The organism is Streptomyces sp. GQ60, assembly GCF_059758875.1.
The window spans coordinates 56442-169111 of record NZ_JCAXEG010000008.1; the positions used below are offsets into that span (position 1 = coordinate 56442).

Genomic DNA, 112670 nt, shown 5'->3' on the forward strand with positions numbered 1-112670 from the left:
GGTGAGGAGCGGGGAGCGGCTAGCTCCAGCTCGCGTGCAGCGGCTTGCCCTCGGCGTAGCCCGCCGCGGACTGGATGCCGACCACGGCCTTCTCCTCGAACTCCGCGAGGGAAGCCGCACCGGCGTAGGTGCAGGAGGAGCGGACGCCCGCGATGATCGAGTCGATCAGGTCCTCGACGCCGGGACGGGCCGGGTCCAGGAACATCCGCGAGGTGGAGATGCCCTCTTCGAAGAGACCCTTGCGGGCCCGGTCGTACGAGGACTCCTCCGAGGTGCGGTTCTGGACCGCGCGGGCGGAGGCCATGCCGAAGGACTCCTTGTACAGGCGGCCGTCGGCCGACTGCTGCAGGTCGCCCGGGGACTCGTACGTACCGGCGAACCAGGAGCCGATCATGACGTTCGACGCACCGGCGGCCAGCGCCATCGCCACGTCGCGCGGGTGACGGACGCCGCCGTCGGCCCAGACGTGCTTGCCGTGCTTCTTCGCCTCGGCCGCGCACTCCAGCACCGCGGAGAACTGCGGGCGGCCCACACCGGTCATCATGCGGGTGGTGCACATCGCGCCCGGGCCCACACCGACCTTGATGATGTCGGCGCCGGCGTCGATCAGGTCCTTGACGCCCTCGGCGGCGACGATGTTGCCGGCCACGATCGGGACCTGCGGGTCGAGGGCGCGGACGGCCTTGATCGCGCTGATCATCGATTCCTGGTGGCCGTGCGCGGTGTCGATGACGAGCGTGTCCACGCCCGCGTCGAGCAGCTGCTTGGCCTTGGCCACGAAGTCGCCGTTGATGCCGACGGCGGCCGCGATGCGCAGCTTGCCGTTGGCGTCGGTGGCCGGGGTGTACAGGGTCGCGCGCAGCGCGGCCTTGCGGGTGAGGATGCCGACGAGCTTGCCGTCCCCGTCGACGGCGGGGGCCAGCTTGCGGTGGCCGGCGTCGAGCTTGGTGAAGGCCTCGCGGGGGTCGATGTCGGCGTCGATGAGCAGGAGCTCCTTCGACATGACCTCGGAGAGCTGGGTGAAGCGGTCCACGCCGGTCAGGTCGTGGTCGGTGACGACGCCCACCGGGCGGCCGTCCGCGTCGACGACCACGCCGGCGCCGTGGGCGCGCTTGGGCAGCAGGGACAGCGCGTCGGCGACGGTCTGGGTGGGGGCCAGCGTGATCGGGGTGTCGAGCACGAGGTGGCGGGTCTTCACCCAGGAGATCACGTCGGTGACGACGTCGATCGGGATGTCCTGCGGGATGACGACGATGCCGCCGCGGCGGGCGACCGTCTCGGCCATCCGGCGGCCGGCGATGGCGGTCATGTTGGCCACGACCAGCGGAATGGTGGTGCCGGTGCCGTCAGGCGCGGAGAGGTCGACGCCCTGCCGGGAACCGACCGCGGAGCGGCTCGGCACCATGAACACATCGTCGTACGTAAGGTCGTACGGCGGCTTCAGGTCATTGAGAAAACGCACGTGCTGAACATCCCAGTCGTTCGGAGGTGACCCCGACAGGGCAGTCGAGGAACGCACGTACTTCATTCTCACACGACCTGGAGTTCACACCGCCCCGGCCGATCGTCCAGGACATTTGGGGCCGGATGGTCGCTTCCTACGGGACCTTGGTCCTCCGGCCGGTGCCCCGCCGGGCGCCCGGCGGGGCACCGGCCGGAGGACCGGCGGGTCCGCCCGCGCCCGGCATCAGCGGATGTACTCGCGGCGCGGGCTCTGCCCGGGGATGACCGGTCTCGGCGGCAGCACGGGCGGTCCGGCGGTGTGGGCCGCGGCGACCGTACGGGTGGGGGCGGCACGGGCCGGGCCGGGGTACGGCTCGGGCCGTGACGAGTGGGGGCCCCGGCCGCGCGCGCCCAGCAGCATCGCGGCGTGGGCGACACTGGCGAGGGTGGCGTGGTGGTGCCAGCCCCGGAAGGAGCGGCCCTCGAAATCGCGGATTCCGGCGGATTCGCAGACCTCGGTGAAGTCGAGCGCGACCCGGTCGGTGAGTTTGGCGAGGAGGAACAGCTGCGCGAGCGGCCGGTCCCCGATGTTGGTGATCCAGAACTCCGAGGGCAGCAGGGCGGTCTCGGTCCAGGCCCCGACGAGCAGCAGCGGGGTGGGCGGGGCCGGGGCGGGCCGGTCCTCGCCGGGGGTGGCGAGGATGGCGGCCGAGGTGAGCAGGGTGACCGCTCCCTCGGCGCGCCCGTGCCGGGTCCATTCGACGACGCGCCGCTGGGAGCGCAGGGAGTCGATGAGCTCGCGGGCCGGCGCCGTGTGCGGGCCGGGCTTGTGGCGGCCCGCCCCGCCGAAGGAGACGGGCAGGGTGCCGTCCACCTTGAATACGAAGGGGATGTCCTGCATCGCGAACGACTCGATGCACTGGGGAAGTTCACCGTTGGAGACCTCCATCACCACGGGCCTGCGCTGGAGTTGCCAGGTGGCGGCCATCCGCTGGACCGCGTGTACCGCGTCCTGGGCGGGGGTGAGCGAGCGGGCCGTGTCGGGGATGCCGGCCCGCCGTCGTCGCAGGAGTTCCGCCGTCCAGGGCCCGGGGAGGGTGAGGGTCCATTCGACGGGGAAGCCGGCGTCGCTGGAGGTGAGCCAGATTCCGCTGGCCTGCTGACAGTTGGCGGTGCGGCCCAGCTGGGGGACGAACTGCCGGCCCACGCCGACCGATCGGTCGCCGGCCTTCTCTATGACCATGGGCTGCACCACCCAGGCCAGCGGGCGCTGCGCGGTGCGTTCCAGGTGCTGGGCGAGGGAGCGGCGGACGGGGGTCCAGTCCCAGGGGGATTTGCTGATGAACTGCTGGAGGCTCTGCTCGACGGAACTGGCCCCTGTTCCGGCGATGTTACGAATTGTTTTCTTTCCGTTGGTCCCCACCAGGCCGTTCAGGTATACGCGGGCCCAGTTTCGCTGGTCCCGCCGAGGTAAGGACTCGAAGAAGAGCGAGATCAGAACGTCGATCAATTCGGAGATTTCCTTCGCGGATTCCTCCGGCAGGACTACGCGAGACATCTGGGCCTCCCCCGCGACCAGCTAGATCCAATACCCTACTTGACCGCGGAGAACGGCCGTAGGTCCCGACGGCTACTTCCTGAGGTCGCTGACAGATTCGAGCCGCTCTTCTTCTACCACGAGGGGGATCGGGATCTGGTTCGCCGCATAGTAGAGCGCGATCAGGAAGTGGGCGACGAGAGTGAGCGGAGCGGAGAAGAACGCCAGGGCGACCGTGCAGGGGTAGGCGATGGCACCCAGCCCGAAGCGGATCCTGGTGGCCCGGGCGCCGTCCCTGTCCACCTGATCGTGGAAGAGGTGCCCGACCCGGGTGACGTACCACCAGAAGGCCATGAAGGCCAAGGCGTAGGCCACGGTGACGAGGCTGTAGAGGACGGCCGCCGCGTTGGCCGACCCCCCTTCTTCCGTGAGGTGTTCGGCGAGCACGTTGGTGGTGTAGGGGATCACCGAGACGACCATCAGCACCAGGAGGTTCAGGAACAGTAGCGGGCGGTCGACCCGCTTGATGTGACTGAAGATGGTGTGGTGGTTCACCCACATCACGCCGATGATGAGGAAACTCACCACATAGGCGGCGTAGTGCGGCCACTGCTCGCGCACTCCGTGCCAGAAATCGGAGCCGGTTTCTTCCGGAACTTTCAATTCCAGGACAAGGATGGTGATGATGATCGCGAATACGCCGTCACTGAATGCCTCGACCCGGCCGGTTTCCGTTTCCATGACCTCCCCTTCACGCTTCTTGCATATATCTACGGCTGTCGCACATGCGGGGAGGGCGTACATCCCCGCCCTCCCCGCACACGCTACCCAGATTTCGGCAATCAGCCGCCAAATCCCGCTGTTTGCCGCCAGATTCGGCCATCACGCACCACGAGCGTTCCGAACGCGTGCTCCGGTTCGCCGTTCAGGTTCATGATCGCCCGGTAGAAGATCGTGTCGTCGGTCTCGACGTACTCCTGCAGCTCCACGAGGGTGGGCTTCACCGTCAGGTACCCGGTGAACGTCTCGCGCACGGCGTCGATGCCGACGGAGACGCCCTCGAAGCGCAACAGCACCGCGTCGTCGGTGTAGTTCTTCATGACCGCGTCGATGTCGAGGGCGGCGAGCGCCTCCATCTGCCGGACGAACACCGGGTGCAGCGTGGAGATGTCGTACTTGGGCATGTCGACTCCCTTTCAACTCTTCGATGGGGATGGATCGGTCGGATCGGTGGGTGCGGCCGGCACGGCGCAGGACGGGTCGGTCCCGGACAGCGGCAGCCGGACGGTCATCCGGGTCTCCCCGGGGCGCGAGCGGGCCGTGATCGACCCGTGGTGGCGCTGGGTCACGATGCGGTAGCTGAGGTGCAGACCGAGGCCCGTGCCCTTCCCCACGTCCTTGGTCGTGTAGAAGGGTTCGAAGATCCTCGGCAGGGACTCCGCGGGAATGCCCGAGCCCGTGTCGGCGACCTCCACCACCATGCAGACGCCTTCGACCCGGGCCCGCAGGGTGAGGGTTCCGGCGCCTTCCATGGCGGCCGCCGCATTGTCGACCAGGTTGGTCCACACCTGGTTCAACTCACTCGGATAGCCCGTCAGTTCGGGCAGGCCCGGTTCGTACGCGCGCACGATCACGATCCCGGCGAGCTTCGCACGCAGCACGACCAGCGTGTTCTCCAGTCCGTCGGTCACCGCGAACCGCTGCTCGGGGGCCCGGTCGAGATTGGCGTAATCCCGGGTGGCCGAGACCAGTTGCGAGATCCGCGGACCGGCCGCCCGCAGCTCCGCGGCGAGCGAGCGGATCTCCAGGAGGGCCGCCAGGTGGTCCAGGGCCGCGGGCAGGGCCGGCTCGCCGACCCCCTCCAGCCGCTCCAGCAGCCCGCCCAGGTCCAGTCCGAGGTCGGAGACCCCCGAGCCGAGCAGCCCGGCCCGCTCCGCGCCGGCCTCCTCGGCCCAGTCGGCGATCTCCTCCTCCATGTCCGCCTGTGCCAGCGGATCGGTGACCACCGGCGGCGCCGCCTTGTCCAGCTCGGCGGCGAGCTGCTCGAACACGGAGCGCTCGGCCTCCGTGGCGGCCGCGCCCCAGGCCTGGGCGGTGCGCGTGAGCTGGTCCAGCGCGGGCGCCAGCTCCTGCGCGGCGCGGGCCACCGCCGCGGCGGGATTGTTCAGCTCGTGCGCCAGGCCGGCAGCCAGTGTGCCCAGCGCTTCGACGGTGGCCCGTTTGCGGGCCTGGACCTCGGAGGACTTGATGCGCCAGGCCAGCACGGGGATCAGTACGGCGGCCACCCCGTGGCAGCGGGTCAGCATCTCGAAGAAGACCGGCTTCGCGTACGCCACCACGGTGGTGGCCGGCCCGCTCGCCGCGGCCGTGGCCACGTACGCCCCGTCCGTCAGCAGCGGCAGCTCGCCGGTGAACCGGTGCGCGGCCGAGGGCTTGCCGTCGTGGTCCTCGGCGGCGGCGCCCTCCTCCTCGGTGGAGTGCCGGGTCAGGACCTCCTCGCGGCCGTCGACGACCTTGGTCACCACGAGGCCCCCGGAGAGCAGGACGTGGAAGCCGGTGGCCTCCTCCCCGTCACGGAAGAGGACCTCCCCGTCCGCGAGCGCCCGGGGTTCGGAGACCGAGACCAGCCAGTCCAGCTGTTCCTCCGTGAGGCCCTCGAAGATCTCCAGCGCGTGCAGCGCGGTACGCAGCGCGGCGGAGCCCGGGGCGACGCTCATGCGGTGCTCCCTTCCGTCCTGGTGCGGGCAGCCAGCCGCAGGGTGGCCAGCAGGGCGAGCGCGCACACGGCGGCGACGGTGGCCATGAAGCCGACAGAGGTGCGCTGCAGCCCGTGGATGTTGGTGAGCAGTCCGGCCAGCACCGCCGGCACGCTCATCGCGAGGTACGCGAACACGTAGACGGCGGCGGTCAGTTCGCCCCGGTGCGCGGGCTCGGCCAGGGCGCTCAGCGCGCGGAAGGAGCCGAGGAAGGCGGCGCCCCAGCCGGCCCCGAGGACGGCGGTGGCCACGAGGAACACGGGGGCCGAGCCGAGCCCGAGCGCGAGGAGCACCAGGGCCAGCCCGCCGAGCAGGCCGGACAGGCCGAGGACGGCGGTGCGCAGGGCCTCGGTGCGGCCCAGCAGGAGCTGGGCGGCGGTGGCGGCTCCCGCCAGGAGGGCCACGGTGGCTCCGCCGACGAGGTAGTTGGTGCTCCGGAGCAGGGAGAGGACCAGGTGCGGCCCGAGCGAGAGGTAGAAGCCGCCGACCGACCAGACGGCCACGATGGTCAGGATCAGGACGGCGAAGCGGCCGCGCACGGCGGCGGGGATGTGGATCCGGTGCGGGGCGATCTTCAGCCGTCCGCCGCTCCGGCCCGCCCGCCCCGGGGCGCTCTCCGCCATACGGGCCACGCCGATCAGGCAGACGGCGAAGGCCCCCACGAGCAGCAGGTAGGTCAGGACGGTCGGAGCGGGCGCGTACTGCACGAGCAGCCCCGCCCCGATGCCGCCGAGGCCGATGCCCACGGTCGGGCCGGCGCTGTTGACCTGGGCTCCCAGCGCGGGCCGGGAGCGGGGGGCGAGTTCCAGCAGGGCGGCGCCCACGGCCCCGGTGGCCAGGCCCACCGCCAGGCCCTGCACGGCGCGGGCGGCGAGCAGCAGGCCGAGCCCCCGGGCCGAGGCGAACAGCCCCATGGAGACGATCGCGAGGACCAGCCCCGCGGCGAGTACGGGCCGCCGGCCGAGGGTGTCGGAGAGCGAGCCGAACAGCAGGAGTCCGGCGAGCACGGTGACGGCGTACAGGGCGAAGACCACCGTGATCATGCCCGAGGACAGGCCCCACTCCTGCTGGTAGAGCACGTAGAGGGCGGAGGGTACGGACGAGGAGAGCATCAGCAGGACGAGAACCGCGCCCACCACCCGGAAGCCGGAGCCCCCCGGTGCGCCTGCGGAGCCGGCGGCTGGACGCAAGGTGACCCCCGTGGTGGTCGTGGACGGTGCCGTCCGTTTCGTCGTGGGCAACGGTTCCACTGCTTCAACTCCCCCGTCGTGGACGGTCAGGCGGGTGCCTGCACGGCTCTCGTGAGCGCGCGGGCGGTGAGTACGCCCGCGAGGTGGCCGAGGTACTCGGCCGAGGTGCCGCGCCCCGGGACGAACAGCTCCCGGGGTTCGGCGCGGAAGGCCGCGAGCACCCTCTCCGTCGTGTACGGGCCCCCGCCGAGCCGTTCTTCGACCCGGCGCAGCCGCATCGCGCGGGCGGTGGCCCCGGTGACCGCGATGCGCGGCCCGTCGGGGGTGATCCGTACGGCGGCGGCGCAGACCGGGTAGCGGGTGGCCCGGTCGGCGGTCTTCTCGAAGGCGGCGGCGCGTCCGGCGGCCGGCACGAGCAGGGCGGTGACGACGGTGCCCGCCGGGACGCCGGAGGCGGCCAGTTCCTCGGCGGTGATCGTCGACACCCCGCCCGGTCCGGCCAGTTCGGCCGTGGCTCCGGCGGCCATCGCCGCGACGGGCAGGTCGGTGGCCCGGCCGGTGGCGGCGAGGTTGCCGCCGGCCGTGCCGAGGTTGCGGACCTGGGGGTCGCCGTTGGCGCGGGCCGCTGCGGCGATCTCCGGAGCCCCGGCCAGCACCAGGGGGTCCGCGGCCAGTTCGGCCAGGGTGGTCATCGCCCCGATCCGGAGCCCCCCGGAGGTCCGCTCGACGCCGCGGAGCTCTTCCAGCCGGCGGATGTCGACGAGCAGCGAGGCCCGGTCCTCCCCCGTGCGCAGACCGGGCAGCAGGCTCTGCCCGCCGGCCAGCACCCGGGCGCCGGGGCGGCCGGCCAGCAGGGTCAGGGCCTCGTCGAGGCCGACGGGGCGTACGTAGTCGAACTCGGTGAGGATCACTGGGCTTCCCCTCTCAGGCGGCGCCAGACCTTCTCGGGGGTGACCGGCATGTCGATGTGCTGGACGCCCAGGTCGGACAGGGCGTCGACGACGGCGTTGACGACGGCCGCGGCGGGCGGCACGGTGGCGATCTCGCCGGCCCCCTTGGCTCCCAGCGGGTTGTGCGGGGAGGGGGTGACCGTCTTGTCGAGGGTGAAGAACGGCGCGTCGATGGCGCGCGGCAGCGCGTAGTGGTTCAGGTCCCGGCTGACGAGCCGCCCGTCGCGGTCGTACTCGGCGTGCTCCATGAGGGCCTGGCCGAGCCCGTGCAGGATGCTTCCCTCGATCTGGCCGAGGACGATCTTCGGGTTGCCGATGTGGCCCGCGTCGTCGACGGCGGTGTAGGCCACCACCTCTGTCTCACCGGTCAGTTCGTCGATCTCGACGACCGCGACGTGCGTTCCGAAGGGGTAGTTGAAGTCCGGCGGGTCGAAGTGGGTGGTCTCGTCGAGGGCGGGCTCGATCTCGGGGGGCAGCCCCCAGCCGTACCACATGGCCATCGCCAGCTCGGCGAAGGTCTTGGTGTTCTCCTCGTTGCCCTCTTCGAAGACCCTGCCGTCCGCGTAGACGACCTTGTCCTCGGTCACGCCGAGGAAGACGGCTCCGGCCTTGACCAGCTTGCTCTTGATCTTCCGGGCGGTGAGGGCGATCGCCGGCGCGGCCATGCTGTAGGAGCGCGAGCCGTACGTGCCCTGCCCGTACGGAGCCTTGAGCGTGTCTCCCTCGTACACCTGGACCTGCGCCGGGTCGATGCCGAGCTCGTCGGCGGCGACCTGCGCGAAGACGGTGCCGTGGCTCTGGCCGGTGGAGGCGGAGCCGACGGTGACGGTGACCTCGCCGGTGGGGTGGACGCGGATGTTCGCGCTCTCCCACGTCCCGCCGAGCATGCCTTCCTTGGACATCCGGGTGGAGGGGCCGACCCCGCAGATCGCCACGTACGCGGCGATGCCGACGCCGAGCCGCTTGCCGCGGGCGCGGGCCTCGGTCTTGCGGGCGGGCATGTCGGCGTAGCCCGAGAGTTCGATGGCCCGGTCGAAGTTGAGCTGGTAGTCGCCCGAGTCGTAGGTCCAGCCGAGGCCGTTGTCGTACGGGAACTTCTCCTTCGGCACCAGGTTCCTGCGGCGCACCGCGGCCGGGTCCATGCCGATCTCGGAGGCGTACCGGTCCACGAGCCGCTCCATCAGGAACGTGGCCTCGGCGCGCCCGCTGCCGCGCTGGGCGCCGAGCGGGACGGTGTTGGTGAAGGCCGCGTAGACCTCGCAGAAGGCCGCGTCGATGTCGTACATGCCGCTGATGGAGCGGCCCATCAGGGCGGTGGCGACGCCGGGGCCGATGGTGGAGGGGTAGGCACCGAGGTTGGCGTAGCTCGTGCAGCGCACGGCTGTGATCCGGCCGTCGCGGGTGCCGGCCAGGGTGACGTGCTGGCGGTGGTCGCGCCCCTGGACGGTGGAGTTCATGAGCCCGGTGCGGGTGTCGACCCATTTCACGGGCCGGCCGAGCGCCTTGGACAGCAGCAGGACCAGCGGCATGTCGGGGTACAGGTACCCCTTGGTGCCGAAGCTGCCGCCGACGGTCGGGGCGACGACGCGGAGCTTGTTGAAGGGGATGCCGAGGACCAGGGCGGACAGCAGGAAGCGGTGGTTGTGCGGGCCCTGGGTGGAGGCGTACAGCGTGTACTCGCCGGTGGCCGCGTTGTAGTCGCCCACCGCGCCGCGCGGCTCGATGGGGCTGTTGATGGTGCGCTGGTTGACCAGGTCCAGCTCGACGGTGACCTCGGCCGCGGCGATGGCCGCGTCGGTGCGGTCCTTGTCTCCGCAGGTCCAGTACGCGTTCAGGTTGCCGGGGACGGACTCGTGGAGCCGGGGGGCGCCTTCGGCGAGGGCCTCGTCGGCGCGGGTCACCACCGGCAGCGGCTCGTACTCGACGGAGATGGCGGCGAGGGCGGCGGCGGCCTGGCGCGGGGTCTCGGCGACGACCGCGGCGACGGGGTCGCCGACGTGACGCACGGTGTCGCCGGACAGCACCGGACGGGAGCCGGGAAGTCCGTAGGGGTGGGGCGGGAAGTGGCTCTCGACGCCGCCGGGTATCCAGATGCAGGGCAGGGGCATGACGTCGGTGAAGTCGGCCGCGGTGGCCACCTTCAGCACGCCCGGCAGCTGCTCGGCGGCCTTGGTGTCGATGGAGAGGATCTTCGCGTGGGCCACGGGACTGCCGAGGATCGCCATGTGCGCGGTGCCCGGCAGGTCGATGTCGCCCACGTACGTGGCCTCGCCGCGCAGCAGCTGCGGATCCTCGCGGCTGTCCAGCGGCTGCCCGAGGACACCGCCGCCCCGGGGCGAGGTCTCCCCCGTCGCTGTGGTCATCTGCCTCACCCCTCCTGTCCGGACGCGGCGGCGGTCGCGGACGCGGACGCCGTGGCTGACACCGTGGCGGACGCCGGCTGCGCGGCCTCGTCCGCGCGGGCCGCGGAGCAGGCGCGCTGCACTCCTCGGACGACGCTGTGGTAACCCGTGCAGCGGCACAGGTTGCCGGTGAGCCACTCGCGGATCTCGGGTTCGGTGGGCGCCTCGCGGTCGGCGGTGTTGCCGACCAGTTCCCCGAGGGCCATGACCATCCCGGGGGTGCAGAAGCCGCACTGGGTGCCGTGTTCCTGGCGCAAGGCCTCCTGGAGGCCGGTGAGTTCACCGCCGGGGGTGGTGACCCCCTCGATGGTGGTCACCGCGGAGCCGGCGGCCGCCGCGGTGAGGATCAGGCAGCTCTTGACGGAGCGGCCGTCGAGCTGGACGACGCAGGTTCCGCACTGGCCGGTGTCACAGCCGACTTTGGTGCCGGTCAGTCCGAGACCGTCGCGGAGCCGTTCCACGAGCAGTTCGTTCGGCTGCGCCGCGAACTGCTCGGGTCTTCCGTTGACGTTGAGTGAGAGGTCCATTCCAGCGCCTGCGCTTCCGTGAGCGGCCGGTTGAAGAGGGGCCCGCCGGGCTGCTGGAGAATTCCTCCGGAGCGCAGCGGGCCGGTGTCCACGGGAGCGAATCCGAGATCCGTGATGATTCCCGCGACTATTTCTTTGGCTTTCCCGTCGTCGCCCGCCGTGAAATGGGCCAGACGCGGCCCCGAAGCGGTTCCGGCGACGGCGAGCGTCTCGAAATGCATGGTGTTCAGCGATTTCACGATCCGGGTCCCCGGATACCATTCGGCGACGAGTTCGCTGGAGCCCCGGCCGCCGAGGTCCCGGGGGGCGCCCGGGCCGCTGAACGCGTTGGTGGCGTCCACCAGCACGGTGTCCCGTACGGCTTCCCGCGGCAGCAGCCCCGGGACGCTGTCGAACGGCACCATCAGGACGAGGGCTTCGGACCGGGCCGCGGCCTCGGCGGGGTGCGCCGCCGAGGCCGCGGGGCCCAGTTCGGCCAGCAGGGCCGCGAGGCTCCGCGGCCCCCGGGCGTTGGCGAGCACGACCTGGTGGTCCGCCGCCACGAGGATCCTGGCCAGGGTCGATCCGATCCGGCCCGTGCCGATGACGCCGATGCGCATGGGGGCTCCTCAGGTGGTCTCGGTGCGGGCGGGGGAGGTCAGTCCATTCCGATCCAGACCGACTTGGTCTGGGTGTAGCTCTCCAGGGACTCGGGGCCGCACTCGCGCCCGTAGCCGGAGGCCTTGTAGCCGCCGTAGGGCACGGCGGGGTCGTACTGGTTGTAGCAATTGACCCAGACGGTCCCGGCCTTGATCTGCGAGGCGACCCGGTGGGCGCGTCGCAGGTCCTTGGTGTGGACGCCGGCGGCGAGGCCGTACGCGCTGTCGTTGGCGATGCGTACGGCGTCCTCCTCGGTGTCGAAGGGGATGATCGACAGGACGGGTCCGAAGATCTCCTCCTGGGCGATCCGCATGCCGTTGTCGACGCCGGTGAAGATGGTCGGCAGGAAGTACAGGCCTTCGGTGGAGGCCCCCTCGGGAGTCCAGCCGGTGCCGCCGGTGCGCAGGACGGCGCCTTCCTTCTCGCCGACCTCGATGTACGAGCTGACCTTGTCGAACTGGCCGCGGTGGGCGAGCGGTCCGAAGAGGGTGGCCGGGTCGCGCGGATCGCCGGGGAGCAGGGCGGCCGCTCGGGCCACGAGCCGTTCGACCATCTCGTCGTGGATCGGGCGGTGGAGCAGCAGCCGGGAGCCGGCGGTGCAGATCTCGCCCTTGTTGTAGTAGATGCCGAAGAAGGCGAGTTCCTCGGCGGCGTCGAGGTCGGCGTCGGCGAAGACGATGTTGGCGGACTTGCCGCCGAGTTCCATCGTCACCTTCTTCAGGGTGCCGGCCGCCCTGCGGATGATCGACTGGCCGACCGAGGTGGAGCCGGTGAAGGCGATCTTGTCGATGCCGGGGTGAGCGGTGAGGGTCTCGCCCAGTTCCACGCCCGGACCGGTGATGACGTTCAGCACTCCGTCCGGAATCTCCGCCTCCTGGAACAGCTCGGCGATCTTCAGGGCGGTGAGCGGGGTGGCGGGCGAGGGCTTGTGGACCACCGTGTTCCCGGCCGCGAGGGCCGGGGCGATCTTCGTCATCGACAGGAGCAGCGGGAAGTTGAACGGGGTGATCGCGCAGACCACGCCGAGCGGTTCGCGCAGGGTGTACGCGAGCTGCCCGCCTGCCGGGGCCCTGGAGGAGCCGTCCACCCGGGTCACGGCGCCGGCGTAGTAGTGCATGAGCTGGGCGGCCATGGGGGCGTCGACCGTGGAGGAGAAGGCGAAGGGTTTGCCCATGTCCACGGTCTCCAGCATGGCGATCTCTTCCAGGTCGCGCTCGATGAGCTCCCCGACCCGGTTCAGCCGCAGCGCGCGTTCCTGGGCGGACAGTCTGCTCCAGGGACCTTCCTCGTAGGCCGTGCGGGCGGCGGCCACGGCCGCGTCCGCGTCGGCGGCGGCGGCCTGGGCCACCGGCACGATCTCCTGTCCGTCCACGGGGCTGATGTCCGGTTCGGTACGGCCGTCCCGGGCCGGGACCCAGGTGCCGCCGATGAACAGTTTCCCGGGGTTGGCCAAGGGCTGGTCGCTGAGCGCGCGCTTGGTCATGGCTGTGGCTGCCTTCCGGTTTCGGGTGCGAGGGGCAGAGCGCTTCTGCTAGCCCTGGGCGAGCTGACGTAAGAACGTCTCCGCGAGGGCCTTGGAGGAGTAGGGGTTCTGGCCGGTGGTGAGCTTGCGGTCCACCACCACGTGCGAGTCCCAGATCGCGTCGGCCTTCTCGTAACGGGCGCCGAGCCGGGTGAGTTCGGCCTCCAGGATCAGCGGGAGGCGGCCTGCCATGTTGGTGACGAGCTCCTCGCTGTGCGAGAAGGCGGTCATCCGGTAACCCGCGAAGGGCCACTGGCCCTCGGCGTCGCGCAGGGCCAGCAGGGCGGTGTGTCCGTGGCAGACGGTGGCCAGCGGCTTGTCCTGGGCGATGGCCCAGCGCAGGATCTGCGCGAGCTCGTCGGACTTGGGCAGGTCCCCGATGGCCCCGTGGCCGCCGCTGATGTAGATGCCGTCGTAGTCGGCGATGTCCTTCTCGCCCAGGGTCTCCAGGGCGAGCGGGTTCCTCAGCTGCGGGGTGTCCGCTATGACGCGGCTGTACTCCTGGGCGCTGGCCGTGTCCGTGTCCGCGGAGCCCCGGGGGCGCACCCACTGGAGGAACTGGGGGTCGATGCTGGTCTGGTCGACCGTCGGGGCCTCGCCCGCGATCGTCGCCACGTCCACGGTGTGGCCCGCGTTCTTGAAGAGGGTGTAGGGAACGGCGAATTCCTCGGCCCAGAAACCCGAGGGGTGTTGTTCCCCGTCCAGCAGATGGAGCGTGGCCTTGGCCGTCATGACGACGAGAATCTTCATGACTCTCTTCTCCTTGTTCATGATGCGCCGGATGCGCTGCCGATTCAACACGCCCTCCGCAAGGGGCGTAAGGGGGAGACGTCAGGCACGCGATACTTCGTCACGTGCGTCCAACGCCGAGATGATGGTGCGGAATTCACCGACCAGGGGATGGTCGGGATGTGCTTCGGAGAATATGCGCTCCCCATAGAGCGCGGCCATTTCGGGAACATAGGGCAGTATTCCGGCCAGGGGGGTGCGGTAGACCTCCTCGGCCCGCCGCCGGGCGGCCTCCCGGTCGATGCCCTCGGGCGCCATGCTCATCACCAGGGTCCGCCGGCAGGCGAGCCTGCCGGTCAGGGCGATGGTCTCCTCGACGCCGAGGAGGTCGATCCGGTCGGCCCGGGCCATGATCAGGAGTACGTCGGCGCTCGCCATCGCGGTGACCGACTCGTTGTTGAGCCCGGCGTGGGTGTCGAGCAGCAGGACGTCCAGGGCGTGGTGCGCGGCCAGCCGGTCGAAGCCCTCGGGCAGCAGCCCCACGTCGTAGCCGGTGGTCATGAGTTCCCGCAGGGCCGCCGTCCCGGTCCGCGCCGGCACGACGTACAGGATCCCGCGGCCGTGACCCGTGGCGACCTCCTGGGCGGCGGCCTCGATCTCGCACCGGCCGAGCAGGTAGTCGGCGAGCGAGGGGCCGGGGCCGAGCCGGAAGAGCAGGTCCACGGTGGGCGACTGGATGTCCGTGTCGATCACGCCCACCCGGCGTCCCTCGCCCGCGAGGAGCAGGGCCAGGTTCGCCAGCACCGAGGACTTTCCGGTACCGCCGCGGTACGAGTGCACCACGATGGTCCGGGTCATCAGGCCACGACCTGGCGCTCGGCGCCGCCCGCGTGCGGCCCCCGCGCCGCGCGTGGCCGGTGCAGGGCCAGCATGGTGACGTCGTCGTGCTGTTCGGCTGTTCCGGTGTGCTCGCGTACGGCCGTGTCCATCCGCTCGACCACCTCCCTGCCGCTGACGGGGGGCCCCGACAGCAGCTCCAGCATCCGCTCGTCGCCGAGGAAGCTGCCCCTGGGGCAGCGCGCCTCCGGCACTCCGTCGGTGAACACGAAGAGCGTGTCGCCCGGGTTCAACTGGGCGTAGCCGAGCGTGTACACGCAGTCCGGGAGCACTCCGACGGCGGGGCCGGTGACCTCCAGCGTGCGCGGCTCGCCGCCGTCGGCGGCCAGCAGCAGCGGCGGGTTGTGGCCGCCGTTGATGTAGACGAGGGATCCGGTGAGCGGGTCGAGAACGCCGAAGAAGAGGGTGGCGAAGTAGCCCTGCCGCAGGTGGTTGCGGGTCAGGTAGCCGTTGGTGGCGGTGACCGCGTTGAGCAGCGGTGTGGCACCGACCACGGGGATGCGCCGGCTGTTGCCGGTGCGGCCGGCGGCCACCAGGTGCTGGAGGCCGCTGTTCTCGGCGGTGTGGCGCAGCAGGGAGCGGATGAGCGCCATGAAGAGCGCGGCTCCGACCCCCTTGTCGCAGACGTCGGCGACGACGAAGGCCAGGCGCCGGCCGCGGGAGAGCTCGAAGACGTCGTAGAAGTCCCCGGCGACCTGCCGGGCGGGCCGGAAGCACACGTCGATCTCCCAGCCCTCGGGGACCGGCAGTGATTCCGGCAGGAACCCGGCCTGGATCTCGCGACCGATCTCCAATTCCTTCTCGTAGCCCATCAGTTCGGCACGGGCGTCGGCTTCGCGCAGGGTGCGGCCGAGTCCGGCGCGCTCCGAGCAGCTGTGCAGCCGGGCCCCGACGAGCGCGGGCAGGAAGGGGGGTACGAGGTAGTCGTGGCCGATCCGGACGTGTTCCTCCAGGGCGGCGAACTCCGTCACGGTCCAGACGACCACGATGGGGGCGCCGGCCCAGCGGCGCAGCCGGCGCACGGCGGTCCGTACGGACTCCCCGTCGGCCTGGGCCGGGGCGAGCAGTACGTCCGCTTCGGGCAGCTCCTCCAGTGGGCCGGCCAGCAGGTCGGCCAGCGTGCGCGGGACGAGTTCCGCACCCATATCCCCCAGTGCCGCGATGAGTTCGAGGGGCGGGGGCGGATACTCGTCGAGGATGATCACGGTCGTGGAGGGCATGGGTCCGTCCCCTCAGCCATCACAGTCAGCGTGCTGATGTTGCGGCCGTCCCTGCGTACGTAGTCGAACTCGTCCACGCTGGTCAGTGCGAGGTGGATGCCGAGTCCGCCGGTCCGGCGCCGCTCGGGAGCGGTTTCCGGGTCGGGCGGCAGTCGCCCCTGGACGGGGTCGAAGGCCGGGGCGCGGTCCTCGATGGAGATCCGTACCCGGCCCGGCCCGGAGCGGCCCCGGACGGTGATCCGTCCGTCGCCGCCCCGGTACCCGTGCATCACGATGTTGGTGGCCAGCTCGTCCACGGCCAGCCGGATCCGGTACGAGGCGCCCCTGTCCAGGCCCGCCCCCCCGGCCAGCCGCAGGACGAGGGCGGCGATGTCGCCCAACGCCCCCAGGGTGGCGGGTACGTCCAGCTCGGCGGACGTCCTCGCCGTCTTGACCGCCTCGTCCATCGGACTCAGTCGTCGGAGAGCACGATGCTGCGGTCGAGACCGGCCGTCCGGATGGTCCGGGAGACGGGCTCGCTGGCGCCGACCACCTTGATGGTGACGTGCTCCCCCACCTTCTGCTGGGCGAAGACCAGGGAGCGCAGGCCGGCGCTGGCCATGTAGCCGACCCCGGCCATGCGGATCTCGACGGTGCTGGTGCCGTGGCCGGCGGCCTTCTCGATGGTCTGGTGGAAGTCCGGCGCCGTCTTGGCGTCGAGTTCGCCCTCCAGCTCGATCACGGTGGTGTCGCCCTCGATGCTCAGGGACACGGAAAGCGGCATGTCAGGTCTCCTTCGGTGCGTGGGCTAGAGCTCGGCGTCGGGGGTGCGGCCGACCAGGATCACGACGGAGCGCGGACCGATCAGGTACTTGCCGGCGTTCTCCAGTTCGAGTTCGGCGCCGGGGGTGCGGATGTCGTGCGGGGCCTCGGCCCCGGTGTCCGCGAACAGGTGCCAGCTGCGGCCGCCCGGGAGGGCGGGCAGTTCCAGGTCGTGCGCCTCCCAGTGCGCGTTCATGGCCGCGTACACCACGTCGTCGTCACCGGTGCCGCAGCGGGCCACCGCGATCAGCCGGCTCTCCGCCGACCAGTCGGGCTGCCAGGCCCGCTCCCCGTGCCAGCTGATGTCCGGCAGCCCGAGGCTGTCCCGGAGCTGTCCGGTGGGGTGGGAGGTGGAGCGCAGTTCGCGGTGGTGCTTGCGGAAGGCGATCATCTCCCTGGTGAATCGCAGCAGTTCGGAGTTCTCGTCGACCTGGCTCCAGTCGAACCAGGACAGTTCGTTGTCCTGGCAGTACGTGTTGTTGTTGCCCTGCTGGGTGCGCGCCACCTCGTCGCCGGACAGCAGCATGGGGATGCCCTGACTGGTGAAGAGGATGGCCAGGGCGTTCTTCATCTGGCGCAGCCGCAGCGCGTTGACTTCGGGATCGTCGGTGGGCCCCTCGGCTCCGCAGTTCCAGCTCGCGTTGTCGTTCCCGCCGTCGTTGTTGCCCTCGCCGTTGGCCTCGTTGTGCTTGTCGTTGTACGAGACCAGGTCGGCCAGGCTGAAACCGTCGTGCGCGGTCAGGAAGTTGACCGACGCCGAGGTCCCGCGGCTGGAGTAGAGGTCGGGCGAGCCGGCCAGCCGGGTGGCGAGCTCCCCCGTGACCCCGGGGTCGCCCTTGAGGAAGCTGCGCACGGTGTCGCGGTACTTGCCGTTCCACTCCGCCCAGCGGCCGTACGCCGGGAAGTTGCCGACCTCGTAGAGGCCGCCGGCGTCCCAGGCCTCGGCGATGAGCTTGGTGTGCCGCAGCACCGGGTCGTAGGCGAGCAGTTCCAGCAGCGGCGGGTTGGGCAGCGGTGTGCCGTCCGGGGAGCGGCCGAGGATGGCCGCGAGGTCGAAGCGGAAGCCGTCGATGTGGTAGTCGGCGACCCAGTGGCGCAGGCAGTCGAGGACGAAGTTGCGCACGACGGGGTGGTTGCAGTTGACGGTGTTGCCGGTGCCGCTGAAGTTGAAGTAGTACCCCTCGGGCGTGAGCATGTAGTACGTGGCGTTGTCGAGCCCCTTGAAGGAGATGGTGGGGCCGTGCTCGTTGCCCTCGGCCGTGTGGTTGAAGACGACGTCGAGGATGACCTCGATGCCGGCCGCGTGCAGCTCCTTGATCAGTGTGCGGAACTCGTCGCCCTGCATGCCGTAGCGACCGGTGGCCGCGTAGCCGGCCTTGGGGGCGAAGAAGGAGACGGTGTTGTAGCCCCAGTAGTCGAAGAGCTGCTCGCCCGTCTCCGGGTTGGTGCGCGGGTTGTCGCTCTCGTCGAACTCGAACACCGGCAGCAGCTCGATGCAGTTGATCCCGAGTTCCTTCAGGTACGGGATCTTCTCCCGCAGCCCCGCGAAGGTGCCGGGGGCGGTGACCTGTGAGGAGGGGTGCCGGGTGAAGCCGCGCACGTGGGTCTCGTACACGACGAGGTCCTCGGCGGGGATGCCCAGCGGCGTGTCGTCGCCCCAGTCGAAGTCCTGGAGGCAGACGCGGGAGCGGTACTGGTAGCCGCGGCTGCGGTCCGGCTCCACGCCCCACACGTCGCGGCCGGCGATCAGCCGGGCGTACGGGTCGGAGAGCACCTGGCGGGCGTCGAAGCGGTGGCCGGTGACGGGGTCGTAGGGTCCGTCGGCCCGGTACCCGTACTCGATGTTCTCGTGGTCGAGGCCGAAGACCGTCATGGCGAAGACGCTGCCGGTGCGGAATTCCTGGGGGAACTCCAGTTCGGCCATCGGCTCGGGCTCTCCGCGCTTGTAGATGACCAGGGTCATGGAGGTGGCCTGGTCGGAGAAGACGGAGAAGCTGACCCCGCCGGGGACCACGTTGGCCCCGAAGGGGAACGGTTTGCCGGCGCGGACGCGGTACCCGCCCACCTCGTGGGTCGGGTACGCGTCGACGCGCAGCACCTGCTCGGAGGCCGGCTCGCTCATCGCGCGGCCTTGGCCTTGGCGGCCGCCGCGGCGGCCTCTCCGGTCGAGAAGAAGTCGAGGAAGCCGGTGGCCGACATGACGAACCGGACTTCCTCGCTCACCCCGTAGAGGGTGACGGCGACCCCGGCGTGCTGGGCCTCGCGGTAGACGACGAGCAGGGTGCGCAGCCCGGCGCTGGAGACGTAGGTGACGGCCGTCAGGTCGATGCGCAGCGGCCGGCCCTCGCGGACCAGCGGCAGCAGCGTCTGCAGCAGCGATCCGGAGGTCTCGCTGTTGATCTCGCCGGTGGCGACGAGCACGATGCCCGTCTTGTTGCGGCGTTCCTTCACGTTCAGGGTCATTGCCTTCCCCTCTGAGTGGGGCGCCCCCGTTGAGCGCTACTGGGCGGTCGGGCGCAGCCGGACCTTGACCTTGACCCGGCCCTGGACGTCGGGCAGCCGGACGGTCAGTGCGTCGGCGTCGAAGTCCGTGTACGGCTTCTCGTCGATCTCGACGGACGCGATCCGCACCGAGCCGGCGGGGAGCAGGTCGGGCGAGACGCGCAGCACGCGGTCGGGCAGGTTGGTCGGGTCGGGCTGGAAGTGGAAGTCCATCTCCCGGCCGTTGATGAGCAGGTTGTTGTAGACGGCGGACAGGTAGCAGAGCTCCGCCGAGTGGTACATGGACATCGAGTGGCTGCCCTTGAGCCGCTCGGTCCCGAGCAGGTACGGGGTCCCGCTCGCGAGGACGTTGAAGTAGACGGCTCCCTCGTCGTGGTCGAGGAAGAAGGTGTTGTAGAAGGCCTCCGCCTGCCGGGCCTCGCGCAGGAAGCCGTCACCGCCGACGGTGCCGTTCAGGATGAGGTAGGCGAGGATCGCCTGCTCCTGCTGCCACCAGGCCTTGCGGTCGTGCCAGGCGAAACGATACGTCTCCTCGTCCCCCGTCTTGGCGCGCTCGACCACGTCGTACCAGCCGCCGCGCTGCACGTCGCTGCCGACGGCCGGCATGATCTCGCCGATCTTGCGGGCGAGCTCCTCGTAGGCCGGCTTGGCCTTCAGCGAGTTCATCCGCATCAGGTTCCAGGCGATCTTGAGGTTGTGGCCGACGACCGCGCGGTTCTGCTGCCAGCTGTGCGCGGTGTCGTGGGACCAGTCGCGGAAGAAGCGCTCCTGGACGAAGGGGCTGTTCTTGTAGTCCGGGAACTTGTCCGCGATCGTGTCGAAGGTGTACTCCAGGAAGTCCGCGTAGCGCTGCTCCCCGGTCGCCAGGTACAGGTTGATCAGGTACGCGGGCGCGTGGTCGCCCACCGAGTTCCAGTTCTTGCGCTCCGCGTTCTCCCCGAGGGACTCGTGGTCGGCGCTGAAGAGGATCGGGTCGATGTGCGAGTAGTAGCCGCCCTGCTCCGGGTCCTTGAAGAACTTGTCGAACAGCCGGATGGTGGCGTCCGCGTCGTTCTTGATCCGGATGTCGCCGGTGACCCGGTAGGTCTGGATCGGGCCGGCCAGCGCGTAGATCTGCTCGTACATCGGGATCGCGTCGTAGTCGTCGGAGAACTCCGAGGTGAACAGCTTGCGTTCGCTGTCCCCGTCCACGCTGATGCCGTGGTACCAGAAGACCACGTCCTCCTCGCTGTCCACGACGCGCATGTGCTTGCGCAGGTACTCGGTGCCGCGCTCGGCGACCTCCAGGTACTCGTCCTTGCCGGTCAGCAGGTAGGCCGAGGCCATGCCGTAGACCAGGCGGGAGATCGTGTCGGTCTCCTGGACGTGGCTGGCGGTCTTGTCACCGCCGAGCCTGATCTCGGTGCGGTACTCGGTGAAGTCCACCGGCCCGTCGCCGAACTGCGCCCGCTTGTAGAAGTCGGCCAGCGATTCGATCTGCTTGATCCACCAGCTCGGCTCCTCGAAGCGGTAGTCCTCGGCCCCGCGGCCCAGGAACACCAGGCGCTTGGCCTCGAAGCGCCCGCCCTGCTCGGGGTAGTGGACCCCGTAGACGTAGAGGAACCGTCCCGGCGAGAGCATCTCGTCGATGTGCCCGGAGGCGTCGATGTACGGCTCGTCCAGGTTGCGGACCAGCTCGGCGCTGGGGTCCGCGGCCAGGGAGACGTCGAACTCCCGGCCGTCCGAGGTCTTCAGCCGCAGCAGCCGGGACTCGGAGTCGAAGCGGCCGACGTAGCCGGCGATCGTGTCGGAGAAGGAGAAGCTCACGGCGTCCGCCATGTCATGCACCGTCCTTGTCGTGGTGGGAGCCCATCGGCGCACGGTCGTCGTCGTGGCCGTGCTCGTCCTCGAAGCCCTGGCTGACCTCGACGATCACCCCGTCGGGATCGCGGAGCCACACGGTCCGCCAGCCGCAGATGAAGTCGTCGAAGTCCAGTGGCCCCAGGGTCACTTCGGCCGCGTCGCCGAGCGTGGCCAGGAAGCCGTCCACGCTGTCGGTCTGGAAGGCCAGGTGGCGCATCCGGCCCGGCGCCGCCGGCCCGTCGTGGTACTCGCGGGCGGCCTGCTCGGTGCCCGCCGCGAAGAGCTCCAGGTACACGTCCCCCTGCCGGAGGAAGATGATCCGGGCGTCCCCGAGGTCGACCACCCGGGCCCGGGTGAAGCCGAAGTACCGGGTGTAGAAGTCCTCGGTGGTCTTCTGGTCGGCGCAGTTCAGGCCCACGTGCGACCAGACCATCGGGGCCATCAGCCGGCGCCCCGCGCGTCCCGGGCATCCTGCGCGCCCTGCGCGCGCCGCGCGCCCCGGTCGGCGGCGATCAGCTCGATGATCCGGCGGGCGAACAGGTGGTGATGGGCCCCGGTTCGGCCGGTGACCAGGTCGCCGTCGACCACCACGTCCTCGTCCACGTACTCGCCGCCCATGTTCCGGACGTCGCCGATGAGGTTGTTGTGGCAGACGACCTTGCGGCCGCGGATCTTGTCCGGGATGGAGGCGGCCAGCCACATGCCGTGGCAGATGACCGCCTTGAGGACCGTCGGCTCCTCGAAGGCCCGGCGCAGCAGCTCCGTCGCCGGAGCCAGTACGTCCACGTCCTCGGTGTAGCGCAGCCGGTCGGCCACCATGCCCGAGGGCACGATGATCGCCGCGTACCGGCGCAGTTCCTCGCCGCTCAGCCCTTCCAGGGACTTCTCAGCGGTGAAGGGAGCCCGGTACTCGTGCCCGGAGAAGGTGATGGAGTCGTTGCCCCACAGCCGGGTCAGGAAGTCGACCTCGGCGCCCTCCTCCGCGAACCGGTGCTGGTAGTAGAAGATCTCCGGCTCGTAGAAGTCGCTCTCGACCAGGACCGCGATCCGGGTTCCGGTCAGCGCACCCTCGCGCAGGACCACATCAGGCACGGGACACCCCCTTCAGGAAGTCCGCCGCGCGCTCGGCGATCATCGCGATGGCGGTGTGGCAGTTGCCCGACGGGACGGCGGGCATCACGCTCGCGTCGACGACGCGCAGGTTCCGTACGCCGTGCACCCGCAGTTCGGGGTCGACGACGGAGAGGTCGTCGACGCCCATGCGGCAGGAGCCGGCCTGGTGGTGGTAGCTCTCCGACTTCTGCTTCACGAAGGTGCGCAGGTCCTCGTCGGACACGTAGCCGGGTCCGGGCTGGAGCTCCTGCTTGTACCAGGGCGAGAAGGCGGAGGTCGCGAACAGCTCCCGGGCGGTCTTGACGCCCTGGACCATCCGCTCCAGGTCCCAGCGGTCGCCCAGGTAGTTCGGGTGGATCAGCGGGTGGGCCAGCGGGTCCGCGCTCGCCAGCTTGATCCAGCCGCGCGAGACGGGACGGACGACACCCGGCAGGATGGACACCGTGTTCGGGTGGTCCCGGCCGACGATCACGTCGAACGGCACGTGCACGAAGGCGATCTGCAGGTCCGGCGCCGGCAGCCCCGGCCGGGACGAGAGGAACAGCGCGCTCTCCGACAAGTTCTGTGCGGGCGGCGGCAGTTCCTGGGTGACCTCGGCCATCAGCCCGGTCAGCACGTGGTTGTGGAAGTTCTCGCCGACCCCGGGCAGCGCCGCGACGGTCCCGATGCCGTGCTCGCGCAGCTGCTCGGGGTGCCCGATCCCGGAGAGCAGCAGCAGCTTCGGCGATTCGATCGCCCCGGCGGCCACGATCACCTCCCGGCGGGCCCGCACGGTGTGCAGTCCGGGCTCGGACGCCGCACTGTGGCCGTCCCGGACGGTCCGCCCCGGGATCTCGGCGGGGGCCCGGAGCTGGACGTACTCCACACCCGTGCAGGTGTCCCCGTCGAAGAGCAGCCGGGTGCTCTGCGCACTGGTGCGCAGGGTCAGGTTCGAGCGGTCGAGGGCCGGCTCCAGGTAGGCGGCGAGGACGCCCTGGCGGCGGCCGTCGGCCGCGTCGATGTGGTGCCAGCCGGTGCCGAAGAGGCCGCGCCGCGGCCCGTCGGTGTTGAAGTCGGCGATCTCCTCGTGGCCGAGCTCGACGGCGGCGTCGATGAAGGCTCGGGAGACCGGGTTGGGGCCGTGCCGCCCGGCGTGGGTGATCCGCTGCGGCCCCCGGGTGCCGGTGGTCGGCGCGGTGGCGTCCTCCTGGCCCTCCAGCAGCGAGAAGTAGGGCAGTACGTCCTCGTGCGCCCAGCCGGCCGCGCCCTGGTAGGCCCAGTTGTCGAAGTCCGAGGCGTGGCCCCGGATGTGCATCATGATGTAGAGGTTGCTGCTGCCGCCGGGGGCCTTGCCGCGCGGTTCGTACGTGCGGCGGCCGTCCAGGCCGGGCTGCGGGACGCTGGTGTAACCCCAGTCGACGGGCCCGCCGAGCAGCTTGTACCAGGAGGACGGATCGTCCACCTCGGGAGGGATGCGGCCCGCTCCCGCTTCCAGGACCAGGACGGTGACGCCCGGGTCCTCGGAGAGGCGGTTCGCGAGGACGCTCCCGGCGGTGCCGGATCCCACGACGATGTAGTCGTACTCATCCACGGCCATCGCGCGCCCCCTCAGCCCTGGCCGAGCACCTGGAAGGGAACCGTGTCGTGGTGGTTCGCCATGTAGGCGATCTTTCCGTCCACGATGCGGAAGAAGTTCATGACCTCGGCCTCGATCTCCTCTCCGGAGGGGGTGACCGCGGTCAGGTGGGAGACGGCCGCGGCCTTCTCCCCGTCGACGAGGAAGTGCACGGGCTCGTTGCGGAAGACCCGGTACATGGTCCCCATGCCCTTCATCATCGACCGCAGCAGCTCCAGGCCCTCGATGTGGCCGGCGAGCTGCTCGTCCATGACCTGGTCCTCGGCGAACAGGTCGCACCAGCCGTCCCAGTCACCGGCGTTGGCGTACTCGTAGTACTTCTGCAAGATCTGCCGCGCGTCCATGGCGCTCAACCCCCTACTGGTCCCTGCGGGTTCCGTCGGGCGCGAAGGGCGCCCAGAACTGGCTGAAGGCGGTGGCCGTGTCGCCGAACAGGCCGTCGTGGCCCTCGACGATCCGGCCGTCGCGCCAGCGCATGAAGTGGAAGACCGGGTAGTCCATCCGCTCGTACGGGGAGCCGCTCGATTCGTCGGCGCCGCCGCGCACGGCGACGTTGCGGCAGACGTCCGCACTGCAGTCCTCGCCCACGAGGACCGCCTCGATGTCCATGCGGAAGGTGCCGCCCGTGAGCTTGTGGGTCCGGCCCATCAGCTCCAGGAAGGCGTCCAGGCTCTCGTACCAGCCGGCGAGCGGGTGGTTGCCGGGGACCTGCCAGCGCAGGTCCTCCGCGTAGTACTCCAGGATCCTGGCCCGGTCGCCGGAGCCGAGGGCGCGGTACGCCGCTTCGACCCGCTCCCGTGTCACTTCGGTCATCGTCGCTTCTCCTTCGGGGCGGTCAGAGGGAGGCGGAACCGGGCATGGGCGCCAGTTCGTTGACGGTGTACTGCCGGATCCGCGGCCCGTCGGGGCCGGCGACCACGGTCCAGGTCTGGTCGGCGTCGAAGCCCAGCCACACGCTGCGGGCGGCCGGCGGATCCCAGATCTTGGCCTGCCAGTTGACGAGGACCCGGACGATCGCCCGGTCGCCCTCGATGACGGGCTCCACCTTCGTGACGGTGTGCACCTCGTCGAAGAAGCGGTTCGTGACCGCCTCGTACCAGCGGCCGAAGCCCTGGTGGCCGAGGAAGGTGTCCTCCGGGACCTTGAACTCCAGGTCCTCGGTGATCAGGGCCAGCACCTGGTCCGGCTGGACGTGCTGGTCCAGGGCCACGTACCACTTCTCGGCGAAGGCGCGGATCGCGTCCTCGGTCAGCCGCTCGGCGGGCATGCGGTCTCCTCCTGTCTAGCGTGGGGTGTGGGTTCCGGGGTGTTGGGGCGGGCGGGCGTGTCGGATTCGGGAAGTTGGGTCCGGGAGACGTCAGATCTGAACGTCCACGAGGAACGGCCCGGGATGGGCGAGCATCCGGCCCACGGCGGCGACCGCCTCGTCGGGCTTCTCCACCCGCATCCCGCCCGCCCCGAGCGACCGGGCCAGAGCGGCGAAGTCGATCTCGGGGTGCGAGAGGTCGAAGGACCCCGGGAAGCCGTGCTCCGGGATCTCCCGCTCCCGCCAGTACTGGGCGATGTTGTCGTCCAGCAGCCGGTACTTGCGGTTGTTGCAGACCACGAACTTGGCCTCGATGCCGTGCCGGGCCGCGGTCCACAGCGCCTGGTACGTGTACATCGAGCCGCCGTCGCCGGCGAAGCCGACGACGAGCCGCTCCGGCCGGGCCAGCTTGACGCCGACCGCGCCCGGGAAGCCCACGCCCAGCGATCCGCCCCGGGTGAGGTGGTAGTCGCCCGGCCGCTCCGGCGGCAGGTACCGGGTGACCAGCGGGGAAGTGGTCAGCGCCTCGTCGAAGACGATCAGGTCCCCGCCCGTGCGCTCCGCCAGGGTCCGCAGGAAGACCGCCATCGGCGATCCGGCTGCCTCTTCGGAGGCCATGGCCTCCCGCTCGGCCTGGCCCGCCCTCGCCCGCTCCCTGGTCCGCCCGTCCAGCCGCCCGGCCGCCGCCGCCCGCTGCGCGGGGGTGAGTACGCGTTCCAGTACGCCGGCCAGCGCGCGCAGCGCCTGCCGGGGATCGGCGGCGAGCCCGAGGTCCACCGGGTGGTTCTTGGCGATCTCGTAGGCGTTCAGGTCGATGTGCACGACCCGCGCGCCGGCCCGGAAGGGGCTCTCCAGCTCCGGGAACACCTCGGGGAAGACGTAGGTGCCGACGATCAGCACCCCGTCCGCGTCCCCGATCAGCTCCCTGCTGTGCGGGCCGAACATGTGGCCCGTCTGACCGCGGCGCAGCGGGTGCGAGGCCGCGATGTTCACCTCGGAGGAGTCGACCTCGTACACGTCGGCGCCGAGCAGTTCGGCGACGGCGACGAGTTCGCGCTGCGCCCCGGAGAGGGCGACCCCGTCCCCGACCAGGACGACCGGCCGCTCGGCGGAGGCGAGCAGCTCGGCCGCCCGCCCCACCGAGGCGGCGGAGGGCGCCACGTCCGTGAGGGGCACCGTGGCCGGCAGCACGAGCTCGGAGTTGAGCTCGTCCAGCACGTCCATCGGCAGTGCCACGAACACCGGGCCGCGCGGCGGGGTCAGGGCGATCTTCACCGCCCGGCGGATCGTGCGCAGCACGGAGTGCCGGTCGGTGACCCGGGTCGCGTACTTGGTCACGGGCTTCGCCATGGCCACGAGGTCGGACGCCATCTGCGCGTCCATGGCGTCGTAGCGCACCCCGGCGTCGCCGGCGACCACGACGAGCGGGGTGTGGCCGCGCAGCGACTGGTAGAGCATGCCGATGCCGTTGCCCAGCCCCACCCCGGAGTGGAGCTGGAGCAGGGCCGCCCCGCCGGTGGCGCGGGCGTAGCCGTCGGCGATGCCCGCGGCCACCGTCTCCTGGAGGGCGAGGACGTAGTGGAAGTCCTGCGCCGCGTCGACCGCGTCGAGGAATCCCTGTTCCACCGTCCCGGGATTTCCGAACATGACGTTCAGGCCGTCGGCCTTGAACTGGTCGATCAGCCTTTCCCGTCCGGGAGTGGCTCCAGAACTCATCGAACTCCCCCTCCTTTGCGTACCGTCGTACCGGAGTTACCGGAATTACCAGCCGTACCGGGTGAGACCGTTCTCCAGCACTTCCACGATCTTCTGCCCCGTGAGATACGAGTCGGGGGTCGAACGACCGGTCACGAACGGGAAGTCGACGATCACCGAAAGGGGGTGGCCGAAATTCCCGTGGTACGCACCGCGCGGCCCGGTCGCATCGCGCAGGATGTACTCCAGCGGATACGGCGGCGGCCCCATGTTGAAATCGGTACCGAGGAATCCGGTGCCGTCCTTGTAGTCGTACTCCTTGCAGTGGCCGGTCACGTGCTTGCCCCAGATGATGCTGCGGCGGTCGCCCCAGTCCCGGGCGAAGGCCAGGCAGGCGACTCCGTAGCACTCGGCCGCGACGACCTTCCCCGCGTTCTTGAAGGCGAGGATCAGGGCGTGCACGCGCTCGTTGTTGGCGAGGTCGACGATCGGACCGCTGCCGCCCACGATGAGCACCGCGTCGAAACCGGCGATGTCGGACTGGAGCTTGTCCAGATCACGGTGGTACTGCTCCAGTTTGGGCAGATAGGCCGAGTCGCTCGTGTAGGGACGCTCGGGGGCCCACGCTTCGATGTCGAGGGGGGAGTCGAGCCGGCTCGACTGCTCGAACTCCCGGCCCAGCCGGGCGTTCTCCTCGGTGGTGACCGAGCGTCCCAGCGGAGGATCGATGTAGTTCGCGTCGAGGCTCGGCGGGAGAGCGTGGGCACGCTTCCCGGTCGGCGTGGCGAATACGACTTCGTAGCCCTGCTCGTCGAACTGGGATACGGGGCCGATCAGTTCTTCGGCCCAGTAACCGTGTTCGGAGACAATGACCAGAATCTTTCTGCTCACGGATTCCTCCAGGCGCCGCCTGTTGTCGTTGGCGTCCCCCACACTGGCCGCGTCCGGGGTTCCCGTCAAAGCGCCGGTGTGCGACTTCGTGAGGTAGTGGCCCAGGTCATGGGGGCACCTCAGGAAGTCGTCCGGCGATGTCATGAAGTACCTTCCGTACTACCTGACTTCGGCCGAATCCCTGAACCGTCGACGGGGCCCCGTCTTATGGTCTGGACGCGCCGGAATCACGGGCGCGCTGCAATCACGGGCGCGAAGCGCGAGAGTGCTGGAGCGCGAGGAGAGGGACGGGGACGATGACGATGGACCTGTTGTGCACCCACATCGATCAGATACGTCCGGTGAAACCCGGCACCGAGGGCTGCGAGGAGTGCCTCGTCTCCGGTGACGTCTGGGTGCACCTGCGGATGTGCCTGAGCTGCGGGCACGTCGGCTGCTGCGATTCCTCGAAGAACCGTCACGCCACCAGGCACCACGGGGCCACCGCGCACCCCATCGCGGCCTCCCACGAGCCCGGCGAGGACTGGGCCTGGTGCTACGCCGACAAGCTGATGCTGGACCCGGCGTGAGCGCGGCCCGGGAGAGCGCCGCGGCCACGGGCTCCGCGCCCACGGGGAGCGCGGCCACGAACGGCCCGCCCACGAGCACCGCCTCCGCGACCGCCGAAGCCGCGGCGCGCGCGGAGAACCGCAAGCCCGTCATCCTGGCCGTGGACGACGACCCGCAGGTGCTGCGCGCCGTCCGCCGCGACCTGCGCAGCGCGTACGGCGACCGCTACCGGGTGCTCGGCGCCTCCTCGGCGGCCGATGCCCTCAAGATCCTGGACTCCCTCGACGAGCGCGGCCACGACCCGGCGCTCTTCCTCGTCGACCAGCGGATGCCGGACGTCACCGGGGTCGAGTTCCTGCTGGAGGCCGTCAGCCGCTTCCCCGACGCCCGCCGCGTGCTGCTCACCGCGTACGCCGAGACGGACGCGGCGATCACCGCCATCAACCGGGTCCGCCTGGACTACTACCTGCTCAAGCCCTGGGACCCCCCGCACGAGCGGCTCTTCCCGGTCCTGGACGACCTGCTCTCCGACTGGCTGGCCGCCTACCGCCCGGCGTACGACGGGATCATCGTCGCGGGCCACCTCGTCTCCCCCGGCACCCACGCCGTCCGGGACTTCTTCACCCGCAACGGCCAGCCCTTCCGCTTCCTCAACGTCGAGCGGGACCCCGAGGCACTGACCGTGATCGCAGCCGCCCCGCCGGAGGCCGCACTGCCGCTGGTCCGCTTCCCGGACGGCTCGGTGCTCTCCGCGCCGACGGACACCCAGCTCGCCCAGAGCCTGGGGCTGGCCACCACCGCCTCGCGCCCGCACTACGAGTGCGTCATCGTCGGTGCGGGCCCGGCGGGCCTCGCGGCCGGCGTCTACTCGGCCTCCGAGGGCCTGTCCACGCTCATGCTGGACTCCCGCGCCCCGGGTGGCCAGGCCGGCACCTCCAGCCTGATCGAGAACTACCTCGGCTTCCCCTCGGGCCTCTCCGGCGGCGACCTGACCCGCCGCGCCACCATCCAGGCCTCCCGCTTCGGGGCCGAGATCCTGCACCCGGTGGAGGTGACCTCGCTGACCCGCGACGACCCGGCGAAGATCCTGACCCTGGCGGACGGTACGGAGATCAGCGCCGAGACGGTTCTCCTGGCGACCGGGGTCTCGTACAACCGCCTGGACGCCCCAGGAGCCGACCGCTTCGAGGGCGCCGGGCTCTACTACGGCGCGGCCACCACGGAGAGCTCGGCGTGCATCTCGCAGCACGTCTTCATCGTGGGCGGGGCCAACTCCGCGGGCCAGGCCGCCGTGCACTTCGCCAAGTACGCCGCCCGGGTCACGATCCTGGTCCGCGCGGCCTCGCTCGACGACAGCATGTCCCGCTACCTGATCGACGAGATCGAGCGGACCCCCAACATCGAGGTCCGGGTCCGCACGACGGTCGTCCGCCTGCACGGCGAGGACCACCTCGAACGCCTGACCCTCCACAACTCCGAGACCGGCGAGGACAAGGAGGTCCCGGCCCGCTTCATGTTCACCTTCATCGGCGCCCGCCCGCACACGGGGTGGCTGACCGGGGTGGTCGAGCGGGACGAGTACGGCTTCGTCCTCACGGGCTCGGACCTGATCTCCAACGGCGGCGAACTCCCGGAGGAATGGAGCCTGGAGCGGGCCCCGTACCCGCTGGAGACCAGCGTCCCCGGGGTCTTCGCGGCAGGGGACGTACGGGCCCACTCGGTCAAACGCGTCGCCTCGGGGGTGGGCGAGGGAGCCATGGCCGTCTCCCTGATCCACCGCTACCGCTCGATGGGCTGAGAGCGAACAGCGTGCCGGCCCACTTGCGATCAAGCGAGCACCGGACGCACCGTTGATTACATGATTACAGCCGAGCAGAACGAACAGCTCCGCACCTGGTTCGCCGAGCACCTGCCGGTGGACGTCTACGAGTCGCTCCTCTCGGTCACGGTCGACCGGGAAGAGATCACCGTCGTCGGCGCGATCCCCGCGACCGAATCGGTCGCGGCCTTCCGCGAGCGCACCCGCGAACAGCGCATGGAAGTCGCCCGGGAGGCGGAGGAGCTCTACCGCCGCAAGGTGTCCTGGGCCGCCCAGTCGGGCGAGGAGCGGACCCTCTTCACCCACCTGGCCGTCCCCGTCATGACCCGCCTGCGCCAGCCCGAGCGCCAGGTCCTCGACACCCTGGTCGCGGGCGGCGTCGCCCGCAGCCGCGCCGACGCCCTGGCCTGGTGCGTCCGCCTGGTAGGCCGCAACACCGACACCTGGCTGACGGACCTGCGCGAGTCCCTGGACCGGGTCCAGGAGGTCCGCGCCGAGGGTCCGGACCTCGCCGACTCCCAGAAGTCCGGGTCATAACGGCGAAAGATCCCCCGGCGCCGACAAGATCGCGCAAGCCTGGCACGGACCACCGGCGATCAACGCCCGACCCCAGGGAGAGGCCCGCACCATGACCACCACCGTCGAGTACATCCGCTACCGGATCGCATTGGACGATCAGCCGGCTTTCGAAGACGCGTACGCAAGGGCCTCCGAGTCCCTGTCCGCCTCGCCGGAGTGCATCGACTACGAACTCGCCCGCTGCGAGGAGGAGCCCGAGCGCTACATCCTCCGCATCCGCTGGACCTCGATCGACGCCCACCTGAACGGGTTCCGCAAGGGCGAGCACTTCCCCGCGTTCTTCAGCGCGATCCGCCCGTACGTCACGGCCATCGAGGAAATGCAGCACTACCTCGTCACCCGGGTGGCCGGCCCCGGAAAGGCGTCCACCGCGTGAGCACCACACCCGACACCACGCCCACGATCTACGAGTGGATGGGCGGAGCGGAGGCGATGGACCGCCTCACGGACGCCTTCTACGCCCACGCCCTGCAGGACGAGGTCCTGGCCCCGGTCTTCGCGGGCATGGACTCGGAGCACCCCCACCACGTCGCGGTCTGGCTGGCGGAGGTCTTCGGCGGCCCGAAGCAGTACACCGCGGCCCACGGCGGCCACCAGCACATGGCCACCAAGCACCTGGGCCGCGGCATCACCGAACAGCAGCGCCGCCGTTGGGTGGACCTCCTGACGGACACGGCCGACGAAGTGGGTCTGCCCGCGGACCCGGAATTCCGCGCGGTCTTCGCGTACTACATCGAGTGGGGCACCCGCATGGCCCTGATCTACTCGGGCCCCACCCCACCCCCGGTGGACGCGGCCGACATCCCGGTCTGGTCCTGGGGCCAAACCCCACCCTGGATCCCAAAACCGTGACCCCACGCCCCCGGCGGAGCCACAAGGCCCCGCCGGGGCAAGCCCACCCCCACCGGCACCATCCCGGCCCCACCGGGCAAATCCAGCCCGCCGACACCATCCCAGCCCAGCCGGGCAATCCAGCCCGCCGGCACCATCCCAGCCCAGCCAGGGCAATTCCAGCCCCGCCGGCGTTTGAGGCGCGGGGCCCGGGGCGGAGCCCCGATCTTTCAGCCCGGCAGGCCATCCCAGCCCAGCCGACGACACCATCCCGGTCCCGCCGACTCCAACTCAGCCCCGCCGGGCAATTCCAGCCCCGCCGGCGTTTGAGGCGCGGGGCCCGGGGCGGAGCCCCGATCTTTCAGCCCGGCGGACCATCCCAGCCCAGCCGACGACACCTCCCGGTCCCGCCGGCACCAACTCAGCCCCGCCGGCGTTTGAGGCGCGGGGCCCGGGGCGGAGCCCCGTCCACCGGCCCGGGGCCGGACTCGGCGAGCAGCACCGTCAACCCCGACCCGTCACCCTCGCCCTCGCCCTCGACCCCGCCCTCAGACGCGGCCCGCCAGAAATCGACGGCCTCCTCCAGCACCTCCCGGAACGTCTCCCAGTCCGCAGGCCGAGCCTCCGCATACCCACGCCAAGAGGTCACGGCAAGCAGCCGCCCCGCCGCATCCGGCAACCACGACAGATCCCGCAGCGCATCGGCCAGCGCGTCCCAGTTCCCACCGAAGTACCCGGGGACCGACAGCGCACCCCCACACCGCCGCATCAGCTCCGCTTTGCTCCGTACGCCGTCCAGATCCAGCCGTACGGTCACCCAGCCGGCGGCCTCGGCCGCTTCGAGCGCGGGCGCCAGGGGCCGCGGGTCCAGGGTCATCGGAGAACCGCCTTGAAGGTCTCGTAGTGGTCGTCCGTGTAGAAGAACTCCCCGCCCCGACCGGTCACGATCCGACGGGCCCCACGGTCCCGCTCACCGGGCGTCTTCACGGTGAACTCGTGGTAGTAACCACGCTTCTTCTGCGGCAGGACCTTCTCGAAATTGCCGAAGACGGTCCCGTCCTGCCGGTACTGGTACGGCCCGCCCTTGTCGATCAGCGCGAGCACGTCCCGGGCCTGCTGCGGCAACGCCGCGGCCCGTACCGTCGCCATCCCCTTCGCCCATCCGGGCGTCGGCGTGGCGGAAATCGCCGCCCCGCTCGGGGCAGCGTCAACGCCGGAGCCGGCGCTCGCGCTCGTACTGGTGGCCGCGGCAGGCGCGGGTTTCTTCCCGCTGCAACCCACCGCACCGACCAGCGCCGCGCAGAGGAACACGGCCCCCAGCACACGCAGCAACGATCGGGGCACGTTCCGAAAGATCATGCACCGATCGTGCCAAATATCCGATTCGCCCGCGAATCGCGCGATGGCTTCAGAGGGCGGCCATCTTGGTGTACGGGCTCAGAATGCGCTTGCGGACCTCAGGCCCGAATTCAACGAGGACAGCGATCCCCTCCTCAACGGCGACGACACGGCCGAGGCCGTGCTCATCGTGAGTAACCCGGTCGCCGACGCTGAAGTGCCGGAGCGGCGCTTCCACGGGGGCCTTGAACGGGCTGGACGGCAGGTGGCGGCGAGGTACTGCGGACTTTGTCATTGCACCCAGTATGCGCCCAGCAGGCCGTCCAACGGTCCGCCGTTCGGATCTCAATTACGGCACCATCCGCATCGGCGAACATCACGTGCCCGCGTTTGACCGGCATTCGTCCGGACAATCGGACCAATCCGAACAATCACTCGTCGGGGTCGGCCCGCTCCAGCGCCGGCCTCAGACCGGGCTCCGATTCGGTCAGCAGGTAGTCCGCGACGGCCGTGTCGGTGACCAGACTCGTCACGAGCCCCGAGCGCAGCACCGCCCCGATCGCGGACGCCTTGCGCAGCCCGCCGGCGATGGCGACGACCTCGGGGATCCGGCGCAGCCGGTCGGCCTCCACGGTGATGCACCGCTCTCCGAGGTCCCGCCCGACCCGGCGCCCCTCGGCGTCGAACAGGTGGGCGGACATCTCGGCGGCGACGCCCAGAGAGGCGTAGTGCGCCCGCTCCTCGTCGCTCAGCATGTCGTGGACCGTCGAGATGCCCGGCTCCCAGGACCCGATGGAGACGGCGGCCACCGTCACCTTGTCGAAGTACTCGAAGGCCCGCGCGATGCCCGTCTGGCTCCGCAGGGCGGCCGCGGTGGCCGGATCCGGCAGCAGCATCGGCGCGTAGATCGGGTGGGCGTCGCCGCCCGAAACCTGCGCGGCCCGCCGCACGGCCTCCACGGACCCGCGCTCGGCCGTACCGGCGTCGTAGACGCCCGTCAGCTGGACGACGGTGCACGGAGGCAGCCGGTGCAGGGAGGCGGCCATGTGGATGGTGGAACGCCCCCACGCGAGGCCGAGCACGTCCCCCTCGTTGACGAGTTCGCCCAGCAGATCGGCGGCTACGGCACCCAGGTTCTCCGGGTCCGGCGCGTCCTCGGTGGCATCGGCGGGAGACTCCACGACCACGGCGTGCCGCAGCCCGTACCGGGCGCGCAGCGCGTCGGACCGCTCCGCGTCCAGCTCGGCCGGCACGCGGATCTCGATGCGTACGAGGTCGCGCTCCAGAGCGGTCTCCAGGACCCGGGCCACCTTGAAGCGGCTCACGCCGAACTCCTCGGCGATCTGGATCTTGGACTTCCCCTCCAGGTAGAAGCGGCGCGCCATGGCCGCCGCCTGCACCAGCTCCGCGGGTCCCATCCGCAGGGCTGACCGTCCCGCCGACATTGCAGACACCGCGTTCTCCTCACTGCTGTTCACACTCTCGTGTTCACACTCTCGACTCGCCGTTCATCCTGTCAGATCCGACGGCCGTTGATCAGCCTGGACAGCTCCCGTTCACCGAGCTGTTCACCAAGCCTTGGTTCAGTGGTCGCAAGCCCAGGGCGCAGCGGCGATTGCCGCACCCGCCTGGTCACGCAGCGTGCGTACGGCTGCCGCGGGATCGACCGCTCCGTAGACCGCGCTGCCCGCCACGAACACGTCCGCGCCGGCCTCGGCGCACCGCTCGATGGTCGTAGCGGAGACGCCTCCGTCGACCTGGAGCCACAGCTCCAGACCGTGCTTGGAGATCAGCTCCCGGGTGCGGCGGATCTTGGGCAGCATGATGTCGAGAAAGGGCTGACCGCCGAAGCCGGGCTCGACGGTCATGATCAGCAGCATGTCGAGCTCGGGAAGGATGTCCTCGTACTGCTCGATGGGCGTCGCGGGCTTCAGCGCCATGGACGCCCGCGCACCCTTGGCCCGGATCTCCCGCGCGAGCCGCACGGGCGCGGCGGCCGCCTCGGCGTGGAAGGTCACGGAGCCCGCACCGGCCTCGATGTACTGGGGGGCCCAGCGGTCGGGGTCCTCGATCATGAGGTGCAGATCGAGCGGGATGTCCGTCGCCCGGCTCAACGACTCCACGATCGGCACGCCGAGGGTGAGGTTCGGGACGAAGTGATTGTCCATGACGTCGACATGCAGCCAGTCGGCCCCCTGAACGGCCTTCGCCTCCTCGGCGAGCCGGGCGAAGTCGGCGGACAAGATGCTGGGATTGATCTGAACGGCCATGCCCCAAGCGTGCCATGCCGGTAACAGCTTCCGGCCACTACCCCGGAAGTGGGGGGCAGGGGGTGCGGAAGGGGGGCTGCGGGGGTTGTGGGTTGTGCTGCGGGTTGGTCGGTGGCTGCGTGGGGTTCCGGGGGGCGTCCCGGCAGTCCAGTGTCCTTTCGGTGTGGACCGGTCCCTCAAGGGCGCTCCCTGCGGTCGCGTCGCTACGCGATGGCCTTCGGCCACCCTTGACCGACCGGCCCACACTGAAACGCCACAAGACTTCCGGGATCCCCCCGGGGAACGGCCGGGGGGAGGAGTGGGGAGGAGCGGCCCCGTCTGAGATGCCTGTGCCCGCTCCGGTCGGCGGTCATCCGCACATACGGATCCGGCAGGACAGTGACCTCAACCGGAACAGACGCGCGGGGCGATCACAGCATCCAGGACCGGGCGCCTGAACGCCCTTCCCGTGACCGCCGACCGCCACCACGAGCGAGAGGGGCATGAGAGCGACCTCAGCGTCGGTGGGCGCGACAGATCGCTACACACTCCCACTCGGCTCAGCGACTACAGACCGTCCGTGGCTGAGGGAAGCAAGAAGAAGGACTATTCAAGTTTGACTAGTGGAGATGGAAGGTCCTACGATCGTCGGATGAGCGAGAAACTGGCGGCGATGCTCCCGTGCAGGTCCATCCCCGAGACAGTCGACTTCTACAAGGCCATAGGTTTCGACGTCACGTTCTATCAAGAACATCCGTACGCCTATGCCGTCGTGCAGCACGGTGACGTCGAGTTGCAGTTCGCGGCCCTGAAAGGGTTCGAGCCGGCCGAGTCGTACGGCGCGTGCTACGTCACGACCGACGACGTCGACGCTTTGTACGCGAAGTTCCGTGGCGGACTGAAGCAAGAACTGGGCAAGATCCCGACCCGTGGCATCCCTCGGATCGGTCCGTTGCAGGACACCACCTACGGGATGCGGCAGTTCATCATGGCCGACCCGGGCGGCAACAGCATTCGCATCGGCCAACCGATCAGCGAAGACCTCCACCACGCCCCGGTTCCGAAGGAACCGGTGGCCAAGGCCCTCCACATGGCCTCACTCCTCGGCGATTCCAAAGAGGACTACGCAGCCGCTGCCAAGATCCTCGACCGCCTCCTGTCTTCCGACATCCCTCCCCCGAACCGCGTCAAAGCCCTGATCCTCCGTGCCGCCATGGCCATGCACCTGGACAACACCCTCCTAGCCGTCCACCTGCTGTCCGAGGCCGGCCAGATCCCCCTCTCGGTCCCCGACCGCACCTCCTTGGCCGACGACCTCCTCCGCGCCGAAGACCTCCGCGACAACCTCCCCACTTCCATTCCCCCCTCATGATCCGAGAACTGATCGCCCCCGGCCCCACCACCCACTTGTCGCAGTCGCGAGACGAGTGCGAGACGAGTGGGAGAGGAAGTGGTCCTGGGCGGCCTATGTCCAGCCACGGACGGTCTGTAGTCGCTGAGCCGAGTGGGAGTGTGTAGCGATCTGTCGCGCCCACCGACGCTGAGGTCGCTCTCATGCCCCTCTCGCTCGTGGTGGCGGTCGGCGGTCACGGGAAGGGTGTTCAGGCGCCCGGTCCTGGATGCTGTGATCGCCCCGCGCGTCTGTTCCGGTTGAGGTCACTGTCCTGCCGGATCCGTATGTGCGGATGACCGCCGACCGGAGGAGGGCACAGGCATCTCAGACGGGGCCGCTCCTCCCCACTCCTCCCCCCGGCCGTTCCCCGGGGGGATCCCGGAAGTCTTGTGGCGTTTCGGTGTGGGCCGGTCGGTCAAGGGTGGCCGAAGGCCATCGCGTAGCGACGCGACCGCAGGGAGCGCCCTTGAGGGACCGGTCCACACCGAAAGGACACTGGACTGCCGGGACGCCCCCCGGAACCCCACGCAGCCACCGACCAACCCGCAGCACAACCCACAACCCCCGCAGCCCCCGCAGCACCTTTCACTCCCCCGACCCGCCGTAGCGCGCCGCGACCGCCGCGGCCCGGTCCCGCAGGGCGCTGCGCAACGACTGCGGGGCCAGGGCCTCGCCATCCATGCCGAGCTGCCACAGTGCCCATTGGGCATGTCGTGAATCCTGGAAGGTCACCTCCAGGCGCAGCCAGCCGTCCGGGTCGGCGTCGGGCTCCTCCGCGCGGACCGCCAGGGCGGTGTTCAGCAGGTCTTCCCGCCGCGCCGGGTTCACCCGGACCAGGACGGCGATGTGGTCGCCGCCGGAGAGGAACTGCGCGGAGCGCTCCTGCCAGATCCGGTCCAGGTCGACCCGGTTCGGCCGCTGCGCCGCTTCCGGGAGTTCCTCGGCGGCCAGTACCCGCGACAGCCGGTAGGTGCGGTCCTCGCCCGCCCTCGTGGCCAGCAAGTAGCCCCGGTCCCGTACGGTGACCAGCCCGATCGGGTCCACCGTGCGCCACTGCGGCGCCTCGCCCGTGGCCGCGTAGTGGATCCGCAGCTTGCGTCCGCCGAGCACCGCACGCCGTACCTCGATCATCGCCGTGCCGGATACCTCTTCGGCGACCAGCCGACGCGAGAGCAGGTCGGACTCCGGGTCGACGAGAAATCGCTGGGCCGCGTCGCTCGCGGTGGCCCGGTGGCTTTCGGGCAGTGCGTCGACCACCTTGCGCATGGCCGAAGCGAGCGCCGAGCCGAGGCCGAACACCTGCTCGCCCCGCCCCGATCCGGCGGCCAGCAAGGCGAGCGCCTCTTCGTGGTTCAGGCCGGTGAGCTCGGTCCGGAATCCGGGAGACAACGCGAACCCACCGTGCCGGCCACGCTCGGCGTAGACCGGGACCCCGGCAGCCGACAGCGCCTCGATGTCGCGCAGCACCGTACGGGTGGATACCTCCAGCTCGCGGGCCAGCGTGTCCGCAGTCAGCCGACCGCGCTGACGCAGCAGCAGCACCAGCGAGACCAACCGGTCAGCGCGCATGTAAAAACTTTATCGGAATACACGACAGAGGGTGTCGTGATTCATTGCGAGGCTCATCCACAAGACACCGCACGGCGCACGATCACCACCCCACCACCCACCGACCCGACGGAGAGTCGACATGGCAATGCAACGCACCGCGATCAACCCGGTGACCTGGTCCGTCGAGAGGGGCTTCAACCAGGGCGAGGTCGTCACCGGACACACCCGGACCCTCTACGTCTCGGGGCAGACGTCGATGAGCCGCGAAGGCAAGCCCGAGCACGACGGGGACATGGCCGCGCAGCTGGCGCTCAGCGTCGACAACGTGGAGGCCGTGCTCACCGAGGCCGGCATGTCCCTCGCGAACCTCGTCCGCCTCAACGTCTACACGACCGACGTCGATCTCCTCTTCCAGCACTACGGCGAGCTGGCCGCGAGGCTGGGCGCCGCCGGGGTGGCGCCGACCACCACGATGCTCGGGGTGACACGGCTGGCGATCCCCGGCCAGCTGGTCGAGCTGGAAGGAACCGCCGTCGCATAACGCGGCCGCGCCGACACCAAGACGGGCGGACGGACGGGCGGACGGGAGCGGACACCCCGTCCCCGTCCGCGCCGCCCTCCCCTACCCAGTCCTCCGGATCAGCGCCAGATACATCGCGTCCGTCCCGTGCAAGTGCGGCCACAGCTGTACGTCCGGGCCGTCGCCCAGCGCCGGGACACCCTGCATGTACGGGCGCGCGTCGATCAGTTCCGCCGCGATCGGGACTGCACCCGCGCCACGCCCCTTCAGTACGTCCTCCACGACCACCCGCGTCTCCGCCAGGTGCGGCGAGCACGTCGCGTAGCCCACCACGCCACCCACCCGCACGGCGGACAGCGCCTCGCGCAGCAGCCCGCGCTGGAGCGGAGCAAAGCTCTCCAGGTCCTCCGGACGCCTGCGCCAGCGTGCTTCCGGGCGGCGGCGCAGCGCGCCCAGGCCGGAGCAGGGCACGTCCATCAGGACGCGGTCGAACGATCCCGGCAGCCACGGCGGACGCGTCCCGTCCGCCGTGATGACCTGATACGGACCGGGGTTGCCCGCGAGCGACCGCTCGACCAGGCGGGCCCGGTGGGGCTGCTTCTCGGAGGCCAGCAGGAACGCCCCGCGCTGGGCGGCGAGCGCCGCGAGCAGCGCCGCCTTGCCGCCCGGCCCGGCGCAGCCGTCCAGCCAGCGCTCGTCACGGCCTTCGACCGGGGCGGCCGCCAGGGCCATCGCCACCAGCTGGCTTCCTTCGTCCTGGACACCGGCGCGGCCGTCGCGCACCGCCTCCAGCGCGCCCGGTTCGCCGCCCTCGGCCATCCTGACCGCGTACGGGGACCAGCGCCCGGGCAGCGCCGAGTCCTCGCCCACCGCCTCCAGCAGCTCCTCCACCGTGGACCGCCCGGGCCGCGCCACCAGCGTGACCTCGGGCCGCTCGTTGTCGGCCTCCAGCAGGTCCTCGATCCCGGCGCGGCCGCCGCCCAGCGAGTCCCACAGGGCGCTGACGACCCACCGCGGGTGCGAGTGGAAGACCGCGAGGTGCTCCTCCGCGTCGTCCTCGTACGGCGGAGCGACCTTCTCCAGCCACCCGTCCAGGTCGTGCGCGGAGATCTTCCGCAGCACCGCGTTGACGAACTTCGCCCGCCCGTCCCCGAGCACCACCCGGGCCAGCTCCACGCTCGCGGACACCGCCGCGTGGGTGGGGATCCGGGTCCCGAGCAGCTGGTGCGCGCCGAGCGAGAGCACGTCGAGCACCGGCGGGTCGACCTCGCGCAGCGGCCGGTCGATGCAGGCCTTGATGACCGCGTCGTACGTGCCCTGGCGGCGCAGGGTCCCGTACACGAGCTCGGTGGCCAGCGCCGCGTCCCGGGCCTGGAAGGTCTCGTCCTTGCGGGCCTTCTTCAGCAGCGGCGGCAGCACGAGGTTCGCGTACGCGTCCCGCTCGTCCACGGCCCGCAGCACCTCGAAGGCCAGCATCCGGACGGGGTCCTTCTTGGGCCTGCGGTGCGGCTTGGCCGACTTGGCCGGCTCGGCCGACTTAGCCGCCTTGCCCGACTTTGCCGACTCGGCCGACTTGGCCGGCTTGGCCGGCTTGGCCGGCTTGCTACGAGGCTGCTCGCTCACGTGAAAGGTGCTCCGGGGGTTACGGGAAGTGCTGCAAGAAAAAAGGAACGCGAAGAACTACGAAAAAAATCAGCCTACGTCGGCCCCGCCGCCCAGCCGCTCACCCGGAGCGATCCGCACCCCGCGCGCCCAGTCGGCGGCCTTCATCGGCTTCTTGCCCTGCGGCTGCACCCAGAGCAGCTCCACGGCGTGCGAGCCGGTGCCGACGTGGACGTTGTTCTTGGCCGCGCTCAGGTCGCCCGGCTTCAGGTCGGTCCGGTCCGCGACCAGCCCGACCGAGACCAGCTTGAGCCGCTCCCCCCGGAAGACCGTCCACGCGCCCGGTGCCGGGGTGCAGCCGCGCACCAGCCGGTCCACGCGCATCGCAGGCGCGTTCCAGTCGACCCGGGCGTCCTCGACGGTGATCTTCGGCGCGAGCGAGATCCCGTCGGCGGGCTGCTCGACCGCGCGCAGGGTGCCGTCCTCGATGCCGTCCATGGTGGCGACCAGCAGTCCGGAGCCGGCGAAGGCAAGGCGGGTCAGCAGGTCGCCGCTGGTGTCGGTGGGCCGGATCTCCTCGGTGAGGATCCCGAAGACCGGGCCCGTGTCCAGCCCCTCCTCGATCCGGAAGGTGGAGGCACCGGTGACCTGGTCCCCCGCCATGATCGACTGCTGAACGGGCGCGGCGCCGCGCCACGCGGGCAGCAGCGAGAAGTGCAGGTTGACCCAGCCGTGCTTCGGGATGTCCAGGGCGCTCTTGGGGATCAGCGCGCCGTACGCGACCACCGGGCAGCAGTCGGGGTCGATCTCGCGCAGCCGGGCCTGGAAATCGGGGTCGCGCGGCCGGGCGGGCTTGAGCACCTCGATGCCGGCTTCCTCCGCGCGCTCGGCGACGGGGCTGGCGACGAGGCGACGGCCTCGGCCGGCCGGCGCGTCGGGCCGGGTGACGACGGCGGCGACCTCGTGGCGCCCGGAGGCGATCAGAGCGTCCAGGGCGGGCACGGCGACCTCGGGGGTGCCTGCGAAGACGAGCTTCACTGGGGTCTACCTCGCTATCTCGGCTGTCAGCAGCACATCAGTCTATGGTCTGTCCGCCCACGGTCCCACCTGCGTCGCGCCGCCCGCCCGAGGGGGCGTACGCACACACGCGCGCCCCTCGCATATGCCGACACGCCCCCATAGCGTGACCTGCCCACCGGGTAGCGCGTTGGTCAAGAGAGATTGACCGAAACGGGCCGCGAAACAGAACGGTGTCTGCGGCCCGATCCGCTCTTCAGCACCGGTTCGAGAGGCTTCTTCATGGCCGACCACGCCACCCACGACGCCCAAGCACGGGCCAGCCTGCACCTCCTGGTGCGGGACATCGAGCGGGTTCGCCGGCAGGTGGATGCTCTGCGTACGCTCACCGCTCAGCTCGGCAACGTCTACCGCCCGCGCCGTTCAGGCCCCTCCACGGGCTTCGTCGTCTACGGCCGGGCACCCGCGCCCACCGTCCGCCTCGCGCAGGAGCTGCGGGACAGCGTCGAGACGCTGGTCACCGCCGCGGTGGACTTCGACCGCTCGCTCGGCTTCTCGTGGGACGCGGTCGGCTCGGCGCTCGGCGTCACCAAGCAGGCCGTCCACCGGCGCTACGGTGCCCGGCGGGCGCAGAGCGCCGAGCCCGGCGCCGAGCGGGAGCCGCTGGCCGAGGGCACGACGACCCGGACCCTGGGACCGCTGCCCACGATCCCGGCGGCGCGCTCGGTGCCGCCGCAGCCGGTGCGCGAGGAGGCGGGCGCATCCCGCCCCGGCGCCTTCCCCGGCCCCCGCAACGGCTGACCCTTTCCCGTCGGGACGCCGACCCCCGACGAGCCCGCCCCCGGCGACCCGGCCCCAGGCCACCCCGCCGGGGGCTCCGTCGTTCCCGGCACCCGCCAAGGAACGGAAGACATGGGGTCCCCTACCCGCCCTCCGCCCGTTCCCCGGGCTCTGCCCGGACCCGGGACCGGGCAGAGCCCGGAGCCCTTTTCCAGCCCGTCCGGCGTTTGAGGACCGGGTCCGGGCGGAGCCCGGGGAACGGTGGAAGGGCGGGTAGGGGACAGCCCCGCAGGGCCCGCCTGTCCGGTCGGGCCGGGCCTGTCCGAGCCGGGAGTGCCTAGCCGATGTCCAGCGGATCGATCCGGATCCGGACCGCCTCCGCCGCCGGAACCCCCCGCGCCAGCCGAGCCACCTGCGCGGCCTTCAGCGCAGCCGCCAGCGCGGCCCCGCTCCCCGGCGGGACCCTGACCAGCGCCCGCTCCCCCGGAGACGGCTCCCCCCGCAGCGCGGGCAGCGGGACCGGCCCCAGCACCTCCGCGTCCGGGGGCAACCCGGCCCCCGCCAGGAAGGCTTCGACGACCTCCGCGCCGGCCCCGGAGACCGCCGCCATCCGGGACACCGGCGGGAACCCGAGCTGCGCCCGCTCCGCGAGCTCCCGCACCGCGTGCCCGACGGGATCCCACCGCACCAGCGCCTGCACCGGCCGCAGCGTCGGCTCGGCGACGACCACCACCTGCCCGTCTCCCCGTACCAGCGAGGCCGCCGCGATCCAGCGCCGCAGCGCGTCCTCGCTCGCCCGCAGGTCGGGCCGGCTCAGCATGGCCCAGCCGTCCAGCAGCAGCGCCGCCGCGTACCCGGCGCCCGCCGCGACCGGCTCGGCACCGGGCGTGGACACCACCAGCGCGGGCCGGTCCGGCACCTCGTCCAGGATGTGGTCGCGCCCGGAGGTCCGTACCGGGACGGCCGGGAAGGCCCGGCCCAGCTCCTCGGCGGTCCGCCGCGCGCCCACCACCTGGGCCCGCAGCCGGAACGATCCGCACTCCTCGCAGTGCCAGGCCGGCTCGGCCCGCCCGCACCACCCGCAGTGCAGGTCCCGCGCGTCGGGCGCCTCCAGCGGCCCCGCGCAGGCCGTGCACCGCGCCGGCGTCCGGCACCGCTCGCACGCCAGCCGGGGCACGTAGCCGCGCCGGGGCACCTGGACGAGTACGGGCCCGGTCTTCAGCCCCTCCCGTACGGTCTCCCACGCGAGGCTCGGCAGCCGGGCGGCCCGCGCGGCCCCGTCCCGGGCCAGCAGCTCGTCGCCGACGGTCCGGATCCGCGGCGCGTACGTCCGTACCGTCTCGCGGTCGGCGACCAGCGGCCGGGCCCAGCCGGACTCGACGAGCTGCGCGGCCTCCACCGTGCAGCTCGTGCTGCCCACCAGGAAGCCGCAGCCGTCGGTGACCGCGCGCAGTTCCAGTACCTCCCGCACGTGCGGGAACGGGGCGTGGACGTCGCTGTGGCTGGAGTCGCCGTCGTCCCAGACGGCGACGAGCCCGAGGTCCCGTACGGGAGCGAACATCGCGGCCCGGGTGCCGACCACGGCCCGCACCGAGCCCCGGCTGACGGCCAGCCACTGGCGGTAGCGCTTCTCCGGCCCGGACTCGGCGGTCAGCAGCGCGTGCCGCCCCTCGCCGAGCAGGGCGGTCAGCGCCGCGTCGACACGGCCCGCGGTGCGCCCGTCGGGGACCACCGCGAGGGCGCCGCGTCCGGAGGCGAGGGTGGCGGCCATGGCGCGGGCCAGCTCGTCGGCCCAGCCGGGGCCGGGCAGGGCCGTCCACACGGCACGCGGGGTACCACCGCCCGCCAGGGCCCGCAGGAAGCCGGGGCCCGCTCCGTAGCGCTCCCAGCCGGCGGGCTCGGGCGCGGCGGGCGGGGGGAGCGGTTCGGGGGACGGCTTGGCCTCTGCGCGGGCGCTGCGGGCGGGCAGCGCGAGCTGGAGCACGTCCGCGAGGCTGCCGGCGTACCGGTCGGCGACGGCGCGGGCGAGGGCGAGCATCCGGGGACCGAGGACGACCTCGGGCGAGACGACCTGGGCGAGGGCAGCGAGGGCCCCGTTGTAGTCGGACTCGGCGCGGCGCTCGATGACGAAGCCGTCGATGAGCCCCCCGCCCTCGCGGCGGCCGCCGTGGACCCGGTGGGAGCCCGCGCCGAATCGGACCCGGACACGGACACCGGGCTGGGCGGACTCGGCGAGCTCGGCGGGGACCGCGTAGTCGAAGAGCCGGTCGAGGTGGAGCACGCCCTTGTTCACGAGGACCCGGGCCACGGGCAGCTCCTCGGCCACGGAGGCCCCGCGCCACGTTCGCGGTTTGGCTTTGGGCGCCTTGGCCTTCGCCTCCGCGACCATCTCCCGCATCAGCGCGAGCTGCTCCGGCGGACCTCCCGGTCCGCTCTGCTCCCCCGCGTCATTGGTGCTGCTCACACCCGCATTCTTACCAAACCCCACCGACAACGGCGGACGGGGCGCCGCACGCGGACGGCCCCGGACCACAGGGGTCCGGGGCCGTCCGTCCATCGGGTGCTGCGGGGTCCTACAGGCCGGCGGCGGTGCGCAGGGCATCCACGCGGTCGGTGCGCTCCCAGGTGAAGTCCGGCAGCTCCCGGCCGAAGTGGCCGTACGCGGCGGTCTGGGCGTAGATCGGGCGCAGCAGGTCGAGGTCGCGGATGATCGCGGCCGGGCGCAGGTCGAAGACCTGGCCGATGGCGTTCTCGATCTTTTCCACGTCGACCTTGTGCGTGCCGAAGGTCTCCACGAACAGACCGACGGGCTCGGCCTTGCCGATGGCGTACGCGACCTGGACCTCGCAGCGCGAGGCGAGGCCGGCGGCGACCACGTTCTTGGCGACCCAGCGCATCGCGTAGGCGGCGCTGCGGTCGACCTTGGACGGGTCCTTGCCGGAGAAGGCGCCGCCGCCGTGGCGGGCCATGCCGCCGTAGGTGTCGATGATGATCTTGCGGCCGGTCAGGCCGGCGTCGCCCATCGGGCCGCCGATCTCGAAGCGGCCGGTCGGGTTGACCAGCAGGCGGTAGCCCTCGGTGTCCAGCTTGATGCCGTCCTCGACGAGCTGGGCCAGCACGTGCTCGACCACGAACTCACGGATGTCCGGAGCGAGCAGCGAGTCCAGGTCGATGTCCGCCGCGTGCTGCGAAGACACGACGACCGTGTCGAGACGGACGGCCTTGTCACCGTCGTACTCGATGGTGACCTGGGTCTTGCCGTCGGGACGCAGGTAGGGGATGGTCCCGTTCTTGCGGACCTCGGACAGCCGCTTGGACAGCCGGTGCGCGATGTGGATCGGGAGCGGCATCAGCTCGGGCGTCTCGTCGCAGGCGTAGCCGAACATCAGGCCCTGGTCGCCGGCACCCTGCTTGTCGAGCTCGTCCTCGTCGCCCTCGACGCGCTTCTCGTAGGCGGTGTCGACACCCTGCGCGATGTCCGGGGACTGCGCGCCGATGGACACCGACACGCCGCACGAGGCGCCGTCGAAGCCCTTCTTCGAGGAGTCGTAGCCGATCTCGAGGATCTTGTCGCGGACGAGCTGCGCGATCGGCGCGTACGCCTTCGTCGTCACCTCTCCCGCGATGTGGACGAGACCGGTGGTGATGAGGGTCTCCACGGCGACGCGCGAGGTCGGGTCCTCGGTGAGGAGCGCGTCGAGAATGGTGTCGCTGATCTGGTCAGCGATCTTGTCGGGGTGACCCTCGGTCACAGACTCCGAGGTGAACAGGCGACGGGACACAACGCTCCCTGGGGTTGCAGCGGCTGCTGGCTGAAATTTTGGTGGAACCACATCGGAGGCTGCGCCCGATCACGTCCCGGCTGCAGTTTATCGGTCGCCACCGTTCGCTGGACCACCCGTCTCGCCCTATGGGAGCCGTGTGACCTGCGACACTCCATTCTTACCCAAGCAGCAGCCCGCTGAAAGAGCCTCCGCTCAGGCGCGTCGCGCCCCGAGGCGCGGTACCACCTGATCCCACACCACGTCTGCGAGCGACTCCTTCGGACCGTAGGGGACGGCCAACTCGCTTCCGTCGGAGGACAGGATGACCGCCTCGTTCTCCTCGGAACCGAAGGTCTTCGCCTCACCCACCTCGTTGACGACGAGAAGGTCACACCCCTTGCGGAGGAGCTTTGTACGCCCGTTCGCGAGCACGTCGTCGGTCTCGGCGGCGAAGCCCACCACGACCTGGCCCTCCCGAGCCCGGTCGGCGGAAATCTCCGCAAGAATGTCTGGATTTCGTACGAGGACGACCGGTGCGGGCTCCTGCCCGTCCTTCTTCTTGATCTTCCCACCCGCGTACTCGGCCGGCCGGAAGTCGGCCACGGCCGCGGCCATCACCACCGCGTCGGCGTCCGCGGCGGCCTTGAGTACGGCCTCGCGGAGCTGCAGCGCCGTCCCCACCCGTACGAGGTCCACCCCGGCCGGGTCGGCGAGAGCGGTGTTGGCGGAGACCAGGGTGACCCGGGCGCCGCGGGCGACCGCGGTACGGGCGAGGGCGTAGCCCTGCTTGCCCGAGGAGCGGTTGCCGAGGAAGCGGACGGGGTCCAGCGGTTCGCGCGTCCCGCCCGCGCTGATCACCACGTGCCGGCCGGCGAGGTCGGGCTCGGCCACCCCGCCGGCGCGGCCGCGCCTTCTCAATACGTTCGCGCACACCTCGAAGATCTCCTCGGGGTCGGGCAGCCGCCCCTTGCCGGTGTCCTTGCCGGTGAGCCGGCCGACGGCGGGCTCGATGACCACGGCACCGCGCCGGCGCAGCGTGGCCACGTTCTCCCGGGTGGCCGGGTGCTCCCACATCTCGGTGTGCATCGCGGGTGCGAACACCACGGGGCAGCGCGCGGTGAGGAGGGTGTTGGTGAGCAGGTCGTCCGCCAGCCCGTGGGCGGCCTTGGCGAGCATGTCGGCGGTGGCGGGGGCGACGACGACGAGGTCGGCGGACTGCCCGATGCGTACGTGCGGCACCTCGTGGACGCTCTCCCAGACCTCGGCGGAGGCCGGGTTGCCGGAGAGGGCGGCCCAGGTGGCTTCCCCGACGAAGTTCAGCGACGCGGCCGTCGGCACCACGCGTACGTCGTGCCCGGACTCGGTCAGCCGGCGCAGCAGCTCGCACGCCTTGTAAGCGGCGATCCCGCCGCTGACTCCGAGCACGACCTTCGGCTTACCCACCACACACGCCCCTTCGGCTGATGACCACCATCACACCTCTATGACACCTATGACACACCACAGGCCCGGCAGATGTTCTGCCGGGCCTGTGGTGAAAGGAAAACTCGTGCCTTACTGAGCCGGGGCCTCGATGGCCTCGGAGGTCAGCAGACCCGCGTTGATCTCGCGCAGCGCGATCGAAAGCGGCTTCTCGTGGACGTGGGTGTCCACCAGCGGGCCGACGTACTCGAGCAGGCCCTCACCGAGCTGCGAGTAGTACGCGTTGATCTGACGCGCGCGCTTGGCCGCGTAGATCACGAGGCTGTACTTCGAGTCCGTGGCCTCGAGCAGCTCGTCGATCGGCGGGTTGATGATGCCCTCGGGCGCAGTAATGGAAGAGGACACGCTCTACCTTCCGAAGATGGGGTAAGACCTAGATGTGTCGGATTCGGACCGTGCGGACCGGTTGAACACCGGTCAACGATCAGACGACATTCATCAACGTTAGCAGCTCGCGCGCCACGTCCTCGACCGAGGTGTTGACCAGGGTGGTGTCGAACTCGGATTCGGCAGCCAGTTCGATCTTGGCGGCGCCGAGCCTGCGCTCGACGACCTCCGCCGATTCGGTGCCCCGGCCGGTGAGCCGGCGGACCAGCTCGTCCCAGCTCGGAGGAGCCAGGAAGACCAGCTGTGCCTCGGACATGGACTCGCGTACGAGCCGTGCGCCCTGGAGGTCGATCTCCAGCAGGACCGGCTCGCCGTTCTCCAGGCGTTCCAGCACTGCGCCGCGGGGTGTGCCGTAGCGGTTGCCCGCGAACTCGGCCCACTCCAGCAGCTCGCCGTTGGCGATCAGCTTGTCGAACTCGTCGTCGTTGACGAAGAAGTAGTGGACTCCGTGTCGCTCACCGGGCCGCGGCTTGCGGGTGGTGGCCGACACCGAGAGCCAGACCTCGGGGTGAACCTTGCGCATATGCGCGACGACCGTGCTCTTGCCGACCCCCGAAGGGCCGGAGAGCACGGTCAGCCGCGGACGAACCTCTGCTGCCATAGAGCGATTATCCAGCTTCTCGGGACTGCCTGAGAACGCTGGGAGAACTTCGGACGACGCCTTAGGCGGCGTTGCCGCCGAACTCGCGCTCCAGAGAGGCGATCTGGTTGGAACCGAGACCTCGGACACGCCGGGACTCGGAGATGCCGAGGCGCTCCATGAGCTGCTTGGCGCGCACCTTGCCGACGCCAGGCAGGGACTCCAGGAGAGCGGAAACCTTCATCTTGCCGATGACGTCGTTCTCCTGACCCAGCTTGATGACGTCATGCAGGGAGGCGCCGGAGTGCTTGAGTCGATTCTTCACCTCGGCCCGCTCCCGGCGAGCCGCGGCGGCCTTTTCGAGCGCTGCTGCGCGCTGTTCAGGGGTAAGGGGCGGAAGAGCCACGCCTACGTCACCTCGGATGTCGAACTGTCGGATACGGACCAGTGAGATGCCGGAAGGCATCACACCAGGCGAGTTCCCGAACAGCGGTGGTGCTCGATCGCTGCTCGTTCACTCTGCTCGGAGACTAGCGGCCATGACCGCTCCAGTCAGCGAGAACGGACGAAAAGTCCTGGTCAGCCTCCACTGAACCGTACATCACGGACAAACCACCCCGGTTTTGTCCGGTGAAAGACGTTCGAATTTCGTCAGAGAGTGCGATGAGACCGTCCGACGGCGTCCTCGAACGCCCCGATCCCGCGTGCGGCGAGTGCCGCGCGCAGGTCGTCACGGATCCTCAGGGGCGCGGACGGATCGTTGAACAGCGCGGTCCCCACCGCCACGCCCGAAGCGCCGGCGAGGACGAATTCGAGCGCGTCCCGGCCGGAGGCGATCCCGCCCATCCCGAGGACGGGGACCCGCCGGACGGGCGCCGGCCGCCGGCATCGCCCCGTGGACCTGGTGGACGCAGCGGACGGCGACGGGCCGGATCGCCGGGCCGGAGAGGCCGCCGGTGACCCCGGCGAGGGCCGGGCGCATGGTGTCGGTGTCGATGGCCATCCCGAGGACGGTGTTGATCATCGAGAGCCCGTCGGCGCCATCCTCCGTGCACGCGGCGGCCACGTCGGTGATCCGTGTCACATCGGGGGTCGGCTTGGCGTAGACGGGCAGCGCGGGGTCGGCCGCGGCCTTGACCGCCTTGACCATCTCGAAGGAGGCCTCGGCGTCGCAGCCGAAGACGAGACCGCGGTTCGCGACGTTGGGGCAGGAGATGTTGGCCTCGATGCCGACCACTCCGGGCCGCCCGGTCAGCCGGGCGGCCGCCTCGGCGAACTCCTCCGTACGCTCGCCCGCGACCGATACCAGGACCCGTGCCCCGCGCTCGGCCAGCCAGGGCAGATCGTGCTCGACGAAGCGGTCGATGCGGAGCCCTGGAGCCCGATGGAGTTCAGCATCCCGCTCGGGGTCTCGGCCATCGCAGCCGGAGGCGGTGGAGACGGGGTTCGGGAGGGTGACGCGGGCACCGAGGGGTGCGGACATGCCCACGTCTTCGGGCCTGAGGGCACTCACAGGGCTCGGAGGACTCAGAGGACGCGGAGGGCTCGGAGGATTCACCGGTCGCTCGCCTTCGGGGTCATGGCGGCCGCGCCTTCGAGGTCCTCGGGCAGGGTTCCGGCGTCGTCCCAGCGGACGGTGGTGCCGTCGAAAACGGGTCCGGATGTGCAGGAGCGAAGGAATCGGATGACGCCGTCGGGGCCGGTGACGGGCAGGACGCAGCTCATGCAGATCCCGATGCCGCAGGCCATGGCCTCTTCGACGGCGGTGTGGGCGGCGGCTCCGGCGGCGGTCTCCGTGACGGCCTTGAGCATGCCCATCGGACCGCAGGAGTGGACCTCGGTGGCCCCGATGGGGCACGCGGGGCGCTCCGTCCGGGCGTAGGGGCCGTAACCCCCCACCCCATGATCGCCCGGGGCCGTCCCGCACCAGACCGGTCCGAAGCCCCGACCTGCCGGGCCGTACGCCCTGCCCCCAGCCGCGCCCACACCCTCCCGCTGCGCGGGGCGGAGTCCCCTACCCGCCCTTCCACCGTTCCCCGGGCCAGCCCAGACCCGGTCCTCAAACGCCGGACGGGCTGGGAAGGGGTACCGGGCTGCGCCCGGACCCCCTGGGGCTCCGCCCCAGACCCCGGTCCTCAAACGACGGACGGCTGAAAAGCCAGACCCCGGCCCTCGCGCGCCGGACCGCTGAAAAGCCGGACCCCCGCCCGCCAGACCCCGCGCCTCGAACGCCGGCGAGGCCGGATTTGGCCGACGCCGGCTCGCACGCGCAGCGCACTCCCAGCCCCTCCGGCGTTTGAGGAGCGGGGGTCCGGGGGCGGGGCCCCCGGAAACGGCGCCGCACGCGACAAGGGGTCCGGGGCGGCCCGGGGAACGGGCGACGGCCGGGTAGGGGACCCGGGCCCGCGCGGCGGACCCGTCGGCTACGCCTCGACCGCGGTGCGGATCTCGTCCGCGAAGGTCTGGGCCGCAGCCCGGAGCGCGGCCGCGTCGGGGCCGTGCTTCAGGACGCCCCGCGACACGTTCGGCACGACGTTGCGGACGGCCGAGCCGAACACCGACGGAAGGTCCGCCGCCGTCGCGCCCTGCGCCCCGATGCCGGGGGCCAGCAGCGGCCCGTTGATGTCCAGGTCGAAGGAGGACAGGTCCCCGAGGGTCGCCCCGACCACGGCTCCGAAGGAGCCCATCGGGGAGGCACCCGCGTTCTCCGCCGCCAGGTGGGCCAGCATCGTCGCGCCGATCGTCCGGCCGTCCTCCCGTACCGCCCGCTGGACCTCCGCACCCTCCGGGTTGGAGGTCAGGGCGAGGACGAACAGACCGGCCCCCGACGCCCGCGCCAGCTCCACCGCGGGAGCGAGCGAGCCGTAGCCCAGGTACGGGGAGACCGTCAGCGCGTCGGAGAAGAGCGGCGAGGACGGTGAGAGGAAGGTCTCCGCGTACGCGGCCATCGTCGAGCCGATGTCACCGCGCTTCGCGTCCATGACGACCAGCGTGCCCGCCGCGCGGGCGTCGGCCACCGTCTGCTCCAGTACGGCGATACCGCGCGAGCCGAACCGCTCGAAGAACGCCACCTGCGGCTTGAAGACCGCGACCGAGTCGGCGAGCGCCTCGACCACCGTGCGGGAGAACTTCTCCAGGCCCGCGATGTCGTCGTTCAGGCCCCAGGAGGCCAGCAGCGCCGCGTGCGGGTCGATGCCGACGCACAGCGGGCCACGGGTGTCCATAGCCTCGCGCAGCCGCGTACCGAACGGGATCACAGGAGTCGCAGGGGTCACAGCGCGGCCTTTCGGGTTTCCGCGCCCACCGCTTCGGCGAGCGTCGCGTACGGGCTGGCGGCCAGGCGCGCGGCCAGGCCCTTGTGGATGGCGCGGGCGTAGCAGGGGCCCTCGTAGATGAAGGCGCTGTAGCCCTGGACCAGGCTGGCGCCGGCCAGGATCCGCTGCCAGGCGTCCTCGGCGTTCTCGATGCCGCCGACGCCGACCAGGACCAGCCGGTCGCCGACGCGGGCGTACAGCCGGCGCAGGACCTCCAGCGAGCGCTCCTTGACCGGGGCGCCGGACAGGCCGCCGGTCTCCTTGATCAGCGACGGGTCGGACTTCAGGCCCAGGCCCTCGCGGGCGATCGTCGTGTTCGTCGCGATGACGCCGTCGAGGCCCAGCTCCAGGGCCAGGTCGGCGACCGCGTCCACGTCCTCGTCCGCGAGGTCCGGCGCGATCTTGACGAGCAGCGGGACCCGCCGGTCGGTGACGGCGCGGTCCGCCGCCTCGCGCACGGCGCTCAGCAGGGGCCGCAGGGACTCCGTGGCCTGGAGGTTGCGCAGGCCCGGGGTGTTCGGGGAGGAGACGTTGACGACGAGGTAGTCCGCGTGCCGGGCGAGGCGCTCGGTGGAGGCGACGTAGTCCGCGACGGCCTCCTCCTCGGGAACGACCTTCGTCTTGCCGATGTTGACGCCGACGACCGTCCGGCCGCGCCGTGTGCCGAGGGCCGCCTCACGGGCCGCCAGGCGGTCCGCCACGGCCGCCGAGCCCTCGTTGTTGAAGCCCATGCGGTTGATCAGCGCGCGGTCCGGGACCAGCCGGAACAGCCGCTTCTTCGGGTTGCCGGGCTGGGCCTCGGCGGTGACGGTGCCGATCTCGATGTGGTCGAAGCCGAGCATCGACATCCCGTCGATGGCGACGGCGTTCTTGTCGAAGCCGGCCGCGAGCCCGAAGGGGCCGTGCATCCGCAGTCCGAGGGCCTCGGTGCGCAGGGAGGCGTACCGGGGGGCCAGGTAGGCGGCGACGAAGGTGCGCAGCACCGGAATGCGGGCGGCGAGGCGGATCCAGCGGAAGGCCATGTAGTGGGCCTGCTCCGGGTCCATCCGCTTGAAGACCAGGTTGAAGAAGAGTTTGTACATCGTGCAGGGGTTCCCTTGTGCGCTCATGAAGCTCATGAAGAGGGGGACGACCGTCGCGCTTCGCGCTGGACGGTGTCCCCCTCCCCTCTACGGGCCGTGCGGGCTTCTCGATCCTGGCGGGACCTAGTCGCGGGCCGCCGTCAGCCGCTCCGCGTGCTCCTGGAGCGAGCAGACGCCGACGTCGCCGCGGTTGAGCGCGTCGATGCCCTGGACGGCCGCGGCGAGCGCCTGGACCGTCGTGAGGCACGGGACGCCGCGCGCCACGGCGGCCGTACGGATCTCGTAGCCGTCGAGGCGGCCACCGGTGCCGTACGGGGTGTTGACGATCAGGTCGACCTGGCCGTCGTGGATGAGCTGGACGATGGTCTTCTCGCCGTCCGGGCCCTCGCCCTCGCTGAGCTTGCGCACGACGGTGGCGTTGATGCCGTTGCGGCGCAGGACCTCGGCGGTTCCGGAGGTGGCCATCAGCTCGAAGCCGTGGGCGACGAGCTCGCGCGCCGGGAAGATCATCGTGCGCTTGTCGCGGTTGGCGACGGAGATGAAGGCGCGGCCCTTGGTCGGCAGCGGGCCGTAGGCGCCGGCCTGCGACTTGGCGTACGCCGTGCCGAAGACGGAGTCGATGCCCATGACCTCGCCGGTGGAGCGCATCTCCGGGCCGAGGACGGTGTCGACGCCGCGGCCGTGGATGTCGCGGAAGCGCGACCACGGCATGACGGCCTCCTTGACGGAGATCGGCGCGTCGAGCGGCAGGGTGCCGCCGTCGCCGGTCTTCGGGAGCATGCCCTCTTCGCGGAGCTCGGCGATGGTGGTGCCGAGCGAGATGCGGGCGGCGGCCTTCGCGAGCGGGACGGCGGTCGCCTTCGAGGTGAAGGGGACGGTCCGGGAGGCGCGCGGGTTGGCCTCCAGGACGTAGAGGATGTCACCCGCCATCGCGAACTGGATGTTGATCAGGCCGCGGACGCCGACGCCCTTGGCGATTGCCTCGGTGGAGGCGCGCAGGCGCTTGATGTCGTAGCCGCCGAGGGTGATCGGGGGCAGGGCGCAGGCCGAGTCGCCCGAGTGGATGCCGGCTTCCTCGATGTGCTCCATGACGCCGCCGAGGTAGAGCTCGGTGCCGTCGTAGAGGGCGTCGACGTCGATCTCGATGGCGTCGTCGAGGAACCGGTCGACCAGCACGGGGCGGGTCGGGGAGATCTCGGTGGACTCGGCGATGTACGAGGACAGCCGGTCCTCGTCGTAGACGATCTCCATGCCGCGGCCGCCGAGCACGTACGAGGGGCGTACGAGGACGGGGTAGCCGATCTCGTCGGCGATGGCCTTGGCGCCGGCGAAGGTGGTGGCGGTGCCGTGCTTGGGGGCGGGCAGGCCGGCTTCGGCGAGGACCTGGCCGAAGGCGCCGCGGTCCTCGGCAGCGTGGATGGCCTCCGGCGGGGTGCCGACGACGGGGACGCCGTTGTCCTTGAGGGCCTGGGCGAGGCCCAGGGGGGTCTGGCCGCCGAGCTGGACGATGACACCGGCGATGGGACCCGCGAGGGACTCCGCGTGGACGATCTCCAGCACGTCTTCGAGCGTGAGCGGCTCGAAGTACAGGCGGTCGGAGGTGTCGTAGTCGGTGGAGACGGTCTCCGGGTTGCAGTTGACCATCACGGTCTCGTAGCCGGCGTCGCTGAGGGCGAAGGAGGCGTGGACGCAGGAGTAGTCGAACTCGATGCCCTGGCCGATGCGGTTCGGGCCGGAGCCCAGGATGATGACCGCGGGCTTCTCGCGCGGGGCGACCTCGGACTCCTCGTCGTAGGACGAGTAGAAGTACGGGGTCTTCGCGGCGAACTCGGCGGCGCAGGTGTCGACCGTCTTGTAGACCGGGCGGACGCCGAGCGCGTGGCGGACCTCGCGGACGACGTCCTCGCGCAGGCCGCGGATCTCGGCGATCTGGAAGTCGGAGAAGCCGTGGCGCTTGGCTTCCGCGAGCAGCTCGGGGTGGAGCTTGTCGGCGGCGGCCAGCTCGTCCGCGATCTCCTTGATGAGGAAGAGCTGGTCGACGAACCAGGGGTCGATCTTCGTGTACTCGAAGACCTCTTCCTGGGTGGCGCCGGCGCGGATGGCCTGCATGACGGTGTTGATGCGGCCGTCGGTCGGGCGGACCGCGGTGGCGAGAAGCTCTTCCTTGTCGCCGGTGGGGCCGACGAAGGTGAACTGCGAGCCCTTCTTCTCCAGCGAGCGCAGGGCCTTCTGCAGGGCCTCGGTGAAGTTGCGGCCGATGGCCATGGCCTCGCCCACCGACTTCATGGTGGTGGTGAGGGTGGCGTCGGCGAGCGGGAACTTCTCGAAGGCGAAGCGCGGGGCCTTGACGACGACGTAGTCGAGGGACGGCTCGAAGGAGGCCGGCGTCTTCTCGGTGATGTCGTTGGGGACCTCGTCGAGCGTGTAGCCGATGGCCAGCTTGGCGGCGATCTTGGCGATCGGGAAGCCGGTGGCCTTCGACGCGAGCGCCGAGGAGCGCGAGACGCGCGGGTTCATCTCGATGACGATGACGCGGCCGTCGACCGGGTCGATCGCGAACTGGATGTTGCAGCCGCCGGTGTCGACGCCGACCTCGCGGATGATCGCGATGCCGATGTCGCGCAGCCGCTGGTACTCGCGGTCGGTGAGCGTCATGGCGGGGGCGACGGTGATCGAGTCACCGGTGTGGACGCCCATCGGGTCGAAGTTCTCGATGGAGCAGACGACGACGACGTTGTCCTTGGTGTCGCGCATCAGCTCCAGCTCGTACTCCTTCCAGCCGAGGATGGACTCCTCCAGGAGCACCTCGGTGGTCGGGGAGAGCATCAGGCCCTGGCCGGCGATGCGGCGCAGCTCGTCCTCGTCGTGGGCGAAGCCGGAGCCGGCGCCGCCCATGGTGAAGGAGGGGCGCACGACGACGGGGTAGCCGCCCAGCGTGTCGACGCCCTGGATGATGTCGTCCATCGTGTGGCAGATGACCGAGCGGGCGGACTCGCCGTAGCCGATCTTGGCGCGGACGGCTTCGACGACGCCCTTGAAGAGGTCGCGGTCCTCGCCCTTGTTGATCGCCTCGACGTTGGCGCCGATGAGCTCGACGCCGTACTTCTCCAGCACACCCTGCTCGTGCATGGAGATGGCGGTGTTCAGCGCGGTCTGGCCGCCGAGGGTCGGGAGCAGCGCGTCGGGGCGCTCCTTCGCGATGATCTTCTCGACGAACTCGGGGGTGATCGGCTCGACGTACGTGGCGTCGGCGATCTCCGGGTCGGTCATGATCGTGGCGGGGTTGGAGTTCACCAGGATCACCCGCAGGCCCTCGGCCTTGAGGATGCGGCAGGCCTGGGTCCCGGAGTAGTCGAACTCGGCGGCCTGGCCGATGACGATCGGGCCGGAGCCGATGACCAGGACGGACTGGATATCGGTGCGCTTAGGCACGATCGGCCTCCATCTGGGCGGTGTTCATCAAAGACGTGAAGCGGTCGAAGAGGTACGCGGCGTCGTGCGGGCCGGCGGCCGCTTCGGGGTGGTACTGGACGGAGAAGGCCGGCTGGTCGAGCAGCTGGAGGCCTTCCACGACGTTGTCGTTCAGGCAGACGTGGGAGACCTCGGCGCGGCCGTAGGGGGTCTCGGAGACCTTGTCGAGGGGCGCGTCCACGGCGAAGCCGTGGTTGTGCGCGGTGATCTCGACCTTGCCGGTGGTGCGGTCCTGCACCGGCTGGTTGATGCCGCGGTGGCCGTACTTCAGCTTGTAGGTGCCGAAGCCGAGCGCGCGGCCCAGGATCTGGTTGCCGAAGCAGATGCCGAAGAGCGGGGTCTTGCGGGCGAGGACGCCCTGCATGACGGAGACCGCGTGGTCGGCGGTGGCGGGGTCGCCCGGGCCGTTGGAGAAGAACACGCCGTCGGGGTCGACCGCGTACACGTCCTCGACGGTGGCGGTGGCGGGGAGCACGTGCACCTCGATGCCGCGCTCGGCCATCCGGTGCGGGGTCATGCCCTTGATGCCGAGGTCCACGGCGGCCACGGTGAACTTCTTCTCACCGATCGCGGGAACGACGTACGCCTCCTTGGTGGCGACCTCGGCGGAGAGGTCGGCGCCCTTCATCTGCGGGGCTTCCTTGACGCGGGCCAGCAGGGCGGCGTCGCGGACGCCGTCCCAGGCCTCGCCCGAGAAGATGCCGACGCGCATGGCGCCGCGCTCGCGCAGGTGGCGGGTCAGGGCGCGGGTGTCGATGCCGGAGATCCCGACGACGCCCTGCTTGACGAGCTCCTCGTCCAGCGAGCGCACCGAGCGCCAGTTGGAGGGGACGCGGGCGGGGTCGCGTACGACGTAGCCGGCGACCCAGATGCGGGAGGACTCGGGGTCCTCGTCGTTGACGCCGGTGTTACCCACGTGCGGGGCGGTCATCACGACGACCTGTCGGTGGTACGACGGGTCGGTGAGGGTCTCCTGGTAGCCGGTCATGCCGGTGGAGAACACGGCCTCGCCGAAGGTCTCCCCCACAGCGCCGTAGGCGCGGCCGCGGAAGATCCGACCGTCCTCCAGGACGAGTACGGCGGGAGCTTTGGCTGCTCCCCTGGTGGAGGTCGTCATCGTTCGGCGCCTTCCGTCGTGGTGATTGAGTGGTTCATGAGGTTGATCGCTTCGACCCAGGCGGCGTGTTCGGCCGCGCGGTCGGAGCGGAATCCGGAGTCGATCAGCCTGTCGCCGTGCGCCCATGTGACGACGAGGAGACCGCCCTCGGTGAGTACCTTGCCCGCGATTCCCTTGTCGAGGCGGGCGCCGCGCAGCTGCGCGGCCGGTACGAAGAAGTCGGTGGCACCCGGACGGACCACGTCGAGGCCCGCGTCGGTGAGCGCGAGCTCGACCCGGCTGCGGACGCCCAGTCCGTGGGCGACGATCCGGTCGAGCCACTGCCCGGCGGTCGTGGACCCGTGGTACCGGCCGGTCAGGGCCAGCCGGTGCTCGGGGAGGCCGCCGGGGGCGGCGGGCAGCTCCGGCAGATCGCTCTGCAAGGTGCCGCGCCATTTCCAGCCCTGCCGCATCAGCCAGTACACGAAGGCGATGAAGACGAGCAGACCGATCACCCACGCGATGCGGGCGCCCCAGTCCGTCACCTCCGCCGACTTCCGTGTCGCCTCGGCGGCCAGTTGGATTACTGCAGGTGTCACGCCAGCGTCCCGTCCACGACCGTTGCCCGGCCCCGCAGGAAGGTGTGAGTGACGCGCCCCGGCAGCTCACGGCCCTCGTAAGGCGTGTTGCGGCTGCGGGAGGCGAAGTGTGCGGGGTCCACGACACCACGGTACGAGGTATCGACCAAGGTCAGGTTCGCGGGTTCACCTGCCGAGACGGGGCGTCCGTGGTTCGGGAGGCTGCCGATGCGCGCCGGAGCGAAGGACATGCGTTCGGCGACGCCCGCCCAGTCGAGCAGTCCGGTCTCCACCATCGTCTGCTGGACGACCGAGAGCGCGGTCTCCAGGCCCACCATGCCCATGGCGGCGGCGGCCCACTCGCAGTCCTTGTCCTCGTGCGGGTGCGGGGCGTGGTCGGTGGCGACGATGTCGATCGTGCCGTCGGCGAGCGCCTCGCGCAGGGCCAGCACGTCGGCCTCGGTGCGAAGCGGCGGGTTGACCTTGTAGACCGGGTTGTACGAGCGCACGAGCTCGTCGGTGAGGAGCAGGTGGTGCGGGGTGACCTCGGCGGTGACGTCGATGCCGCGGGACTTGGCCCAGCGGATGATCTCGACGGAGCCGGCGGTGGAGAGGTGGCAGATGTGGACGCGGGAGCCGACGTGCTCGGCGAGCAGGACGTCGCGGGCGATGACCGATTCCTCGGCGACGGCCGGCCAGCCGCCGAGGCCGAGCTCGGCGGAGACGATGCCCTCGTTCATCTGGGCGCCCTCGGTGAGGCGGGGCTCCTGGGCGTGCTGGGCGACGACGCCGCCGAAGGCCTTCACGTACTCCAGGGCGCGGCGCATGATCACGGCGTCGTCCACGCACTTGCCGTCGTCGGAGAAGACGGTGACGCGGGCGGCGGACTCGTGCATGGCACCCAGCTCGGAGAGCTGCTTGCCCTCCAGGCCGACGGTGACGGCGCCGATGGGCTGCACGTCGCAGTAGCCGGACTCCTTGCCCAGGCGCCACACCTGCTCGACGACGCCGGCGGTGTCGGCGACAGGGAAGGTGTTGGCCATCGCGAAGACGGCGGTGTAGCCGCCGGAGGCGGCCGCGCGGGTTCCGGTGAGGACGGTCTCGGAGTCCTCGCGGCCGGGCTCGCGCAGGTGGGTGTGGAGGTCGACGAGGCCGGGGAGGAGGACCTGGCCCGCGGCCTCGATGACGGTCGCGTCGCCGGCGTCGAGGTCCGTGCCCACGGCGGCGATGGTCTCGCCGTCGATCAGGACGTCCTGGACGTCGCCACCGAGTACCTTCGCGCCACGGATAAGGATCTTGCTCATCTTTACTTGCTCTCCTCGGTGCGGGGCGTGCTGGTGGTGGTGACGGCCGGCTCGGAGCCTCCGAGCAGCAGGTACAGGACGGCCATGCGGATCGAGACGCCGTTGGTGACCTGCTCGATGACCGTGCAGCGGTCGGAGTCGGCGACCTCGGCGGTGATCTCCATGCCGCGGACCATGGGGCCGGGGTGCATCACGATGGCGTGCTCGGGCATGCGGGCCATCCTGGCGCCGTCCAGGCCGTAGCGGCGGGAGTACTCGCGCTCGGTGGGGAAGAAGGCGGCGTTCATCCGCTCGCGCTGCACCCGCAGCATCATCACGGCGTCGGACTTCGGCAGCACCTCGTCCAGGCTGTACGAGATCTCGCACGGCCAGGCCTCGACGCCGACCGGCACCAGGGTGGGCGGGGCCACCAGGGTGACCTGGGCGCCGAGGGTGTGCAGCAGGTGGACGTTGGAGCGGGCGACCCGGCTGTGCAGGACGTCGCCGACGATGGTGATCCGGCGTCCGTTCAGGTCCTTGCCGAGCCCGGCGTCCCTGCCGACCAGGCGGCGGCGCATGGTGAAGGCGTCGAGCAGGGCCTGGGTGGGGTGCTCGTGGGTGCCGTCGCCGGCGTTGATCACCGGGGCGTCGATCCAGCCGGAGGTGGCGAGCCGGTAGGGGGCGCCGGAGGCGTGGTGGCGGATGACGACCGCGTCGACGCCCATGGCCTCCAGGGTCTGGGCGGTGTCCTTGAGGGACTCGCCCTTGGAGACGCTGGAGCCCTTGGCCGCGAAGTTGATGACATCGGCGGAGAGGCGCTTCTCGGCGGCCTCGAAGGAGATCCGGGTCCGGGTCGAGTCCTCGAAGAAGAGGTTGCAGATCGTGCGGCCGCGCAGGGTAGGCAGCTTCTTGATCGGCCGGTCCGCGACTCGGGCCATCTCCTCGGCGGTATCGAGGATCAGGACGGCGTCGTCGCGCGTGAGATCGGCGGCCGAGATGAGGTGGCGCTTCATCCGGGTGCTCCGTAAGTCGGTGAGGTCAAAGCCGTGGTGAGGTCAAAGCCGTGGTGAGGTCAAAGCCGTGGTGAGTTCAAAGCCGTGGTGCGGCAAAGCCGTGGTGGGGCGAAGCCGGAGGGCAGACAGGCTGGGGGTACGGGCAGGGCAGGCTCCGGCACGGACCCCGAGGGGCCCGGCCGTCCGCGGGCGGCTACTGCCCGGCTGCCCGGTCGGTCCGCTGGCCGAGCAGTACGGCGTCTCGGCCGTCCTCCTCCTGGACCTGGACCTGGACGTTCTCGCGCAGCGACGTGGGGAGGTTCTTGCCGACGTAGTCGGCGCGGATCGGCAGTTCGCGGTGGCCGCGGTCGACGAGGACCGCGAGCTGCACCGCGCGGGGGCGGCCGAGGTCGCCGAGGGCGTCGAGGGCGGCGCGGATGGTGCGGCCGGAGAAGAGAACGTCGTCGACGAGGACGACCAGGCGGCCGTCGATGTCGTCGCCGGGAATCTCGGTGCGGCCGATCGCCCGGGCCGGCTTCATCCGCAGGTCGTCGCGGTACATGGTGATGTCGAGGGAGCCGACCGGGATCTTCGCACCGGTGATCTCTTCGAGCTTGGCGGCCAGCCGGCGGGCGAGGAACACGCCGCGGGTGGGAATGCCGAGGAGCACCACGTCGTCGGCGCCCTTGGCGCGTTCGACGATTTCGTGGGCGATGCGGGTCAGAACCCGGGCGATGTCCTGCGCTTCGAGAACCGGGCGCATGACGTCGGCAGCCGAATCCTGCTGATCGTGCTGAGTGTCCATGAAAAGGACCTCCTTCTCCGCCTCACGGGACGGACCTTAAAGGACGTCGGATGTACGCGTTCCACGGTACCAGGGAGATTCCCGCGACCTGGCATCGGGGCAGACCAGGCCCCCTCTTAAGTGGGCGTTGGAGACCATTCGGCTTGACGCATCCAAGTAACGCTGCGTAACCTCACAGTGAGTTACCAGCCGCGCGGCGGAGCCGCACGTGGTCATGTCGTCACAGCGTCCGGGAGCGTTATGTCCAGCGAATACGCCAAACAGCTCGGGGCCAAGCTCCGCGCCATCCGCACCCAGCAGGGCCTTTCCCTCCACGGTGTCGAGGAGAAGTCCCAGGGCCGGTGGAAGGCCGTGGTGGTCGGTTCTTACGAGCGCGGAGACCGTGCCGTGACCGTCCAGCGTCTCGCCGAGCTGGCGGACTTCTACGGGGTTCCCGTGCAGGAACTGCTGCCGGGTACGACCCCCGGCGGAGCGGCCGAGCCGCCGCCGAAGCTGCGCCTGGACCTGGAGCGCCTGGCCCACGTGCCCGCCGAGAAGGCCGGCCCGCTGCAGCGTTACGCGGCGACCATCCAGAGCCAGCGCGGCGACTACAACGGCAAGGTGCTGTCGATCCGCCAGGACGACCTGCGCACGCTCGCCGTCATCTACGACCAGTCGCCCTCGGTCCTGACCGAGCAGCTCATCAGCTGGGGCGTGCTGGACGCGGACGCGCGCCGTGCGGTGGCGCACGAGGACATCTAGTCCCCCAAGCCTCAGCAGAAACGTTTACCGGTGGGTGCCGGGAGCCGAAACGCTCCCGGCACCCACCGGTTTTTTCATGCCTCCGGGCATCCCGGGCATACGACGGAGGGCCCGCAGCGCGGTTGCGCTGCGGGCCCTCCGTTCTCGCCGTACCGGCGCCTGTCAGCTCTCGCTGCGGCGCAGCTTCGGCTTGAGGTCCTTGAAGCGGCCGAGCAGCCCGTTCACGAACGAGGGCGACTCGTCCGTGGAGAACTCCTTGGCCAGCTGTACGGCCTCGTCGATGGCCACGGCGTCCGGGGTTCCGTCGACCCAGATCAGCTCGTAGGCACCGAGACGCACGATGTTCCGGTCGACGACCGGCATGCGGTCGAGGTCCCAGTCCACGGCGTAGGTGGCGATCAGATCGTCGATGCGGTCCACCTTGTCGGCGTACCCCTCGACGAGTTCCATGGTGAACTCGTTCACCGCGGGCTGGCGGTCGGTGTCCGACCGCGAGTGGCGGACCCAGTCCGCGAGGACCTCGCGCACGGAGACCCCGCGCTGGTCGGCCTCGAACAGGATCTGGAAAGCGCGCTTGCGCGCGTTGCTCCGGGCAGCCACGGTTAGCTGTTCACCCGGCCGAGGTAGTCGCTGGTGCGGGTGTCGACCTTGATCTTCTCGCCGGTGTTGATGAAGAGCGGGACCTGGATCTCGTGGCCCGTCTCCAGCGTCGCCGGCTTGGTGCCACCGGTCGAGCGGTCGCCCTGGACGCCCGGGTCGGTGTGCTCGATGGTCAGTTCGACGGCGGCCGGGAGCTCGACGTAGAGCACCTCGCCCTCGTGGCGGGCCACGGAGGCGGTGAAGCCCTCGATCAGGAAGTTGGCGGCGTCGCCGACGGCCTTCTTGTCGACCATCAGCTGGTCGAAGTCCTCCATGTCCATGAAGACGAAGTACTCGCCGTCCATGTAGGAGAACTGCATGTCGCGGCGGTCGATGGTGGCCGTCTCGACCTTGGTGCCGGCGTTGAACGTCTTGTCGACGACCTTGCCGGACATGACGCTCTTCAGCTTGGTGCGCACGAAGGCCGGGCCCTTGCCGGGCTTGACGTGCTGGAACTCGACGACGGACCAGAGCTGGCCCCCGTCGAGCTTCAGCACCATGCCGTTCTTGAGGTCGTTCGTGGAAGCCACGGTGTGGGAATCTCCTGCACTGGAAGACCACGGGTGCGCGCCCAGCCCGGCGACGCGGGCTAGAGCGCGAGCAGCTCCTTGGTCGTAATGGTGAGTAGCTCGGGACCGCCGTCCGCCTCGGGGCGTACGACGAGCGTGTCATCGATCCGGACACCACCCCGGCCAGGGAGGTGAACCCCCGGTTCGACGGTGACCGGCACGCAAGCGTCCAGTTTACCCATGGCCGTAGGTGCAAGCTGCGGGTCCTCGTCGATTTCGAGACCGACGCCGTGTCCGGTCCATCCCGCGAGGGCCTCTCCGTGACCTGCGGAGTCGAGGACGGAGCGGGCCGCGTGATCCACGTCGCGGTACGCGGCCCCGGGCACCAGGGCCTCCCGGCCCGCCCGCTGGGCGGCGAAGACGAGTTCGTACAGCTCGATCTGCCAGTCGGCGGGGGTCGTGCCGATCACGAAGGTGCGGCCGATCTCGCAGCGGTAGCCCCGGTAGTTCGCGCCGAGGCAGACGGAGAGGAAATCACCCTCCTCGACCCGCCGGTCCGAGGGCCGGTGCCGGGAGCGGCCGGAGTGCGGGCCGGTGCCGACGGAGGTCGGGAAGGCCGGGCCGTCGGCCCCGTGGTCCACGAGCCGGCGTTCCAGTTCCAGGGCCAGGTGCCGTTCGGTGCGGCCCACCAGGATCGATTCCAGCAGCTCACCGAGGGCCTGGTCGGCGATCTCGGCTGCGATCCGCAGGCAGGCGATCTCCTCCTCGTCCTTGACGAGGCGCTGCTGTTCCACGGCGGTCCCCAGATCGGCCAGGCGCAGCCCCGGTGCCACCGAGCTCAGGGCGCGGTGCCGGCCGACGGTGAGGTGGTGTTCCTCGACGGCGAGGGATTCGGCGCGGGCCGCGGAGGCCGCGTCGGCCGCCGCGACGGCGGGATCCGCGCCGGGGCCGGCCAGCACGGAGAGCCGTAGGTTCTCGTCGAGCCGTCCCTCGTCCGCCTCCCCGGTGGGCGGCCCTGCGCAGAACAGCATGTCCTCGCCGCCCGGACCGACCAGCAGGACGGCGCCCAGCGGCGACGCCCCGGAGAGGTAGCGGACGTTCGCCGGACGCGTGATGAGTGCGGCGGCGTTTCCGGCGGCCGCACAGCGGTCGCGAAGCAGGCCCCGGCGGGCCGCGTACACGTCTGACATGTTTCCGAGCCTACGAGCGCGGCGCGCATCCGGCCCGGCGAGCGCAGCCGTACGGGGCCCGGCCGGGGACCCCGGGCGCCGCGGGCGGGGTTTTCAGTAGGCCGGCTGCGAGATGACGCGGGCCAGGGTCTCGTCCAGGGCGCGGGCGGTCCCCTCGACGTCCAGGTGGGAGTTGTCGATGATCGGCAGCCCGGATCCGTACCAGCCGGCCATCCGGCCGTGGATGCGCGCGACCTCCTCGTCGGAGAGCCGCCGGTTCCCGGAGCGGGCGGCGTTGCGCTCCAGGACGATCTCCAGGCCGGGCAGCAGGACCACCGGCAGCAGAGCGGGCCCCACATGGCGCTTCCAGCCGCCGAGGCCCACCACCGGCCGGTCCGGGAACACGGCGTCGTCGAGGATGCAGGAGATCCCGTTGGCCAGGAAGTTCCGGGCGGCGAAGCCGCAGGTGCGGCGGGCGAGGCGGTACTGCGCCTCGGAGTGGTCGTTCCAGCCGGACTGTGGATCCGCGAAGCCGGAGCAGACCCATTCCCGTACGTCGTCCAGGCTTATGTGCGCGGTGGGGACGGGCCGGGTGCCGGCCCAGTGGCGGGCCACCGTTGTCTTGCCGGCACCCGCGGGGCCGATCAGCAGGACCGCGAGGGTGGCGCCGCCGGTGCCGGGAGCGGCGGGCGGCAGCGGGACGTGCCCGGTGAACCCGTCCGGCGCACCCGGCGCGGCCAGGGGCACGGAGGGCCCGGACGGCATGGCGGACACGGGCCAGCCCGCCACGGGCGGTACCGGCGGTTGCGGGGGCGACGCCGGGTGCTGACTCCCCGGCGGCTCCCAGCCCCCGCCTCCCATGCCCTGCTGCATCCGCTGCCACTCCGTCTCGTTCCACCACGACTGATGCGAGAACGTTATATGACCGCGGGGGCCCGGCGGGTCACACGGTCGCGCGGTGGCACTGCGCAAACTGGTTCAGACCGGTGCAGGCCGTTCTTAACCGGTCGGACCGATCGGGCCGGTTCGCACCGCCCCGGCCGGATCAGGCCGCGACCTCGCCGAAGGCCGCCACGAGGACGGCCGGGTCGGGACCCTCCAGGACGGTCGGCTTCGCCAGCCCGTCCAGGACGATGAAGCGCAGCAGGTCGCCCCGGGACTTCTTGTCGAGCTTCATGGTCTCCAGCAGCTTGGGCCACTGGTCGCCGCGGTAGGTCAGCGGCAGCCCCACCGAGGCGAGGACGGCCTTGTGCCGGTCGGCCGTCGCGTCGTCCAGCCGGCCCGCGAGCCGGCCCAGTTCGGCGGCGAAGACCATGCCGATCGAGACGGCCGCACCGTGGCGCCACTTGTAGCGCTCGTTCTTCTCGATGGCGTGCGCGAGGGTGTGCCCGTAGTTGAGGATCTCCCGCAGGCCCGACTCCTTGAGGTCGCTGGAGACCACGTCGGCCTTGACCTGGATGGAGCGGCAGATCAGCTCGGCCGTGTGCGGGCCGGCCGGGGTGCGCGCCGCCTCGGGGTCCGCCTCGATCAGGTCGAGGATCACCGGGTCGGAGATGAATCCGGCCTTGATGATCTCGGCGAGACCGCTGACGTAGTCGTTGACCGGCAGCGACTCCAGCGCGGCCAGGTCGCAGAGCACGCCGGCCGGCGGGTGGAAGGCGCCGACGAGGTTCTTGCCCTCGGCGGTGTTGATGCCGGTCTTGCCGCCGACGGCCGCGTCCACCATCGCCAGGATGGTGGTCGGGACCGCGATCCAGCGCACCCCGCGCAGCCAGGAGGCCGCGACGAAGCCCGCGAGGTCGGTGGTGGATCCCCCGCCGACGCCGACGATGACGTCGCTGCGGGTGAAGCCGGACTGGCCCAGCGCCTTCCAGCAGTACGCCATCACCTCGGCCGTCTTGGCCTCTTCGGCGTTCGGCACCTGAATGGCGACGGCCTCGTACCCCTGCGCGGCGAGGTCGTCCCGCAGGGCCTCACCGGTCGAGGCGAGGGCCTCGGGGTGGATGACGGCGACCCGCTGGGCCTTCGTACCGATCAGTGAGCCGAGCTCGCCGAGCAGCTGCCGGCCGACCAGCACCTCGTACGCGTCGTGTCCGGCGCTCGCGCCGACCTGGATCCGCGTCACCTGGTCTGTCATGCGTTCTTCAACTCCAGAGCGTCGAGGACCGCCTGGGCGACCTCTTCGGGGGTGCGGGCGTCGGTGGCCACCACCACGCGCGCGACTTCGGTGTACAGGGGGCGCCGGGCGTCCATCAGCTCGCGCCACTGACGGCGCGGGTTGACGGCGAGCAGCGGGCGCGCGGCGCCGAGGCCCACGCGCTTGACGGCTTCCTCGACGTCCATCGAGAGGTAGGCGACGGGCAGCCCGGACAGCAGTTCGCGCGTCTTCTCGTCGAGGACGGCGCCGCCGCCGAGGGCGAGGACCCCCTCGTGTCCGGCGACGGCGGCGGCGACCGCCTCCCGCTCCAGCTCACGGAAGAACGGTTCACCCTCGTCCACGAAGATGTCGGAGATCTCCCGGCCCTGCGCCGCGACGATGTCGGCGTCGGTGTCCCGGTAGGCGACTCCGAGCCGCTGGGCGATCAGCTCGCCCACGGTCGACTTGCCGGACCCCATCGGGCCGACGAGGACCACCACGGGGCCGGTCGCGCTGGCGCCCGTCACCGGATCTGCAGGTTGTCGAGGTAGGACCGGACGTTGCGGCGGGTCTCGGGGACGGAGTCGCCGCCGAACTTCTCCACCACGGCGTCGGCCAGCACCAGGGCGACCATGGCCTCGGCGACGATGCCCGCCGCGGGCACGGCACAGACGTCGGAGCGCTGGTGGTGTGCGACGGCGGCTTCGCCGGTGACGACGTCCACGGTCGCCAGGGCCTTCGGCACGGTCGCGATCGGCTTCATCGCGGCGCGTACGCGCAGCAGTTCGCCAGTGGTCAGACCGCCCTCGGTACCGCCGGAGCGGCCGGAGGTGCGCCGGATGCCCTCGGGGGTGTTGACGATCTCGTCGTGGGCCTGCGAGCCGGGCACGCGGGCGAGGTCGAAGCCGTCGCCGACCTCGACGCCCTTGATGGCCTGGATGCCCATGAGCGCGGCCGCGAGGCGGGCGTCGAGGCGGCGGTCCCAGTGCACGTGCGAGCCGAGGCCGACGGGCACCCCGTAGGCGAGGACCTCGACGACGCCGCCGAGGGTGTCGCCGTCCTTGTGGGCCTGGTCGATCTCCGCGACCATCGCCTTCGACGCGTCGGCGTCGAGGCAGCGCACCGGGTCGGCGTCGAGCTTCTCGACGTCGGCGGGGGTCGGGTAGACGCCGTACGGGGCCTTGGCGGCCGCCAGCTCCACGACGTGGGAGACGATCTCGATGCCCGCGACCTCCTTGATGAAGGACCGTGCGATCGCACCCAGAGCCACCCGGGCAGCGGTCTCACGGGCGCTGGCACGCTCCAGGATCGGACGCGCCTCCGAGAAGCCGTACTTCTGCATGCCCGCGAGGTCGGCGTGGCCCGGACGGGGCCGCGTGAGCGCCGCGTTGCGACCGGTCTCCTTGAGCAGCGAGGGATCGACCGGATCGGCCGACATGACCGTCTCCCACTTCGGCCACTCGGTGTTCCCGATCATCACCGCGACCGGGGAACCCTGCGACAGACCGTGGCGGACACCACCGAGGAAGGTGATCTCGTCCTGCTCGAACTTCATCCGGGCACCGCGGCCGTAGCCGAGCCGGCGCCGGGCCAGGTGCTCGGCCACCAGCTCCGTGGTGACCGGAACGCCGGCGGGAAGCCCCTCCAGCGTCGCTACCAGAGCCGGGCCGTGCGATTCCCCGGCCGTCAGCCAACGCAACCTGCTCAACGATGCTCCTTGTGCTCGCGCCTGATTCAGCGACGGCGCGACCGGGTGCGCGGCCCAGACCCGCCTTCACCCGATCCTCCCATGTCCGGGCCGGTACACCGCCCTCCGGTCCAGCTATCGGACGGCGGCGCACCTCTGCCCGCGGCGACATGTGGATCTAGGAAGCGTTTCCGGTCCCGCTCAGTGACGGGCGCGCAGCGCCGCCTCGCCCGCCGCGCGCATGGCCGCGAGCGGGGCGGTGGGACAGCCGGTCATCAGCTCGACCTGGAGGACCGCCTGGTGGACCAGGAGGTCGAGGCCGCCGAGGAGCTTGCCGCCGCGGTGCGTCCAGGCCGCGGCCAAGGGCGTGGGCCAGGGGTCGTACAGCACGTCGAAGAGGGTGCCCGGAGCCGAGGGCACGGAGGCCGCCAGCTCGTCCGTGGCGCCGGCCGGGGTGGTGGCGACGACCAGGGGCGCGGCCAGCGCCTCGGCCGCCCGCGACCAGTCGGCCGTGCGCACGTCCACGCCGAGCCGCTCGCCCCACGCGCGCATCTCCGCGGCCCGGGCCCCGGAGCGTACGTACGCGGTCACCGCGCCCGTGCAGATCCGGGCGAGCGCGGCGAGCGCCGACGAGGCGGTGGCGCCCGCGCCGAGGACGGCGGCGGACTCCACCTTCTCGACGCCCTGCTCGCTCAGTGCCGCGAGCAGGCCGGGGATGTCGGTGTTGTCCCCGGTCTTGCGGCCGTCTTCGGTGAAGACGACGGTGTTGACCGTCTCCACGGAGGCGGCCGTGTCGCTGATCTCGTCGAGCAGCGGGATGATCGCCCGCTTGAGCGGCATGGTCAGCGACAGCCCGGCCCACTCGGGGCCGAGCTGTGCGATGAATCCGGGCAGCGCGGCCTCGTCGACCTCGAAGCGGTCGTACGACCGGTCTCCGAGGCCGAGCTCCTGGTACGCGGCGCGGTGCAGCACCGGTGAGAGGGAGTGTTCGATGGGCGAACCCAGCACCGCGGCCCGTATCCGTGACATGTCCTGCTACCCGCCGTTCTTCTGCTTCTGCCGTTCCTGGAACTCGTTGGCGAGCTTGGTGTGCTCTTCGTAGGTCTTGGTGAAGGTCGTCTTGTCGCCGTCGACCGACACGAAGAACATCCAGCCGCCGTGGTCCGGGTCGAGCGTAGCGGTCAGCGCCTCGAGGCCGGGGTTCCCGATCGGGCCCGGGGGCAGTCCCGCCACGTTGTGCGTGTTGTACGGGTTGACGAACGCCTGGGCTTCCTTGAGGTTGAAGTTGATGTCGCTCGTGCCCTTGACGTAGTTGTACGTCGAGTCGAACTGGAGCTTCCGGTTGGTGATGTCGTTGGTCTTCTTGAGGCGGTTGTAGACCACCTCCGCCATCTTCCGGAAGTCGTCGTGGTTCTTGCCCTCGGCGTTGACGAGGCTGGCGACCGTGATCACCTGGAGCGGGTTGTCCAGGCCCAGGTCCTTGGCCTTGGCCTCGACCCCGTGCTCCGTGTACTTGTCCGTCGCGTTCTTGACCATCTGCTTGAGCAGGGACTCGGGGGTGCTGTCCTTGGTCAGGTCGTAGCGCATCGGGTACAGGAAGCCCTCGAGGGGGTCCATGATCTTCGGGTCGTTGTTCGCCCAGGCCGGCAGGCCGAGGGTCTTGGCCTGCTTGAAGGCGATGTCCTTGGTGGTGCCGGCCGGCTTCTCGAGCTTCTTGTCGATCGCGTCGTAGACCGTGGTGTTGCGCATGCCCTCGGTGACGGTGAGCACGTGGAGCTTGGAGGGGTCGGTCATGACCTCGACCGCCGCGGCCGCCGACATCTTCTTCTTGAGCGGATAGATGCCGGGCTGGATGGACTTGCCGCCCTCGACGCTGCTCGCGGCGTCCACGAACGCCTGGGCGCTCGCGACCACGCCGGCTTGCTTGAGGATGCGGCCCATCTGGCCCAGGCCCGCGCCCTTGGGGATCTCCACCTCGACGGTCACGTCGATGCCGGCGCCGGTGTAGTCCTCGGCCGCGGAGAACTTGTCCTTCAGATAGCTGTAGCCGTAGTAGCCGCCACCGCCGACCACGCCGATGATGACCACGGCCGCGATGAGGCAGGCCATGCCGCTGCGCTTTTTCGGCTTGCCGCCGGAGCGGCCGGACCGGCGCCCGCCGCGCCCGCCGCCGTCACCGTCGCCGTCGTCGCCGTCGTCACCGCCTCCGCCGCCTCCGCCGCCCGCGAGGAAGGAGTCGGCCGCGGCGTCCTCTTCTTCCTTCCACGGTTCCTCGGTCGGCAGGTGCCTCCTGCCCGGCGGCCGCGGCGGCGGAAAGGCCTCGGGGGTGCCGTAGAGGTCGGGGGCCTCGCCGGGGTAGCCGCTCGCCTGCTGCTGCGCGTACGGATCCGCGCCCGCGTACGGGTCGGCGGCCTGCGGCACCGCGGCGTACTGGCCCTGGCCGGTGTCCCAGACCTGGCCCTGGCCGCCGTACGTGTCCTGGTACTGCTGGTGCTGCGGGTGCTGCTGCGGCTGCTGGGGATACGGCACCTGCTGTTGCTGCTGCTGGTACGGCATCTGCTGGGCCTGGGGGTACTGGCCCTGCTGCTGCGCGTAGTAGGCCTGCTGGGGCTGAGGCTCCTGCTGGTACTGCTGCGGGCCTCCGACGTAGGGCATCTGACCCTGCTGGGCCTCGTGCCCGGTCCACCCCTGGTCCCCGTACTGCGGGTCCTCGGGGTGCCACGGTTCGGGGCCAGGGCCCCGGCCATACTCAGTCATCGATCCCCTAGCGCGCCGCAGGGCGTTGGCCGCGACTCCGTCTGCCGCGACACACGGTTCCGCCTCTTCTGATGGGCGACGGCTGTTCGAATGCCGTCACATCGCGCGGAACGTTACCGTATCGCGATCAGACAACCACTTCGACGCACTCACCGGGCGGATTACCTGATACCCGTTCGGTCTCAAGAGCGTTCTGCAGGATCACCACGGCGGCCGCCTGGTCGATGACGGACCGGCTCTTCTTGGCGTTCTTCCCCGAGGCCCGCAGGCCCTGGGCGGCGGTGACCGTGGTCATCCGCTCGTCCACCAGACGGACCGTCACGGGCTTGATGCCCTTGGCGAGTTCCGTGGCGAAGGCCCGGCACTTGGCCGCGGCCGGCCCTTCCCGCCCGCTGAGCGAGCGGGGCAGACCGACCACCACCTCGATGGGCTCGTACTCCGCGACGAGCTGCCGCAGCCGCCGGTGGGCGAAGGGGATGTCCCGGCCCGGAACTGTTTCCACCGGTGTGGCCAACACCCCATCGGGGTCGCACGAGGCGACCCCGATCCGGGCGTCACCGACATCGATGGCCAGACGGCGGCCGCGGCGCAGTGTCATCGGACTTCTTTCGTGGATACCCCCTGCTTTAGCTGGGGGAGGAAACGAACCCTTGGGCCGGAGGCGCGGAGCGCCGGAGGTCTCCTCGCTCTGCCGATGGCGGTCAGATGGCAACGGTGGGGCCTTCGGGTCGGGCGGTGTAGGCGTAGCCGTCGGCCCGTTGGAGGAGCCGGAAGTGTTTGTGTCCGATGCCCTGGATGAGGCCGTGTGGGGTTTTGATGTTGAAGCGGCCGGTGGCGCGGACGGCGACCCGGCCGACGTGGGTACCGGCCTTCTTGCCGGTACGTACGACTGCGCTAGCCACATCGCCGGTCTGGTAGCCGAAGAACTGTTTCTGCCTGGGCAGCCGTAGGCGGGGGAAGCCGTACTTGTCGGTGCGTGTGCGGGCGTAAGTGCCGCGCCCGGTCGCGGTGACCGCGAGGACGCGGGCCGGGGTACGGGTGATGGTGTCGAGTTCGCCGACGCACAGGGCGTCGAGGGTGTGGGTCTTCGGGGTACCGGTCCGCATCCGGTTCCACTTCGTGCGGCCACCGGACGCCGTGCGCACGTTGGGGAACGCGGTATCAAGGGCGTGCCAGAGTACCCAGCGGGTGGCATTGACGGCTGCCGCGTCGCGGAGTGGGGCTTTTGCCTGGGCAAGGATGCGGGCCAGCTGGCGCGGCGATTGGCTGAGGAAGTCTTCGACGGGCTGATTGGACTTCTTCTCGTTGCACGGGATGCAGGCGGTGCACAGGTTTGAAATGCGGTTGCTGCCGCCGCGTGAGCGGGGATGGATGTGGTCGATGTTGAGGGGCACTCCGGTGATGCCGCAGTAGGCGCAGGACCTCCTCCACTTGGCGAGGAGGTATTCGCGGACTTCTGTGCCGTGCAGGGTGCCGTGCTGGTATTCGGCCCCTTCCAGCGGTCCGCCGTTGGACATGGCGTGGGTGTCGAACGCGACCCGCTCCATATGCACCGCTCGGATGGGTGCCCAGCGCGCGAGCCGGTCGGTCCACGACATGGTCGTGTCCACGCGGTGACGCAGCGACGGGGCGAGCCAGCCCTGTGGACGGGCCCGGTTGGAGAAGCGGGGCGCGCGGTAGCGCAGGTTGCGGCTGCGCCTGCCACGCCGGTAGGCGGCACGAGCGGTCAGCTTGTCCCGGATCACGCTGCCCCGGTGGGCGAGTTCGACCGCGTACAGGCCACGGCGCTCACCATCCTTCGCGGTGAAGACCGCGATACCGGTGCGCTTCGAGCCGGGGTCGATGCCGAGTTCCACACCGTCCACCTGCGATGCGCAGACTGTACGGTCTTTGAGCCGGATTACGAATGGAGTGTGCCGGGCAACGACGGCCCGGCCCTGGCGGAGGAGCTTGCGGGCTCTGGGGGGGCTGGTGGGTTGGAGCGGTGTGCCGTGCTTGTCCAGGACGAACACGACAGGGTGGCCCTCACGGGCCTTCTCCCCAACCTGGTGGTTGGGGGTGACGTGCCCGACGCCAGGTGAAGCGTCGGGCATCTCCCCTCGCACATGTACCGCGCCGGGTGCCTTACGGCGTTCGAGTCCCGTTTCGTCCCCGATCCGGGGGGTGTCTGCTGACTCGAATTCGAGAGCAAGCTGCTGAGGAAGCACAGCTTGGTCGGTCTTCCGTCCTACGCGGTACGTAGCCAACTTCGTTCACCTCCACACGTGTGTCGTTGGCTGGTGCTGGTAACGGCGGCCCTCAGTCAGTGCGGCTGAAAGCCCCCTCCTTCAGGAGGGGGATCCCGTTACCGTCAGGCCGTCTCTACGACGAGGCGCTCGACCGCGGCGATGGCCTCGGGGATGGCGGCCGGGTTCTGGCCACCGCCCTGGGCCACGTCCGGCTTGCCGCCACCGCCGCCGCCGAGGGTCTTGGCGGCCGTACGGACCAGGTCGCCGGCCTTGAGACCGCGCTCGCGGGCGGCCTCGTTGGTGGCGATGACGGTCAGCGGGCGGTCGTTCGCCGTGGTGAACAGGGCCACGACGGCCGGACGGTCGCCCGCGCCCGTAATGTGCTGCAGCCGACCGCGGACGTCGAGGACCAGCTTGCGCAGGTCGTCGGCGCCGGTGCCGTCCGGCACCGTGCCCACGACGAGGGCGACGCCGCGGATGTCCTGGGCGTTGGCGGCGAGACCGGCGGCGGCCTGGAGGACCTTCTCCGCGCGGAACTTCTCGATCTCCTTCTCGGCGTCCTTCAGCTTGCCGAGCATGGAGGCGATCTTCTCCGGCAGCTCCTCCGGACGGCCCTTGACCAGCTCCTGGAGCTGGGCGACGACCGTGTGCTCCTTGGCGAGGAAGTTGTACGCGTCCACGCCGACGAGGGCCTCGACGCGGCGCACGCCGGAGCCGATGGAGGACTCGCCGAGCAGCTTCACCAGGCCGAGCTGGCTGGTGTTCGACACGTGGGTGCCGCCGCACAGCTCCTTGGAGAAGTCGCCGATGGTCACGACGCGCACGCGCTCGCCGTACTTCTCGCCGAACTCGGCGATGGCCCCCTGCTTCTTCGCCTCGTCGATGCTCAGGATCTCGGCGGTGACGTCGAGCTCGCGGGAGAGCACGTCGTTGATCTTCTGCTCGACGTCGGTGAGGACCGAGCCGGGCACCGCGTTCGGCGAGCCGAAGTCGAAGCGGAAGCGGCCCGGGGAGTTCTCGGAACCGGCCTGGGCGGCCGTCGGGCCGAGCGCGTCGCGCAGGGCCTGGTGCGTCAGGTGCGTGGCCGAGTGGGCGCGGGCGATGGCCCGGCGGCGCTGGATGTCGATGGCGGCGTACGCGGAGGCGCCCACCGTCACCTCGCCGACCTGGACGGATCCCTTGTGCACGGAGACGCCGGGGACCGGCTGCTGCACGTCGCGGACGACGATGACGGCGCCGGAGTCGAGCTTGATGCGGCCCTGGTCGGCGAGCTGGCCGCCGCCCTCGGCGTAGAAGGGGGTGCGGTCCAGGACGACCTCGACCTCGTCGCCCTCGGAGGCGGCGGGCGCGGAGACGCCGTTGACCAGGAGGCCGACGATGGTGGACTCGCCCTGGTTGGTGGCGTAGCCGGTGAACTCGGTGGCGCCGGAGCCGTCGGCGATCTCCCGGTAGGCGGACATGTCCGCGTGGCCGGTCTTCTTGGCCTTGGCGTCGGCCTTGGCCTTGTCGCGCTGCTCCTGCATCAGGCGGCGGAAGCCGTCCTGGTCCACGGCGAGGCCCTGTTCGGCGGCCATCTCCAGGGTCAGGTCGATCGGGAAGCCCCAGGTGTCGTGGAGCAGGAACGCCTTGTCGCCGGCCAGGACCGTACCGCCGGTGGCCTTGGTCTCGGTGATGGCGGTGTCGAGGATGTTCGTGCCGCCGCGCAGGGCCTTCACGAAGGCGGCCTCTTCGGCGAGCGCGACGGTCTCGATGCGCTTGCGGTCGGTGACGAGCTCCGGGTACTGCTGTCCCATGGTCTCGATGACCACGTTGACGAGCTCCTGGATGACCGGACCGGTGGCGCCCATGAGGCGCATGTTGCGGATGGCGCGGCGCATGATGCGGCGCAGCACGTAGCCGCGGCCCTCGTTGCCGGGGGTCACGCCGTCGCCGATGAGCATGGCGGAGGTGCGGATGTGGTCGGCGACCACGCGCAGCGAGACGTCCGTGCCCTGGGCGGCGCCGTACTGCACGCCGGTCAGCTCGGTGGCCTTGTCCATGACCACGCGCAGGGTGTCGGTCTCGTACATGTTCTGCACGCCCTGCAGGATCATCGCGAGGCGTTCGAGGCCGAGACCGGTGTCGATGTTCTTCGACGGCAGGTCGCCGAGGATCGGGAAGTCTTCCTTCCCGTCACCGGCGCCGCGCTCGTACTGCATGAAGACCAGGTTCCAGATCTCCACGTAGCGCTCGTCGTTGACGGCGGGGCCGCCCTCGACGCCGAACTCGGGGCCGCGGTCGTAGTTGATCTCCGAGCAGGGACCGCAGGGGCCCGGGACGCCCATGGACCAGAAGTTGTCCTTCTTGCCCAGGCGCTGGATGCGCTCGGCCGGGACGCCGATCTTGTCGCGCCAGATGGCTTCGGCCTCGTCGTCGTCGAGGTAGACCGTGATCCAGAGCTTCTCGGCCTCCAGGCCGTAGCCACCGTCCGCCACGGAGCTGGTGAGCAGCTCCCAGGCGTACTTGATGGCGCCTTCCTTGAAGTAGTCGCCGAAGGAGAAGTTGCCGCACATCTGGAAGAACGTGCCGTGGCGGGTGGTCTTGCCGACCTCTTCGATGTCCGGCGTCCGGACGCACTTCTGCACGCTGGTGAGCGTGGACGCGGGCGGCTTGACCTCGCCGAGGAAGTACGGCTTGAACGGCACCATGCCCGCGGGCACGAGCAGCAGAGTCGGGTCGTCCGCGATGAGCGACGCCGAAGGGACAACGGTGTGACCGCGCTCCTCGAAGAAGCTCAGCCAGCGGCGGCGGATTTCAGCCGACTCCATCAGTGGTCCTCATTCCGGTTGTACGTAACTTTCGAAAAAGGGTTCTTGGGCTGGTCGTGCTCGATGGCCCGCAGCCGCCGGGGCCCGGGAAGGGCGGTGACGTTGCCGGCCAGGTCGGGATCCTGGTGGAGTCCCAGTGCGTCGTTCAGCTCGTCCTCGCGCTGCGACATCCCCGACTTGACGTCGAGGGCGAAGTCCTTGAGGCGGTGGCCCGCCTCGATCGCCTTGTCGGCGGCCTGGGCGGCGAGGCTCTCCGGCGTCAGCTTCTTGAGCTGCCGGTTGACCTTGGTGGTGGCCCACACGCCGGCGGCTGCGCCGGCGGTGAACCAGAAGGCTCGGCGGAACATCGGAGATCTCAGCCCTTCTGCTTCCGGCGCCGGGCGGCCGGCACCGTACGGCCGACGATCACGGTCCGTCGGGAGGTCTTGGCCGGCGCGTCCTGCGGGGCCGCGGCGCCCTTGCCCAGCGCCTTGCGGACGCCGTAGCCGAAGGCCGCGACCTTGACCAGCGGCCCGCCGAAGGTGGACGCGACGGTGGAGGACAGCGCGGAGGCGTTGGAGGTGACTTCCTGTACGTCGCTCGCGATGGCGTCGACCCGGTCGAGCTGGGTGCGGGCGGAGCGGACGGTGGTGGAGGCGTCCGCGAGCAGCGGGACGGCCTGCTCGGTCACGTCGGCCACCAGCTTGGTGGTCGCCTTGAGCACCTGCGCCAGCCTCACCAGCACCACGGCGAGGAAGGAGACCAGGATGGCCCAGAAGACGGCCACGAGGATCCCGGCCACCTCTCCACCGGACACGTTCACACCGCTCTCTACAGATTGATCACCAAGCGAAAAAGTCGTCCTCCGACCCTATCGCGCCGGAGATCCGCCGCAGTACCGGAAATCCGGGGCGCCGCGCCCGCGGGGAGCCCGGAACCGACCCGCCTTGTACGCAGCGCATGCGGGCCAGTACGCTCCGTGTCCCATGCGACAAAGACCCATTCCACGAAGGACGCCGGGCAATCTTCCCTCGGACCTGAGCGGCTTTGTCGGGCGGGGCGGGGAACTCTCCGAGCTGGGGCGGCTGCTGGACGCCTCGCGGCTGGTCACGGTGACCGGCGCGGGCGGCGTGGGCAAGACCCGTCTGGTACTGGCGGCGGCCAGGGCGGCCGCCGACGCGGCGGCCGGTCCCGCCCGCCCCACCGACGTGGGCGGGTCCGCCGATCCGGCGCAGGAACGCTACTGCGACGGCGTGTGGCTGGCCGAGCTGGCCTGCGTACGAGATCCGGCACTGCTGGAGCTGACGCTCGCCGAGGCGCTCGGGCTGACCGACCACACCACCCGGCCGCCGCGGACCGTGCTCGCCGAACACCTGGCCGAGCGGCGGCTGCTGCTGGTCCTGGACGGCTTCGAGCAGCTGGTCGACGAGACCGCCGACCTGGTACGGGACCTCCTGCGCCGCTCCCCCGGCCTGCGCGTGCTCGCCGCCGGCCGGCGCCCGCTGACCCTCGACGGGGAGCTGTGCTGGCCGCTGGCTCCGCTGGATCCCGAGGAGGCCCTGGCCCTGCTGATCGAGCGGACCTCGGCGGCCGATCCGTCGTTCGTCCTGACGGAGGCCAACCGGGCGGTGCTCGCCGAGCTGTGCGCCCGCCTCGACGGCCTGCCGCTGGCGCTGGAGCTGGCGGCGGGCCGGCTGCGCACGCTGTCGCCGGCGCAGGTGCTGTCCCGGCTGGAGGACCGCTTCGCCCTGCTGACGGGCGGCTCGCGCGGCGCGCTGCCCCGGCACCGGGCGCTGCGCACGGCGATCGGCTGGAGCCACGAGCTGTGCACGGCCGGGGAGCGGCTGCTGTGGGCGCGGCTCTCGGTGTTCGCCGGGCAGTTCGACCTGGACGCCGCCGAGTACGTGTGCGCGGGGCCGGACCTGCCGGTGGATTCGGTGCTGGACCTGGTCGGGGAGCTGCTGGGACAGTCCCTGCTGGTCCGGGAGGAGACGCCGGCCGGGGTCCGCTACCGGATGCTGGAGAGCGTACGGATCTACGGGGCGGGCTGGCTGGAGTCGCTGGGCGACGCCCGGCGGCTGCGGCGCCGGCACCGGGACTGGTACATGGGCCTGGCGACCTGGTGCGAGCTGGACTGGTTCAGCCCGCGCCAGGAGGAGGTCGCCGCGCTGGTGGAGGCGGAGCTGCCGAACCTGCGGCTCGCGCTGGAGTGCTGCCTGGACGAGCCCGAGGAGATCCACCTCGGGCAGTACCTGGCGGGCACCCTCTGGTTCTACTGGGCGGGCTGCGGCCGGCTCACCGAGGGCCGGCACTGGCTGGACCGGACCCTGGAGGGCGACCTCGGGCTCGCCGGGGCGGAGTACGCGAGCTCCCGGCTGAAGGCGCTGTGGGTGCTCGGGTACGTCGCGGCCCTGCAGGGCGACTCGGTGGCCTCGATGAGCGCCCTGTACGAGTGCCGGGACGGGGCCGCGCGGAGCGAGAACCCGGTGGCGGCGGCGTACGCCGTGCACCGGATGGGCTGTCTGGCGCTGGTCTCCGACGACATGGCCCGGGCCGGGGAAATGCTGAGCTCGGCGCTGGAGCGCTACCGGGAGGCCGGGGAGCTCAACAGCAACGTCCTGATGTGCCAGGTGGAGCTGGCGATGGCGCTGGCATTCCAGGGGGATCTGGCGGGCGCGCTGACCCTGTGCCGGGAGGTCCGGGACATCTGCGAGGAGCGCGGGGAGCGCTGGACCAAGGCGTACGCCCTGTACGTCCTGGCCTACGCGGCGCTGGACGCCGGGGGCACGGCCGAGGCGCGGCGGCTGCTGGCCGAGTGCGTGGCCATCAACCACACGTTCCGCGACCTGGTGGGGCTGGTGCTGGCGGTGGAGCTGCTGGCGCTGGTCACGGTGGCCGAGGGGCATCCTGCGGAGGCGGCCGTCCTGCAGGGCGCGGCGGAGCCGCTGTGGGACGGGGTGGGGCTGCGGCTGTTCGGCTCGGGGTACTTCAACGCCCCGCGGCTGATGTGCCAGGAGCGGGCGGGCGAGCTGCTGGGCACCGAGCGGTACGCGTCCTGCGCCCGGCACGGCCGGACCCTGCCCCTGGACGTCCTGGTGGAGCGGGCCCTGCGGGGACCGGAGCCGGCGCCCGTACCGGCGGGGCCGCTGCCGAGGCCGCACGGCGGGGCCGACCGGCCGATGGCGCGCCCCGGGGCGACGGGGGTGAAAAGCAGGAAGCCCGCCGGCTCCCCCGAAGGGGAACCGGCGGGCTGAACCAGCCTGTGAGGGCTACGTCCGCTGGTACTGGATCAGCGGGCGTAGTACTCGACGACGAGCTGCTCGTCGCAGATGACCGGGATTTCCTTGCGGTTCGGGTCGCGGTCCAGGCGGAAGGCCAGGGCCTTCAGGTTGACCTGCAGGTAACGGGGGGTCTCGCCCTCGCCTGCGTAGCCACCCTCACGGGCAACCTGGAACGGAACCTTCTCGCGGCTGCGCTCGCGCACCGTGATGACGTCGTCCGGACGGACGCGGAACGACGGCTTGTCGACCTTGTCGCCGTTGACCTCGATGTGGCCGTGGACGACCATCTGGCGAGCCTGGTAGATGGTGCGGGCGATGCCCGAACGCAGGACCAGGGCGTCGAGGCGACGCTCGAGCTCGACGACCAGCGCCTCGCCCGTCTTGCCTTCGGCCTTCTTGGCGCGGTCGTACGCGCGGGCCATCTGACGCTCAGAGATGTCGTACTGAGCGCGCAGACGCTGCTTCTCCAGCAGACGAACCTTGTAGTCCGAGTTCTGCTTGCGGCCACGGCCGTGCTCGCCCGGCGGGTAGGGGCGGGCCTCGAAGTACTTGACGGCCTTCGGGGTCAGCGCAATGCCGAGGGCACGCGACTTCTTGACCTTGGGTCGCTTCTGGTTCACGTGGAACCTACCTCCATGTAAGTTAGGTGAGGCTTACCTTAGCGAGGAGGACGTAATGTCTCGACCACATGGGATCCCCCTGCCCAGTGCGCACCGAAGTTCAGATCCAAACGAAACAGGATCTGCTTTCGGCGACGATAAGCAAGGTCAGCCGCGTCCCAGGGAAGGCGTTCGGCAGCTCACCGGAGCCGAACGCGTACGAACCCTCGTAGAGTCCAACGCCTCAGTATCCCTCACGCTCCCCGGTGCTTTCGACCAGGGGGAGTTCGGGACGGGGATGCCGGCCGCTAGGACCGTCACCCCGGACGGGGACGTGATTCTCCTGGTATCAGGGGAATCCGCGGCTGCCAGGGCAGCCGCTCACGCCCAGGACGACGACCTCACCGCCGTGATCGAGATCACGGATGTGGCGCCGGTGTCCGTGCCCCATCGTATCCGAGGCCGCGCCTGGCTCGCCGGGTGGCTCACGCCGGTGCGCGGGGCCGCCGACCGGGCGGCCTGCGCGGCGCTGCTGGCGGAGCGGCACCCGGTCGGCGAGCTCCTCGGCCTGTCCGAGTCGCTCGACGCCCCGCGCGCCGGCCGGGCCGCGTGGATGCTGCTGCGCCTGGAGGTCGGCGAGATCTCCGTGGACGACCTGTGGGGCGCCGAGCACGTCGACCCGGAGCTGCTGGCCGGGGCCGAGCCCGACCCGATGGTGGCCCACGAGACGGAGCTCCTCCAGCACCTGGCTTCTTCGCACGGAGACCGGATGGGTGATCTGTGCGGTCTGCTGGGCACCCGGGAGGCGGCGGACCTGACGGCGGTCCCCCTCGCGCTGGACCGGCTGGGCCTGCGGGTGCGCTTCACCCGCGGCGCCACCGCCTTCGACGCGCGCTTCGACTTCCCGGAGCCGGTGACCGACGTCCGCGGCCTGCGCCGGGCGATGAGCACCCTGTTCGCAGGCTAGGCCGGGCCCGGACGTGCCGGGGTTCTAGGGACAGGTCGCGAGCATCTCCCGCAGCGCCTGCTTCTCCGGCGGGGTCACGGACAGCCCGTACTTCGCCTTGATCCCCGTGTACCGCCGCGCGTACTCGCACCAGAAGCCCTTCTGGGGCGGCTTCCACTTGTCCGCGGTCTTGCTGCTCTTCTCGTAGTTCGTCTGCTTGTCGACGGCGAGCAGCACGTCCAGGTCGTTGGCGTACTCCACGCGGCGCTGCGGGGTCCAGGCGTACGCGCCCCCGCGCCAGGCGGCGCCGAGGGCGACGACGTGGTCGGTCTGGATCTGCGAGGCGCGGCGGTAGGTGTAGGGGAGTTCCTTCCCCGTGTACGGGTCCTTCAGCACGCCGGACAGGACGACGCAGGGGTTCCTGTCGCCCTCGCGCAGTTCCCGCAGGTCCCTGCGCAGGACGTCGTCGCGGGTGTCGCAGCCGTTGCGGCCGCCGATGGCGTCCGTCTCGTCGGACCAGTACTTCCCGAAGTTCTCGCGCTTGTACGTCTGCCAGTTCTTGCCCCACTCGACCTCGAGCCCGCCCAGCTGGGTCCGGGCGGCGGCCGCGGCGGGCGGGAACCCGGCGCTCGCGAGGGGGACCTGGGCGACGAGAGCGGCGGCGCCGGCCTGCGCCCTCTCGCCGTCTCCGTGATGACACCCACTGAGCAGCAGCGAGGCCGCGACGGCGATGAGCGGAGTGGAGCGTCCCATGCGACGGAGACTAGGCCCGTCCTCCCCGCCCCGCGGGGCCGACACGACGCCGCTGCGCGGGGCCTTCCCCTACCCGCCCTTCCGCCGTTCCCTGGGCTTCGCGGGTCAGGACCCGGTGCCGCCGCCGCGCAGCCGCTCGCGGACCTTTTCCACCACGTCCGCGTAGCGGGCTTCGGCCCCGTACCGGGTCGGTTCGTAGTAGCGCTTGCCATGGACTTCGTCCGGCGCGTACTGCTGCGCGGCAATCGCTCCGGGGACGTCGTGCGGGTACACGTACCCCACCGCGTGCCCCAGCTTCGCCGCCCCCTTGTAGTGCCCGTCACGCAAGTGCGTCGGCACGGACCCCGCCAGCCCCGCCCGGACGTCGGCCAGCGCGGCGCCGATCGCCGTCGTCGCGGTGTTCGACTTGGGGGCCAGCGCCAGCGCGATCGTCACGTGCGACAGCGTGAGCGAGGCCTCCGGGAAGCCGATCATCGCCACCGCCTGGGCGGCCGCCACCGCGAGCGGCAGGGCCGTCGGGTCGGCCAGCCCGATGTCCTCGCTCGCCGAGATCATCAGCCGGCGCGCGATGAACCGGGGGTCCTCCCCCGCTTCGATCATGCGCGCCAGGTAGTGCAGCGCCGCGTCCACGTCCGAGCCCCGGATCGACTTGATCAGCGCGCTCGCCACGTCGTAGTGCTGGTCGCCGTCCCGGTCGTACTTCACCGCGGCCCGGTCGACGGCCTCCTCCACCGTCTGGAGGCTGATCTCGGGCTCGCCCTTGGCGATCGCCGAGCCCGCGCCCGCTTCCAGGGCCGTCAGCGCGCGCCGCGCGTCTCCGCCGGCGATCCGCAGCAGGTGCGCCTCCGCGTCCGGCGGCAGGGTGACCGCGCCGCCGAGACCCCGCTCCTCCGTCAGCGCCCGGTGCATCAGCGCGCTCAGGTCCTCGTCCGTCAGCGGTTCCAGCGTCAGCAGCAGCGAGCGCGACAGCAGCGGGGAGATGATCGAGAAGTACGGGTTCTCCGTGGTCGCGGCGATCAGCGTGACCCAGCGGTTCTCCACGGCGGGCAGCAGCGAGTCCTGCTGCGCCTTGCTGAAGCGGTGGATCTCGTCGAGGAAGAGGACGGTGTCCTTGCCGTATCCGCCGGCCGCCCGCTTGGCGCCTTCGATGACGGCCCGTACCTCCTTCACGCCGGCGGTGATCGCGGACAGCTCGACGAACCGCTTCTTCGTCGCCTGGCTCACCACGTACGCGAGCGTGGTCTTCCCGATGCCGGGCGGGCCCCAGAGGATCACCGAGGAGGCGCCGGCGGGACCGCCCGCCCCGTCCACGACGAGTCGCCGCAGCGGGGAGCCGGGCTTCAGCAGGTGCTGCTGGCCGACGACCTCGTCCAGGGTGCGCGGGCGCATCCGGACGGCGAGCGGAGAACTGGAGGGGTCCTTCGCCTGGCGTTCTTCGGCGGCGGCGGTGAAGAGATCTGGTTCCACACCGAAAGCCTATGCGAGGCCACCGACACACCCGCCCGGACGGAGCAGGTGGTCAGGAAGTCCAGAAGTCCCACCAGCGGGTCAGGATCAGCATCCCGATGATCCCGATGTGCAGGACGGGCAGCACCCAGGTGAACTCGTCGAAGAGGGCGCGCAGCCAGCCGGGGGCCGGCAGCAGCCGGTTGCGGACGTTGTGCGAGGTGACGTACCAGAACATGACGATGGTGGCGACCCAGGCCAGGCAGCACCACAGGCACAGGGAGTTGATGGTGTAGAGCGACTGGTACATCAGCCAGGTGCAGAAGCCGACGCCGAAGAGCATGCCGGCGTTCAGGGTGAGCCAGTACCAGCGCGGGAAGCGCGCCCGTGCGAGCAGGCTCATGCCCACGCAGACGACCATGCCGTAGGTGACGAGCCCCAGCATCGGGTTCGGGAAGCCGAAGACCGAGGCCTGGTCGCTCTTCATGATGTTGCCGCAGGAGACGATCGGGTTGAGGCTGCAGCCCGGGACGAAGTCCGGGTCCTCCAGCAGCTTGAACTTGTCGAGCGTGATGACCCAGGCGGCGAGCAGTCCCGCGGCTCCCGTGATCACCAGCAGCAGGGCCAGCGCCCGGCTGCCGCCGACGGCCGTCCGCGGCTCGGCGGTGTCCGTATCGGTCCCTCGTGTCGTCATCCGGCACGCTCCACATCTGCAAGGTCGACAAGCACCGGCCATTGTGCCGTACCCGCCGGACCGTCCACTGTCCACTCCCCACTGTCCACCGTTCGACGGACAGGAGGAGGTACGCACGGGGGGACCGGCGGGCGCGCTTCCGCCACACCATGAGAGACATGACAGAGAACGCGGTGGAAGTACGGGGGCTCCGCAAGCAGTACGGCGAGGTCACCGCAGTGGACGGACTGGACCTGACGATCCGGCGGGGCGAGGTCTTCGGCCTCCTGGGGCCCAACGGCGCCGGCAAGAGCACGACGGTGGAAATACTCCAGGGACACCGGGAGCGGGACGGCGGCGAGGTGCTCGTCCTCGGCGCGGACCCCGCGACCGCCGGCCGGGCCTGGCGCTCGCGCGTCGGCATCGTCTGGCAGGACGAGTCGGCGCCCGCCGAACTGACGGTGCGGGAGACGGTCGAGCACTTCGCCCGCTACTACCCGGCCCCGCGCGATCCGGCCGAGGTGATCGCCTTGGTCGGCCTGGAGGACAAGCGCGGCCACCGGCTCAAGACCCTCTCCGGCGGGCAGCGGCGCCGCCTCGACGTGGCGCTCGGGGTCATCGGCGACCCCGAGCTGCTGCTCCTGGACGAGCCGACGACCGGCTTCGACCCGGCGGCCCGGCGGCGGTTCTGGGACCTGATCCGGCTGCTGTCCGAGTCGGGCACCACCATCGTGCTCACCACCCACTACCTGGAGGAGGCCGAGGCGCTCGCCGACCGGCTCGCGGTCATCGCCCGCGGCAAGGTCGTGGCCGAGGGCGAACCGGCCGAACTGCGCGCCCGCCTCGGGACCGGCGCCACCGTCGAGTGGACCGACCGGGACGGCGGCCCGCGCAGCACCTCCACCGGGACGCCCACCCGTACGGTCGCCGAACTGGCGGCCCGCTTCGACGGCGAGGTCCCGGACCTGAGGATCACCCGCCCCACCCTGGAGGACGTGTACCTGCGCCTGACGGGCCGGCTCGACCGGAACACGACGCGGCAGGAGGAGTCCCGATGAGCACGCAGACGGGTACGGGTACGGGTACGGGCAAGGCCACGGGCTCGGGCCCGGGCGGGGCGGGGGCGCTGCCCGGCGCCTGGTCCCTCGGGGTGAGCCGCGGGGTGCTGGAGATCAGGCAGTTCGTCCGCCAGCGCGACGCGGTGATCTTCACCTTCGCCTTCCCCATCGTCTTCCTCGCGCTCTTCGCCTCGATCTTCAGCGAAGGCATGGAGGGCAGCGGGATCACCGCCTCCCAGATGTACGCGGCCGGCATGGTCGCCGCCGGCATCATGTCCACCAGCTTCCAGTCCCTCGGCATCTCCATCGCCGTCGAACGCGACGAGAAGGTGCTGCGCCGACTGCGCGGGACCCCGATGCCGCCGGCGGCGTACTTCCTCGGCAAGGTGTGGATGGTGCTGGCCACCGGCCTCGCCGAGACCGCGATCCTGCTTCTGGTCGGCTCCACCGTCTTCGACCTCGATCTGCCGACGTCCGCCTCGAAGTGGCTGACGTTCGCCTGGATCTTCATCCTGGGCCTGGCCGGCTGCGCCCTGCTCGGCATCGCGATCAGCAGCCTGCCCAAGTCCGGCAAGAGCGCCAGCTCGGTCGTGGTCCTGCCGTTCCTGATCCTGCAGTTCATCTCCGGGGTGTTCATCCCGGTCCACCAGATCCCCGACTGGCTGCTGAACATCGGGGCGCTGTTCCCGCTCAAGTGGATGTGCCAGGGGCTGCGCGGGGTGTTCCTTCCCGAGTCCGCGGCCGTTTTCGAACAGGCCGGTGCCTGGGAGTATGGGCGGGTCGCCCTGGTCCTGGGCGCCTGGGTGCTCGGGGGGCTGGTGCTGTGCCTGCTGACCTTCAAGTGGAAGAACCGGCGCGACGGCTGAGCGCCTTCGCCACAGGGGCCGGAGCGCGCGAGTCCCACGTCTGGGACCGCGCCTTCGGCCCGTGGGACCTCTACTTCGGGGTCGTGTGGATCGCGACGGCGGCCTTCGTCCTCGGCTCCGACTCCCCCGGGCCGGCGTACCGGATCACCGCCGTCGCCCTGCTCGCCCTGCTGGTCCCCTGCTACCTCGGCGCCGGACGCCCGCTGCTCCTGCTGGCACCGGGCGCCGCATCCCGGCGCTCCGCCCGCTACCTGGGCGTGGCGCTGGCCCTCTTCCTGCCGGCCGCCTCCCTGGCCGGCGAGACCCGGCTGATCACCTTCGCCCTCGCCCCGCAGTGCTTCATGCTGCTGCCCTTGCGGCGCGCGGTCGGCGCGGTGGGCCTGCTGTGCCTGCTCCCGGTGGCGGGTTGGGCGCTGGTGTGGCGGCCCGAGGGGCACACCGTCTTCGCGAGCGCGCTCGGTGCGCTCGTCACCTTCCTCTTCTCCGCCTTCTTCGGTGCCTGGATCCTCCGGATCATCGAGCAGAGCCAGGGCCGGGCCTCCCTCATCGCGGAACTCGACGCCAGCCGGGAGGAGGTGGCCCGGCTCTCCGCCGAACGCGGGGCCCACGCCGAAAGGGAACGCATGTCCCGCGAGATCCACGACACGCTCGCCCAGGGATTCACCAGTCTGCTGATGCTCGTCCAGGCCGTGCAGTCGGAACTGGACACGGATCCGGAAGGGGCCCGGCGCCATCTGGAGCTGATGGCCGACACCGCCCGTCAGAACCTGGCCGAGGCCCGCGCCCTGGTGGCGGGCGGCGCGCCCGCGGATCTCGACGGCGGTTCGCTGCCCGACGCGGTACGCCGGCTCGCGGCCCGGCACGATCCGCCGGCGGCGGTCTCGGTCACCGGGGAGGTCCGGCCGCTGGCCGCGGTCCTGGAGGTGGTGGCCCTGCGGTCCTGCCAGGAGTCCTTGTCGAACGCGGCCAAGCATGCCGGACCGCAAGCGCGTTGCGCCGTGTCACTCGCCTACGGCCGGTCCGAGCTGACCCTCACGGTCCGGGACACCGGGCGGGGCTTCGATCCGGCGGTCCCCGCACCGGGCTACGGTCTGCGGGGGCTGTTCGCCCGCGCGGCGGAGGTGGGCGGTGCGGCGGCGGTCGACAGCGCCGCGTCGGCCGGGACCACCGTCACCGTCACCCTCCCGATCCGCTGAGGAGCCGTACGAGATGATCCGCATTCTGCTGGCCGACGACCATCCGGTGGTACGGGAGGGGCTGCGCGGCATGCTCAGCGCCGAACCGGACCTCGAGGTCGTCGCGGAGGCCTCGAACGGCCCGCAGGCGGAGGCGCTGGCCGCGCGGCTGGTCCCCGACGGCGGCCTGGACCTGATCCTGATGGACCTGCGGATGCCGGGCGGCGACGGGGTCGAATCGATCGCCCGGATCACGGCGGCCCGGCTGCCGGTACGGGTGGTGGTGCTGACCACGTACGAGGAGGACCGGGACATCCTGCGCGCGGTGGAGGCCGGGGCGGCGGGCTATCTCCTGAAGGACATGGCCCGGGCGGAACTGGCGGCCGCGGTCCGGGCGGCCGTGCGCGGCGAAACGGTCCTCGCCCCGACGGTGGCGGGCCGGCTGGTGGACCGGCTCCGCACCCGCCCGTCGCTGCCGCGGCTCTCCGACCGGGAGGTGGCGGTGCTCCGCCTGGTCGCGGAGGGCGCGACCAATGCCGAGATCGGCCGCCGGCTGTTCGTGGCGGAGTCCACGGTCAAGACCCACATGCTCCGCATCTTCGGAAAGCTGGAGGTCACGGACCGCACCGCGGCGGTGACCACGGCCATGCGGCACGGCTTGTTGTGACGGCGGCCGCTCACTCCAGCCCCGCCGGCGTTTGAGGCCCGGGGGTCTGGGGGCGGAGCCCCCAGGAAACGGCGAAAGGGCGGGGCGGGGAGAGCTCCGCGCAGCGGATCCCCCCGGCCCCGCCCCACCAGGCGGCTGACGTCAGGCCAGGCGGGCCTGGACGGTGGCGACCACGTCGGCCAGGGCCACGGGCGTCTGCTCCCCGGACTGCATGTCCTTCAGCTGGACCACGCCCTCTTCGAGGTCACGGTCCCCCGCGACCACCGCGAACCGCGCGCCCGACCGGTTCGCGTCCTTCATCGCACCCTTGAGGCCCTTGCCCCCGTACGAGATGTCCGCGGCCACGCCGGCCCGCCGCAGCTCGGTCACCAGACCGAACAGCACCGGCTTCGCCGCGCCGAGCGCCACCGCGAAGACGGAGGTCGCGGCCGGGATGTCCAGTTCGACGCCCTCCGCTTCGAGCGCCAGCACCGTACGGTCGACGCCCAGCGCCCAGCCCACCGAAGGCAGCGCCGGACCGCCGATCATCTCGGAGAGGCCGTCGTAGCGGCCGCCGCCGCCCACCGCCGACTGGGAGCCCAGACCGTCGTGCACGAACTCGAAGGTGGTGCGGGTGTAGTAGTCCAGGCCGCGCACGAGCTTCTCGTCGTCCTCGAAGGCGACCCCGGCCGCCGTCACCAGCGCCCGCACCTCCTCGTGGTACGCCTTGCAGGCGTCGCAGAGGTAGTCGCGCAGCATCGGGGCGCCGACGAGCTGCTTCTGTACGTCGGCCCGCTTGTCGTCGAGCACGCGCAGCGGGTTGATCTCGGCCCGTCGCACGGTCTCCGCGTCCAGGTCGAGGCCGCGCAGGAAGTCCTGGAGGGCCTCCCGGTACACCGGGCGGCACTCCTTGTCGCCGAGCGAGTTCAGCAGGATGCGGAAGTTGCGCAGCCCGAGCGAGCGGTACGCCTGGTCGGCCAGGATGATCAGCTCGGCGTCCAGCGCCGGGTCCTCGGCTCCGATCGCCTCGGCGCCGACCTGGGAGAAGTGGCGGTAGCGGCCCGCCTGCGCCCGCTCGTAGCGGTAGTAGGAGCCGGAGTACCAGAGCTTGACGGGCAGGCCGCCGAGCTTGTGCAGGTTGCCCTGCAGGGCGGCGCGGAGCACGGAGGCGGTGCCCTCGGGGCGCAGGGCGAGCTGGTCGCCGCCCTTCGTGGTGAGGGTGTACATCTCCTTGCTGACGATGTCGGTGGACTCGCCGACGCCGCGCGAGAACAGCTCGACGTTCTCGAAGCCGGGGGTCTCCACGTACCCGTAGCCGGAGTTCTTCAGGGGCGCCGAGATCGCCTCGCGCACCGCCAGGAAGGTGGCGGAGCGGGGCGGCAGCAGGTCGTACGTGCCCTTGGGGGCCTGGAAAGTACTCACGAAACTCTCGTCACATTCCTCGTCGTGGAGACGTGAAGCCGTCTCCCAGGCCGGCGGCCACCTGCCGCAGGTACGGATTGGTGGCTCGCTCACGGCCAATGGTCGTGTGCTCGTTGTGTCCGGGCAGCACCACGGTCGAGTCGTCGAGCGGCAGGCACACGCGGGCCAGCGATTCGAGCATGTCGGCGTGGCTGCCGCCGGGGAAGTCGGTACGCCCGATGGAGCCGGCGAAGAGCAGGTCGCCCGAGAACAGCAGCGGCGGGATGTCCGCCGCCTCGGGCATCCCGAAGGTCACCGACCCCCTGGTATGGCCGGGGGCGTGCGAGACGGTGAGCTCCATGCCGGCCAGGACGAGCTGCGCGCCGTGGTTAAGCTCCTTGACGTCGGAGGGCTCCCCCACCGTGAGCTCGCCCATGAGCTGCGCTCCGAGGGAACGGCCGAGGGCCTTCTCCGGGTCGCTCATCATGAAGCGGTCCTCGGGGTGGATCCAGGCCGGTACGTCGTGTGCTCCGCAGACCGGGACCACCGAGGCCACATGATCGATGTGGCCGTGGGTGAGGACGACGGCGACGGGCTTGAGCCGATGCTTCTTCAGCGTCTCTTCGACACCCTGGGCGGCCTGGTGGCCCGGGTCGATGATGACGCACTCCTCACCGGCGGCGGGGGCGACCACGTAACAGTTGGTCCCCCAGGCCCCGGCGGGGAATCCGGCAATCAGCACGTTCGTCCTCAATCGTCGTCCGGCGGGAGGCTTGCAGATCGGAATGCTGCTGCTCAGAGGGTACCGGCGCCGCTCATTACACAGCGAACCCATATACGGTACGGCCTAACCCAGCCCGGACAGTGGTACCAGACACGCACAAGGAGACGACCCGGTGGTCACGAGCGATCAGCGGCGGCGCCAGCTCGCCAGGGAAAAGTACGAACGCCAGCAGAAGCGGCGTGCAGAAGCGCGGCAGAAGTCGCGCAAGCGGCTCGCCGTGATCGGCGCGGCGGTGGCCGTGGTCGTGGCGGCGCTGGTCGGCCTCGTGGCCGGCGGGGTGTTCGACAAGGACAAGAAGGACGTGGCGGCCGACCCGGCCGCGACCCCCTCGGCCCCGGCCTCGCCGACCCCGCAGCAGTCCCCCTCCCCGGCGATGGCGATCGACGCCAAGGCGAAGTACACCTTCGCCCTGAAGACCAGCGCGGGCGACGTCACCTTCGAGATGGACGCGGCGAAGACCCCGCAGACGGTCAACTCGTTCAAGTCGCTCGCCGACAAGAAGTTCTTCGACAACACCAAGTGCCACCGCCTGACGACGGGCAGCATCTTCGTCCTGCAGTGCGGTGACCCGCAGGGCACCGGCATGGGCGGTCCCGGCTACACCATTGCGGACGAGAACCTCGACTCGCTGGGCAAGCCCAACGAGACGGGCCAGGTGATCTACCCGGCGGGCACGGTGGCGATGGCCAACACCGGCCAGCCCGGCTCGGGCGGCAGCCAGTTCTTCCTGGTCTACAAGGACAGCCCCCTCGCCCCGTCGTACACGCCCTTCGGCAAGATCGACGCGGCGGGCCTGAAGGTGCTCGAAGAGGTGGCCAAGGCCGGTACGGCCGACGGCGGCCAGGACGGGGCCCCCAAGACCCCCGTGACCATCGAGAAGGGCACCGTCACCCAGAACTGACCGGGACCGGGCGCCCCGGGCCCGGGCTGTCTCCTCGATTTCCTCGACGGCGCTCCGGTACGGCGATATTCCGTCGTGCTGGATGCGGACAGCCGGCCCGGCGGTCGCCTATGTTGGCGTTGTGCAGGGCGGGCGCGGCCCGCCCCAGGAAACTGTGGACGATGCCCAGGGGGTGAACCCCTCGCAAGGCATCAGGTGGAGGAGGCGCTGTGAGCAGCGACCCGTGGGGCCGAGTCGACGAGACCGGCACCGTGTACGTGCGAACTGCCGATGGCGAGAAGGTCGTCGGCTCGTGGCAGGCCGGCACCCCGGAGGAGGCCCTGGCCTACTTCGAGCGCAAGTACGAGGGCCTGGTGGTCGAGATCGGCCTCCTCGAACGACGGGTGCGGACCACCGATCTGGCCGCCAAGGACGCCCAGACGGCCATCGAGCACCTGCGCACGCAGGTGGACGAGCACCACGCCGTCGGCGACCTCGACGCGCTGCGCGTCCGGCTGGACAAGCTCGTGTCGACCGTGGACTCGCGGCGCGAGGAGCGCAAGGTCCAGAAGGCCAAGCAGACGGACGAGGCCCGTACGGCCAAGGACGCGCTGGTGGCCGAGGCCGAGGAGCTGGCGCAGAGCGACCAGTGGCGCAGCGCCGGCGAGCGGCTGCGGGCCCTGGTGGACATCTGGAAGGGTCTGCCCCGCCTCGACCGCAAGTCGGACGACGAGCTGTGGCACCGCTTCTCGCACGCCCGTTCCGCCTTCTCCAAGCGCCGCAAGGCCCACTTCGCCTCGCTCGACGCCCAGCGCGAGGACGCCCGGAAGGTGAAGGAGAAGCTGGTCGCGGAGGCCGAGTCGCTGTCGAAGTCGACCGACTGGGGTCCGACGGCCGCGCGCTACCGCGAGCTGATGGAGAGCTGGAAGGCCGCGGGCCGTGCGCAGCGCGAGTCCGAGGACGACCTGTGGAACCGTTTCCGCGGCGCCCAGGACGTGTTCTTCGCGGCGCGCAGCGAGGTCTTCGCGGAGCGCGACGCCGAGCAGGTGGAGAACCTGAAGCTGAAGGAGGAGCTGGCCGACGAGGCCGAGAAGCTCCTCCCGATCACGGACCTGAAGGCGGCCCGTGCCGCGTTCCGTTCCCTGAACGAGCGCTGGGAGGCCATCGGGCACGTACCGCGGGACGCGCGTCCCAAGGTCGAGGGCCGGATGCACACCGTCGAGCGGGCGATCCAGGAGGCCGAGGAAGGCGAGTGGCGCCGTACGAACCCGGAGGCGCGGGCCCGTGCGGCCGGTCTGACGGGTCAGCTGCAGGCGGCGGTCGACAAGCTGCGCGGCCAGATCGACACGGCGCGCGCCCAGGGCAACAACTCCAGGGCCGACAAGCTGTCCCGGGAGCTGGAGGGCCGTCAGGCCCTGCTGGACCAGGCGCTGAAGGGCCTCGAGGAGTTCGGCGGCTGATTTCCCGGCCGCCCCGCACACGTGGAAGGGCCCCGGTACGCAGTGCGTACCGGGGCCCTTCCACGTGTGCCGTGCTACGGCCTGCGGGCCGAGGTCACGCGGTAGACGTCGTAGACGCCCTCGACGCCCCGTACGGCCTTCAGGACGTGGCCCAGGTGCTTCGGGTCGCCCATTTCGAAGGTGAACCGGGAGGTGGCCACCCGGTCGCGGGAGGTCTGGACGGCCGCCGACAGGATGTTCACGTGCTGGTCCGACAGGACCCGGGTGACGTCCGACAGCAGCCGGGACCGGTCCAGTGCCTCGACCTGGATGGCGACCAGGAAGACGGAGGACTGGGTGGGCGCCCATTCGACCTCCAGCATCCGCTCGGGCTGCTGGGAGAGGGAGTCCACGTTGACGCAGTCGGCACGGTGAACCGATACGCCGCTGCCGCGGGTGACGAACCCGATGATGGGGTCGCCCGGCACCGGGGTGCAGCAGCGGGCCAGCTTGACCCACACGTCCTCGACGCCCTTGACCACCACGCCGGGGTCGGCGTTGCCGCGACGGGTGCTGCGGCCGCGGGCCGGCGGGATGCTGTCCTCGATGTCCTCGTTGGCCGCGTCCTCGCCGCCGAGGGCCTGGACCAGCTTCTGGACGACGTTCTGCGCGGTGACGTGGCCTTCGCCGATCGCCGCGTAGAGCGAGGAGATGTCGGGGTAGCGCATCTCGTGCGCGAGCGTGACGAGGGAGTCCCCGGTCAGGATGCGCTGGATCGGCAGGTTCTGCTTGCGCATGGCCCGCGCGATGGCGTCCTTGCCGTGTTCGATGGCCTCGTCGCGGCGCTCCTTGGAGAACCAGGCCCGGATCTTGTTGCGGGCGCGGGGGGACTTGACGAAGCCCAGCCAGTCGCGGGACGGGCCGGCGCCCTCGGCCTTGGAGGTGAAGACCTCGACCAGGTCGCCGTTGTCGAGGGTCGATTCGAGCGGGACGAGCCGCCCGTTGACCCGCGCTCCTATGGTCCGGTGGCCGACCTCGGTGTGGACGGCGTACGCGAAGTCGACGGGCGTGGCTCCGGCCGGCAGGGCGATGACATCGCCCTTGGGCGTGAAGACGAAGACCTCGTTGCGCGAGAGGTCGAAGCGCAGCGAGTCGAGGAACTCGCTCGGGTCCTCGGTCTCCTTCTGCCAGTCCAGCAGCTGGCGCAGCCAGGCCATGTCGTTGACGGTGTCGTGGCCGGCGCTGCCCTTGGCCGCCTGCGGCACGTCGGTCCGTACCTTCGAGGTGCCGGCGACGGTCTGCTGCTTGTACTTCCAGTGCGCGGCGATGCCGTACTCGGCGCGGCGGTGCATGTCGAAGGTGCGGATCTGGAGCTCGACGGGCTTCCCGCTGGGTCCGATGACCGTCGTGTGGAGCGACTGGTACATGTTGAACTTCGGCATCGCGATGTAGTCCTTGAACCGGCCGGGGACCGGGTTCCATCGCGCGTGCACGGTGCCGAGGGCGGCGTAGCAGTCCCGGACGGTGTCGACGAGGACCCGGATGCCGACCAGGTCGTAGATCTCGGCGAAGTCGCGGCCGCGCACGATCATCTTCTGGTAGACGCTGTAGTAGTGCTTGGGGCGCCCGGTGACGGTGGCCTTGATGCGGGCGGCCCGCAGGTCGGCCTGCACCTCGTCGGTGACGACGGTGAGGTACTCGTCGCGCTTGGGCGCCCTTTCGGCCACCAGCCGCACGATCTCGTCGTACATCTTGGGGTAGAGGATCGCGAAGGCGAGGTCCTCCAGCTCCCACTTGATGGTGTTCATGCCCAGCCGGTGCGCCAGCGGGGCGTAGATCTCAAGGGTCTCGCGGGCCTTCTTCTCCTGCTTCTCCCGCTTGAGGTAGCGCATGGTGCGCATGTTGTGCAGCCGGTCGGCCAGCTTGATGACCAGGACCCGGGGGTCCTTGGCCATGGCCACGACCATTTTGCGGACGGTCTCGGCCTGCGCGGCCTCGCCGAACTTGACGCGGTCGAGCTTGGTGACTCCGTCGACGAGCAGGGTCACGGCGTCGCCGAAGTCGCGCCGCAGGTCCTCCAGCCCGTACTCGGTGTCCTCCACGGTGTCGTGGAGGAGCCCCGCCATCAGGGTGGCCGGGTCCATGCCCAGCTCGGCGAGGATCGTCGTCACCGCGAGCGGGTGGGTGATGTACGGGTCGCCGCTCTTGCGCTTCTGGCCGCGGTGCCAGCGCTCGGCGACCTGGTAGGCCTGTTCGATCTGGCGCAGCGTGGCCGTCTCGATCTTCGGGTCGTTGCTGCGGACTATGCGGAGCAGCGGTTCCAGGACCGGGTTGTACGGGTTGGAACGCTGGACGCCGAGGCGGGCCAGCCGGGCGCGCACCCGATTGGAGGACCCGGCCGACTTCGCGGACGCGGGCTTGACCGGGGGCGCGGGCGCCGGGGCCGACGGTACCGGGGCGGCCGGCGGCGTGGCGGGGCCCGCCGCGGCCGGCTCGGCCTGCGGATCGGGCTGCGCGGCGGAGATTGGCTGGACCTCGTCTGGCAAGAGCGCTCCTCAGGGGGTCCCCCCGGACGAAGTTTGGGGGAGGATCCGGTGCCCGTGTCCGGTCCGGATAACCCATCGTAGCGAGGGTTGCGCCACCCCGTTCCCCGAGTCCACCCCGACCCTCGCCGGGCCCGGCCATATCCAGCCCGTCCGTGGTTCGAGGACCGGGGTCCGGGGCGGAGCCCCGGCTGGGGGTCCCCCGGACGGAGTCTGGGGGATGGCGGAAGGGCGGTAGGGGACCTCGCCCCGCGCAGGGGCCCCCGGACACGCCGAAGCGGGCGCGCTCCGGGAGTCCCCGGTGCACGCCCGCTTCGTAGAACAGCGTGGTCAGACCACGATCAGCGCATCGAGCGGAGCATCGCCCAGCGTCGACAGCAACCGCTCGCGGCCCGGCAGGAACGACAGCTCCATCAGGACCGCGACCCCGGCGACCTCCGCCCCGGCCCGCCGGATCAGCTCCAGCGAGGCGGCAGCGGTGCCACCGGTGGCCAGCACGTCGTCGATGACCATGACCCGGTCGTCGGCGCACAGCGCCTCCGCGTGGATCTCGATCTCCGCCGACCCGTACTCCAGGTCGTAGGACTGCAGGAGCGTCGCCCCGGGGAGCTTCCCCGCCTTGCGGACCGGCACGAAGCCGATGCCCGCCTGCACGGCCACCGGAGCCGCCAGGATGAATCCCCGCGCCTCCAGCCCGACGATCTTCGTCGCTCCGTACTGCCCGGCCAGGGCCACCAGCGCGTCCGTGAGGGCGCCGAACGCCTTCGGGTCGGCCAGCAGCGGGGTGATGTCCTTGAACATCACGCCCGGCTTCGGGTAGTCCGCCACGTCCGTGATCCGGCTGAGCAGCAGGTCCCGTACGCCGGCGGGCAGCTCCGCGGTCACCGGCGGCGTCCCGACCGGCCCTGCGCCACTACCTCGGGCGTGCCTTCGGTCCCGGCGTCCTCGGGCGATTCGCCCCTGGCCTCGGCCGACGCCCGCTTCGCGAGCACCCGCTTCTTCAGGGCCTTCATCGCCGGCTCGCGCTCCTTCAGGTCCACGACCAGCGGGGTCGCGATGAAGATCGACGAGTAGGCGCCGGCCGCGAGGCCGACGAACAGCGACAGCGAGATGTCGTTCAGCATGCCGGCGTCGAGGATGCCGCCACCGATGAAGAGCAGCGCCCCGACCGGGAGCAGTGCCACGACGGTGGTGTTGATCGAGCGGACCAGCGTGCCGTTGATGCTGCGGTTGGCGATCTCGCTGTACGTCCAGCGGGTCTGCTTGGTGATGTCCTTCGAGCCCTCCTTGAGACCGTCGAAGACGACGACGGTGTCGTAGAGGGAGTAACCGAGGATGGTCAGCAGACCGATGACCGTACCCGGGGTGACCTCGAAGCCGACCAGCGCGTACACGCCGACCGTGATCGTGAGGTCGTGGATCAGCGCGATGAGCGCCGCGACCGCCATCCGCCACTCGAAGGCGATGGCCAGGTAGATCACCACGAGGACCATGAAGACGCCGAGGCCGGTCCAGGCCTTGTTGGCGATCTGCTCGCCCCAGCTGGGGCCGACCAGGTCCGCGTTGATCTGAGCCGCGTCGACCTTGAGGTCGGTCGCGAGCTTGGCCTTCACCTCGGCCGCGGCATCGGTGCCCAGTTCCGAGATCTGGATGCGCAGGCCGCCGGTGCCGAGCTTCTGGACGATCGCGGCGTGGCCGGAGGCCTCTTCCGCGTCCTCGCGGGCCTGGGCCTCCGAGACGGAGGTCTTCGGGGTGGTGAAGACGGCCCCGCCCTTGAACTCGATGCCCATGTTGAGGCCCGAGACGGCCACGGCCACGATCGCCGTGATGGTGATCAGGATGGAAACGCCGTACCAGACGAAGCGCTTGCCGACGAAGTCGTAGCCGACCTCACCTCGGTACAGCTTGGCGCCGAGATCTCCGAGCTTCGACATCTCTCACGCCTCCTTTGCGTCGACGGGAACGGAGACGGTCGCGGCGGCCGCGGCGGAGCCGGTACGACGCGAGCGTCGCAGCGGCGGCTTCGCGCCCAGTCGCTTCGGGTCGAGCCCGGACCACGGGTGACCGCTGGCGAAGAAGTTCGTACGGGCCAGCAGCGTCATGACGGGCTTGGTGAAGAGGAACACCACGACCACGTCGAGCAGGGTGGTCAGGCCCAGGGTGAAGGCGAAGCCCTGCACCTTGCCGACGGTGACGATGAACAGCACCGCGGCGGCCAGGAACGACACGAAGTCGGAGACGAGGATGGTGCGACGGGCGCGCGGCCAGGCGCGCTCGACGGCCGGACGCAGGGTGCGGCCCTCGCGGATCTCGTCCCGGATGCGTTCGAAGTACACGATGAACGAGTCGGCGGTGATGCCGATCGCGACGATCGCACCACAGACGGCCGGCAGGTTCAGGGCGAAGCCGATTCCCTTGCCGAGCAGCACCATGATCGTGTAGGTCAGGATGCCGGAGACCATGAGACTGATGATGGCGACGAACGCCAGGCCCCGGTAGTACGCCAGCAGGTAGATCACCACGAGGGCGAGGCCGATGGCACCGGCGATGAGGCCGGCCTTCAGCTGCTCGCCGCCGAGCGCGGCGGTGACGGTGGTGACGCTGTCCTCCTGGAAGGACAGCGGCAGGGCGCCGTACGAGAGCATGTTGCCCAGGTCCTGCGCGGACTGCTGGGTGAAGCCGCCGGAGATCTCGGCGTTGCCGCCGGTCAGCGCCTGGCTGACGGACGGGTCGGAGATGACCTCGCCGTCGAGCACGATGGCGAACTGGTTCTGCGGGGGCTGCTTGGCCGCGAGCTCACCGGTGATCTTGGCGAACTTGTCGGCGCCCTTGTCGGTGAACTGCATCGTGACGATCCACATGCCGCGCTGCGGGTCGATGATGCCCTTGGCGTCCTTCACGTCCTGGCCGTTGACCTGGGCCGGGCCGAGCACCCACTTGCCCCAGGCGTCGCCGCGCTTGCCGCAGGCGAGCGTCGGGTCCTCGGGCTTGACGTTCTGCTTGACGGCGGTGCGCTGCGCCTCGTCGCTGCAGTCCAGCGCGGCGAACTTCGCCTGCAGGTCCGCGGCTGCGGCCTGGTCGGCGGACGGCGCGGACGGCGACGTGGACGGGGTGGCCTTGTCGTCTGCCTTCTTCGACTCGCTCGCCGAGGGCGAGGGAGAGGGGGCGTTCGGGGCCTTGAGGGCCTCACTGACCGCACGGCCCTGGGAAGTGGCGCTGGACGACGGGGTGGGCGCACTGGCGGACGGGCTGCCGGAGCCGCTCGGGGCGGCGCTCGGGGAGCCGCTCGCGTTGGCCTCGGGGGCTACCGGGGCACCGTCCGCCGTGGCGAGCACGGGGCGGAAGTACAGCTGGGCGGTGGTGCCGACCTGGTCGCGCGCCTGCTGGTCGTTCGTCCCCTTGGGGATGTTCACGATGATGTGGTCGCGGCCCTGGGTCTGGACCTCGGCCTCCGACACACCGAGACCGTTGACGCGGCGCTCGATGATGCCGACCGCCGTGTTCATGTTGGTCTCGTTGATCGCGTCCGGCTTGCCGGGCTCGCTCTTGGCCTTGAGCGTGATGCTCGTACCGCCGGCGAGGTCGATGCCGAGGCGCGGCGTCGTCTGCTTCGTGAGGAACATCCCCGCGGTGAGCGCCACCATCGCGATCAGGATGATGGCCAGGGCACGCCCCGGCCTCCCCTGAGCCCCCGTGGGCCGCCGGCCCTTCTTCGGTGCTGCCACCTTGTCGTATCTCCCTGTCCAACCGTCCCGCGCCGGGTCAGCGCGGGGACGGCCACCGAAATGTGTGTGGGGACCCCTGCCCCCCGCAGAAGGGTCACTGGCGGGGACCGCCGGGGCTGCCGATCAGGCGCCCCGCACGGTCCCCGGTCCAGCGCTACTTCGCGCCGGCCTCGCCGTCGGTCTTGCCGTCCTTCGGCTCGTCGCCCTTGGCCTCGTCGGCCGCGGGCTCGTCGGCCTTGGGCTCGTCCTTCTTGCCCAGGTCGAGCTTGGGGGCCTCGTCCCCGGTCAGGGAGGACGCGTCGTCCGGGACGACCGGCGTGTCGATCGTCAGATCATCGGTGATGCCGTGGACGATGCGGTTGTACTCCTCGTCCTCCAGCACCGCGCCGATGGAGTTCTTCGCGTAGATCGCGTGGACGCCGGGGGCCACCTCGAGCGTGACGGTGTCCTCGCCGACCTCCTTCACCGTGGCGTACATGCCGCCGATGGTGCGGACGCCGGTACCGGCGGTCAGCTGGTCGCGCATCTGCACGGCCGCCTGCTGCTTCTTCTTCTGGCTGCGGGTCAGCAGGAACATCGCCCCGATGATCAGCACGAACGGAAGGAGGGACATGATATTCACGGGACGCAGGTCCTTCGCATCGACCGCACAAGCGCACGGCCTTTGTACGGGGGGTGGGTACGCCGACCGTAAGGGTCGGCATCGGCGGAGTCTAGGCGAGTCCGCACCGATGGAACAACGCCCAGCATGTCACCGCAGTTCCTGAGGGGGCGAACGTCCGCGCCGTCAGGTCCCGAAGAGGCCCTGTTGTCCGCTTGATCCGTTCCCGCCCTGCTGGGGCGGAACAAGTCCCAGGTGAGCCCATGCGGCCGGGGTCGCGACCCGCCCCCTGGGGGTTCTGGCCAGAAGTCCTTCCCGTACGAGGAAGGGCTCGGCGACCTCCTCCACGGTCTCCCGCTCCTCGCCGACGGCGACGGCGAGCGTCGACAGGCCCACGGGGCCCCCGCCGAAGAGCTTCAGGAGCGCCTCCAGGACGCCCCGGTCCAGCCGGTCGAGCCCGCGCTCGTCGACCTCGTAGACCTTCAGGGCGGTGCCGGCGACCGCACGGTTGATCACGCCGTCGGCCCTGACCTGGGCGTAGTCGCGGACGCGGCGCAGCAGCCGGTTGGCGATACGGGGGGTTCCGCGCGAGCGGCCGGCGATCTCGGCGGCGCCGGCGGTGTCGATCTCCACGTCGAGGAGCCGCGCGGAACGGTGGATGACGCGCTCCAGCTCCTCCGGGGCGTAGAACTCCATGTGGCCCGTGAAGCCGAAGCGGTCGCGCAGCGGGGGCGGGAGCAGACCGGCCCGGGTCGTGGCCCCGACGAGGGTGAACGGGGGCAGTTCCAGCGGAATGGCGGTGGCCCCCGGGCCCTTGCCGACGATCACGTCGACGCGGAAGTCCTCCATGGCCATGTAGAGCATTTCCTCGGCGGGCCGGGACATCCGGTGGATCTCGTCGAGGAAGAGGACCTCGCCCTCCTGGAGGGAGGAGAGGATGGCGGCGAGGTCGCCCGCGTGCTGGATGGCGGGACCGGAGGTGATCCGGATGGGCGCGTCCATCTCGGCCGCGATGATCATGGACAGGGTGGTCTTCCCCAGACCCGGGGCGCCCGACAACAGCACGTGATCGGCGGTGGCGCCGCGCTGGCGGGCCGCCTTCAGGACGAGGTCCAGCTGCTGGCGGACCTTCTCCTGCCCGACGAACTCACCGAGGTCCTTGGGCCGCAGGGCCGCCTCGACGGCGGTGTCCTCGCCGTCCGCCGCGGCTGCGACGATCCGGTCGTCGCTCTCGTCATCCCAGTTCACGGTGTCAGTCTGCCTTCTCGGGTGGTGCGGTGGTCCGTCGTGTGCGGGCGGGCCTGCGGGGCATTCTCCCCGCCCCGCCCTTTCTCCGTTTCCCGGGCTCCGCCCAGACCCGCGCCTCCATCACCTGCGGGGCTGGGATTGCCCTGCGGGCCATCGGCCCGCCAGCCCGCACGGTGCGTTGCGCGCACGTGCGAGCCGACGCCGGCCACGATCCAGCCCCGCCGGGGCCTGAGGCGATCTTTCAGCCCCGCCGGCGTTCGAGGCGCGGGGTCCGGTACGGAGCCCCGGCGACGGCGCCGCGCCGGACTCATCGCGCCCGGTTCAGGGACTGCAGGGCCGCCCGCAGGAGCTGTGGAACGGGGGCCGACCCGCCGGCGGCGATCGCCGCCTCCGCCTGCGGGGTCACGGCCGAGACGGCCTCGTCCGCGTCCCGGGGGGCGTAGCCGAGGCCGATCAGGGCGGCGGAGAGCTGCTCCGACCACGGCGCCGGGCCGGAGGCCACCGCACGCTGCGCGCCGACCATCCCGCTCGACCCCAGCGGAGCCCCCAGCTTGTCCTTCAGGTCCAGCAGCAGCTTCTGCGCGCCCTTCTTGCCGATGCCGGAGACGGCCATCAGCGCCTTCTCGTCGCCCACGGAGACGGCGACCCGCAGCGCGTCCGGGCTGTGCACCCCGAGCATCGCCTGCGCGAGCTTCGGGCCGACCCCGCTCGCGGTCTGCAGAAGCTCGAAGACCTGGCGCTCGTCGTCGTCGGCGAAGCCGTACAGCGTGAGGGAGTCCTCCCGCACGACCAGGGACGTCGCCAGCCGGGCCTGCTCGCCGGTCCGCAGGCCCGCGATGGTGTTCGGCGTGCAGTGCACGGCCATGCCCACTCCCCCGACCTCGATGACGGCCAGGGTGGGGGCGAGCGCGGCGACCGTGCCGCTGACGAAGGCGATCATGTGGTGCGGCCTTTCAGGGCGCTGGCATGCCGGTTGACGGCCTGCTGGAGGCGGTTCTGCGCGGGGGCACGCCAGATGTGGCAGATGGCGAGGGCGAGGGCGTCCGCGGCGTCGGCGGGCTTGGGCGGGGCGGACAGCCGCAGCAGCCGGGTCACCATGGCTCCGACCTGCGCCTTGTCGGCGCGACCGCTGCCGGTGACGGCCGCCTTGACCTCGCTCGGGGTGTGCAGCGCGACCGGTATGCCGCGGCGCGCCGCGCACAGCATGGCGACGGCGCTGGCTTGGGCGGTGCCCATCACGGTGCTGACGTTGTGCTGGCTGAACACCCGCTCCACGGCGACGACTTCGGGCCGGTGCTCGTCGAGCCATTCCTCGATGCCCTGCTCGATCGCGACGAGCCGGTGGCCCAACTCGGCGTCCGCGGGCGTCCGTACGACCCCCACGGCCAGCATCGTCAGGGGGCGGCCGGCCACCCCCTCGACCACACCGACACCACATCGGGTCAGGCCCGGGTCAACACCGAGTACGCGCACCCCCGCCTCCCCCCTTTGCGGCTGAACCGCCGCCGCTCTCGCGGAGGTGGTGCCTCGCCGTCGTGGCTGATCAATTGATGGTTGCGGTCGCCAGACTAACCGCTGCCTATGACAACGCAGCGGGCCGACGGGGTGTGTCCCGTCGGCCCGCTGCTTTGGCGCCGTGCGCGCCGGACGCCCAGGTCAGGCGTCGACCTTCTCCATGACCTCGTCCGAGACGTCGAAGTTCGCGAAGACGTTCTGCACGTCGTCGCTGTCCTCCAGCGCGTCGATCAGCTTGAAGATCTTGCGCGCGCCCTCTTCGTCCAGCTCGACCTGCATGGTCGGAAGGAAGTTGGAGTCGGCAGAGTCGTAGTCGATGCCCGCCTGCTGCAGCGCGGTGCGGACGCCGACCATGTCGGTGGCCTCGCTGATGATCTCGAACTGGTCGCCGAGGTCGTTGACCTCTTCCGCGCCCGCCTCGAGCACCGTCTCCAGCACGTCGTCCTCGGACAGCTCGCCCTTGGGCAGCAGGACGACGCCCTTGCGGTTGAACAGGTACGAGACCGAGCCGGGGTCGGCCATCGAACCGCCGTTGCGGGTCATGGCGACCCGCACGTCGGACGCGGCACGGTTGCGGTTGTCGGTGAGGCACTCGATGAGCACCGCGACGCCGTTCGGGCCGTAGCCTTCGTACATGATCGTCTCGTAGTCGGCGCCGCCGGCTTCGAGACCGCCGCCGCGCTTGACCGCGGAGTCGATGTTCTTGTTCGGGACGGAGCTCTTCTTCGCCTTCTGGATGGCGTCGAAGAGGGTCGGGTTGCCATCGATGTCGGCGCCGCCCATACGGGCCGCGACCTCGATGTTCTTGATCAGCTTCGCGAAGAGCTTGCCGCGCTTGGCGTCAACCACGGCCTTCTTGTGCTTCGTCGTAGCCCATTTAGAGTGGCCGGACATCTGCCTGTCTCCTTCGCGTCACCAACAATGTTCGCCTCAGATCCTACCGGGACGCCGTTACAGCCCCGCGCGCACCATGTCGACGAAGTACGCGTGGACCCTGTCGTCGCCCGTGAGCTCGGGGTGGAACGAGGTGGCGAGGACATTGCCCTGGCGCACGGCGACGGTGTGGCCGTCGTACGTGGCGAGCACCTCGGCGGCTCCGCCGACGGACTCGACCCAGGGGGCCCGGATGAAGACGCCCTCGACGGGGCCGCCCTCGATGCCGGCGAAGTCGACCTGCGCCTCGAAGGACTCGTTCTGCCGGCCGAAGGCGTTGCGGCGCACGATCATGTCGATGCCGCCCAGGGTCTCCTGGTCCTCACGGCCGTCCAGGAGCTTGTCGGCGAGCATGATCATGCCGGCGCAGGTGCCGTAGACCGGCATCCCGGCCCGTACGCGCTCGCGCAGCGGCTCCAGCATGCCGAACAGCACGGCGAGCTTCGACATGGTCGTGGACTCGCCGCCGGGGATCACCAGGGCGTCGACCTCGGCGAGCTCCTCGGGACGCCGGACCGGCCTGGCCACGGCGTCAGCCGAGGCCAGGGCGATCAGGTGCTCCCGTACGTCGCCCTGGAGCGCCAGGACACCGATCACGGGGATGGTCATGGTGATGACTACCAGCCGCGGTTGGCGTAGCGCTCGGACTCGGGGAGGGTGTCGCAGTTGATGCCGACCATGGCCTCGCCCAGGTTGCGGGAGGCGTCCGCGATGATCTTCGGGTCGTCGTAGAAGGTGGTGGCCTTCACGATGGCGGCGGCGCGCTTGGCCGGGTCGCCCGACTTGAAGATGCCGGAGCCGACGAAGACGCCCTCGGCACCGAGCTGGCGCATCAGCGCGGCGTCGGCGGGGGTGGCGACGCCACCGGCGGAGAACAGCACGACCGGGAGCTTGCCGAGCTCGGCGACCTCCTTGACCAGCTCGTACGGGGCGCGCAGGTCCTTGGCGGCGGCGAACAGCTCGTTGTTGTCGTAGCCGCGCAGGCGGGCGATCTCGTTCTTGATCTGGCGCAGGTGGCGGACGGCCTCGACGACGTTGCCGGTGCCGGCCTCGCCCTTCGAGCGGATCATGGCCGCGCCCTCGGCGATGCGGCGCAGGGCCTCGCCCAGGTTGGTGGCGCCACAGACGAAGGGAGTGGTGAACGCCCACTTGTCGGAGTGGTTGACCTCGTCGGCCGGGGTCAGGACCTCGGACTCGTCGATGTAGTCGACGCCGAGGGACTGGAGGACCTGGGCCTCGACGAAGTGGCCGATGCGGGACTTCGCCATGACCGGGATGGAGACGGCCTCGATGATCTCTTCGATCATGTTCGGGTCGGACATCCGGGCGACGCCGCCGTCCTTGCGGATGTCGGCGGGGACCCGCTCCAGGGCCATGACGGCCACGGCGCCGGCGTCTTCGGCGATCTTCGCCTGCTCGGCGTTGACCACATCCATGATCACGCCGCCCTTGAGCTGCTCGGCCATGCCGCGCTTGACGCGGGAGGTGCCGATCGCCGAGTCGGCGGACTGCGTGGTGGAGGGAAGCGTGCTCACGGATTGACCTCACTCGAAAGGAAGATTCAGGCGCTACTGGTGATGGCTGCCGGCGACCTGGTGGTACTCGACCGAGGAAACCCTCTCGACCAGTCCACGGCAAGGGCCAATGTGCAGCCGGTGGCTCCTTGCGATTTGGCCATTGGGTACAAGTTACGGCCGCTCGGCCAGATCCACCGGAGGCTCGTCGTCCATCTCGAAGGCCAGCGGGAAGGGAGCGTGGCCCGCCAGCCGGAACCAGCGGACCTTGCGGTGCCGGCGCAATGCCCGGGCCGCGCGCACGGCGTCGTTGAGGAACCGCCGTGCCATCGGCACCCTGCGCACCGCCGCCGCGAGCTCCTCGGCGGCCTCCGCCCCTCCCGGGGCCGCCTTGAGCACGTCGACCTGTTCCGCATCGGCGAAGACGGCGCGCAGGGCCTGGCTGAGCTCGCTCTCGGCGACCTCGCGGTGCTCCTCCTCCGCTTGGCGGGCGGCGTGCCCGGCCTCGTACAGGACGAGGGAGGAGGCGGGGTCCAGCACCCCGGAGGTCGCGACCTCCACCACGACGGAGGCCCGGCGAACGAGCTGCGCGTCGAGGGCGGCCCGGGCGGCGTCCATCCGGGAGTGCAGCCGGTCGAGCCGCCCGGCGGACCAACTGAGGTACACCCCGACGAGGCCGAGGCCGAGGGCAATCCAGACAAGGGTTTCGATCACGGGCGGCGACTCTACCTCTCGACGCGCCCCTCGCACGGCTCGGCCCTGGCGGGCCTCCCCGGCTTCGCCGCGCTGCGCCGGACTCCGTCCGGCGGTGGTCGGTCGGCGGGCCGCCACTGCCAGTGGGCGCGCGGCCGGTGAGCGGGCGCGGCCGGGTCTGCCCTGCGGGGCGAAGTCCCCTACCCGCCCTTCGCCCGTTCCCCGGGCTGCGCCCGAACCCCTGGGGCTCCACACCAAGCGGCCCCACGGTCAGGGCCGACGTCGGCCCGAATCCAGCCCCTCCGGCGTTTGAGGAGCGGGGGTCCGGGGGCCGGCCCCCGGGATCGGCGCCGCGCGCGGGAACGAGTCCGGGGCGCAGCCCCGGAGAACGTGCGAACCGGGCGGCACACGCGGAGGCGGGCCGGTCACGTGTCGCGGGACAGGCCCAGGCGGGTGCGGAGCGGGACGCGCTCGTCCTCGGCGACTGCCGCCGCGCCGTCGGTCACCGTTTCGTAGACGGCCAGGATGTCCGCCGCCACCGTCGACCAGTCGAAGCGGCGTACGTGGGCCGAGCCGCGGGTGCTCAGTTCCGCGCGCCGGGCGGGGTCGCGCAGGAGGGCGATCGCCGAGGTGGCCAGGGAGGCGGGGTCCTCGTTCGAGAACAGGGCTCCCGCCGCCCCCTGGTCCAGGACCTGCGCGAAGGCGTCGAGGTCGGCGGCGAGGACGGCCGCCCCGGCCGAGAGGGCCTCGACCAGGATGATGCCGAAGCTCTCGCCGCCCGTGTTCGGAGCCACGTACACGTCGACGCTGCGCAGCAGCCGGGCCTTGTCCTCGTCGGAGACCATGCCGAGGAACTCGACCCGGGAGCGGAGCTCGGGCGGCAGGGAGGCGACCGCCTCCTCCTCGTCGCCGCGGCCCGCCACCAGGAGGCGTACGTCCGGGCATTCCGCGACGATGCGGGGGAAGGCCGCCATGAGGACCGGCAGGCCCTTGCGCGGTTCGTCGATGCGGCCGATGAAGCCGAGGGTCTGGCCCGACCAGGCCGGGTTCGGGTCGGCCTTGGCGAAGAAGTCCACGTCCACGCCGTTGGGGATGACCACCGCGTCCCCGCCGAGGTGCTCGACCAGCGTGCGCCGCGCGTACTCGCTCACCGCGATGCGCGCGCTGATCTTCTCCAGCGCCGGCTGCAGGATCGGGTACGCGGCGAGCATCGCCCGGGAGCGCGGGTTGGAGGTGTGGAAGGTGGCCACGATCGGCCCCTGTGCCGCCCAGCAGGTCAGCAGGCCCAGCGACGGGGCGGTCGGCTCGTGGATGTGGACCACGTCGAAGACCCCGTCGTGCAGCCAGCGCCGCACGCGGGCCGCCGACAGGAAGCCGAAGTTGAGCCGGGCGACCGACCCGTTGTACGGCACCGGTACCGCCCGCCCCGCCGAGACCACGTACGGGGGCAGCGGGGTCTCGTCGTCCGACGGGGCCAGGACCGACACCTGGTGGCCGAGGCCGATCAGGTGTTCCGCCAGGTCCCGGATGTGGAACTGGACCCCGCCGGGGACGTCCCAGGAGTACGGGCAGACGATGCCGATCTTCACGCGGAGTGCTCCTCGGGCCTGCCGGCGGTGTCGGTGGTCGGTCGCAGGTCCTCCAGCCACAGACGCTGGAGCATGTGCCAGTCCTGCGGGTGTTCGGCGATGCCCTGCGCGAAGGCGTCGGCGACCGCCTGCGTCATGACGGCCGTCTTCTCCTGCCGGGTGCCCTGCTCGGGGATCTCCACCGGGGGGTGGATCCGGCCGTACATCTGCGGCGCGTCCCCGTAGTACAGGGTGGCCGGGAGCAGGACCGCGCCCGTCTGCAGGGCGAGCAGCGCCGGGCCGGCCGGCATGCGCGCCGCCGAGCCGAAGAAGTCCACTTCCACCCCGGAGGCCGACAGGTCCCGGTCCGCGACCAGGCAGACGAGCCCGCCGGAGCGCAGCCGCCGGGCGAGCGTGCCGAAGGCGGCGCCGCCGTTGTGCGGGACCACCTCCATGCCCAGGCTCTCGCGGTAGGCGACGAAGCGGTCGTAGAGGGTCTCCGGCTTGAGCCGCTCGGCGACCGTGGTGAAGGGAACTCCGATGTGGGTGACGGCCCAGGCGCCGGCGAGGTCCCAGTTGGCGAGGTGCGGGAGGGCCACCACCACTCCGCGCCCGGAGGCCAGTGCCTCGCGCAGGATGTGGTCGTCCTTCATCTGCACGTCGGTGCTGAATCGTTCCTTGGCCATGGTCGGCAGGCGGAAGGATTCCATCCAGTACCGCATGTAGGAGCGCATGCCCGCGTGCGACAGCTCGCGCAGCCCCTCCGGCGTGGCGTCCGGCACCACCCGGGCCAGGTTCGACTCCAGGCGCAGCACGCTCTTGCCGCGCCGCTTCCAGGCGAAGTCCGCGATCCGCCGGCCGAGGGCCGCCGCGGCCGGCTCGGGCAGCTTCTTGACCCCGGCCCAGCCGAGCCCGTAGAGCCCGTCGACCAGCTTGTCCTGTGCCTTGCCCATCAGGGCGTACCGCCTTCGGAGGGAGCGCCGGCGGCAGTGGCGGCGGCGTCGGCCTCCGCCGATTCGCGCCGTACGGTCACCACGCGCTGGATCAGGGTCACGAGCGAGCCCGCCGCGACCACCCACAGCGCGATCGGCAGCAGCAGGCCGATCCACGAGGGGGCGCCGAAGGTCTCCAGGCCGGACAGGCCGGCCGCGACCAGCGTGATCACCAGGCGCTCGGCGCGCTCGATGAGCCCGTTGACGGCCACCGGCAGCCCGATCGACTCGCCGCGGGCCTTGGTGTACGAGACCACCTGGCCGCTGGCCAGGCAGAAGATGGCGACCGCGCAGAGCGCGTTGTTGTTCCCGGAACCCGCGTACCAGAGCGCGAGCCCGCCGAAGATCGCCGCGTCCGCCACCCGGTCGAGGGTGGAGTCGAGGAACGCGCCCCACCGGCTGGAGACGCCGGCCTGGCGGGCCATGTTCCCGTCCACCAGGTCGGAGAAGACGAAGAGCGTGATGGTGATCGTGCCCCAGAAGAGCTCGCCCATGGGGAAGAAGACCAGGGCTCCGGCCACCACTCCGGCCGTGCCGATGAGGGTGACCGCGTCGGGACTCACTCCCATCCGGAGCAGAAGAGCGGCGAATGGCGTGAGAACACGCGTGAAGAATGCACGCGCGTACTTGTTCAGCATGGCCTTCCCGGAGGGTCGCTGGGCCGCACGGCCACCACGGCCACCGGCTGGCCCATCGTAGCCAGGGCCCCGGCCCATCGGCGCCGCGCACCCACCGGTTCACACGACGCGGTCCGCTCTCGGGCCGTTCGCCGCGTCCCGGCGGCCCTTCCGGCGGCCCTTCCCGGCTGCCTCCCGGCTGCCTCCCAGCGGCCCTTCCGACTGCCTTCCGGCGCCCTTCCGGCTGCCTCCCGGCGGCGCCCGCCGCGGCTCCGCCGCTCCCGCGGCCGCGGTTCCGGTACGACGTATGGACGGGGTGTGACGGCAGTGCAAAGCTCGAAGGAGGCCTTTTCCTCTGCATTCCCCCTCCAAGTCGGGAGGCACGAGCATCGTGGGAGCCGCATCACACCAATCCGGAGCCGCCGGAAGAGCACCGACGGCCGACCGCCCGGCCTCCGTACGGAACGTCGTGCTGGTCGGCCACAGCGGAGCCGGCAAGACCACCCTGGTCGAAGCCCTGGCCCTGACCGCAGGCGCCGTGAACCGGGCCGGGCGCGTCGAGGACGGCGCCACCGTCTCCGACTACGACGAGATGGAGCACCGCCGCCAGCGCTCCATCCAGCTCTCGCTGGTCCCCGTGGAGTGGGCCGGCATCAAGATCAACATTCTGGACACCCCCGGATACGCCGACTTCGTCGGAGAGCTCCGGGCCGGACTGCGCGCCGCCGACGCGGCCCTCTTCGTGGTCTCGGCCGCCGAGGACGGAGAGGGTCTCTCCGGAGCCACCCGGATGGTCTGGGACGAATGCGCCGCCGTCGGCATGCCGCGCGCCATCGTCGTGACCCACCTGGAAGCCGCCCGCGCCGACTACACGCAGATGACCGCGGTGTGCGGCGACGCCTTCGGAGCGGACGACCCCGATGCCGTGCGCCCGCTCTACCTGCCCCTGCACGGCCCCGCCGGTCCCGACGGCCGCGCGCCGGTGGCCGGACTGCTCGGACTGCTCTCCCAGCGCGTCTACGACTACACCTCCGGCGACCGCGTCGAACGCGACCCGGACCCCGGCGAGCTCGCCCTGATCACCGACGCCCGCGCCCGGCTGATCGAGGGGATCATCGCCGAGAGCGAGGACGAGACGCTCATGGACCGCTACCTCGGCGGCGAGGACATCGACCTCAAGACCCTGGTCGACGACCTGGAGCGGGCCGTCGCCCGCGGCACCTTCCACCCCGTCCTGATGGCCGCCCCCGCCGCCGACGGCGCCCGCAAGGGCCTGGGCACCGTAGAACTCCTCGAACTGATCACCGGCGGCTTCCCCACCCCGCTGGAGCGTGCGCCCGTCGGCGTCACCACCCCCGACGGCGCGGCCCGCCCCGCGGTCACCTGCGATCCCGACGGGCCGCTCGTCGCCGAGGTGGTGAAGACCTCCTCCGACCCCTACGTCGGCCGCGTCTCGCTCGTCCGCGTCTTCTCCGGCACCCTGCGACCCGACGAGACGGTCCACGTGAGCGGCCACGGGCTGACGGACCGCGGGCACGAGGACCATGACGTCGACGAGCGCATCGGCGCCCTGACCTCCCCCTTCGGCAAACAGCAGCGCACCCTCGACCGCTGCATCGCGGGCGATCTGGCCTGCGTGGCCAAACTCACCCGCGCCGAGACCGGCGACACCCTCTCGGCCAAGGACCGCCCCCTCCTGATGGAGGCCTGGTCCATGCCCGACCCGCTGCTCCCCCTCGCCATTGAGGCCCACAGCAAGGCCGACGAGGACAAGCTCTCCCAGGGCCTGGCCCGGCTGGTCGCCGAAGACCCGACGATGCGGCTCGAACAGAACCCGCACACCCGCCAGCTCGTCCTGTGGTCCCTCGGCGAAGCCCACCAGGACCTCGCCCTCGAACGGCTGCGCACCCGGTACGGGGTCCAGGTCGACCCGGTCCCGCACAAGGTCAGCCTCCGCGAGACCTTCGGCGCCAAGGCCGGCGGCCGCGGGCGGCACGTCAAACAGTCCGGCGGGCACGGCCAGTTCGCCATCTGCGAGATCGAGGTCGAGCCGCTCCCGCCGGGCAGCGGCATCGAGTTCGTCGACAAGGTCGTCGGCGGAGCGGTGCCGCGCCAGTTCATCCCGTCCGTGGAGAAGGGCGTCCGCGCGCAGGCCGCCCGGGGGCTCGCGGCCGGCTACCCGCTGGTCGACGTACGCGTCACCCTGCTCGACGGCAAGGCCCACTCGGTGGACTCCTCCGACGCCGCCTTCCAGACCGCCGGCGCCCTGGCCCTGCGCGAAGCCGCCGCCGGGGCCTCCGTCCAGCTCCTCGAACCGGTCGCCGAGCTCGCCGTGGTCGTTCCCGACGAGTACGTCGGTCCCGTCATGAGCGACCTCGCCGGCCGCCGGGGCCGCGTCGTCGGCACCGACGCGGCCGGCGCCGGCCGCACCCGGGTCCTCGCCGAGATCCCCGAGATCGAGATCGGCCGGTACGCCGTCGAGCTGCGCTCCGTGTCGCACGGCACGGGGCTGTTCAGCCGTACGTACGCGCGCCACGAGCCGATGCCGCCGCAGATAGCGGACAAGCTGCGCGAACAGTCAGAGAAGGGAAGTCAACTGACATAGCGTCACTCTGGCCGCCCATCCAACCAGGTTGCGGTGGGCGGCATTTACCTGTCCCATGACCACGGGGAAGAATCGGCCGATAGGCTCGTCCGCGCGTGAGGCGGCCAGGCCGAACGGGTAGACCAAGCGGACAGGGTGGGAACGCCGCACCGGGAACACCACCCGGAGCCGGCGGCATCGCGGGCAGGCCCGCACACGAGTACGACGCACAGCGATGGGGGCAGCGGTGGCGGACGACGGATTCGACTTCAGGCCCGGGGCACAGGTCCCGCTCCAGGGCGGCGGCGGCCAGACGGCCGCGACCAACGCCCTCGCCTCCGCCGCCTACCGGGACGGCGGGCGCGACACCAAGCTGGAAGACATACTCAAGGCCAACAACGACTACCACGAGTCCGTGGTCAAACCCGGCAAGATCTCCCTGCTCGCCCCCAATCTCGGCGAGGCCTTCTGCCGCGCGGTCGAGGCCCGCACCATCCCGCCGACCCGCAAGCCCCTGATCCAGTCCTTCGGCGCCGACCCGCAGACCGTCGTCGAGCACTGCCTGGCCGCCTCCCGCATCCGCAAGGAGCGCGACCGCAAGCTGCGCCTGATCATGCTCGTCTGCGGGGCCGTGTTCCTCCCCGGCCTCCTGCTGTGGCTCGGCCTGTTCTGGGCCCGCAAGGCCCTGGCCGCCTCCGAGGCCAAGCGGGCCTCCTGGATGGGCACGGCGCTCCTCGTCGGCGTGGGCCTCGTGGTCGCCGTGCTCATGTTCCGGCTCCCGGTGACCGGCTTCCTGGGCCTCTACGTCCGCGCCATGGTCATCGCCCCGGTCTTCGGCTGGTTCCTCGCCCGCCGGCTCTGCGAGGCCACCGCGGAAGACCTGCGCTCCCGCTGGGACGGGCTCATCGCGGGCGGCGGCGGGGTGGCCGCCAAGATCCCGGAGGCCGTCCCCGGCAACCCCGACGAGAAGGCCCGCGAGGACCTGCGCCACTCCCTGGCCAAACTCACCGCCGAGGACCGCAGCAACGCCGTCTTCTACGCGGGCCCCAAGGGCATACTCGGCATGGGAACCCGCTGGGGCAGCTGGCAGATGGCCGAGGAGCTCACTCCCAAGAACGAGGGCTCCGAGATCCACCCGTTCCGCAGCTGGGACGTCATACGCGCGATCGACACCCAGTTGCGCAAGCTGGAGCGCGGCCCCCTGCACACCGGCGGCCTCCCGCCCGCCTCGATCCAGCACTGGATCGTCAGCCCGGTCGGCGAGGGCGCCAAGGAAGTGACCCGCCCCAGCGGAGCGGACGTGGACACCTTCCTGGTCAAGCCGCACGAGATCACCCGGATCTGCAACGAGCAGCAGTTCAGCGCCGGCAACCGGCACTACCTCGGCATCCAGTACCCGCTCTGGGACGGCCAGCTCGTGATCACCATGCTGGTCACGGTCACCGTGCTCTACAAGACCCTGCGCGTGGAGGTCACCGGCCACGCCCTCGGCCCGGTGCACGGCCTGTTCACCACCAAATCGGCGGCCCCGGTGGACGAGGTCGCCAAATCCGTGCGCTTCTGGGAAACCATGGAGCTCAAGCGACCGGTGGTCGACACGAACGAGGTGGTACGGCTCGCCGTGCGCGCCCCCTTCACCTGGTACCCGCCGCTCCTGGACTTCCTGGGCGGCAAGCTCGTCCTCCCGGAGCCCTTCGGCGTCCGCCACGTCTGGGCCGGCCAGCCGTGGCGCCACCGCTTCATGGCGGACGACGCGATGCGCGCCGCGACCCCGGTCCTGCGGGCGGTGCACACCGCCGCGATGCGGGTCCTGGAGGAGAACGGGGTCGACACCGAACGCTTCACCAACCGCTCGATGATCGTCAGCGGTCTGGTCCAGGACGCCGCACCGCGCAAGGCCGACGTCTACGACGCGTGAGAGCGCGCGGACGCCCGCGCCCGGCCGGCACGCGCACGGCCGGCACGCGCCCCGACAGGCCCTAGTCGGAGGGCCAGGCGTCGGCGAGCATCTGACGGGTGTCCGCGAGGAGTTGGGGCAGCACCTTGGTGTGGCCCACGACCGGCATGAAGTTCGTGTCCCCGCCCCAGCGGGGCACGATGTGCTGGTGCAGGTGCGCGGCGATGCCGGCGCCGGCGGCATGGCCCTGGTTCATGCCGATGTTGAACCCGTGCGCACCCGAGGCCTTGCGCAGCGCGACCATGGCCCGCTTCGTGAGGTCGGCGAGTTCGAGGGTCTCGGCGGCGTCCAGGCCCGTGTAATCGGCGACGTGCCGGTACGGCACGACCATCAGGTGGCCGCCGTTGTACGGGTAGAGGTTCAGCACGGCGTAGACGTGCTTGCCCCGGGCCACGACCAGCCCGTCCTGGTCCGACATGTCCGGAATCCCGCAGAAGGGACAGCCGTCCCCGGCCTCCGGCCCGGTCGGCTTGTTCTCCCCCTGGATGTAGGCCATCCGGTGGGGCGTCCACAGACGCTGGAACGCGTCCTGCGTGCCCACACCGATCTGCTGCTCCGGCTCAATCGTCATGGGATGCAGCATATGACCTTGCCTCCGAGCGGCGTGTCGCCGGGGCGAACACCGGTGGGCGGGCGGCAATGCTGAACCCATGAGCGATGCACCCGAGACCGGTGACCAGGACTGGGAACGCCGGACCGAGCTGCCGCTGTTCTACGCCTCCCTGCTCTTCCTCGCCGGCTACACGGTCTCCGTGCTGGCCTACCGGGCCCACCCGCTGTGGCGGGACGTCGGCCTCGGCGTGGTCGCCCTGATGTGGGCCTGCTTCATCGTGGACTACGTCGCCCGGCTGTTCCTGAGCCGCATGCGGCCGCTGCGCTTCGTCCGCGTGCACTGGCTGGACACCCTGATCGTGCTGCTGCCGATGCTGCGGCCGCTGCGC

General features: G+C 70.9%; 107 protein-coding genes and 1 pseudogene (1 of these 108 only partly in view). 20 read left to right on the top strand and 88 right to left on the bottom strand.

The window, feature by feature from the left end:
• Positions 1-19 precede the first annotated feature (19 nt).
• The 27 genes from AC6CKD_RS21020 to AC6CKD_RS21150 all read right to left on the bottom strand — a co-directional run bounded on the left by AC6CKD_RS21020 (position 20) and on the right by AC6CKD_RS21150 (position 27577).
• On the bottom strand, positions 20-1528 hold the full coding sequence (locus tag AC6CKD_RS21020; RefSeq protein ID WP_498328988.1) for a GuaB1 family IMP dehydrogenase-related protein: 1509 nt from the start codon (positions 1526-1528) through the stop codon (positions 20-22).
• A gap of 159 nt (positions 1529-1687) precedes the next feature.
• Entirely contained in the window at positions 1688-3001 is a 1314-nt protein-coding gene (locus AC6CKD_RS21025) for an IS701 family transposase (RefSeq protein WP_498328989.1), read from the bottom strand.
• Between the two features lie 72 nt (positions 3002-3073).
• Positions 3074-3721: a TMEM175 family protein gene (locus AC6CKD_RS21030; protein WP_498328990.1), complete on the bottom strand. Its 648-nt coding sequence runs from the start codon at positions 3719-3721 to the stop codon at positions 3074-3076.
• 101 nt (positions 3722-3822) lie between these two features.
• On the bottom strand, positions 3823-4164 hold the full coding sequence (locus AC6CKD_RS21035; protein ID WP_498328991.1) for a nuclear transport factor 2 family protein: 342 nt from the start codon (positions 4162-4164) through the stop codon (positions 3823-3825).
• 12 nt (positions 4165-4176) lie between these two features.
• A complete protein-coding gene (locus AC6CKD_RS21040) occupies positions 4177-5697 on the bottom strand; it encodes an ATP-binding protein (protein ID WP_498328992.1) in 1521 nt (506 codons plus the stop codon).
• Positions 5694-6977, bottom strand: coding sequence for an MFS transporter (locus tag AC6CKD_RS21045; protein WP_498328993.1), 1284 nt, complete (start codon positions 6975-6977; stop codon positions 5694-5696). The genes AC6CKD_RS21040 and AC6CKD_RS21045 overlap by 4 nt, the downstream gene beginning before the upstream one ends.
• A 35-nt stretch (positions 6978-7012) precedes the next feature.
• Positions 7013-7837 (bottom strand): FAD binding domain-containing protein, encoded by an 825-nt coding sequence (locus tag AC6CKD_RS21050; protein WP_498328994.1) that lies wholly within the window; start codon positions 7835-7837, stop codon positions 7013-7015.
• The gene (locus AC6CKD_RS21055) at positions 7834-10239 is read right to left on the bottom strand and encodes a xanthine dehydrogenase family protein molybdopterin-binding subunit (protein WP_498328995.1); all 2406 of its coding nucleotides are present in this window, start codon (positions 10237-10239) and stop codon (positions 7834-7836) included. Before AC6CKD_RS21055 ends, AC6CKD_RS21050 begins: the two co-directional genes overlap by 4 nt.
• Before the next feature lie 5 nt (positions 10240-10244).
• Positions 10245-10739 (bottom strand): (2Fe-2S)-binding protein, encoded by a 495-nt coding sequence (locus AC6CKD_RS21060; protein ID WP_498328996.1) that lies wholly within the window; start codon positions 10737-10739, stop codon positions 10245-10247.
• Positions 10709-11404: an NADPH-dependent F420 reductase gene (locus tag AC6CKD_RS21065; RefSeq protein WP_498328997.1), complete on the bottom strand. Its 696-nt coding sequence runs from the start codon at positions 11402-11404 to the stop codon at positions 10709-10711. The genes AC6CKD_RS21060 and AC6CKD_RS21065 overlap by 31 nt, the downstream gene beginning before the upstream one ends.
• Before the next feature lie 38 nt (positions 11405-11442).
• Positions 11443-12927 (bottom strand): aldehyde dehydrogenase family protein, encoded by a 1485-nt coding sequence (locus tag AC6CKD_RS21070; RefSeq protein WP_498328998.1) that lies wholly within the window; start codon positions 12925-12927, stop codon positions 11443-11445.
• Between the two features lie 48 nt (positions 12928-12975).
• Positions 12976-13716: a type 1 glutamine amidotransferase domain-containing protein gene (locus AC6CKD_RS21075; protein ID WP_498328999.1), complete on the bottom strand. Its 741-nt coding sequence runs from the start codon at positions 13714-13716 to the stop codon at positions 12976-12978.
• Positions 13717-13797: 81 nt separating this feature from the next.
• The gene (locus tag AC6CKD_RS21080; protein ID WP_498329000.1) at positions 13798-14553 is read right to left on the bottom strand and encodes a MinD/ParA family ATP-binding protein; all 756 of its coding nucleotides are present in this window, start codon (positions 14551-14553) and stop codon (positions 13798-13800) included.
• On the bottom strand, positions 14553-15812 hold the full coding sequence (locus AC6CKD_RS21085) for a PP2C family protein-serine/threonine phosphatase (RefSeq protein WP_498329001.1): 1260 nt from the start codon (positions 15810-15812) through the stop codon (positions 14553-14555). The genes AC6CKD_RS21080 and AC6CKD_RS21085 overlap by 1 nt, the downstream gene beginning before the upstream one ends.
• Positions 15794-16258 carry an ATP-binding protein gene (locus AC6CKD_RS21090; protein WP_498329002.1) on the bottom strand — a complete coding sequence of 155 codons (465 nt, stop codon included), beginning with the start codon at positions 16256-16258 and terminating at the stop codon, positions 15794-15796. Before AC6CKD_RS21090 ends, AC6CKD_RS21085 begins: the two co-directional genes overlap by 19 nt.
• Positions 16259-16263: 5 nt before the next feature.
• Positions 16264-16575, bottom strand: a complete 312-nt coding sequence (locus AC6CKD_RS21095; RefSeq protein ID WP_498329003.1) for an STAS domain-containing protein — start codon at positions 16573-16575, stop codon at positions 16264-16266.
• A gap of 24 nt (positions 16576-16599) precedes the next feature.
• Positions 16600-18735: a glycogen debranching protein GlgX gene (gene glgX / locus AC6CKD_RS21100; protein WP_498329004.1), complete on the bottom strand. Its 2136-nt coding sequence runs from the start codon at positions 18733-18735 to the stop codon at positions 16600-16602.
• Positions 18732-19076, bottom strand: coding sequence for an STAS domain-containing protein (locus tag AC6CKD_RS21105; protein WP_478687325.1), 345 nt, complete (start codon positions 19074-19076; stop codon positions 18732-18734). Before AC6CKD_RS21105 ends, glgX begins: the two co-directional genes overlap by 4 nt.
• A gap of 36 nt (positions 19077-19112) precedes the next feature.
• Positions 19113-20933, bottom strand: a complete 1821-nt coding sequence (locus AC6CKD_RS21110; RefSeq protein ID WP_498329005.1) for an AGE family epimerase/isomerase — start codon at positions 20931-20933, stop codon at positions 19113-19115.
• 1 nt (position 20934) lies between these two features.
• Positions 20935-21399 (bottom strand): VOC family protein, encoded by a 465-nt coding sequence (locus AC6CKD_RS21115; protein ID WP_498329006.1) that lies wholly within the window; start codon positions 21397-21399, stop codon positions 20935-20937.
• On the bottom strand, positions 21399-22049 hold the full coding sequence (locus AC6CKD_RS21120; RefSeq protein ID WP_498329007.1) for a DJ-1/PfpI family protein: 651 nt from the start codon (positions 22047-22049) through the stop codon (positions 21399-21401). Before AC6CKD_RS21120 ends, AC6CKD_RS21115 begins: the two co-directional genes overlap by 1 nt.
• Positions 22042-23646 (bottom strand): GMC family oxidoreductase, encoded by a 1605-nt coding sequence (locus AC6CKD_RS21125; RefSeq protein ID WP_498329008.1) that lies wholly within the window; start codon positions 23644-23646, stop codon positions 22042-22044. Before AC6CKD_RS21125 ends, AC6CKD_RS21120 begins: the two co-directional genes overlap by 8 nt.
• Positions 23647-23657: 11 nt before the next feature.
• Positions 23658-24029 (bottom strand): nuclear transport factor 2 family protein, encoded by a 372-nt coding sequence (locus AC6CKD_RS21130; RefSeq protein WP_498329328.1) that lies wholly within the window; start codon positions 24027-24029, stop codon positions 23658-23660.
• Positions 24030-24042: 13 nt separating this feature from the next.
• Positions 24043-24498: a nuclear transport factor 2 family protein gene (locus AC6CKD_RS21135; protein ID WP_498329009.1), complete on the bottom strand. Its 456-nt coding sequence runs from the start codon at positions 24496-24498 to the stop codon at positions 24043-24045.
• A 22-nt stretch (positions 24499-24520) separates the two neighbouring features.
• Entirely contained in the window at positions 24521-24952 is a 432-nt protein-coding gene (locus AC6CKD_RS21140) for a nuclear transport factor 2 family protein (protein WP_498329010.1), read from the bottom strand.
• Between the two features lie 90 nt (positions 24953-25042).
• Positions 25043-26707 (bottom strand): thiamine pyrophosphate-binding protein, encoded by a 1665-nt coding sequence (locus AC6CKD_RS21145; protein ID WP_498329011.1) that lies wholly within the window; start codon positions 26705-26707, stop codon positions 25043-25045.
• A gap of 45 nt (positions 26708-26752) precedes the next feature.
• On the bottom strand, positions 26753-27577 hold the full coding sequence (locus AC6CKD_RS21150; RefSeq protein ID WP_478687388.1) for a type 1 glutamine amidotransferase domain-containing protein: 825 nt from the start codon (positions 27575-27577) through the stop codon (positions 26753-26755).
• 296 nt (positions 27578-27873) lie between these two features.
• Here AC6CKD_RS21150 and AC6CKD_RS21155 point away from each other — a divergent pair, with 296 nt between their 5' ends.
• The 5 genes from AC6CKD_RS21155 to AC6CKD_RS21175 all read left to right on the top strand — a co-directional run bounded on the left by AC6CKD_RS21155 (position 27874) and on the right by AC6CKD_RS21175 (position 31376).
• The gene (locus AC6CKD_RS21155) at positions 27874-28146 is read left to right on the top strand and encodes a UBP-type zinc finger domain-containing protein (RefSeq protein WP_498329012.1); all 273 of its coding nucleotides are present in this window, start codon (positions 27874-27876) and stop codon (positions 28144-28146) included.
• A 140-nt stretch (positions 28147-28286) separates the two neighbouring features.
• Positions 28287-29924: an NAD(P)/FAD-dependent oxidoreductase gene (locus tag AC6CKD_RS21160; RefSeq protein WP_498329330.1), complete on the top strand. Its 1638-nt coding sequence runs from the start codon at positions 28287-28289 to the stop codon at positions 29922-29924.
• Positions 29925-29984: 60 nt separating this feature from the next.
• Positions 29985-30482, top strand: a complete 498-nt coding sequence (gene abmR / locus AC6CKD_RS21165) for an ATP-binding transcription factor AbmR (protein WP_498329013.1) — start codon at positions 29985-29987, stop codon at positions 30480-30482.
• Positions 30483-30573: 91 nt separating this feature from the next.
• Positions 30574-30900: a putative quinol monooxygenase gene (locus AC6CKD_RS21170; protein WP_498329014.1), complete on the top strand. Its 327-nt coding sequence runs from the start codon at positions 30574-30576 to the stop codon at positions 30898-30900.
• On the top strand, positions 30897-31376 hold the full coding sequence (locus tag AC6CKD_RS21175; protein ID WP_498329015.1) for a group II truncated hemoglobin: 480 nt from the start codon (positions 30897-30899) through the stop codon (positions 31374-31376). Before AC6CKD_RS21170 ends, AC6CKD_RS21175 begins: the two co-directional genes overlap by 4 nt.
• A 400-nt stretch (positions 31377-31776) precedes the next feature.
• Here the strand turns inward: AC6CKD_RS21175 and AC6CKD_RS21180 are convergent, their stop codons facing one another.
• From AC6CKD_RS21180 to rpe, 5 genes are all read right to left on the bottom strand, one after another.
• Positions 31777-32232: a barstar family protein gene (locus AC6CKD_RS21180; protein ID WP_498329016.1), complete on the bottom strand. Its 456-nt coding sequence runs from the start codon at positions 32230-32232 to the stop codon at positions 31777-31779.
• The gene (locus AC6CKD_RS21185; protein WP_498329017.1) at positions 32229-32714 is read right to left on the bottom strand and encodes a guanyl-specific ribonuclease; all 486 of its coding nucleotides are present in this window, start codon (positions 32712-32714) and stop codon (positions 32229-32231) included. The genes AC6CKD_RS21180 and AC6CKD_RS21185 overlap by 4 nt, the downstream gene beginning before the upstream one ends.
• Positions 32715-32763: 49 nt before the next feature.
• Positions 32764-32988, bottom strand: coding sequence for a hypothetical protein (locus tag AC6CKD_RS21190; protein WP_112452447.1), 225 nt, complete (start codon positions 32986-32988; stop codon positions 32764-32766).
• 136 nt (positions 32989-33124) lie between these two features.
• Positions 33125-34138 carry a sugar-binding transcriptional regulator gene (locus AC6CKD_RS21195; protein WP_250741550.1) on the bottom strand — a complete coding sequence of 338 codons (1014 nt, stop codon included), beginning with the start codon at positions 34136-34138 and terminating at the stop codon, positions 33125-33127.
• Between the two features lie 138 nt (positions 34139-34276).
• Positions 34277-34963, bottom strand: coding sequence for a ribulose-phosphate 3-epimerase (gene rpe / locus AC6CKD_RS21200; protein WP_266910447.1), 687 nt, complete (start codon positions 34961-34963; stop codon positions 34277-34279).
• Between the two features lie 631 nt (positions 34964-35594).
• Between rpe and AC6CKD_RS21205 the strand changes: the two genes are divergently transcribed.
• Positions 35595-36314, top strand: coding sequence for a bleomycin resistance protein (locus AC6CKD_RS21205; RefSeq protein ID WP_498329018.1), 720 nt, complete (start codon positions 35595-35597; stop codon positions 36312-36314).
• 606 nt (positions 36315-36920) lie between these two features.
• On the opposite strand, the gene AC6CKD_RS21210 is transcribed toward AC6CKD_RS21205, so the two are convergent.
• A complete protein-coding gene (locus tag AC6CKD_RS21210) occupies positions 36921-37904 on the bottom strand; it encodes a helix-turn-helix transcriptional regulator (protein WP_498329019.1) in 984 nt (327 codons plus the stop codon).
• A gap of 127 nt (positions 37905-38031) precedes the next feature.
• Between AC6CKD_RS21210 and AC6CKD_RS21215 the strand changes: the two genes are divergently transcribed.
• A complete protein-coding gene (locus AC6CKD_RS21215; RefSeq protein ID WP_498329332.1) occupies positions 38032-38427 on the top strand; it encodes a RidA family protein in 396 nt (131 codons plus the stop codon).
• A gap of 81 nt (positions 38428-38508) precedes the next feature.
• Here the strand turns inward: AC6CKD_RS21215 and AC6CKD_RS21220 are convergent, their stop codons facing one another.
• Both AC6CKD_RS21220 and fmt read right to left on the bottom strand, forming a co-directional pair.
• On the bottom strand, positions 38509-40029 hold the full coding sequence (locus tag AC6CKD_RS21220) for an RsmB/NOP family class I SAM-dependent RNA methyltransferase (protein WP_498329020.1): 1521 nt from the start codon (positions 40027-40029) through the stop codon (positions 38509-38511).
• Between the two features lie 69 nt (positions 40030-40098).
• Complete coding sequence (fmt, locus tag AC6CKD_RS21225) at positions 40099-41046, bottom strand: methionyl-tRNA formyltransferase (protein WP_498329021.1); 948 nt, start codon at positions 41044-41046, stop codon at positions 40099-40101.
• A 261-nt stretch (positions 41047-41307) separates the two neighbouring features.
• Between fmt and AC6CKD_RS21230 the strand changes: the two genes are divergently transcribed.
• Positions 41308-41826: a hypothetical protein gene (locus AC6CKD_RS21230; RefSeq protein WP_498329022.1), complete on the top strand. Its 519-nt coding sequence runs from the start codon at positions 41308-41310 to the stop codon at positions 41824-41826.
• A 316-nt stretch (positions 41827-42142) separates the two neighbouring features.
• Here AC6CKD_RS21230 and AC6CKD_RS21235 read toward each other — a convergent pair whose 3' ends face one another.
• From AC6CKD_RS21235 to pyrR, 17 genes and pseudogenes are all read right to left on the bottom strand, one after another.
• On the bottom strand, positions 42143-44362 hold the full coding sequence (locus tag AC6CKD_RS21235) for a primosomal protein N' (RefSeq protein WP_498329023.1): 2220 nt from the start codon (positions 44360-44362) through the stop codon (positions 42143-42145).
• Between the two features lie 16 nt (positions 44363-44378).
• On the bottom strand, positions 44379-45587 hold the full coding sequence (metK, locus tag AC6CKD_RS21240; protein WP_498329024.1) for a methionine adenosyltransferase: 1209 nt from the start codon (positions 45585-45587) through the stop codon (positions 44379-44381).
• Positions 45588-45782: 195 nt separating this feature from the next.
• Positions 45783-47012, bottom strand: a complete 1230-nt coding sequence (gene coaBC / locus AC6CKD_RS21245) for a bifunctional phosphopantothenoylcysteine decarboxylase/phosphopantothenate--cysteine ligase CoaBC (RefSeq protein ID WP_498329025.1) — start codon at positions 47010-47012, stop codon at positions 45783-45785.
• A 111-nt stretch (positions 47013-47123) separates the two neighbouring features.
• Entirely contained in the window at positions 47124-47396 is a 273-nt protein-coding gene (gene rpoZ / locus AC6CKD_RS21250; protein WP_004948662.1) for a DNA-directed RNA polymerase subunit omega, read from the bottom strand.
• Positions 47397-47475: 79 nt separating this feature from the next.
• The gene (gene gmk / locus AC6CKD_RS21255; RefSeq protein WP_327251766.1) at positions 47476-48039 is read right to left on the bottom strand and encodes a guanylate kinase; all 564 of its coding nucleotides are present in this window, start codon (positions 48037-48039) and stop codon (positions 47476-47478) included.
• A 61-nt stretch (positions 48040-48100) separates the two neighbouring features.
• Positions 48101-48424 (bottom strand): integration host factor, actinobacterial type, encoded by a 324-nt coding sequence (gene mihF, locus AC6CKD_RS21260; RefSeq protein ID WP_243334344.1) that lies wholly within the window; start codon positions 48422-48424, stop codon positions 48101-48103.
• 245 nt (positions 48425-48669) lie between these two features.
• Positions 48670-48864, bottom strand: coding sequence for a hypothetical protein (locus AC6CKD_RS21265; RefSeq protein ID WP_498329026.1), 195 nt, complete (start codon positions 48862-48864; stop codon positions 48670-48672).
• Positions 48865-48970: 106 nt separating this feature from the next.
• Positions 48971-49501, bottom strand: a pseudogene (locus tag AC6CKD_RS21270) (beta/alpha barrel domain-containing protein); the annotation flags it as partial.
• A 71-nt stretch (positions 49502-49572) separates the two neighbouring features.
• Positions 49573-49917, bottom strand: coding sequence for an iron-sulfur cluster-binding protein (locus tag AC6CKD_RS21275; RefSeq protein WP_498329027.1), 345 nt, complete (start codon positions 49915-49917; stop codon positions 49573-49575).
• Between the two features lie 524 nt (positions 49918-50441).
• Positions 50442-51275, bottom strand: coding sequence for an orotidine-5'-phosphate decarboxylase (gene pyrF / locus AC6CKD_RS21280; RefSeq protein ID WP_498329334.1), 834 nt, complete (start codon positions 51273-51275; stop codon positions 50442-50444).
• A gap of 14 nt (positions 51276-51289) precedes the next feature.
• Entirely contained in the window at positions 51290-52414 is a 1125-nt protein-coding gene (locus AC6CKD_RS21285) for a quinone-dependent dihydroorotate dehydrogenase (protein WP_498329336.1), read from the bottom strand.
• A 123-nt stretch (positions 52415-52537) separates the two neighbouring features.
• On the bottom strand, positions 52538-55846 hold the full coding sequence (gene carB, locus AC6CKD_RS21290) for a carbamoyl-phosphate synthase large subunit (RefSeq protein WP_498329028.1): 3309 nt from the start codon (positions 55844-55846) through the stop codon (positions 52538-52540).
• Positions 55839-57002: a glutamine-hydrolyzing carbamoyl-phosphate synthase small subunit gene (gene carA, locus AC6CKD_RS21295; protein WP_498329029.1), complete on the bottom strand. Its 1164-nt coding sequence runs from the start codon at positions 57000-57002 to the stop codon at positions 55839-55841. The genes carB and carA overlap by 8 nt, the downstream gene beginning before the upstream one ends.
• Complete coding sequence (locus AC6CKD_RS21300) at positions 56999-57580, bottom strand: PH-like domain-containing protein (RefSeq protein ID WP_498329030.1); 582 nt, start codon at positions 57578-57580, stop codon at positions 56999-57001. Before AC6CKD_RS21300 ends, carA begins: the two co-directional genes overlap by 4 nt.
• On the bottom strand, positions 57577-58863 hold the full coding sequence (locus tag AC6CKD_RS21305; RefSeq protein WP_399452857.1) for a dihydroorotase: 1287 nt from the start codon (positions 58861-58863) through the stop codon (positions 57577-57579). Before AC6CKD_RS21305 ends, AC6CKD_RS21300 begins: the two co-directional genes overlap by 4 nt.
• Before the next feature lie 2 nt (positions 58864-58865).
• Positions 58866-59855, bottom strand: a complete 990-nt coding sequence (locus tag AC6CKD_RS21310) for an aspartate carbamoyltransferase catalytic subunit (RefSeq protein WP_498329031.1) — start codon at positions 59853-59855, stop codon at positions 58866-58868.
• Positions 59856-60048: 193 nt separating this feature from the next.
• On the bottom strand, positions 60049-60639 hold the full coding sequence (gene pyrR / locus AC6CKD_RS21315) for a bifunctional pyr operon transcriptional regulator/uracil phosphoribosyltransferase PyrR (RefSeq protein ID WP_498329032.1): 591 nt from the start codon (positions 60637-60639) through the stop codon (positions 60049-60051).
• A gap of 240 nt (positions 60640-60879) precedes the next feature.
• Between pyrR and bldD the strand changes: the two genes are divergently transcribed.
• Complete coding sequence (gene bldD / locus AC6CKD_RS21320) at positions 60880-61380, top strand: transcriptional regulator BldD (RefSeq protein ID WP_069929708.1); 501 nt, start codon at positions 60880-60882, stop codon at positions 61378-61380.
• A 162-nt stretch (positions 61381-61542) separates the two neighbouring features.
• Here bldD and nusB read toward each other — a convergent pair whose 3' ends face one another.
• From nusB to AC6CKD_RS21390, 14 genes are all read right to left on the bottom strand, one after another.
• Positions 61543-61980: a transcription antitermination factor NusB gene (gene nusB, locus AC6CKD_RS21325; protein ID WP_214948214.1), complete on the bottom strand. Its 438-nt coding sequence runs from the start codon at positions 61978-61980 to the stop codon at positions 61543-61545.
• A gap of 2 nt (positions 61981-61982) precedes the next feature.
• Positions 61983-62549, bottom strand: a complete 567-nt coding sequence (gene efp / locus AC6CKD_RS21330; RefSeq protein WP_243334327.1) for an elongation factor P — start codon at positions 62547-62549, stop codon at positions 61983-61985.
• 59 nt (positions 62550-62608) lie between these two features.
• Positions 62609-63718, bottom strand: a complete 1110-nt coding sequence (locus AC6CKD_RS21335; RefSeq protein ID WP_498329033.1) for a M24 family metallopeptidase — start codon at positions 63716-63718, stop codon at positions 62609-62611.
• A gap of 93 nt (positions 63719-63811) precedes the next feature.
• Entirely contained in the window at positions 63812-64570 is a 759-nt protein-coding gene (locus AC6CKD_RS21340; protein WP_498329034.1) for an AAA family ATPase, read from the bottom strand.
• 172 nt (positions 64571-64742) lie between these two features.
• Positions 64743-65834, bottom strand: coding sequence for a 3-dehydroquinate synthase (aroB, locus tag AC6CKD_RS21345; RefSeq protein ID WP_498329035.1), 1092 nt, complete (start codon positions 65832-65834; stop codon positions 64743-64745).
• Complete coding sequence (locus AC6CKD_RS21350) at positions 65831-66313, bottom strand: shikimate kinase (RefSeq protein WP_498329338.1); 483 nt, start codon at positions 66311-66313, stop codon at positions 65831-65833. The genes aroB and AC6CKD_RS21350 overlap by 4 nt, the downstream gene beginning before the upstream one ends.
• Before the next feature lie 44 nt (positions 66314-66357).
• On the bottom strand, positions 66358-67542 hold the full coding sequence (gene aroC, locus AC6CKD_RS21355; RefSeq protein WP_498329036.1) for a chorismate synthase: 1185 nt from the start codon (positions 67540-67542) through the stop codon (positions 66358-66360).
• 180 nt (positions 67543-67722) lie between these two features.
• A complete protein-coding gene (locus AC6CKD_RS21360) occupies positions 67723-68550 on the bottom strand; it encodes a shikimate dehydrogenase (RefSeq protein WP_498329037.1) in 828 nt (275 codons plus the stop codon).
• A 6-nt stretch (positions 68551-68556) separates the two neighbouring features.
• The gene (gene mltG / locus AC6CKD_RS21365) at positions 68557-70278 is read right to left on the bottom strand and encodes an endolytic transglycosylase MltG (protein WP_498329038.1); all 1722 of its coding nucleotides are present in this window, start codon (positions 70276-70278) and stop codon (positions 68557-68559) included.
• 127 nt (positions 70279-70405) lie between these two features.
• Positions 70406-70876, bottom strand: a complete 471-nt coding sequence (gene ruvX, locus AC6CKD_RS21370; RefSeq protein WP_243334308.1) for a Holliday junction resolvase RuvX — start codon at positions 70874-70876, stop codon at positions 70406-70408.
• 103 nt (positions 70877-70979) lie between these two features.
• Positions 70980-72371 (bottom strand): RNA-guided endonuclease IscB, encoded by a 1392-nt coding sequence (iscB, locus tag AC6CKD_RS21375; protein ID WP_498329039.1) that lies wholly within the window; start codon positions 72369-72371, stop codon positions 70980-70982.
• A 257-nt stretch (positions 72372-72628) separates the two neighbouring features.
• On the bottom strand, positions 72629-75313 hold the full coding sequence (gene alaS, locus AC6CKD_RS21380; protein WP_498329040.1) for an alanine--tRNA ligase: 2685 nt from the start codon (positions 75311-75313) through the stop codon (positions 72629-72631).
• Positions 75313-75660, bottom strand: coding sequence for a DUF6167 family protein (locus tag AC6CKD_RS21385; RefSeq protein WP_498329041.1), 348 nt, complete (start codon positions 75658-75660; stop codon positions 75313-75315). The genes alaS and AC6CKD_RS21385 overlap by 1 nt, the downstream gene beginning before the upstream one ends.
• Positions 75661-75668: 8 nt before the next feature.
• A complete protein-coding gene (locus AC6CKD_RS21390; protein WP_498329042.1) occupies positions 75669-76109 on the bottom strand; it encodes a DUF948 domain-containing protein in 441 nt (146 codons plus the stop codon).
• Between the two features lie 169 nt (positions 76110-76278).
• Between AC6CKD_RS21390 and AC6CKD_RS21395 the strand changes: the two genes are divergently transcribed.
• A complete protein-coding gene (locus AC6CKD_RS21395; protein ID WP_498329043.1) occupies positions 76279-78546 on the top strand; it encodes an ATP-binding protein in 2268 nt (755 codons plus the stop codon).
• Between the two features lie 35 nt (positions 78547-78581).
• Here AC6CKD_RS21395 and rpsD read toward each other — a convergent pair whose 3' ends face one another.
• On the bottom strand, positions 78582-79193 hold the full coding sequence (rpsD, locus tag AC6CKD_RS21400) for a 30S ribosomal protein S4 (RefSeq protein WP_008740451.1): 612 nt from the start codon (positions 79191-79193) through the stop codon (positions 78582-78584).
• A gap of 55 nt (positions 79194-79248) precedes the next feature.
• Here rpsD and AC6CKD_RS21405 point away from each other — a divergent pair, with 55 nt between their 5' ends.
• Positions 79249-80139: a DUF2470 domain-containing protein gene (locus tag AC6CKD_RS21405; protein ID WP_498329044.1), complete on the top strand. Its 891-nt coding sequence runs from the start codon at positions 79249-79251 to the stop codon at positions 80137-80139.
• A 24-nt stretch (positions 80140-80163) separates the two neighbouring features.
• On the opposite strand, the gene AC6CKD_RS21410 is transcribed toward AC6CKD_RS21405, so the two are convergent.
• The 3 genes from AC6CKD_RS21410 to AC6CKD_RS21420 all read right to left on the bottom strand — a co-directional run bounded on the left by AC6CKD_RS21410 (position 80164) and on the right by AC6CKD_RS21420 (position 83011).
• On the bottom strand, positions 80164-80871 hold the full coding sequence (locus tag AC6CKD_RS21410) for an HNH endonuclease family protein (protein WP_498329045.1): 708 nt from the start codon (positions 80869-80871) through the stop codon (positions 80164-80166).
• A gap of 105 nt (positions 80872-80976) precedes the next feature.
• On the bottom strand, positions 80977-82338 hold the full coding sequence (locus AC6CKD_RS21415) for a replication-associated recombination protein A (RefSeq protein WP_498329046.1): 1362 nt from the start codon (positions 82336-82338) through the stop codon (positions 80977-80979).
• 52 nt (positions 82339-82390) lie between these two features.
• Positions 82391-83011, bottom strand: a complete 621-nt coding sequence (locus AC6CKD_RS21420) for a vitamin K epoxide reductase family protein (protein WP_498329047.1) — start codon at positions 83009-83011, stop codon at positions 82391-82393.
• 158 nt (positions 83012-83169) lie between these two features.
• Here AC6CKD_RS21420 and AC6CKD_RS21425 point away from each other — a divergent pair, with 158 nt between their 5' ends.
• The 4 genes from AC6CKD_RS21425 to AC6CKD_RS21440 are packed head-to-tail and all read left to right on the top strand — an operon-like array spanning position 83170 to position 86756.
• On the top strand, positions 83170-84048 hold the full coding sequence (locus AC6CKD_RS21425) for an ABC transporter ATP-binding protein (RefSeq protein WP_498329048.1): 879 nt from the start codon (positions 83170-83172) through the stop codon (positions 84046-84048).
• A complete protein-coding gene (locus AC6CKD_RS21430) occupies positions 84045-84914 on the top strand; it encodes an ABC transporter permease (RefSeq protein WP_498329049.1) in 870 nt (289 codons plus the stop codon). Before AC6CKD_RS21425 ends, AC6CKD_RS21430 begins: the two co-directional genes overlap by 4 nt.
• Positions 84872-86110 carry a sensor histidine kinase gene (locus AC6CKD_RS21435; protein ID WP_498329050.1) on the top strand — a complete coding sequence of 413 codons (1239 nt, stop codon included), beginning with the start codon at positions 84872-84874 and terminating at the stop codon, positions 86108-86110. Before AC6CKD_RS21430 ends, AC6CKD_RS21435 begins: the two co-directional genes overlap by 43 nt.
• Positions 86111-86123: 13 nt before the next feature.
• Positions 86124-86756, top strand: a complete 633-nt coding sequence (locus AC6CKD_RS21440) for a response regulator (protein ID WP_498329051.1) — start codon at positions 86124-86126, stop codon at positions 86754-86756.
• A gap of 141 nt (positions 86757-86897) precedes the next feature.
• Here the strand turns inward: AC6CKD_RS21440 and hisS are convergent, their stop codons facing one another.
• Together hisS and AC6CKD_RS21450 are read right to left on the bottom strand one after the other, a co-directional pair.
• Positions 86898-88157: a histidine--tRNA ligase gene (gene hisS, locus AC6CKD_RS21445; protein ID WP_498329052.1), complete on the bottom strand. Its 1260-nt coding sequence runs from the start codon at positions 88155-88157 to the stop codon at positions 86898-86900.
• 10 nt (positions 88158-88167) lie between these two features.
• Positions 88168-88878, bottom strand: coding sequence for an MBL fold metallo-hydrolase (locus AC6CKD_RS21450; protein ID WP_498329053.1), 711 nt, complete (start codon positions 88876-88878; stop codon positions 88168-88170).
• 154 nt (positions 88879-89032) lie between these two features.
• On the opposite strand from AC6CKD_RS21450, the gene AC6CKD_RS21455 reads away from it, so the two are divergent.
• Entirely contained in the window at positions 89033-89821 is a 789-nt protein-coding gene (locus tag AC6CKD_RS21455) for a peptidylprolyl isomerase (protein WP_498329054.1), read from the top strand.
• A 209-nt stretch (positions 89822-90030) separates the two neighbouring features.
• Positions 90031-91260, top strand: coding sequence for a DUF349 domain-containing protein (locus AC6CKD_RS21460; protein WP_498329055.1), 1230 nt, complete (start codon positions 90031-90033; stop codon positions 91258-91260).
• A 74-nt stretch (positions 91261-91334) separates the two neighbouring features.
• Here AC6CKD_RS21460 and AC6CKD_RS21465 read toward each other — a convergent pair whose 3' ends face one another.
• From AC6CKD_RS21465 to pgsA, 15 genes are all read right to left on the bottom strand, one after another.
• On the bottom strand, positions 91335-93785 hold the full coding sequence (locus AC6CKD_RS21465; protein WP_498329056.1) for a RelA/SpoT family protein: 2451 nt from the start codon (positions 93783-93785) through the stop codon (positions 91335-91337).
• 327 nt (positions 93786-94112) lie between these two features.
• On the bottom strand, positions 94113-94667 hold the full coding sequence (locus AC6CKD_RS21470) for an adenine phosphoribosyltransferase (protein WP_498329057.1): 555 nt from the start codon (positions 94665-94667) through the stop codon (positions 94113-94115).
• On the bottom strand, positions 94664-95716 hold the full coding sequence (gene secF, locus AC6CKD_RS21475; protein WP_498329058.1) for a protein translocase subunit SecF: 1053 nt from the start codon (positions 95714-95716) through the stop codon (positions 94664-94666). Before secF ends, AC6CKD_RS21470 begins: the two co-directional genes overlap by 4 nt.
• Before the next feature lie 3 nt (positions 95717-95719).
• The gene (gene secD, locus AC6CKD_RS21480) at positions 95720-97507 is read right to left on the bottom strand and encodes a protein translocase subunit SecD (protein WP_498329059.1); all 1788 of its coding nucleotides are present in this window, start codon (positions 97505-97507) and stop codon (positions 95720-95722) included.
• 154 nt (positions 97508-97661) lie between these two features.
• Positions 97662-98129 (bottom strand): preprotein translocase subunit YajC, encoded by a 468-nt coding sequence (yajC, locus tag AC6CKD_RS21485; protein WP_498329060.1) that lies wholly within the window; start codon positions 98127-98129, stop codon positions 97662-97664.
• Between the two features lie 165 nt (positions 98130-98294).
• Positions 98295-99356 carry a Holliday junction branch migration DNA helicase RuvB gene (gene ruvB / locus AC6CKD_RS21490; RefSeq protein WP_498329061.1) on the bottom strand — a complete coding sequence of 354 codons (1062 nt, stop codon included), beginning with the start codon at positions 99354-99356 and terminating at the stop codon, positions 98295-98297.
• A gap of 307 nt (positions 99357-99663) precedes the next feature.
• Positions 99664-100296 carry a Holliday junction branch migration protein RuvA gene (ruvA, locus tag AC6CKD_RS21495; RefSeq protein ID WP_498329062.1) on the bottom strand — a complete coding sequence of 211 codons (633 nt, stop codon included), beginning with the start codon at positions 100294-100296 and terminating at the stop codon, positions 99664-99666.
• Positions 100293-100829, bottom strand: a complete 537-nt coding sequence (gene ruvC, locus AC6CKD_RS21500) for a crossover junction endodeoxyribonuclease RuvC (protein WP_498329063.1) — start codon at positions 100827-100829, stop codon at positions 100293-100295. Before ruvC ends, ruvA begins: the two co-directional genes overlap by 4 nt.
• A 183-nt stretch (positions 100830-101012) precedes the next feature.
• A complete protein-coding gene (locus AC6CKD_RS21505) occupies positions 101013-101765 on the bottom strand; it encodes a YebC/PmpR family DNA-binding transcriptional regulator (RefSeq protein ID WP_330295445.1) in 753 nt (250 codons plus the stop codon).
• A 57-nt stretch (positions 101766-101822) separates the two neighbouring features.
• Positions 101823-102413, bottom strand: coding sequence for a pyridoxal 5'-phosphate synthase glutaminase subunit PdxT (gene pdxT / locus AC6CKD_RS21510; protein ID WP_498329064.1), 591 nt, complete (start codon positions 102411-102413; stop codon positions 101823-101825).
• A gap of 8 nt (positions 102414-102421) precedes the next feature.
• Complete coding sequence (gene pdxS, locus AC6CKD_RS21515) at positions 102422-103339, bottom strand: pyridoxal 5'-phosphate synthase lyase subunit PdxS (protein ID WP_498329065.1); 918 nt, start codon at positions 103337-103339, stop codon at positions 102422-102424.
• Positions 103340-103492: 153 nt separating this feature from the next.
• Positions 103493-104032, bottom strand: a complete 540-nt coding sequence (locus AC6CKD_RS21520) for a hypothetical protein (RefSeq protein ID WP_498329066.1) — start codon at positions 104030-104032, stop codon at positions 103493-103495.
• Positions 104033-104436: 404 nt separating this feature from the next.
• Positions 104437-105600, bottom strand: a complete 1164-nt coding sequence (locus tag AC6CKD_RS21525; RefSeq protein WP_498329067.1) for a glycosyltransferase family 4 protein — start codon at positions 105598-105600, stop codon at positions 104437-104439.
• Positions 105597-106532, bottom strand: a complete 936-nt coding sequence (locus AC6CKD_RS21530; RefSeq protein WP_498329068.1) for a phosphatidylinositol mannoside acyltransferase — start codon at positions 106530-106532, stop codon at positions 105597-105599. The genes AC6CKD_RS21525 and AC6CKD_RS21530 overlap by 4 nt, the downstream gene beginning before the upstream one ends.
• On the bottom strand, positions 106532-107209 hold the full coding sequence (pgsA, locus tag AC6CKD_RS21535; protein ID WP_498329069.1) for a phosphatidylinositol phosphate synthase: 678 nt from the start codon (positions 107207-107209) through the stop codon (positions 106532-106534). Before pgsA ends, AC6CKD_RS21530 begins: the two co-directional genes overlap by 1 nt.
• Positions 107210-107579: 370 nt before the next feature.
• Between pgsA and AC6CKD_RS21540 the strand changes: the two genes are divergently transcribed.
• Positions 107580-109793 carry an elongation factor G-like protein EF-G2 gene (locus tag AC6CKD_RS21540; protein ID WP_498329070.1) on the top strand — a complete coding sequence of 738 codons (2214 nt, stop codon included), beginning with the start codon at positions 107580-107582 and terminating at the stop codon, positions 109791-109793.
• A 226-nt stretch (positions 109794-110019) separates the two neighbouring features.
• On the top strand, positions 110020-111690 hold the full coding sequence (locus tag AC6CKD_RS21545) for an AbeC-like domain-containing protein (RefSeq protein ID WP_498329072.1): 1671 nt from the start codon (positions 110020-110022) through the stop codon (positions 111688-111690).
• A 61-nt stretch (positions 111691-111751) separates the two neighbouring features.
• Here the strand turns inward: AC6CKD_RS21545 and AC6CKD_RS21550 are convergent, their stop codons facing one another.
• Complete coding sequence (locus AC6CKD_RS21550) at positions 111752-112312, bottom strand: HIT family protein (RefSeq protein ID WP_498329074.1); 561 nt, start codon at positions 112310-112312, stop codon at positions 111752-111754.
• Positions 112313-112379: 67 nt separating this feature from the next.
• Between AC6CKD_RS21550 and AC6CKD_RS21555 the strand changes: the two genes are divergently transcribed.
• Positions 112380-112670, top strand: the 5' end (the start) of a protein-coding gene (locus tag AC6CKD_RS21555; RefSeq protein WP_498329075.1) for a potassium channel family protein. The gene runs 375 nt beyond the window's last position; only the first 291 of its 666 coding nucleotides appear in the window; its start codon is at positions 112380-112382; its stop codon lies beyond the right edge, outside the window.

What these genes read in the sequence shown, in the direction of transcription:
- AC6CKD_RS21020 (WP_498328988.1), bottom strand. Translation starts at nt 1,528, where the DNA reads ATGAAGTACGTGCGTTCCTCGACTGCCCTGTCGGGGTCACCTCCGAAC.
- AC6CKD_RS21025 (WP_498328989.1), bottom strand. Translation starts at nt 3,001, where the DNA reads ATGTCTCGCGTAGTCCTGCCGGAGGAATCCGCGAAGGAAATCTCCGAA.
- AC6CKD_RS21030 (WP_498328990.1), bottom strand. Translation starts at nt 3,721, where the DNA reads ATGGAAACGGAAACCGGCCGGGTCGAGGCATTCAGTGACGGCGTATTC.
- AC6CKD_RS21035 (WP_498328991.1), bottom strand. Translation starts at nt 4,164, where the DNA reads ATGCCCAAGTACGACATCTCCACGCTGCACCCGGTGTTCGTCCGGCAG.
- AC6CKD_RS21040 (WP_498328992.1), bottom strand. Translation starts at nt 5,697, where the DNA reads ATGAGCGTCGCCCCGGGCTCCGCCGCGCTGCGTACCGCGCTGCACGCG.
- AC6CKD_RS21055 (WP_498328995.1), bottom strand. Translation starts at nt 10,239, where the DNA reads ATGACCACAGCGACGGGGGAGACCTCGCCCCGGGGCGGCGGTGTCCTC.
- AC6CKD_RS21065 (WP_498328997.1), bottom strand. Translation starts at nt 11,404, where the DNA reads ATGCGCATCGGCGTCATCGGCACGGGCCGGATCGGATCGACCCTGGCC.
- AC6CKD_RS21070 (WP_498328998.1), bottom strand. Translation starts at nt 12,927, where the DNA reads ATGACCAAGCGCGCGCTCAGCGACCAGCCCTTGGCCAACCCCGGGAAA.
- AC6CKD_RS21075 (WP_498328999.1), bottom strand. Translation starts at nt 13,716, where the DNA reads ATGAAGATTCTCGTCGTCATGACGGCCAAGGCCACGCTCCATCTGCTG.
- AC6CKD_RS21080 (WP_498329000.1), bottom strand. Translation starts at nt 14,553, where the DNA reads ATGACCCGGACCATCGTGGTGCACTCGTACCGCGGCGGTACCGGAAAG.
- AC6CKD_RS21085 (WP_498329001.1), bottom strand. Translation starts at nt 15,812, where the DNA reads ATGCCCTCCACGACCGTGATCATCCTCGACGAGTATCCGCCCCCGCCC.
- AC6CKD_RS21090 (WP_498329002.1), bottom strand. Translation starts at nt 16,258, where the DNA reads ATGGACGAGGCGGTCAAGACGGCGAGGACGTCCGCCGAGCTGGACGTA.
- AC6CKD_RS21095 (WP_498329003.1), bottom strand. Translation starts at nt 16,575, where the DNA reads ATGCCGCTTTCCGTGTCCCTGAGCATCGAGGGCGACACCACCGTGATC.
- glgX (WP_498329004.1), bottom strand. Translation starts at nt 18,735, where the DNA reads ATGAGCGAGCCGGCCTCCGAGCAGGTGCTGCGCGTCGACGCGTACCCG.
- AC6CKD_RS21105 (WP_478687325.1), bottom strand. Translation starts at nt 19,076, where the DNA reads ATGACCCTGAACGTGAAGGAACGCCGCAACAAGACGGGCATCGTGCTC.
- AC6CKD_RS21110 (WP_498329005.1), bottom strand. Translation starts at nt 20,933, where the DNA reads ATGGCGGACGCCGTGAGCTTCTCCTTCTCCGACACGATCGCCGGCTAC.
- AC6CKD_RS21115 (WP_498329006.1), bottom strand. Translation starts at nt 21,399, where the DNA reads ATGGCCCCGATGGTCTGGTCGCACGTGGGCCTGAACTGCGCCGACCAG.
- AC6CKD_RS21125 (WP_498329008.1), bottom strand. Translation starts at nt 23,646, where the DNA reads ATGGCCGTGGATGAGTACGACTACATCGTCGTGGGATCCGGCACCGCC.
- AC6CKD_RS21130 (WP_498329328.1), bottom strand. Translation starts at nt 24,029, where the DNA reads ATGGACGCGCGGCAGATCTTGCAGAAGTACTACGAGTACGCCAACGCC.
- AC6CKD_RS21135 (WP_498329009.1), bottom strand. Translation starts at nt 24,498, where the DNA reads ATGACCGAAGTGACACGGGAGCGGGTCGAAGCGGCGTACCGCGCCCTC.
- AC6CKD_RS21140 (WP_498329010.1), bottom strand. Translation starts at nt 24,952, where the DNA reads ATGCCCGCCGAGCGGCTGACCGAGGACGCGATCCGCGCCTTCGCCGAG.
- AC6CKD_RS21145 (WP_498329011.1), bottom strand. Translation starts at nt 26,707, where the DNA reads ATGAGTTCTGGAGCCACTCCCGGACGGGAAAGGCTGATCGACCAGTTC.
- AC6CKD_RS21155 (WP_498329012.1), top strand. Translation starts at nt 27,874, where the DNA reads ATGACGATGGACCTGTTGTGCACCCACATCGATCAGATACGTCCGGTG.
- abmR (WP_498329013.1), top strand. Translation starts at nt 29,985, where the DNA reads ATGATTACAGCCGAGCAGAACGAACAGCTCCGCACCTGGTTCGCCGAG.
- AC6CKD_RS21170 (WP_498329014.1), top strand. Translation starts at nt 30,574, where the DNA reads ATGACCACCACCGTCGAGTACATCCGCTACCGGATCGCATTGGACGAT.
- AC6CKD_RS21180 (WP_498329016.1), bottom strand. Translation starts at nt 32,232, where the DNA reads ATGACCCTGGACCCGCGGCCCCTGGCGCCCGCGCTCGAAGCGGCCGAG.
- AC6CKD_RS21185 (WP_498329017.1), bottom strand. Translation starts at nt 32,714, where the DNA reads ATGATCTTTCGGAACGTGCCCCGATCGTTGCTGCGTGTGCTGGGGGCC.
- AC6CKD_RS21190 (WP_112452447.1), bottom strand. Translation starts at nt 32,988, where the DNA reads ATGACAAAGTCCGCAGTACCTCGCCGCCACCTGCCGTCCAGCCCGTTC.
- AC6CKD_RS21195 (WP_250741550.1), bottom strand. Translation starts at nt 34,138, where the DNA reads ATGTCGGCGGGACGGTCAGCCCTGCGGATGGGACCCGCGGAGCTGGTG.
- rpe (WP_266910447.1), bottom strand. Translation starts at nt 34,963, where the DNA reads ATGGCCGTTCAGATCAATCCCAGCATCTTGTCCGCCGACTTCGCCCGG.
- AC6CKD_RS21205 (WP_498329018.1), top strand. Translation starts at nt 35,595, where the DNA reads ATGAGCGAGAAACTGGCGGCGATGCTCCCGTGCAGGTCCATCCCCGAG.
- AC6CKD_RS21210 (WP_498329019.1), bottom strand. Translation starts at nt 37,904, where the DNA reads ATGCGCGCTGACCGGTTGGTCTCGCTGGTGCTGCTGCTGCGTCAGCGC.
- AC6CKD_RS21215 (WP_498329332.1), top strand. Translation starts at nt 38,032, where the DNA reads ATGCAACGCACCGCGATCAACCCGGTGACCTGGTCCGTCGAGAGGGGC.
- AC6CKD_RS21230 (WP_498329022.1), top strand. Translation starts at nt 41,308, where the DNA reads ATGGCCGACCACGCCACCCACGACGCCCAAGCACGGGCCAGCCTGCAC.
- AC6CKD_RS21235 (WP_498329023.1), bottom strand. Translation starts at nt 44,362, where the DNA reads ATGGACGGACGGCCCCGGACCCCTGTGGTCCGGGGCCGTCCGCGTGCG.
- gmk (WP_327251766.1), bottom strand. Translation starts at nt 48,039, where the DNA reads ATGGCAGCAGAGGTTCGTCCGCGGCTGACCGTGCTCTCCGGCCCTTCG.
- AC6CKD_RS21265 (WP_498329026.1), bottom strand. Translation starts at nt 48,864, where the DNA reads ATGGGCGGGATCGCCTCCGGCCGGGACGCGCTCGAATTCGTCCTCGCC.
- AC6CKD_RS21285 (WP_498329336.1), bottom strand. Translation starts at nt 52,414, where the DNA reads ATGTACAAACTCTTCTTCAACCTGGTCTTCAAGCGGATGGACCCGGAG.
- carA (WP_498329029.1), bottom strand. Translation starts at nt 57,002, where the DNA reads ATGACGACCTCCACCAGGGGAGCAGCCAAAGCTCCCGCCGTACTCGTC.
- AC6CKD_RS21305 (WP_399452857.1), bottom strand. Translation starts at nt 58,863, where the DNA reads ATGAGCAAGATCCTTATCCGTGGCGCGAAGGTACTCGGTGGCGACGTC.
- AC6CKD_RS21310 (WP_498329031.1), bottom strand. Translation starts at nt 59,855, where the DNA reads ATGAAGCGCCACCTCATCTCGGCCGCCGATCTCACGCGCGACGACGCC.
- pyrR (WP_498329032.1), bottom strand. Translation starts at nt 60,639, where the DNA reads ATGGACACTCAGCACGATCAGCAGGATTCGGCTGCCGACGTCATGCGC.
- bldD (WP_069929708.1), top strand. Translation starts at nt 60,880, where the DNA reads ATGTCCAGCGAATACGCCAAACAGCTCGGGGCCAAGCTCCGCGCCATC.
- AC6CKD_RS21335 (WP_498329033.1), bottom strand. Translation starts at nt 63,718, where the DNA reads ATGTCAGACGTGTACGCGGCCCGCCGGGGCCTGCTTCGCGACCGCTGT.
- AC6CKD_RS21340 (WP_498329034.1), bottom strand. Translation starts at nt 64,570, where the DNA reads ATGCAGCAGGGCATGGGAGGCGGGGGCTGGGAGCCGCCGGGGAGTCAG.
- aroB (WP_498329035.1), bottom strand. Translation starts at nt 65,834, where the DNA reads ATGACAGACCAGGTGACGCGGATCCAGGTCGGCGCGAGCGCCGGACAC.
- AC6CKD_RS21350 (WP_498329338.1), bottom strand. Translation starts at nt 66,313, where the DNA reads ATGGGGTCCGGCAAGTCGACCGTGGGCGAGCTGATCGCCCAGCGGCTC.
- AC6CKD_RS21360 (WP_498329037.1), bottom strand. Translation starts at nt 68,550, where the DNA reads ATGTCACGGATACGGGCCGCGGTGCTGGGTTCGCCCATCGAACACTCC.
- mltG (WP_498329038.1), bottom strand. Translation starts at nt 70,278, where the DNA reads ATGACTGAGTATGGCCGGGGCCCTGGCCCCGAACCGTGGCACCCCGAG.
- ruvX (WP_243334308.1), bottom strand. Translation starts at nt 70,876, where the DNA reads ATGACACTGCGCCGCGGCCGCCGTCTGGCCATCGATGTCGGTGACGCC.
- iscB (WP_498329039.1), bottom strand. Translation starts at nt 72,371, where the DNA reads ATGCCCGACGCTTCACCTGGCGTCGGGCACGTCACCCCCAACCACCAG.
- alaS (WP_498329040.1), bottom strand. Translation starts at nt 75,313, where the DNA reads ATGGAGTCGGCTGAAATCCGCCGCCGCTGGCTGAGCTTCTTCGAGGAG.
- AC6CKD_RS21385 (WP_498329041.1), bottom strand. Translation starts at nt 75,660, where the DNA reads ATGTTCCGCCGAGCCTTCTGGTTCACCGCCGGCGCAGCCGCCGGCGTG.
- AC6CKD_RS21395 (WP_498329043.1), top strand. Translation starts at nt 76,279, where the DNA reads ATGCGACAAAGACCCATTCCACGAAGGACGCCGGGCAATCTTCCCTCG.
- AC6CKD_RS21405 (WP_498329044.1), top strand. Translation starts at nt 79,249, where the DNA reads ATGTCTCGACCACATGGGATCCCCCTGCCCAGTGCGCACCGAAGTTCA.
- AC6CKD_RS21410 (WP_498329045.1), bottom strand. Translation starts at nt 80,871, where the DNA reads ATGGGACGCTCCACTCCGCTCATCGCCGTCGCGGCCTCGCTGCTGCTC.
- AC6CKD_RS21420 (WP_498329047.1), bottom strand. Translation starts at nt 83,011, where the DNA reads ATGACGACACGAGGGACCGATACGGACACCGCCGAGCCGCGGACGGCC.
- AC6CKD_RS21425 (WP_498329048.1), top strand. Translation starts at nt 83,170, where the DNA reads ATGACAGAGAACGCGGTGGAAGTACGGGGGCTCCGCAAGCAGTACGGC.
- AC6CKD_RS21430 (WP_498329049.1), top strand. Translation starts at nt 84,045, where the DNA reads ATGAGCACGCAGACGGGTACGGGTACGGGTACGGGCAAGGCCACGGGC.
- AC6CKD_RS21440 (WP_498329051.1), top strand. Translation starts at nt 86,124, where the DNA reads ATGATCCGCATTCTGCTGGCCGACGACCATCCGGTGGTACGGGAGGGG.
- secF (WP_498329058.1), bottom strand. Translation starts at nt 95,716, where the DNA reads ATGTCGAAGCTCGGAGATCTCGGCGCCAAGCTGTACCGAGGTGAGGTC.
- ruvA (WP_498329062.1), bottom strand. Translation starts at nt 100,296, where the DNA reads ATGATCGCCTTCGTCAGCGGCACGGTCGCCGCGCTCGCCCCCACCCTG.
- AC6CKD_RS21505 (WP_330295445.1), bottom strand. Translation starts at nt 101,765, where the DNA reads ATGTCCGGCCACTCTAAATGGGCTACGACGAAGCACAAGAAGGCCGTG.
- pdxT (WP_498329064.1), bottom strand. Translation starts at nt 102,413, where the DNA reads ATGACCATCCCCGTGATCGGTGTCCTGGCGCTCCAGGGCGACGTACGG.
- AC6CKD_RS21530 (WP_498329068.1), bottom strand. Translation starts at nt 106,532, where the DNA reads ATGGGCAAGGCACAGGACAAGCTGGTCGACGGGCTCTACGGGCTCGGC.
- pgsA (WP_498329069.1), bottom strand. Translation starts at nt 107,209, where the DNA reads ATGCTGAACAAGTACGCGCGTGCATTCTTCACGCGTGTTCTCACGCCA.
- AC6CKD_RS21550 (WP_498329074.1), bottom strand. Translation starts at nt 112,312, where the DNA reads ATGCTGCATCCCATGACGATTGAGCCGGAGCAGCAGATCGGTGTGGGC.